The sequence below is a fragment of the Methylosinus sp. is20ea genome, from assembly GCF_059718135.1.
Genome location: NZ_AP046088.1, coordinates 117,101 through 227,307, shown reverse-complemented (window position 1 = coordinate 227,307; position 110,207 = coordinate 117,101). Strand labels below are relative to the sequence as shown.

Annotated in this window: 104 protein-coding genes, 1 tRNA gene and 1 pseudogene (2 of these 106 running past the window's edge); 52 read left to right on the top strand and 54 right to left on the bottom strand. The window is 66.3% G+C overall.

Features of this window, described 5'->3' with window-relative positions; translation table 11 throughout:
* The 3 genes from AC6IY7_RS01150 to gloB all read right to left on the bottom strand — a co-directional run.
* Positions 1 to 1,415, bottom strand: the 5' portion of a protein-coding gene (locus AC6IY7_RS01150; protein WP_497781145.1) for a putative bifunctional diguanylate cyclase/phosphodiesterase. The gene continues 379 nt to the left of window position 1, outside the view; the window shows 1,415 of its 1,794 coding nt (coding positions 1-1,415); it begins with the start codon at positions 1,413 to 1,415; its stop codon lies beyond the left edge, outside the window.
* Between the two features lie 76 nt (positions 1,416 to 1,491).
* Positions 1,492 to 1,956 carry a cupin domain-containing protein gene (locus AC6IY7_RS01145; RefSeq protein WP_497781144.1) on the bottom strand — a complete coding sequence of 155 codons (465 nt, stop codon included), beginning with the start codon at positions 1,954 to 1,956 and terminating at the stop codon, positions 1,492 to 1,494.
* Positions 1,953 to 2,726: a hydroxyacylglutathione hydrolase gene (gene gloB, locus AC6IY7_RS01140; RefSeq protein WP_497781143.1), complete on the bottom strand. Its 774-nt coding sequence runs from the start codon at positions 2,724 to 2,726 to the stop codon at positions 1,953 to 1,955. Before gloB ends, AC6IY7_RS01145 begins: the two co-directional genes overlap by 4 nt.
* 131 nt (positions 2,727 to 2,857) lie before the next feature.
* On the opposite strand from gloB, the gene AC6IY7_RS01135 reads away from it, so the two are divergent.
* Complete coding sequence (locus tag AC6IY7_RS01135; RefSeq protein WP_497781142.1) at positions 2,858 to 3,616, top strand: class I SAM-dependent methyltransferase; 759 nt, start codon at positions 2,858 to 2,860, stop codon at positions 3,614 to 3,616.
* An 8-nt stretch (positions 3,617 to 3,624) separates the two neighbouring features.
* Here the strand turns inward: AC6IY7_RS01135 and AC6IY7_RS01130 are convergent, their stop codons facing one another.
* From AC6IY7_RS01130 to AC6IY7_RS01120, 3 genes are all read right to left on the bottom strand, one after another.
* Positions 3,625 to 4,329, bottom strand: a complete 705-nt coding sequence (locus AC6IY7_RS01130) for an alpha/beta hydrolase (RefSeq protein WP_497781141.1) — start codon at positions 4,327 to 4,329, stop codon at positions 3,625 to 3,627.
* A gap of 41 nt (positions 4,330 to 4,370) precedes the next feature.
* Positions 4,371 to 5,282, bottom strand: a complete 912-nt coding sequence (locus AC6IY7_RS01125) for a DMT family transporter (protein WP_497781140.1) — start codon at positions 5,280 to 5,282, stop codon at positions 4,371 to 4,373.
* Between the two features lie 315 nt (positions 5,283 to 5,597).
* Positions 5,598 to 6,602 (bottom strand): outer membrane protein, encoded by a 1,005-nt coding sequence (locus AC6IY7_RS01120; RefSeq protein ID WP_497781139.1) that lies wholly within the window; start codon positions 6,600 to 6,602, stop codon positions 5,598 to 5,600.
* A gap of 302 nt (positions 6,603 to 6,904) precedes the next feature.
* On the opposite strand from AC6IY7_RS01120, the gene AC6IY7_RS01115 reads away from it, so the two are divergent.
* Positions 6,905 to 8,182, top strand: a complete 1,278-nt coding sequence (locus AC6IY7_RS01115; RefSeq protein WP_497781137.1) for a cystathionine gamma-synthase family protein — start codon at positions 6,905 to 6,907, stop codon at positions 8,180 to 8,182.
* Between the two features lie 35 nt (positions 8,183 to 8,217).
* On the opposite strand, the gene AC6IY7_RS01110 is transcribed toward AC6IY7_RS01115, so the two are convergent.
* Positions 8,218 to 8,439: a hypothetical protein gene (locus AC6IY7_RS01110; protein WP_497781136.1), complete on the bottom strand. Its 222-nt coding sequence runs from the start codon at positions 8,437 to 8,439 to the stop codon at positions 8,218 to 8,220.
* 209 nt (positions 8,440 to 8,648) lie between these two features.
* Here AC6IY7_RS01110 and hmuQ point away from each other — a divergent pair, with 209 nt between their 5' ends.
* Genes hmuQ through AC6IY7_RS01095 form a run of 3 tightly spaced genes read left to right on the top strand, consistent with a single transcriptional unit; the run spans position 8,649 to position 10,887 of the window.
* Positions 8,649 to 8,990 carry a heme-degrading protein HmuQ gene (gene hmuQ / locus AC6IY7_RS01105; RefSeq protein WP_497781135.1) on the top strand — a complete coding sequence of 114 codons (342 nt, stop codon included), beginning with the start codon at positions 8,649 to 8,651 and terminating at the stop codon, positions 8,988 to 8,990.
* Positions 8,987 to 10,240, top strand: a complete 1,254-nt coding sequence (locus AC6IY7_RS01100) for a DUF2325 domain-containing protein (protein WP_497781134.1) — start codon at positions 8,987 to 8,989, stop codon at positions 10,238 to 10,240. Before hmuQ ends, AC6IY7_RS01100 begins: the two co-directional genes overlap by 4 nt.
* Positions 10,237 to 10,887, top strand: a complete 651-nt coding sequence (locus tag AC6IY7_RS01095) for a 4'-phosphopantetheinyl transferase family protein (RefSeq protein ID WP_497781133.1) — start codon at positions 10,237 to 10,239, stop codon at positions 10,885 to 10,887. Before AC6IY7_RS01100 ends, AC6IY7_RS01095 begins: the two co-directional genes overlap by 4 nt.
* Here the strand turns inward: AC6IY7_RS01095 and AC6IY7_RS01090 are convergent.
* Entirely contained in the window at positions 10,884 to 12,914 is a 2,031-nt protein-coding gene (locus AC6IY7_RS01090) for a thioredoxin domain-containing protein (protein WP_497781132.1), read from the bottom strand. The genes AC6IY7_RS01095 and AC6IY7_RS01090 overlap by 4 nt on opposite strands.
* Before the next feature lie 137 nt (positions 12,915 to 13,051).
* On the opposite strand from AC6IY7_RS01090, the gene AC6IY7_RS01085 reads away from it, so the two are divergent.
* Positions 13,052 to 14,665 (top strand): flavin monoamine oxidase family protein, encoded by a 1,614-nt coding sequence (locus AC6IY7_RS01085; protein WP_497781130.1) that lies wholly within the window; start codon positions 13,052 to 13,054, stop codon positions 14,663 to 14,665.
* Here AC6IY7_RS01085 and AC6IY7_RS01080 read toward each other — a convergent pair.
* From AC6IY7_RS01080 to AC6IY7_RS01060, 5 genes are all read right to left on the bottom strand, one after another.
* Positions 14,641 to 14,931: a hypothetical protein gene (locus AC6IY7_RS01080; RefSeq protein WP_497781129.1), complete on the bottom strand. Its 291-nt coding sequence runs from the start codon at positions 14,929 to 14,931 to the stop codon at positions 14,641 to 14,643. The genes AC6IY7_RS01085 and AC6IY7_RS01080 overlap by 25 nt on opposite strands.
* Before the next feature lie 119 nt (positions 14,932 to 15,050).
* The gene (locus AC6IY7_RS01075; protein ID WP_497781128.1) at positions 15,051 to 15,449 is read right to left on the bottom strand and encodes a PRC-barrel domain-containing protein; all 399 of its coding nucleotides are present in this window, start codon (positions 15,447 to 15,449) and stop codon (positions 15,051 to 15,053) included.
* An 84-nt stretch (positions 15,450 to 15,533) separates the two neighbouring features.
* Positions 15,534 to 17,837 carry an amylo-alpha-1,6-glucosidase gene (locus AC6IY7_RS01070; RefSeq protein WP_497781127.1) on the bottom strand — a complete coding sequence of 768 codons (2,304 nt, stop codon included), beginning with the start codon at positions 17,835 to 17,837 and terminating at the stop codon, positions 15,534 to 15,536.
* Positions 17,791 to 18,969, bottom strand: a complete 1,179-nt coding sequence (locus tag AC6IY7_RS01065; protein ID WP_497782759.1) for a glycosyltransferase family 4 protein — start codon at positions 18,967 to 18,969, stop codon at positions 17,791 to 17,793. Before AC6IY7_RS01065 ends, AC6IY7_RS01070 begins: the two co-directional genes overlap by 47 nt.
* 81 nt (positions 18,970 to 19,050) lie before the next feature.
* Positions 19,051 to 20,652, bottom strand: coding sequence for a CYTH and CHAD domain-containing protein (locus AC6IY7_RS01060; protein ID WP_497781126.1), 1,602 nt, complete (start codon positions 20,650 to 20,652; stop codon positions 19,051 to 19,053).
* Between the two features lie 209 nt (positions 20,653 to 20,861).
* Here AC6IY7_RS01060 and AC6IY7_RS01055 point away from each other — a divergent pair, with 209 nt between their 5' ends.
* Positions 20,862 to 21,710, top strand: coding sequence for a nickel/cobalt efflux transporter (locus tag AC6IY7_RS01055; RefSeq protein WP_497781124.1), 849 nt, complete (start codon positions 20,862 to 20,864; stop codon positions 21,708 to 21,710).
* Between the two features lie 10 nt (positions 21,711 to 21,720).
* Here AC6IY7_RS01055 and AC6IY7_RS01050 read toward each other — a convergent pair whose 3' ends face one another.
* Genes AC6IY7_RS01050 through AC6IY7_RS01040 form a run of 3 tightly spaced genes read right to left on the bottom strand, consistent with a single transcriptional unit; the run spans position 21,721 to position 25,897 of the window.
* On the bottom strand, positions 21,721 to 22,590 hold the full coding sequence (locus AC6IY7_RS01050; protein ID WP_497781123.1) for an SDR family oxidoreductase: 870 nt from the start codon (positions 22,588 to 22,590) through the stop codon (positions 21,721 to 21,723).
* 13 nt (positions 22,591 to 22,603) lie between these two features.
* Positions 22,604 to 25,384, bottom strand: a complete 2,781-nt coding sequence (locus AC6IY7_RS01045; RefSeq protein WP_497781122.1) for a heavy metal translocating P-type ATPase — start codon at positions 25,382 to 25,384, stop codon at positions 22,604 to 22,606.
* A 27-nt stretch (positions 25,385 to 25,411) separates the two neighbouring features.
* A complete protein-coding gene (locus AC6IY7_RS01040) occupies positions 25,412 to 25,897 on the bottom strand; it encodes a methyltransferase family protein (RefSeq protein ID WP_497781121.1) in 486 nt (161 codons plus the stop codon).
* A 189-nt stretch (positions 25,898 to 26,086) separates the two neighbouring features.
* Between AC6IY7_RS01040 and AC6IY7_RS01035 the strand changes: the two genes are divergently transcribed.
* Genes AC6IY7_RS01035 through AC6IY7_RS01025 form a run of 3 tightly spaced genes read left to right on the top strand, consistent with a single transcriptional unit; the run spans position 26,087 to position 29,133 of the window.
* On the top strand, positions 26,087 to 27,217 hold the full coding sequence (locus tag AC6IY7_RS01035; RefSeq protein ID WP_497782758.1) for an 8-amino-7-oxononanoate synthase: 1,131 nt from the start codon (positions 26,087 to 26,089) through the stop codon (positions 27,215 to 27,217).
* Positions 27,214 to 27,849, top strand: a complete 636-nt coding sequence (gene bioD, locus AC6IY7_RS01030; RefSeq protein WP_497781120.1) for a dethiobiotin synthase — start codon at positions 27,214 to 27,216, stop codon at positions 27,847 to 27,849. The genes AC6IY7_RS01035 and bioD overlap by 4 nt, the downstream gene beginning before the upstream one ends.
* A gap of 21 nt (positions 27,850 to 27,870) precedes the next feature.
* Positions 27,871 to 29,133: an adenosylmethionine--8-amino-7-oxononanoate transaminase gene (locus AC6IY7_RS01025; RefSeq protein WP_497781119.1), complete on the top strand. Its 1,263-nt coding sequence runs from the start codon at positions 27,871 to 27,873 to the stop codon at positions 29,131 to 29,133.
* Positions 29,134 to 29,152: 19 nt separating this feature from the next.
* Here AC6IY7_RS01025 and AC6IY7_RS01020 read toward each other — a convergent pair whose 3' ends face one another.
* From AC6IY7_RS01020 to AC6IY7_RS01005, 4 genes are all read right to left on the bottom strand, one after another.
* Positions 29,153 to 29,740, bottom strand: a complete 588-nt coding sequence (locus tag AC6IY7_RS01020; protein ID WP_497781118.1) for an NADPH-dependent FMN reductase — start codon at positions 29,738 to 29,740, stop codon at positions 29,153 to 29,155.
* The gene (locus AC6IY7_RS01015; RefSeq protein WP_497781116.1) at positions 29,737 to 31,452 is read right to left on the bottom strand and encodes an AMP-binding protein; all 1,716 of its coding nucleotides are present in this window, start codon (positions 31,450 to 31,452) and stop codon (positions 29,737 to 29,739) included. The genes AC6IY7_RS01020 and AC6IY7_RS01015 overlap by 4 nt, the downstream gene beginning before the upstream one ends.
* 157 nt (positions 31,453 to 31,609) lie before the next feature.
* Positions 31,610 to 32,629 carry a nickel/cobalt transporter gene (locus AC6IY7_RS01010; protein ID WP_497781115.1) on the bottom strand — a complete coding sequence of 340 codons (1,020 nt, stop codon included), beginning with the start codon at positions 32,627 to 32,629 and terminating at the stop codon, positions 31,610 to 31,612.
* A complete protein-coding gene (locus tag AC6IY7_RS01005) occupies positions 32,626 to 33,270 on the bottom strand; it encodes a DUF1007 family protein (protein WP_497781114.1) in 645 nt (214 codons plus the stop codon). The genes AC6IY7_RS01010 and AC6IY7_RS01005 overlap by 4 nt, the downstream gene beginning before the upstream one ends.
* A 498-nt stretch (positions 33,271 to 33,768) precedes the next feature.
* Between AC6IY7_RS01005 and AC6IY7_RS01000 the strand changes: the two genes are divergently transcribed.
* Positions 33,769 to 37,278, top strand: a complete 3,510-nt coding sequence (locus tag AC6IY7_RS01000; protein ID WP_497781113.1) for an indolepyruvate ferredoxin oxidoreductase family protein — start codon at positions 33,769 to 33,771, stop codon at positions 37,276 to 37,278.
* Between the two features lie 136 nt (positions 37,279 to 37,414).
* On the opposite strand, the gene AC6IY7_RS00995 is transcribed toward AC6IY7_RS01000, so the two are convergent.
* Positions 37,415 to 38,755: an FAD-dependent monooxygenase gene (locus tag AC6IY7_RS00995; protein WP_497781112.1), complete on the bottom strand. Its 1,341-nt coding sequence runs from the start codon at positions 38,753 to 38,755 to the stop codon at positions 37,415 to 37,417.
* Between the two features lie 171 nt (positions 38,756 to 38,926).
* On the opposite strand from AC6IY7_RS00995, the gene AC6IY7_RS00990 reads away from it, so the two are divergent.
* From AC6IY7_RS00990 to AC6IY7_RS00975, 4 genes are all read left to right on the top strand, one after another.
* Positions 38,927 to 39,898, top strand: coding sequence for a quinone oxidoreductase family protein (locus tag AC6IY7_RS00990; protein ID WP_497781111.1), 972 nt, complete (start codon positions 38,927 to 38,929; stop codon positions 39,896 to 39,898).
* A gap of 579 nt (positions 39,899 to 40,477) precedes the next feature.
* On the top strand, positions 40,478 to 40,831 hold the full coding sequence (gene rsfS / locus AC6IY7_RS00985) for a ribosome silencing factor (protein ID WP_497782757.1): 354 nt from the start codon (positions 40,478 to 40,480) through the stop codon (positions 40,829 to 40,831).
* A 65-nt stretch (positions 40,832 to 40,896) separates the two neighbouring features.
* On the top strand, positions 40,897 to 41,376 hold the full coding sequence (gene rlmH, locus AC6IY7_RS00980) for a 23S rRNA (pseudouridine(1915)-N(3))-methyltransferase RlmH (protein WP_497781110.1): 480 nt from the start codon (positions 40,897 to 40,899) through the stop codon (positions 41,374 to 41,376).
* 96 nt (positions 41,377 to 41,472) lie between these two features.
* Entirely contained in the window at positions 41,473 to 41,754 is a 282-nt protein-coding gene (locus tag AC6IY7_RS00975) for a (2Fe-2S) ferredoxin domain-containing protein (protein WP_497781109.1), read from the top strand.
* Positions 41,755 to 41,761: 7 nt separating this feature from the next.
* Here AC6IY7_RS00975 and AC6IY7_RS00970 read toward each other — a convergent pair whose 3' ends face one another.
* Positions 41,762 to 43,300: a DEAD/DEAH box helicase gene (locus AC6IY7_RS00970; protein WP_497781108.1), complete on the bottom strand. Its 1,539-nt coding sequence runs from the start codon at positions 43,298 to 43,300 to the stop codon at positions 41,762 to 41,764.
* A 251-nt stretch (positions 43,301 to 43,551) separates the two neighbouring features.
* Positions 43,552 to 43,878: a hypothetical protein gene (locus tag AC6IY7_RS00965; protein WP_497781107.1), complete on the bottom strand. Its 327-nt coding sequence runs from the start codon at positions 43,876 to 43,878 to the stop codon at positions 43,552 to 43,554.
* Positions 43,879 to 44,338: 460 nt separating this feature from the next.
* Between AC6IY7_RS00965 and clpS the strand changes: the two genes are divergently transcribed.
* The 4 genes from clpS to AC6IY7_RS00945 all read left to right on the top strand — a co-directional run bounded on the left by clpS (position 44,339) and on the right by AC6IY7_RS00945 (position 49,104).
* On the top strand, positions 44,339 to 44,773 hold the full coding sequence (gene clpS / locus AC6IY7_RS00960) for an ATP-dependent Clp protease adapter ClpS (protein ID WP_497781106.1): 435 nt from the start codon (positions 44,339 to 44,341) through the stop codon (positions 44,771 to 44,773).
* Between the two features lie 13 nt (positions 44,774 to 44,786).
* Entirely contained in the window at positions 44,787 to 47,282 is a 2,496-nt protein-coding gene (gene clpA, locus AC6IY7_RS00955) for an ATP-dependent Clp protease ATP-binding subunit ClpA (RefSeq protein WP_497781105.1), read from the top strand.
* Between the two features lie 140 nt (positions 47,283 to 47,422).
* Positions 47,423 to 48,526, top strand: a complete 1,104-nt coding sequence (locus AC6IY7_RS00950) for a glycosyltransferase (protein ID WP_497781104.1) — start codon at positions 47,423 to 47,425, stop codon at positions 48,524 to 48,526.
* Between the two features lie 92 nt (positions 48,527 to 48,618).
* Positions 48,619 to 49,104 (top strand): DUF2059 domain-containing protein, encoded by a 486-nt coding sequence (locus AC6IY7_RS00945; protein ID WP_497781103.1) that lies wholly within the window; start codon positions 48,619 to 48,621, stop codon positions 49,102 to 49,104.
* Positions 49,105 to 49,117: 13 nt separating this feature from the next.
* Here the strand turns inward: AC6IY7_RS00945 and uvrA are convergent, their stop codons facing one another.
* A complete protein-coding gene (gene uvrA / locus AC6IY7_RS00940) occupies positions 49,118 to 52,162 on the bottom strand; it encodes an excinuclease ABC subunit UvrA (RefSeq protein ID WP_497781102.1) in 3,045 nt (1,014 codons plus the stop codon).
* A 355-nt stretch (positions 52,163 to 52,517) separates the two neighbouring features.
* Here uvrA and mtnC point away from each other — a divergent pair, with 355 nt between their 5' ends.
* From mtnC to ssb, 5 genes are all read left to right on the top strand, one after another.
* Complete coding sequence (gene mtnC / locus AC6IY7_RS00935) at positions 52,518 to 53,204, top strand: acireductone synthase (RefSeq protein WP_497781101.1); 687 nt, start codon at positions 52,518 to 52,520, stop codon at positions 53,202 to 53,204.
* Between the two features lie 3 nt (positions 53,205 to 53,207).
* Complete coding sequence (locus tag AC6IY7_RS00930) at positions 53,208 to 53,537, top strand: 2Fe-2S iron-sulfur cluster-binding family protein (RefSeq protein WP_497781100.1); 330 nt, start codon at positions 53,208 to 53,210, stop codon at positions 53,535 to 53,537.
* 24 nt (positions 53,538 to 53,561) lie between these two features.
* Positions 53,562 to 54,509: an aldo/keto reductase gene (locus AC6IY7_RS00925; protein WP_497781099.1), complete on the top strand. Its 948-nt coding sequence runs from the start codon at positions 53,562 to 53,564 to the stop codon at positions 54,507 to 54,509.
* A 70-nt stretch (positions 54,510 to 54,579) separates the two neighbouring features.
* Positions 54,580 to 55,893, top strand: a complete 1,314-nt coding sequence (gene dctA / locus AC6IY7_RS00920) for a C4-dicarboxylate transporter DctA (RefSeq protein ID WP_497781098.1) — start codon at positions 54,580 to 54,582, stop codon at positions 55,891 to 55,893.
* Between the two features lie 140 nt (positions 55,894 to 56,033).
* The gene (gene ssb / locus AC6IY7_RS00915; protein WP_497781097.1) at positions 56,034 to 56,567 is read left to right on the top strand and encodes a single-stranded DNA-binding protein; all 534 of its coding nucleotides are present in this window, start codon (positions 56,034 to 56,036) and stop codon (positions 56,565 to 56,567) included.
* Positions 56,568 to 56,738: 171 nt separating this feature from the next.
* On the opposite strand, the gene AC6IY7_RS00910 is transcribed toward ssb, so the two are convergent.
* The 3 genes from AC6IY7_RS00910 to AC6IY7_RS00900 are packed head-to-tail and all read right to left on the bottom strand — an operon-like array spanning position 56,739 to position 59,920.
* Complete coding sequence (locus AC6IY7_RS00910; protein WP_497781096.1) at positions 56,739 to 58,796, bottom strand: YgiQ family radical SAM protein; 2,058 nt, start codon at positions 58,794 to 58,796, stop codon at positions 56,739 to 56,741.
* A gap of 60 nt (positions 58,797 to 58,856) precedes the next feature.
* The gene (locus AC6IY7_RS00905; RefSeq protein WP_497781095.1) at positions 58,857 to 59,255 is read right to left on the bottom strand and encodes an ArsR/SmtB family transcription factor; all 399 of its coding nucleotides are present in this window, start codon (positions 59,253 to 59,255) and stop codon (positions 58,857 to 58,859) included.
* Entirely contained in the window at positions 59,252 to 59,920 is a 669-nt protein-coding gene (locus AC6IY7_RS00900) for a peroxiredoxin (RefSeq protein WP_497781094.1), read from the bottom strand. The genes AC6IY7_RS00905 and AC6IY7_RS00900 overlap by 4 nt, the downstream gene beginning before the upstream one ends.
* A gap of 90 nt (positions 59,921 to 60,010) precedes the next feature.
* On the opposite strand from AC6IY7_RS00900, the gene AC6IY7_RS00895 reads away from it, so the two are divergent.
* From AC6IY7_RS00895 to AC6IY7_RS00870, 6 genes are all read left to right on the top strand, one after another.
* The gene (locus tag AC6IY7_RS00895; RefSeq protein WP_497781093.1) at positions 60,011 to 60,931 is read left to right on the top strand and encodes an MBL fold metallo-hydrolase; all 921 of its coding nucleotides are present in this window, start codon (positions 60,011 to 60,013) and stop codon (positions 60,929 to 60,931) included.
* Positions 60,931 to 61,362, top strand: coding sequence for a YeeE/YedE family protein (locus AC6IY7_RS00890; protein WP_497781092.1), 432 nt, complete (start codon positions 60,931 to 60,933; stop codon positions 61,360 to 61,362). The genes AC6IY7_RS00895 and AC6IY7_RS00890 overlap by 1 nt, the downstream gene beginning before the upstream one ends.
* Positions 61,356 to 61,778 (top strand): DUF6691 family protein, encoded by a 423-nt coding sequence (locus AC6IY7_RS00885; protein ID WP_497781091.1) that lies wholly within the window; start codon positions 61,356 to 61,358, stop codon positions 61,776 to 61,778. The genes AC6IY7_RS00890 and AC6IY7_RS00885 overlap by 7 nt, the downstream gene beginning before the upstream one ends.
* 32 nt (positions 61,779 to 61,810) lie before the next feature.
* Positions 61,811 to 62,002, top strand: coding sequence for a YgaP family membrane protein (locus tag AC6IY7_RS00880; protein WP_497781090.1), 192 nt, complete (start codon positions 61,811 to 61,813; stop codon positions 62,000 to 62,002).
* A gap of 147 nt (positions 62,003 to 62,149) precedes the next feature.
* A complete protein-coding gene (locus tag AC6IY7_RS00875; protein ID WP_497781089.1) occupies positions 62,150 to 63,844 on the top strand; it encodes a bifunctional protein tyrosine phosphatase family protein/NAD(P)/FAD-dependent oxidoreductase in 1,695 nt (564 codons plus the stop codon).
* A 10-nt stretch (positions 63,845 to 63,854) separates the two neighbouring features.
* Positions 63,855 to 64,640: a sulfite exporter TauE/SafE family protein gene (locus AC6IY7_RS00870; protein ID WP_497781088.1), complete on the top strand. Its 786-nt coding sequence runs from the start codon at positions 63,855 to 63,857 to the stop codon at positions 64,638 to 64,640.
* Between the two features lie 301 nt (positions 64,641 to 64,941).
* Here AC6IY7_RS00870 and AC6IY7_RS00865 read toward each other — a convergent pair whose 3' ends face one another.
* Positions 64,942 to 65,256, bottom strand: coding sequence for a hypothetical protein (locus AC6IY7_RS00865; RefSeq protein ID WP_497781087.1), 315 nt, complete (start codon positions 65,254 to 65,256; stop codon positions 64,942 to 64,944).
* A gap of 348 nt (positions 65,257 to 65,604) precedes the next feature.
* On the opposite strand from AC6IY7_RS00865, the gene AC6IY7_RS00860 reads away from it, so the two are divergent.
* The 6 genes from AC6IY7_RS00860 (at position 65,605) to AC6IY7_RS00835 (ending at position 69,142) form a co-directional block, all read left to right on the top strand.
* Positions 65,605 to 66,063 (top strand): hypothetical protein, encoded by a 459-nt coding sequence (locus tag AC6IY7_RS00860; RefSeq protein WP_497781086.1) that lies wholly within the window; start codon positions 65,605 to 65,607, stop codon positions 66,061 to 66,063.
* Between the two features lie 161 nt (positions 66,064 to 66,224).
* Positions 66,225 to 67,085 (top strand): bifunctional 5,10-methylenetetrahydrofolate dehydrogenase/5,10-methenyltetrahydrofolate cyclohydrolase, encoded by an 861-nt coding sequence (locus AC6IY7_RS00855; RefSeq protein ID WP_497781085.1) that lies wholly within the window; start codon positions 66,225 to 66,227, stop codon positions 67,083 to 67,085.
* A gap of 244 nt (positions 67,086 to 67,329) precedes the next feature.
* Positions 67,330 to 67,668, top strand: a complete 339-nt coding sequence (locus AC6IY7_RS00850) for a Rieske 2Fe-2S domain-containing protein (RefSeq protein WP_497781084.1) — start codon at positions 67,330 to 67,332, stop codon at positions 67,666 to 67,668.
* Between the two features lie 80 nt (positions 67,669 to 67,748).
* Positions 67,749 to 68,210, top strand: a complete 462-nt coding sequence (locus AC6IY7_RS00845; RefSeq protein WP_497781083.1) for an SRPBCC family protein — start codon at positions 67,749 to 67,751, stop codon at positions 68,208 to 68,210.
* Between the two features lie 276 nt (positions 68,211 to 68,486).
* Positions 68,487 to 68,615, top strand: a complete 129-nt coding sequence (locus AC6IY7_RS00840; RefSeq protein ID WP_497781082.1) for a hypothetical protein — start codon at positions 68,487 to 68,489, stop codon at positions 68,613 to 68,615.
* Positions 68,616 to 68,728: 113 nt separating this feature from the next.
* On the top strand, positions 68,729 to 69,142 hold the full coding sequence (locus AC6IY7_RS00835; protein WP_497781081.1) for a DUF2267 domain-containing protein: 414 nt from the start codon (positions 68,729 to 68,731) through the stop codon (positions 69,140 to 69,142).
* Here the strand turns inward: AC6IY7_RS00835 and AC6IY7_RS00830 are convergent.
* Positions 69,093 to 69,599, bottom strand: a complete 507-nt coding sequence (locus tag AC6IY7_RS00830; RefSeq protein WP_497781080.1) for a hypothetical protein — start codon at positions 69,597 to 69,599, stop codon at positions 69,093 to 69,095. The two genes, AC6IY7_RS00835 and AC6IY7_RS00830, sit on opposite strands and share 50 nt — an antisense overlap.
* A 32-nt stretch (positions 69,600 to 69,631) precedes the next feature.
* Between AC6IY7_RS00830 and AC6IY7_RS00825 the strand changes: the two are divergent.
* Positions 69,632 to 69,754: pseudogene (locus AC6IY7_RS00825) on the top strand (hypothetical protein); the annotation flags it as partial.
* Positions 69,755 to 69,786: 32 nt separating this feature from the next.
* Positions 69,787 to 70,026: a hypothetical protein gene (locus AC6IY7_RS00820; RefSeq protein WP_497781079.1), complete on the top strand. Its 240-nt coding sequence runs from the start codon at positions 69,787 to 69,789 to the stop codon at positions 70,024 to 70,026.
* A gap of 23 nt (positions 70,027 to 70,049) precedes the next feature.
* Here the strand turns inward: AC6IY7_RS00820 and AC6IY7_RS00815 are convergent, their stop codons facing one another.
* Positions 70,050 to 70,856 carry a cyclase family protein gene (locus tag AC6IY7_RS00815; protein ID WP_497781078.1) on the bottom strand — a complete coding sequence of 269 codons (807 nt, stop codon included), beginning with the start codon at positions 70,854 to 70,856 and terminating at the stop codon, positions 70,050 to 70,052.
* 82 nt (positions 70,857 to 70,938) lie between these two features.
* The gene (locus AC6IY7_RS00810; protein WP_497781077.1) at positions 70,939 to 71,637 is read right to left on the bottom strand and encodes an aquaporin; all 699 of its coding nucleotides are present in this window, start codon (positions 71,635 to 71,637) and stop codon (positions 70,939 to 70,941) included.
* Between the two features lie 131 nt (positions 71,638 to 71,768).
* On the opposite strand from AC6IY7_RS00810, the gene AC6IY7_RS00805 reads away from it, so the two are divergent.
* Positions 71,769 to 72,935, top strand: a complete 1,167-nt coding sequence (locus AC6IY7_RS00805; protein WP_497781076.1) for an amidase — start codon at positions 71,769 to 71,771, stop codon at positions 72,933 to 72,935.
* On the opposite strand, the gene AC6IY7_RS00800 is transcribed toward AC6IY7_RS00805, so the two are convergent.
* Entirely contained in the window at positions 72,820 to 73,266 is a 447-nt protein-coding gene (locus tag AC6IY7_RS00800) for a winged helix-turn-helix transcriptional regulator (protein ID WP_497781075.1), read from the bottom strand. The genes AC6IY7_RS00805 and AC6IY7_RS00800 overlap by 116 nt on opposite strands.
* Positions 73,267 to 73,395: 129 nt before the next feature.
* Here AC6IY7_RS00800 and AC6IY7_RS00795 point away from each other — a divergent pair, with 129 nt between their 5' ends.
* Complete coding sequence (locus tag AC6IY7_RS00795; RefSeq protein WP_497781074.1) at positions 73,396 to 73,806, top strand: MAPEG family protein; 411 nt, start codon at positions 73,396 to 73,398, stop codon at positions 73,804 to 73,806.
* A 62-nt stretch (positions 73,807 to 73,868) separates the two neighbouring features.
* On the opposite strand, the gene AC6IY7_RS00790 is transcribed toward AC6IY7_RS00795, so the two are convergent.
* From AC6IY7_RS00790 to glmM, 8 genes are all read right to left on the bottom strand, one after another.
* Entirely contained in the window at positions 73,869 to 74,327 is a 459-nt protein-coding gene (locus AC6IY7_RS00790) for an arsenate-mycothiol transferase ArsC (protein ID WP_497781073.1), read from the bottom strand.
* Positions 74,328 to 74,331: 4 nt separating this feature from the next.
* The gene (locus AC6IY7_RS00785) at positions 74,332 to 74,856 is read right to left on the bottom strand and encodes a UPF0262 family protein (protein WP_497781072.1); all 525 of its coding nucleotides are present in this window, start codon (positions 74,854 to 74,856) and stop codon (positions 74,332 to 74,334) included.
* Positions 74,813 to 76,114, bottom strand: coding sequence for a histidinol dehydrogenase (gene hisD, locus AC6IY7_RS00780; protein ID WP_497781071.1), 1,302 nt, complete (start codon positions 76,112 to 76,114; stop codon positions 74,813 to 74,815). The genes AC6IY7_RS00785 and hisD overlap by 44 nt, the downstream gene beginning before the upstream one ends.
* A gap of 28 nt (positions 76,115 to 76,142) precedes the next feature.
* The gene (locus AC6IY7_RS00775; RefSeq protein WP_497781070.1) at positions 76,143 to 76,571 is read right to left on the bottom strand and encodes a DUF2948 family protein; all 429 of its coding nucleotides are present in this window, start codon (positions 76,569 to 76,571) and stop codon (positions 76,143 to 76,145) included.
* Between the two features lie 152 nt (positions 76,572 to 76,723).
* Positions 76,724 to 78,316 (bottom strand): exodeoxyribonuclease VII large subunit, encoded by a 1,593-nt coding sequence (gene xseA, locus AC6IY7_RS00770; RefSeq protein ID WP_497781069.1) that lies wholly within the window; start codon positions 78,314 to 78,316, stop codon positions 76,724 to 76,726.
* A gap of 143 nt (positions 78,317 to 78,459) precedes the next feature.
* Positions 78,460 to 79,317: an outer membrane protein gene (locus tag AC6IY7_RS00765; protein ID WP_497781068.1), complete on the bottom strand. Its 858-nt coding sequence runs from the start codon at positions 79,315 to 79,317 to the stop codon at positions 78,460 to 78,462.
* A gap of 311 nt (positions 79,318 to 79,628) precedes the next feature.
* On the bottom strand, positions 79,629 to 79,991 hold the full coding sequence (locus AC6IY7_RS00760) for an MmcQ/YjbR family DNA-binding protein (protein ID WP_497781067.1): 363 nt from the start codon (positions 79,989 to 79,991) through the stop codon (positions 79,629 to 79,631).
* Between the two features lie 31 nt (positions 79,992 to 80,022).
* Positions 80,023 to 81,372, bottom strand: a complete 1,350-nt coding sequence (gene glmM, locus AC6IY7_RS00755; protein WP_497781066.1) for a phosphoglucosamine mutase — start codon at positions 81,370 to 81,372, stop codon at positions 80,023 to 80,025.
* A 296-nt stretch (positions 81,373 to 81,668) separates the two neighbouring features.
* Between glmM and arsC the strand changes: the two genes are divergently transcribed.
* The 3 genes from arsC to AC6IY7_RS00740 all read left to right on the top strand — a co-directional run bounded on the left by arsC (position 81,669) and on the right by AC6IY7_RS00740 (position 82,613).
* Positions 81,669 to 82,019: an arsenate reductase (glutaredoxin) gene (gene arsC, locus AC6IY7_RS00750; protein WP_497781065.1), complete on the top strand. Its 351-nt coding sequence runs from the start codon at positions 81,669 to 81,671 to the stop codon at positions 82,017 to 82,019.
* Positions 82,016 to 82,348 carry a YnfA family protein gene (locus AC6IY7_RS00745; protein ID WP_497781064.1) on the top strand — a complete coding sequence of 111 codons (333 nt, stop codon included), beginning with the start codon at positions 82,016 to 82,018 and terminating at the stop codon, positions 82,346 to 82,348. The genes arsC and AC6IY7_RS00745 overlap by 4 nt, the downstream gene beginning before the upstream one ends.
* A 118-nt stretch (positions 82,349 to 82,466) precedes the next feature.
* Positions 82,467 to 82,613 carry a hypothetical protein gene (locus AC6IY7_RS00740; protein WP_497781063.1) on the top strand — a complete coding sequence of 49 codons (147 nt, stop codon included), beginning with the start codon at positions 82,467 to 82,469 and terminating at the stop codon, positions 82,611 to 82,613.
* Between the two features lie 167 nt (positions 82,614 to 82,780).
* Here AC6IY7_RS00740 and ftsH read toward each other — a convergent pair whose 3' ends face one another.
* The 3 genes from ftsH to ybgF all read right to left on the bottom strand — a co-directional run bounded on the left by ftsH (position 82,781) and on the right by ybgF (position 87,121).
* Complete coding sequence (ftsH, locus tag AC6IY7_RS00735) at positions 82,781 to 84,706, bottom strand: ATP-dependent zinc metalloprotease FtsH (protein WP_497781062.1); 1,926 nt, start codon at positions 84,704 to 84,706, stop codon at positions 82,781 to 82,783.
* Positions 84,707 to 84,961: 255 nt separating this feature from the next.
* The gene (gene tilS, locus AC6IY7_RS00730; RefSeq protein WP_497781061.1) at positions 84,962 to 85,975 is read right to left on the bottom strand and encodes a tRNA lysidine(34) synthetase TilS; all 1,014 of its coding nucleotides are present in this window, start codon (positions 85,973 to 85,975) and stop codon (positions 84,962 to 84,964) included.
* Positions 85,976 to 86,029: 54 nt separating this feature from the next.
* Entirely contained in the window at positions 86,030 to 87,121 is a 1,092-nt protein-coding gene (ybgF, locus tag AC6IY7_RS00725; protein WP_497781060.1) for a tol-pal system protein YbgF, read from the bottom strand.
* 158 nt (positions 87,122 to 87,279) lie between these two features.
* Between ybgF and AC6IY7_RS00720 the strand changes: the two genes are divergently transcribed.
* The 3 genes from AC6IY7_RS00720 to AC6IY7_RS00710 all read left to right on the top strand — a co-directional run bounded on the left by AC6IY7_RS00720 (position 87,280) and on the right by AC6IY7_RS00710 (position 90,641).
* Positions 87,280 to 88,092, top strand: coding sequence for a thermonuclease family protein (locus AC6IY7_RS00720; RefSeq protein WP_497781059.1), 813 nt, complete (start codon positions 87,280 to 87,282; stop codon positions 88,090 to 88,092).
* Positions 88,004 to 89,569 (top strand): M48 family metalloprotease, encoded by a 1,566-nt coding sequence (locus AC6IY7_RS00715; RefSeq protein WP_497781058.1) that lies wholly within the window; start codon positions 88,004 to 88,006, stop codon positions 89,567 to 89,569. Before AC6IY7_RS00720 ends, AC6IY7_RS00715 begins: the two co-directional genes overlap by 89 nt.
* Positions 89,570 to 89,771: 202 nt before the next feature.
* Positions 89,772 to 90,641 carry an RNA polymerase factor sigma-32 gene (locus tag AC6IY7_RS00710; protein ID WP_497781057.1) on the top strand — a complete coding sequence of 290 codons (870 nt, stop codon included), beginning with the start codon at positions 89,772 to 89,774 and terminating at the stop codon, positions 90,639 to 90,641.
* 96 nt (positions 90,642 to 90,737) lie between these two features.
* Here AC6IY7_RS00710 and AC6IY7_RS00705 read toward each other — a convergent pair whose 3' ends face one another.
* Both AC6IY7_RS00705 and fdxA read right to left on the bottom strand, forming a co-directional pair.
* On the bottom strand, positions 90,738 to 92,507 hold the full coding sequence (locus AC6IY7_RS00705; protein ID WP_497781056.1) for a CarD family transcriptional regulator: 1,770 nt from the start codon (positions 92,505 to 92,507) through the stop codon (positions 90,738 to 90,740).
* A 397-nt stretch (positions 92,508 to 92,904) separates the two neighbouring features.
* Positions 92,905 to 93,243: a ferredoxin FdxA gene (gene fdxA / locus AC6IY7_RS00700; RefSeq protein WP_018265898.1), complete on the bottom strand. Its 339-nt coding sequence runs from the start codon at positions 93,241 to 93,243 to the stop codon at positions 92,905 to 92,907.
* A 113-nt stretch (positions 93,244 to 93,356) separates the two neighbouring features.
* Between fdxA and AC6IY7_RS00695 the strand changes: the two genes are divergently transcribed.
* Both AC6IY7_RS00695 and AC6IY7_RS00690 read left to right on the top strand, forming a co-directional pair.
* Positions 93,357 to 94,190 carry an RMD1 family protein gene (locus AC6IY7_RS00695; protein ID WP_497781054.1) on the top strand — a complete coding sequence of 278 codons (834 nt, stop codon included), beginning with the start codon at positions 93,357 to 93,359 and terminating at the stop codon, positions 94,188 to 94,190.
* A gap of 24 nt (positions 94,191 to 94,214) precedes the next feature.
* Positions 94,215 to 95,375, top strand: a complete 1,161-nt coding sequence (locus AC6IY7_RS00690; RefSeq protein WP_497781053.1) for an MFS transporter — start codon at positions 94,215 to 94,217, stop codon at positions 95,373 to 95,375.
* 327 nt (positions 95,376 to 95,702) lie between these two features.
* On the opposite strand, the gene miaA is transcribed toward AC6IY7_RS00690, so the two are convergent.
* Positions 95,703 to 96,626 carry a tRNA (adenosine(37)-N6)-dimethylallyltransferase MiaA gene (gene miaA / locus AC6IY7_RS00685; RefSeq protein ID WP_497781052.1) on the bottom strand — a complete coding sequence of 308 codons (924 nt, stop codon included), beginning with the start codon at positions 96,624 to 96,626 and terminating at the stop codon, positions 95,703 to 95,705.
* Positions 96,627 to 96,655: 29 nt separating this feature from the next.
* On the opposite strand from miaA, the gene serB reads away from it, so the two are divergent.
* Positions 96,656 to 97,555, top strand: coding sequence for a phosphoserine phosphatase SerB (gene serB, locus AC6IY7_RS00680; RefSeq protein ID WP_497781051.1), 900 nt, complete (start codon positions 96,656 to 96,658; stop codon positions 97,553 to 97,555).
* Between the two features lie 61 nt (positions 97,556 to 97,616).
* Positions 97,617 to 98,036: a rhodanese-like domain-containing protein gene (locus AC6IY7_RS00675; protein ID WP_497781050.1), complete on the top strand. Its 420-nt coding sequence runs from the start codon at positions 97,617 to 97,619 to the stop codon at positions 98,034 to 98,036.
* Between the two features lie 70 nt (positions 98,037 to 98,106).
* Here the strand turns inward: AC6IY7_RS00675 and AC6IY7_RS00670 are convergent, their stop codons facing one another.
* The 6 genes from AC6IY7_RS00670 to AC6IY7_RS00645 form a co-directional block, all read right to left on the bottom strand.
* Complete coding sequence (locus tag AC6IY7_RS00670) at positions 98,107 to 99,264, bottom strand: DUF3611 family protein (RefSeq protein WP_497781049.1); 1,158 nt, start codon at positions 99,262 to 99,264, stop codon at positions 98,107 to 98,109.
* Positions 99,265 to 99,397: 133 nt separating this feature from the next.
* Complete coding sequence (locus AC6IY7_RS00665) at positions 99,398 to 100,900, bottom strand: Do family serine endopeptidase (protein ID WP_497781048.1); 1,503 nt, start codon at positions 100,898 to 100,900, stop codon at positions 99,398 to 99,400.
* Between the two features lie 188 nt (positions 100,901 to 101,088).
* On the bottom strand, positions 101,089 to 102,000 hold the full coding sequence (gene hflC, locus AC6IY7_RS00660; RefSeq protein ID WP_497781047.1) for a protease modulator HflC: 912 nt from the start codon (positions 101,998 to 102,000) through the stop codon (positions 101,089 to 101,091).
* Positions 101,997 to 103,130, bottom strand: coding sequence for an FtsH protease activity modulator HflK (gene hflK / locus AC6IY7_RS00655; protein ID WP_497781046.1), 1,134 nt, complete (start codon positions 103,128 to 103,130; stop codon positions 101,997 to 101,999). The genes hflC and hflK overlap by 4 nt, the downstream gene beginning before the upstream one ends.
* Before the next feature lie 142 nt (positions 103,131 to 103,272).
* Entirely contained in the window at positions 103,273 to 103,971 is a 699-nt protein-coding gene (locus tag AC6IY7_RS00650) for a FecR family protein (protein WP_497781045.1), read from the bottom strand.
* Between the two features lie 141 nt (positions 103,972 to 104,112).
* A tRNA-Ser gene (locus tag AC6IY7_RS00645) sits at positions 104,113 to 104,206 on the bottom strand.
* 338 nt (positions 104,207 to 104,544) lie between these two features.
* On the opposite strand from AC6IY7_RS00645, the gene AC6IY7_RS00640 reads away from it, so the two are divergent.
* A complete protein-coding gene (locus AC6IY7_RS00640; RefSeq protein WP_497782756.1) occupies positions 104,545 to 105,396 on the top strand; it encodes an outer membrane protein in 852 nt (283 codons plus the stop codon).
* 268 nt (positions 105,397 to 105,664) lie between these two features.
* On the opposite strand, the gene AC6IY7_RS00635 is transcribed toward AC6IY7_RS00640, so the two are convergent.
* Both AC6IY7_RS00635 and AC6IY7_RS00630 read right to left on the bottom strand, forming a co-directional pair.
* Entirely contained in the window at positions 105,665 to 106,915 is a 1,251-nt protein-coding gene (locus AC6IY7_RS00635) for a glycosyltransferase family 4 protein (RefSeq protein WP_497781044.1), read from the bottom strand.
* A gap of 11 nt (positions 106,916 to 106,926) precedes the next feature.
* Positions 106,927 to 108,834, bottom strand: a complete 1,908-nt coding sequence (locus AC6IY7_RS00630) for a glycosyltransferase family 2 protein (RefSeq protein WP_497781043.1) — start codon at positions 108,832 to 108,834, stop codon at positions 106,927 to 106,929.
* Positions 108,835 to 109,054: 220 nt separating this feature from the next.
* Here AC6IY7_RS00630 and AC6IY7_RS00625 point away from each other — a divergent pair, with 220 nt between their 5' ends.
* Positions 109,055 to 110,207, top strand: the beginning of a protein-coding gene (locus AC6IY7_RS00625; protein ID WP_497781041.1) for a plasma-membrane proton-efflux P-type ATPase. It continues 1,463 nt past the right edge of the window; only the first 1,153 of its 2,616 coding nucleotides appear in the window; it begins with the start codon at positions 109,055 to 109,057; its stop codon lies beyond the right edge, outside the window.

Here is a 110,207-nt window from a genome sequence, read left to right as displayed (position 1 = left end):
GTCGTCTCGGTGATCTCTATGGTCAGACGATCGGCGACGCCCGCATAGACCCGCGTCGCATTGCTGAGCCATGCTGGCCATTCCGGATCGTGCAGCGTCGTGACGGAGGCGTTCACCGAAAGGCGTAGCGAGGGGTCGGCGCGCAGGCGCGTGAGCGCCAGCTCCAGCACGCGCTGGTCCAAAAGCCGCACGAGCCCGGATTTCTCGGCGATCGGCAGAATATCGCCGGGAACCACGATCGAGCCGTCGGCGAGACGCACGCGCAGCAAGGCTTCGTAAAAGGCGGTTTCGCCGGACTGCGCCCCGACGATCGGCTGAAAAGCCAGCTCGACGCGGCGCTCGTTGAGCGCCGAGACGACGCTGTCGGAGATCTGCAGAGCATGCAGCCGTCCATTGTCGCGCGCGAGCGAGATGGCGTAGCAGACGAGCCGCTGGGCGTTGCGCTGACGCGCGGCGTCGAGCGCCTCTTCAGCGTGCTGGAACAGAACCGCCGGCGATCGTCCGTCACGGGGCGCGACGACGGCGCCGATCCGCGCCGACACGGAAATCGAGCCGATTTCGGTCGTGAACGGCGAATGGGCGACGACGTCGATGAGCCGCTGGCCCGTCGCCTTGGCCTGCTCGACGTCGCAATTCTCGAGCAGCACGGCGAATTTATTGCCGGCGTAGCGCGCCACGAGATCATTGACGCGGACATTGGTGCGCAGCCGCGAGGCCAGGCCGATGATGATCTCGTCGCCTGCGTCATAGCCGTAGGTGCGGTTGAGCGCGAAGAGATTTTCCAGTGCGACCAGCAATATCGCGAAAGGCTTGCGTGACTTTTCCGGCTGTCCGAGCAGGCGCAGCGAATGTTCGGCGAGCAGCGCGCGGCTCATCGCTCCGGTGAGCGCGTCGAATTGCGCGCTATGCGTCAGCCGGCGCTCCATCTCGTGGCGCTCGGTGATCACGCGGACGACGCCATGGGCGTGGCTCGGGCGACCGTCGCGGCCGACGAACCATTTGCCGCAATCCTCGATCCAGACGAGCGGGCCGCCGCCGGTCTCGCGCGGCGGCGCGAGGGCGTAGATCGCATTGAAGGGCACGCCGCGCCCATCGTCGCTGCCCGTCGACATGACGATGGCGTCGAAGCGCGAGGTCGCGCTCTGCGCGCCGAGCCGCTCGCCATAGGCGCGCCCCGTCGAGAGGTCGACCTGCGCGAAGGGGGCGAGCACGTCGGTGAGATTCTCGCCCCAGCTGAGCCGATCGGTCGCTATGTCCCATTCATAGGGGAGCATGCCGATCGAGGCGAGTATGTCGAGAGAAACTGGTCCCGCCGACTGTTGCTGCGTGGTCGGATCGATCGCCGTGCCGGGCGAGGAGGCCGGCTCCTGCAATCCCGTGGAAACCGCCTTATCGGCGAGATGGCGCAATTGCATCGGTTGGGCCTGATCGACAGAATACGGATGGCAGTCAGTATTGGGGCCCAAAAGTAAACGGGTCGTTTAGAAAGGCCTATTCTCCGCCCTCGGCGCGCGGCGGCTGGAAATGGGCGGGGGCGAGCTCGAAACGGGAAAATTCGAAGCCCGGCGCGACCGTGCAGCCGACCAGAGTCCAGGCGCCGAGGCTGCGCGCGCTCTGCCAATGTCCAGCCGGCACGACGATCTGCGGATGTTCGCCGCGCGTCACCTGCGGCCCGAGACGATGCCGCTGCGCGGCGTCGCCGGTCGCCGATATATCGAGGGCGAGCGGCGCGCCGGCGTAGAAATGCCAGATCTCGGCGGCGTCGACGCGATGCCAGGCGGAGACCTCTCCCGCGCCGAGCAGATAATAGATGGCCGTGGAGGCGGCGCGGCCGTTCTCGACCGCGCGCGCATCGCGGAACGTCTCGCGATAGAAGCCGCCTTCGGGATGCGGCTCCAGCCCCAGCAGCCGCGCAATGTCCGCCGCACTGAGCGGGGCGTTCGATTCTGTCGTCATCGAAACACATTTTTCCTTTCGCGCATTTCGGCGAAGACGCGGACCGCGTCGGCGTTCTCCATGCCGAGCGCCTGCCGCAGCAGCGGGTCCTCCGCACGCAGGAAGGGATTGGTCGCGAGCTCGAGGGCGATCGTCGTCGGCAGAGTGGGCTTGCCCTCGGCGCGCAGCGCGTCGACCTCGCGGGCGCGGTCGGCGAGCAGAAGATTGCGCGGATCGACGGTCCGCGCGAAGCGCGCATTCGCCTGCGTATATTCGTGGCCGCAATAGACGCGCGTCTCCGGCGGCAGCTCGGCGAGCCGCTCGAGCGTCGCATACATGACGTCCATCGGCGTCTCGAAGACGCGGCCGCAGCCTAAGGAGAACAGCACGTCGCCGACGAACAGGATCTCATCCTCCTCGAAGTGATAGAGAATATGCCCGATCGTGTGACCCGGCGCCTCTATGACCCGCGCCGCCGCCGAGCCGACCGTCACCAGATCGCCTTCGCCCACTTCGAGATCGAGGCCGGGAATGCGCGCCCGATCCTTGCGCGGACCGACGACGCGCGCCTTTGGAAAGAGCGCCTTCAGCCCCGCCACGCCCTGAATGTGGTCGGCGTGATGATGGGTGACGAGAATATCGGTGAGGGACCAGCCTCGCCGCGACAATTCGGCCGCTATGGCGCGCGCGTCGGGCGCGTCGATCGAGGCGACGGCTCCCGTGGCCTCGTCCCGCAGCAGCAGGCCGAAATTATCGGCGAGGCAATTGAATTGAACGACGTCTACGCTCATCCGGCTGCTCCTGTCGGCGCGCGCGGCTCGCGCGGTCTTTGTCGCGGCCGCGGCCATTTGGCGCGCGGCCGTTTCGCGCGCGGCCTTTTCGTGCGCTTGCGTCGCGCCGAAGATATTGCCAAATAGCAGATATGTCTCTCGACGTCGTCGACCTGCGGAATTTTTACGGTTCGCCGCTGGGCCAGGTGGCGCGCCGCCTTGTCGGGCGCATGGCGCGGACCCGCTGGGACGACCACTCCGGCCTGCGCGTGCTCGGGATCGGCTACGCCACGCCCTATCTCGTCGATTTCCAGGAGCGGGCGCAGCGCGTCCTCGCCTTCATGCCAGCGGCCCAGGGCGTCGTCCATTGGCCGAACGGCGGCCGCTCGGCCTCGGCGCTGGTCGAGACCACGATGATGCCGCTGCCGGACGCCAGCATCGACCGCGTTCTGGTCGTGCATGCGCTCGAGGTCGGCGAATCGCCGCGCGATATTCTGGAGGAGATCTGGCGCGTTCTCGCGCCGGGGGGGCGGGTGATCGTCGTCGTGCCCAGCCGGTCCGGCCTGTGGGCGCGCGTCGACACCACGCCTTTCGGCCATGGCCACCCCTATTCGCGCGGCCAGCTCCAGAGCCTGTTGCAGGAGACGCTGCTGCTGCCCGTCTTCTGGGGCGAGGCGCTCTATGTGCCGCCCTTCGCCCGAGCCTCGCTCTTGCGCTCGGCCCCGGCCTTCGAGCGGATCGCCGGGCGTTTCTCGCTACCGGGGGGCGGCGTCCATATCGTCGAGGCGACGAAGCAGCTCTACCGGCCAGCGGCGCTGCGGCGCGCGGTGCGCCGCGCGCTGCCGCCGCTCGAGGAGGTGCTCGCCCCGGTCGGCGCGGGCGCCGGCCGCGACGGCGTCCCCGCGCTCTGAGGCGAAGCTCAGCGCCCCGCGCCGCCGCCGCGGCCGCCGAATTCGACCGGCAGGCCGAAGCTTCTCGCCAAAAACAGCCCGCCATGCAGCAGGCCGGCATTGTCGATGCCATGGTCGAGGCCGGCGGAGAGATGCCATTGCGTCGGCACATCGGCCTTGGCGAGCGCATTGGCGGAGAGCAGCAGCGCCTCCGCCGGGATCATCGAATCCTCCTCGCCATGGACGAGCAGCACCGCCGGCGGCTTGGTCCCGAATTGCGGCGGAATGTCCGCCGGCTCCGTTCCCGCCACCAGAATGCCCGAATAGCCGAGAATGGCCGCCGGCGGCCGGCGCAGCCGCAGGCCGACATGCAGCGCCAGCATCGTCCCCTGGCTGAAGCCGACCAGCGCCAATTTGCTCTCGTCGAGCTCGTTCCTGGCCAGTTCCTCGGTCAGAAAGGAGTCGAGCAGGGGGCGCGTCGCCACCACGCCGCGCCAACGCTCCTCCGGATCGCGCATGGTCAGCGGAAACCATTGTCGCCCGGCCGGCGACAGCGCGCAGCGCTCCGGCGCATGGGGGGAGACGAAGGCGGCGTCCGGCAGGAAGGCGCGCCATTGCCGGCCGATCTCGATGAGGTCGGCGCCGTCCGCGCCATAGCCGTGGAGGAAGACGACGAGCTGTTTCGCCTTGCCGGATTTGGGTTGAATTCGCGGGCCGTCGATCTGGGACGCCATTGTCTTATCTCGCAATTCCAAGGACGCGGCCAGAGGGGCCGCTATCCGCCGTTCAACACGGCCGCGACGCCGGCGATCAGCATCGCCACGCCGAGCCATTCCCGCGCTCCGGTCCTCTGCGCGAACATGCGGCGCGTGACCATTTGCGCGAACAAGACTTCGATCAACGCCAGCGTGCGCACGCGCGGCGCGGTCTCGAGGGCGAAGGCCAGGAACCAGAACAGCGTCGCGAAGGCGCCGAGCAGCCCCGCCGACAGGGATTCTCGCCAATGGGCGAGGATGGCGGCAAGGCCCCCACGGTCGAAGACGCTCAGATAGAGCAAGATCAGCGCCGTTTGCAAGACGAGGCCGAGAACCAGCTCGGTCGCGGCCGCGACGACGATGGATGGGCCGCCGAGCGCCAGCACCCCCTCTCGGTAGCCGACAGTGGAGACGCCGAACAGCGCGGCAGAGGCGAGGCCGTAGAGAATCGGTCGCCAGGGCGCTTCGCCGCGCAGCGCCGCCCGCGGGTCGGGCAGCGACAGAGCCAGCACGCCGAATGTCGCCGAGAGGACGCCGAGCGCGAGCGGCGGCGTCGCCGCCTCGCCGAGGAACAAAAGTCTGAAAACGACGATCTGCACCGCCTCCGTCTTGAGCAGCGCCGTCACGATGACGAAGGAGCGCTCCCTCATGGAGACGAGCATCAGCGCCGTTGCAGCAATCTGCAGCGCGGCCGCCGCCGTGATGACGAGCAGCGTGCGCGCGTCTGGAACCGGCGGCGCCGCGCCCATGAGCGCGCAGGCGGCGGCGAGAAAGGCGAGGGAGAAAGGGCAGCCGAAGAGAAAGCGCACGAAGGTCGCGCCGGCCGCGCCGAGCGAATCGGTGAGGTCGCGCTGCAGAGCGTTGCGCAGCGTTTGTCCGCCGGCGGCGGTCAGTGTGAAAGCGGCCCAGGCCCAGGCGGGAACGGTCGTCATAAGCGGCGAAGCTCTCGTTGCGTCGCTTTCTTCTAAGCAGGCATTCGTCGGCGAAGCAACGAAAGGCTGTTTAGACGCTTTTCGAAAAACCCTTTCCCACTTTTTCGAAAGCCTGCTCGGCGCGTTTCCAGCCGAAGCGGACGCCGGTTCGGCGTTGGAGACGCGTCGAAACAAAAGCGCAGAGTCTTTCCATGAGACATGGAAAGACTCTGGCGCGATCCGCACCGAAATATCCACGCCGAATTGGAGCGACAAATGCGGAGAGCCCGGCCATAATGGCCGGGCTCTCGCAATCTCGAGCGCGTGATGAGGCGATCAATATCTCGCGATGACCGGCACCACCGGCGCCGACACGAAGTGATAGTTGAAGCCGATGCGCGCGACGTGTCCGTCGAATTTGATGCGCGTGGTGCCCTGATTGACCGATGCGAGGAGGGGCGAGGTGATGCCGAGCACCGAGACCGACGGGCCGGTTGCGGCGATCGGGCTGTTCAGATAACGAGCCGTGCCGAGATCGTAGTAGAGATATTCGGCCTTGAAGCTCAGGTTCGGAGAGAACAGCCATTCGATGCCGCCGCCGACCGTCCAACCGATGCGCGATTGGTCATAGCGCGTGAAGCCGCCGATCGAGCCGTAGGGGACGCTGATCGAAACGAGCGGAGGGAGGATGGAAAGCGTGTTGTTCACGGCAAAGGACTGATGCGTCGTCGCCTGCGTGCCGCCATAGGCGAGACCGCCGGTGGCGTAGAGCAGGACCGACTGCCCCCAGATGAAGCCCAGGCGGCCGCGCACCGTGCCGAGCCAGTCGGTGCGCGACGTCACCGTGGTGGCGCCGGCCGCAGAGCGATCCAACCGGATAATGCCGGGACCGATGTTGAAAGCGTTCCACGAGGAGCCGCTGACGAAGCTGTTGTCGCTGCGGATGCCGGCTCCTTGCAGATCGGCTTCGAGGCCGACCAGGAAGCTGTTGCCGAATTGATAATTGTAGCCGATCTGGCCGCCGCCGATGAATCCGTTGCGCTGGCCGTTGGCCGTGCCGCTCAACCCGAGCGCGGCCGAGCCGGCGCGAGGATCGATGACGATTGGAGCGAGGAAGCCGGCGGGACCGAGCGAGTCGAAGACATTGGCCGTCGTGACGTCGACCTGATTCGACGCGCCGAACGAATAGCCGGCGTTCAGACCGAGATAGAATCCGGTCCACAGCGGCGGCGGCGGCAGCGGGGGCGGCAGCGGGGCCTTGACGGCGGGGAGATCCGCGGCGAGCGCCGCTCCAGCGGATAGAGCCAGTGCAATCGCGGTGGCTGAGAATAACTTCTTCATAGAGGAATCCTTTTCAACAAAGTTTTGTCACCGCATCGGGCCGCGCGCTGTCGCTGTCCGCTCGCCGTGGGGTAATGCGGCTATTGAAATGCTAAGTCGCACTCCGAGATTCGGTCAACGACGGCGAACCGCAATCACGTGAAACATCGTCGATTTTCTGTGACTGTGACGCGCACGCGACCTTAGCGTAAAAAGCTACGTATTCATTTGTGTGGACGAGCATGCGAAACGCGAGCGCGAGCGTGAAAATATATTGAGAATCTAAAGCAATTCATGTGCGCGCCGATCAGAGGAGAGTCGTCATGAGCAGCGAACGCTATCATAAGATCCGTGTCGGCGAGCATCGTCTCCATGCAGAGACGTTGATGCTCGGCTACGGTTACGATCCGGCTCTCTCCGAAGGCTCGGTGAAGCCTCCGGTGTTTCTCACTTCCACATTCGCCTTTCGCACGGCGGAGGCGGGACGCGACTATTTCAACTATATGGCCGGCCGCAGCGCGCCCGAGCGCGGCGAGGAGCCAGGCCTTGTCTATTCGCGCTTCAATCATCCCAATCTCGAGATCCTCGAGGATCGTCTCGCCGTGCATGAGAACGCCGAAGCGGGGCTCGTGTTTTCTTCCGGCATGTCGGCGATCGTCACGACGATCCTCGCCTATGCGAAGCCGGGCGACGTCATTCTGCACAGCCGCCCGCTCTATGGCGGAACGGAAGTGCTGATCGGCCGCACGCTCGCGCCTTTCGATGTGCGAAGCGTCGGCTTCGCCGATGGTCTCGATGAAAATGTCGTGCGCGCCGCCGCCGAGCGCGCGATGGCCATGGGCAATGTCGCGATCGTCTTCGTCGAGACGCCATCCAATCCGATGAACAGCCTCGTCGACATCGCCATGGTGGCGCGCATCGCGCAGGAGATCGGCGCGCGTCAGGGGCGCCGTCCGATCCTATGCTGCGACAACACATTGCTCGGCCCCGTGTTCCAATCGCCGCTCGAGCATGGCGCCGAGCTCTCGCTCTATTCGCTCACCAAATATGTCGGCGGCCACAGCGATCTCATCGGCGGCGCGGTCATCGGCGCCCATGCGGCGCTCGCGCCGATCCGCACTATGCGCAACGCCATCGGCACGCAACTCGATCCGCATTCCTGCTGGATGCTGGCGCGCTCGCTGGAGACATTGTCGCTGCGCATGCGCCGCGCGGCGAGCAATGCGGCGATCGTCGCCGAATATCTCGCCGCCCATCCCAAGGTCGCGCGCGTGCATTACCCGCCGCTGCTGCCGCCGGATCATCCGGCGCGCGCGCTCATGCAGCGTCAGTCGAGCGCCGCCGGCTCCACCTTCTCCTTCGATGTCGAGGGCGGCGAAAAAGAGGCTTTCGCCTTTTTGAATCGGCTGCAGATCTTCAAGCTCGCCGTCAGCCTCGGCGGCACGGAGTCGCTCGTCTGTCATCCTGCGACGACTGTGCATTCGGGGCTAACGGAAGTGGCGCGGCGCGAGATCGGCATCACCTCCGCGCTCGTGCGCATGTCGATCGGCATAGAGCATCCGGACGATCTCGTCGCCGATATCGCTCAGGCTTTCGCCTGAGTGATCGCGCTTCGCCGCGTTTCGCTCGTCGCGCGTCATGCGTCCGCCGCTTCGCGACGCATGACGCGCGCCGCGAAATCGGCGCAGCGCCGACGCAGGCATTCGTCCGGACATTCCGTCGAATAGAATTCGCTTACGGCGATCAGACAGAATTCCGCGAGCGCGCTCTCGCTCGCGCACACGCTCGCGGGCGCCGCGCGCGCCGCCCGCTCGAGCAGAGCGTCGATCTTTCGTTTTTCTCCCTGGATGTCGCACATGGGGCCTTCTCCTCGCGCCGGTTGCGTCGACGCCGATGATGGCGGCGTTTCGGGCGATATCGTGGAGCGCCGGTTGGAAAGCTTGCAGGGTGGGGTTTTGGAAATCTTGCAGTGTCTGGGCTTCAGGCGGGGCTTGATCGCGACGCGGCGGCGGGCGACGATGGCCCCAATCCCGGCCGCCGCGCGCGGCCGATGAAAAGGAGCACGACATGTTCATCGCGATGAATCGCTTCAAAGTGGTCAAGGGAGAGGAAAAGCCCTTCGAGCAGATCTGGGCGTCGCGCCGCACGCGCCTCGAGGAGATGGAGGGCTTTATCTCCTTCCACCTCTTGCGCGGGCCGGAGCGCGAGGATCACACGCTCTACGCCTCGCATACGATGTGGGAGACCAAGGCGAGCTTCCTCGCCTGGACGACGTCGCAGCAGTTTCGTGATTCGCACAAGGACGCCGGCAAGAACAAGCCGCTCTATGTCGGCCATCCGGAGTTCGAGGGATTCGACGCCGTGCTCGAGCAGACCAATGCGCGCGACGTCGCGGAGACCACGCTATGAGCGAGCGGCCGCTCGTTTCCCTGAGCGTGCTGAAATCCGCCATGGCGAGCGAAGGCTTCGAGCTCGCGCCCGCCGCGCGGCGGGAGGCGGGCGCGCGCCGCCGCATATGGGAGATCATCGGCGCATCGCATTGCTCGATCATCGGCACATGCCTGACGATTACGGAATTGCGCAAGATCGCGCGGCGCACCGGATTTCTCGGTAGCGAGGCGCGCTATGGCGATTATCAGATCCATGGGCTCTTCGTCGAGAAGATGCATGACGAGAACGTCGTCTCCCGCGCGGTGCAGAAGCATCTCGACACGAAATACGAAGGAGCCGTCCGCAAGGCCAAGGCGCTGGGCGGCGACGACGCGTTTCTCGCCTATTGGGAAACCGCCATCGACAATGGCTTCGTTCCCGGCGCCTATTGGGCGCTGATCGGCCATCCGCGCCTCACATCGAGCGTGGAGACGCGCATTTTCGGCGATATTCACATGATGTCGCATATCAGTGGCGCGGCGCATCGCGGCGATGCGCGCGAGGTCGTCGAGGCGCGACGCGAGAAGGCCGAGATCGCGCGGCGTCTCGCCAATGTCATCGTCGAGCGCAATGACGAGCTGATGCGGCTGCGCGCCGAGATCGGCCGGCTCGGCGAGCAGCTTCGCGAGGCGCGCGCGCTCGACGTCGAATGCGAGAGCCTGCGGCGCGAGATCGACGCTTTGCGCGCGCAGGAGAGGGGCGACGAGACGCTGCGCGAGCTCGCCGCGCTCCGGCTCGCTCACGCCGGTCTGCGTGAGGATCATGCGCGTCTCGAGGGGCGTCTCGCGAGGCTGAAGGCGAAGGAGGCGCGCTCCGTCTCGGCCGAGCCGATGCGGCGCGTCCCGCCGCCGCTCGCTTCGGAGATCGCCGTGGAGGCCGAGGTAGAAGAGCCGCGCGAGATCGAGACGGATCTCTGCGGGCGTTGCATTCTCTATGTCGGCGGGCGGCCGCGCACGGTCTGCCGGCTGCAGCGTCTCGTCGAGCGCCGCAATGGCTCGCTGATCCATCACGACGGGGGCATGGAGGATAATCGCGCCATGCTGAGCGAGCTGGTGCGGCGCGCCGATGCGGTGTTTTTCCCTGTCGATTGCGTCAGCCATCGCGCGGTCGGCGCGGTGAAGAGCCTGTGCGAGAGCCATGGCATTCCCTATTGTCCGTTGCGCAGCGCGAGCGCATCGGCTTTCGAGCGGGCGATCGAGACGCTCGGCGCGCGAGAGGAGAGCGCGTGACGCGATTATGGACGCCGGACGTCGGCGAAGGGCGGATCGAGGTCATGCGGCTCGATTTCGATCTCGCCGCGCCCTGGCCCGACGCCGATTGGAACGTGCTGACCGTGGAAGAGCGCGAGCGCGCGCTGCGTTTTCTGCGGCATGAGGATCGGCTACGCATGATTTCGACGCGCGCTGCTCTGCGCCGCCTGCTCGGCGAGAGGATCGGAGCCGATCCGGCGGCGCTGCGCTTTACCGCCGGGCGCTATGGCAGGCTGGAGCTCGCCGACGGCGGCGTCTCCTTCAATGTCTCGCATTCCGGCGATTGCGCTCTCGTCGCGATCTCGCGGCATTGGGTCGTCGGCGTCGACATAGAGCGCGTGGATGCGATGGCGGATGTCGCCGGCCTCGCTGCGATCACGCTGACGCGCGAGGAGCGTGAAGGGATAGACGTCGCCGGATTTTTCGAGCGTTGGGTGGCCAAGGAGGCGGCGCTGAAAGCGCTGGGTCTCGGCATAGCGGAGAAGCTTCAGGCTTTCTCCGTCTGGCCGGGGCAGGGCGAGCTCTATGAGCTGCGCCACGCCGAGGCGGAATGGGGCGATCTGCGCGCCGCGCGTCTGGAGGCGCCGCCGGGCTATGCGGCGGCGCTCGCCTGGAAAAGCCCTTAGCGCGGCGCGCGCAAAGCCTCCTGGAGGTCCGCGGGCGCGACAATGGGCAGAGAGCAGGTCGCGCCGCGGCACACATAGGCGGTCGCCTTTCCGTCGATCTGTGTCTTGCCCGCGGCGGTATGGTTGGGCGGCAATGCGCAGCCGGGCGCGACGATCGCGAGCGTGCGGCCGGGCAGGCTCGCGCCATGGACGACGCGCAGCAGCGCGGTCGTGTCGGCTGCGGCGCGCTCGCCGACGATGACGATCTGCAATCCGTCGCGCAATGTCTCGGCGCCGTTCAGCAGCGTCGAATAGCCGAGCAGTCCGCGCCGCACGACGCCAGCGAAACCCTCGAGAATGGATTCGGCGCGCTCGCGATAGCGATCCTCGCCGGTCAGATGATAGAGCTGCGCCAGCACTTGCGTCATCGTGCCATTGCCGGAGGGCAGAGGCGCGTCCTCGGCGATCTTCGCGCGGCGGATCAGCGCCTCGGCGTCGTCGGCGGTGAAGAAATAGCCGCCGGCGCTCTGGTCGCGATAATGCGTCTCGACGATCTCGATCCAGTCGCGACAGCGCTCGAGGAAGCGCGTCTCGCCGGTCGCCTCGTGGAGGACCAGCGCGGCGCGGGCGAGATCGGCGTAATCGTCCAGCACGGCCATATGCTTGGCGCGTCCGGCGCCATAGGAATGCAGCAGCCGTCCTTCCGCTGTGGTCATATGCGCGGCGATGAAGTCGAAGGCCGCAGCCGCCGCCTCGAGCCAGTCGCGCCGCTCGAAGATTTGCGCAGCCGTCGCGATTGCGGCGATCATCAGCCCGTTCCAATCGGCGAGCGCTTTGTCGTCGCGGCCCGGCCGCACGCGCGCCGCGCGCGCCGCCAGCAGTGTCGCGCGATCCTCCGCGAGCGCCGCCTCGTCTTGCGCGGAAAGCAGCTCCATGTCGCGCAGGCGATTGGGGATGGATTTGCCCTCCCAATTGCCGCCGTCCATTATGTCGTAGACGGCGCGGAAGGCGGCCGCGCGCGGACCGAGGACGGCGTCGACCTCCGCGGCGGTCCAGACATAGAATTTGCCTTCCTCATGCTCGCTGTCGGCGTCGAGGCTGCTGGCGAAAACGCCCTCGGGCAAGCGCATCTCGCGCAGCGCCCATTCGATCGTCTCGCCTATGCGCGCGGCGTAGAGCGGCTTGCGCTCCTCTTGCCAGACCAGCGTCAGCAGATCGACGAGCTGCCCATTGTCATAGAGCATCTTCTCGAAATGCGGCGCGAGCCAGCGCTCGTCGGTCGAATAGCGCGCGAAGCCGCCTCCGAGATGGTCGTAGATGCCGCCCTGGCAGATATGGTCGAGCGTCGTCAGCGTCGCCTCGCGGAAGGAGGCGCGGCCGGCGCGTTTGAACGCGCGCCAGAGGAACTCGAGGCTCGCCGCCTGCGGGAATTTCGGCGCGCCGCCGACGCCGCCATGCACGCGGTCGATATAGCCGTCGAGCTTCTCGGCGATCGTCTCGACGAGATCGGGCGAGATGGGTTCGGCCGGGGCGGTCTCGGCGAGACGGTTCAGCCCGTCGCCGATCGCCGTCACATTGCGCGTGACCACGTCGGGTTTTTCGCGCCAGAGCTCGGCGACGGCCTTCAGAATATCGCCGAAGCCGGGCATTCCGTGGCGCGGCTCGGGCGGGAAATAGGTGCCGCCCCAAAAGGGTTCGCCGTCCGGCGTGAGGAACATGGTGAGCGGCCAGCCGCCGCGCCGCCCGGTGAGCTGCAACGCCTGCTGATAGAGATGGTCTATGTCCGGCCGCTCCTCGCGATCGACTTTCACATTGACGAAATTCTCGTTCATCAGCGCGGAGATCGCCTCGCTCTCGAAGCTCTCGGCGGCCATCACATGGCACCAGTGGCAGGCGGCGTAGCCGCTGGAGAGCAGAATCGGTCTGCCGCTCTCCTTGGCGAGCGCCAGCGTCTCGGCGGACCAGGCGCGCCAATGCACGGGATTGTCCTTGTGCTGGAGGAGATAGGGGCTCGTCTCCTCGCCGAGGCGGTTGCGGTCTTCGGTCACTGTCGTCTCTCCATCGGAGGCCGCGCCGACTGTGCACGCCGGGCGCCAGCCCGGAAAGGGCGCAAATGCGACAAAATCCGCGGCACGCCCTTTGCGTCGCTTTGCCGCAAAAGGCCAGACGGCTCAGGAGCTGAACGATGCTGGACGTTGTGATTGTCGGAGGCGGGGCCTCCGGCTTGGCGCTGGCGCGCGGTCTCGCCGCGGCGGGGGTGAGTTTTGCGCTCTATGAGGCGCGTCCGCGGCTCGGCGGCCGCGTATTGTCGGTCGAGGACACGGCCTCGGGACAGCGCGTCGATCTCGGACCGACCTGGTTCTGGCCGGACACGCAGCCGACGATCACCGCGCTGGTGAAAGAGCTCGGCCTCACGGATTTCCCGCAATATGACCCGGGCACGGCGCTGCTGCTCGCCTTCGGCGACAAGAAGCCGGAGACGCGCATGACGCCCAATCTCCATTCCGGCGCGCGCCGGCTCGCGGGCGGCATGGCCTCGCTCATAGAGGCGCTGGCCGCCACGGTTCCGGCGGAGGCGATCCATCTCTCCGCAGCGCTGCGCTCCATCGCCGATCGCGGCGACCATGTGGAGCTCACCTTCGAGACGGACGGCAAATCCGAGACAGTGACCGCGAAGCGGGCGGTGCTCGCGGTTCCGCCGCGTCTGCTGGCGGAGCACCTCGCCTTCGAGCCGGAGCTCGACGCAATGAGCCGCAACGCCATGCGCAGCGCGCCGACCTGGATGGCGGCGCAGGCCAAGGCCGTGGTCGGCTTTGCCGGCGCGCCCGGCTGGCGCGCGGATGGGCATTCCGGCAACGCTTTCGCCACCCATGAGCAGGCGGTGCTGGGCGAAATCTTCGACGCTTGCGACGCGACGGGCGAGCGCGCGGCGATCGGCGGTTTCTTCGCGCTCTCCGCGGAACTGCGGGAAGCGTTCAGCGGCGGCATGTTCATGCTGCTCGAAAGTCAATTCGTCCAATTGTTCGGCAAGCCGGTCGAGGATGGCGAGCAGCATGTGCAGGATTGGGCGCGCGAGCCCTTTACCTGCTCGACGATCGATCTGACGCCGCCCTCGGAGCATCCCGATTATGGCGATCCGCTGCTGCGCCAGGCGTTCTGGGAGGGCAAGCTCTATCTCGGCGGCACCGAGACCGCGCGCGAGGGCGGCGGCTATCTCGAAGGCGCGCTGGTCGCGGCGGAGCGCATCCGGCTGCGCCTTCTCGATCAGAAGGAGACGTCGATCATGATTTCCGGCGCGAGCGAAGGCGCTACGGGCGAGGCGCTCAATGAAGCGAGCATGGCGCGGTTCCGCGAATGGGTGAACGCCAAGCGCGCGCCGACTTTCGCCAGCTATCGGCAGCGGCTCAATTTCGGCCTCTCCAACGGCCAGCGTGAGCAGATCACCCAGCGCGCCATGCTCGGCGCGATGGAAGCCGTGCTGAAGGAGGCGATCGCCGTGCTCGAGGGCCTGCCCTTCGACCATTCGGTGGTGGCGGTGGACAAGGGGCGCTCCGATCTGACGCCTCTGGCGCAAAAGGCGTTCGACGGCTTCATCCAGGAGCTGCTGGACGGCGTCATCGACTATAACCGCACCTCCTGCGCGCTCTCCAATTTTCCCGACGAGCACAAGCCGTCCAAGGATTATCTCAACGTCACGCTGCTCGACATAGCGGCGGCGTGGAAGGAGTTCTCGCTCGACGCCAATCAGATATTGCTCGACAAGCGGCTCGCCGATCAGCAGGCGACGCGCAGCCTCTGATAGCCGAGAAAGGCGCCCCAGCCGTCGAAGATCGGGGCGTTCACGAGACAGCCGTTGCGAGCGTAGACGTAAGGATAGGGCGCCGGATAGCGGTAGTAGTAGGAATAGGGCGCGGCGGTGAGGACGCCCGGCGTGAGCACGGGCGTCGCCACTGGCGCGAGCCAATCGGGGACGAAGAAGCCATCGGCTTGCGCGAATGCCGGGGCCGAGAGAGCGCAGAGGAGCGCGGCCGCGAGGCCGGGCGCCGCGAAGCGACGAAGGGTCACGGGAATATCTCCGTTGGAAAACCGAGTCGAGAAAAAGCAAAGCGCGAATCGACGTTCTGAAATTTCTATCGCATAGCGGCGAAGCCTGTCGATCCGCGAGATAGCCGTAGCGAAGCGGCTCAGCCGCGCGGGCGCGGCTGCTGCTCGCCCCATTGCTGCTGCTCGTCCCAATAGGGGCGCGCGTGATAATGCTCGTGGACGCGCTTCTCCCAATCGCGATCGCTCCAGCTGTCGTCGCTGAATTCCGGCGCATCCTGGAGCTGCTGCTCGATGATGTCGGCGACATAGCCTTCGCGCTCATTGTCATAGGCGAGCGAGTTCCACGGCAGCGGATAATGGCTGTGACCGAGCCCCAAGAATCCGCCGAAGCTCATCACCGCGTAGCGAACGCGGCCCGAGATCTTGTCGATCATCAGATGATCGATCTCGCCGAGCTCATTGCCGAGCCGATCGAAAACGGTGGCGCCTGCGACGTCCTCGCTGGAGACCAGATTGAAGTCCGGATTGGCGCTCGCCATCGGCTGTTCCTCCTGTAGTCGTCCCGAAGCAACGCGGCGTCGCATGAAAGGTTCCGCGGCGTCGCGAGCGCGGCGGCGAGGCTGTCAGATATTCGCCGTGAGCGGGTGCTCGCGCGCATCCGGATCGAAGACGAGCGACACCTGGACATCGCCGATCGTGCGCAGCACATGCAGCGAGATCGCCGAGCGCGCGTCCTGCCGTAGCGCTATGTCGACGCGCGCCTCGCCGAGCGAGAGATCGCGAATGACGATCTCGCCGGCGGACACGGGGACGATCGGATTGACGAGGCGGACCTGCCGCGCCTTGTGGTCGAATTCGAGGCCGAGCATGGTCTGGATGAACAGAAAGGGCGCGCTCGCCGCCCAGGCCTGCGGCGAGCAGGCCGCGGGATAGAGCGTCGGACCGCGCCCGTGACGGCGCCGGAAGCCGCAATAGAGCTCCGGAATGCGGCGCGCCTCCATATAGCTCGCGGCGCGCATCAGCGATTCGAATATGGCGGCCACGCCATCCTTGAAGCCATAGCGGCCGAACCCATGCGCGATGAGCGCATTGTCATGCGGCCATATGGAGCCATTGTGATAGGACATGGGATTGTAGCGGTGCTCGCCGCGGGCCACGGTGCGTACGCCCCAGCCGGAAAAAAACCGGGACTCGAGCAGCCCTTCGGCGACGCGCTGCGCGCGATCTGGCTGCGCTATGCCCGAATAGAGCGCATGTCCCGCATTGCTCGTGCGCACTTTGCATTGCTTCTTGTCGCCGTCGAGCGCCAGCGCATAAGTGCCGATCTCCTCGCACCAGAAGGCCGCCTCGAAACGCTCGCGCAGCGTTTCCGCGGCGCGCGCGAGCCCGGCCGCGCGATCATGGAAGCCGAGCTCGCGCGCGCAATGGGCGGCGAGGCGCCGCGCGGCATAGACATAGGCCTGCGCCTCGACGAGCGCGATCGGCCCTTCGGCGAGGCGCCCGTCGGCGTGGAAAACGGAATCATGCGAATCCTTCCAGCCCTGATTGCGCAGGCCCTGGTCGGAATGGCGCGAATATTCGACGAAACCGTCGCCGTCCGGATCGCCGGGCCCGTCGATCCAGGCGAGCGCGCGCTCGATCGCCGGCCAGAGCTCGAAGACGAGCGCATAATCGCCGGTGCGGCGGGCGTAATAGCCGGCGAGAACGACGAAGAGAGGCGTCGCATCCACGGTTCCGTAATAGAGGCCGAAGGGCACTTCGCCGAGCGCCGCCATCTCGCCGCCGCGCATCTCGTGCAAAATCTTGCCGGGCTCCGCATCCGCGCGCGCGTCGAAACCATTCGCCTGATGGGCGGCGAGCCGTTTCAGCACGCCGACGGCGATGGACGGATCGAACCACAGCATTTGCAGAGCGGTGATGATTCCGTCGCGTCCGAATGTCGTCGAATACCAGGGAATGCCGGCGTAAGGGTAGGGGCCCTCGGGCGTGCTGGTGAGCAGCATTCGCACATCGGCGGTCGAGCGCCAGAGAATTTGATTGAGCGTCGGATCGGAGGTTTCGACGCGCGCGCTCTGGCCTGCGGCGGCTTTCAGCTCGCGATGCAGGCCGGTGAGGCCGTTGAAGAAGGATTGCGTCGATTTGGGCAGGCGTCCGCGGCTGGCCGCGGTGAGGAAGATGGTCTGCGCCTGGCGCGGCGCGAGCCGCAGCGAATAGGTCGCGACGCTGTCGACGAGCAACGTCGGATCGGGCTCGAAGGAGAGCGCCGTCTCGCGCAGCACGCCGTCGAGCCCGCGATAATAGAGCGCGACCGCGCCGGCCGCGAGCACTTGCGCCCAGGCGCGTCCGCGCCGCGCGCGCCGCACGCCGCGCACCTCGAATATATCGGCGAAATCATTGCCGAAGCCGATCGACAGATCGAGCCGAACCTCCTCGGCGCTCTGATTGGAGATTTCCAACCGCTCGCGCAGCGATCCATCCTTGAGATACAGCGTGCGCGAGACATAGACGGAGTCTTTGAGCAGAGCGATCTTCTCGTCGCGAAAAATATCGGGATTGGTGAGATCGACGTAAAAGCTCAGATTGTCGTCGCGTATGGCCGAGTCGAGCAGCAGCGGCTGCGCGCCTTCGATGAGCAGCTCGAGATGCGAGAGATAGCGCGTGTCGTGATCGAAGAGCCCGTCCGGCCCGCCCGCCGTCGCGCCTATGTCGCCATGGCTGTCGAAGACAGCGAATGTGTCGTCGTGCTTGAGCGTTCGACGTGGACGGGACGGCGGCCCCGTCGCCGGAATATAGAATTGCAGCTCATGCGTCTGCGGCGCGTCGGCGCCCGTATCGGGCGGCGCGTCGGCGCTCGGCGCGGCGCGCGCCTCATCGCTCGGGCTAGGGCGTGGGATATGAGTTGTCCGGTTCGATCTGGTCCTCGGCATGCCCGTTGAGATAGGTCGGCGGCAGCACAATGGGATGAGCGCGCAGCTCCGCAGGCGCCGGCGCGCGCAACAGCCGACGGTAGATCGCGACATATTCCTGCGCCATGCGCGCGGCGGAAAAGCGCGTCTCGAAGCGCTGCCGCACCCGGCCGCGGTCGAGCGAGAGCACATGGCCGAGGCGCGAGATCGCTTCCTCGACGTTGTCGACGAGACAGCCGGTGACGCCCTCCTCGACGATCTCCGGCGCGGAGCCGCGACGAAAGGCGAGCACGGGCGTGCCGCAGGCCATGGCTTCGATCATCACGAGGCCGAAGGGCTCGGGCCAATCGATCGGAAACAGCAGCGCGCGCGCGTCGCCGAGAAAGCCGCTCTTGCGGCGATCGTCGATCTCGCCGACGAATTCGACGCCCGGAAGCGCGAGCAGAGGCTCGATCGTCTGGTGAAAATAGGCTTGGTCCGGCAGGTCGATCTTGGCCGCGATCTTGAGCGGCAGGCCGACGGCGCCGGCGATGGCGATGGCGTGATCGAGGCCCTTCTCCGGCGAGACGCGGCCGAGAAAGGCGAGATAGTCGCCGCTCGGACGAAGCGTCGGCGGGAACAGATCGAGCGGCAGCCCGTTCAGCACGGTTCCGGCGAAATTGGCCTGTGCAACCGCCACGCGTTGCGAATCCGAGATGGAGACGAGCGGCATTTCGGGAAAGCCGGCGTAGAAGCGCTCGATATCCGGCAGATCCTGGCGTCCGTGCAGCGTCGTCAGCGTATGCGCGGCTATGTCGCGAAACAGCGGAAAATGAAGCTGATCGACATGGAAATGCAAAATGTCGAACTGCGACGCCATGCGCCGCGCGCGATCGAGCATCAGCAGATAATGCGGAATAGGGTCTGCGCCGCCCTTCTGGCGCAGCGGCAGATCGCTGCAGCAGATGTGGCGCGCGGATGTGACCGAGCCGCCGCTCGCGAACAAAGTCACTTCGTGTCCTTGCGCGACGAGCTCTTCGGTGAGGTAAGAGACGATGCGCTCCGTTCCGCCATAGAGACGCGGCGGAACGCTTTCGATCAGCGGCGCGATCTGCGCGATTTTGAGAGGCGGCGGCCGCGTCCATTCGATGCGGTCGCGCCACTGCGGCGGCATGTTGTTCATTTGGTAGGGTCAACGCTCTGCGAGCGTCATGGTTCCTCGCGCGATTCCGCGCGCGCCTGCAGGCGCGCGCCGTCAGCGCCAGAAGGCTTCGATCTGCTTCAAAGACTTCTCGGTCTTCTTCCAATCGACCGCGGCGCCCTCGTGCGCATGGGCGCACCAGCCGGCGGCGAAGGCGCTCGCCGGCGCGAGATCGGCGTCGGCCTCGCCGAGCTCACGCAGCAGCCCGGCCGCGACGGCGAGATCGTTGAAGGAGCCGAGCTTATCCTGCAGCGCGGCCGTCCGTCGCAGATAGCGGCGCGCCTTCGCATGCGCGCCGAATAGAGACTCGAAGAATTCCGCCGCATATCGCGCCTTCTTCAAGGCAATGCGCGCTTGGTGTCGTTGATCGGGCGTGAGCGCGGCGAGGTCGCGGCTCTTCTTCATCGCGCGGCGATGCAGGCGATCGAGCGAGCGCATGGCGAATTCTCGCGCCGAGCGGGGCGCGCTCGGGTCGAAAGCGGCGCGCTGCGGCGATGCGTCGCCGGACGACGGGCGCCAGGCCTTGGCCGCCAGCGCGGCGCGCAGATCGACGACGAATTGCGTCGTCTGTGGCGCCATGACGAGCGCCGCCACCGCGGCATGCGCTTCGATGCGCCGCCGCTCCACAGCGTCGAGCAGCGCATAGAAGCTCGGCTCGCCATTGGCCTGGGCGAGCGGGCCGGCGACCAGCATGTCGACGAGCACGTCGAGATTGCGCGCCGCGCCGAGTGTCGCCGAAATGTCGCGCGCGCGGGCGGAAGCGATTTCCAGCTCCGCGCTCTCGACGCCGCGGCGCAACATGCCGACGCCGGCGCGCAAGCGTCGCAACGCCACGCGCATCTGGTGAATGGCTTCCTCTGGCGCGTGACATTGCAACGCCGGCCAATTGGCCACGAATTGATCGAGGCAGGCGGACATCGCCATGACGATCGCCTCGTCGAGCGACGCATCGGCGGCGAGCGCTGGGCGTCGGCCCTTCACCGGCGCGACGCCGGCGCCGGTCGCGCGGGCGAGAGCCAGCTCGGCCTCGCTCATCGGCAGCAAACGCGCCTTCGCGCGCGGCGCGAGCTCGGCGGCGACGCTCCAGAACTCTTCTTCCGCCCCCTCGAGGAGCTGCAGCTCGATCTCGTGAAAATTGGTGCGCCGCCCGCCGCATTCGACGAAGCCGTCGTCGAAGCAGACGGCGATGCGCGCATGGGCGCGCTCGAGCACACGCTCGCGCCGCTCGGTCTCGGCGACGCTGCGCGCCTCCAGCGGGCGGTTGGCGATGGACCGGCGCAAGGGCTCGGAAAAGCCGAGCATTTTGCCGACCTCGAGCGTCGGCACGCGCAATTCGATCGAGCCGCGCGCGCCGCCCGTCGTCGCGGGCCGGGCCCAGCTCAGCTCGACGAAAGCGGCGCCGTGCATCTCATAGCCGCGCAACAGAATATTCTGCTTGCCGAGATCGCCGACGGCGGTGTCGAAGACGATCGAGCGAATGCGCCGCGTCGGCCGCGAGACGGCGCCGATGGTCAGGCTTTCGCTGCGGGCGGCGGCGGTCATGCCGGCGCGATCGGTTCCGAGACGGATGCGCGGGCGTTCGCCGCTTCGCCTGCTGCGCAAGGCGCGCCGCGCCGCCTCCTGGGCGGTTGCGCTCGACGCGAGAAGGCGATCCATGACGGTGAAACCGTGAGGTTTTCGGGCTCGATGCGGCAAGTCTCGGCTCTCCGGGCGAGCCGGTCAAGGGGGAGGCCGGGAGATTAGATGTCGCGGGACGGGCGATTTTCTATTCATCCTTACCACGGCAAAAGGGCCGCCGCGGCCGGGAGGGTCTTAACTGCCCGGCGGAAAGTCAGTATATGCCTCGGGCGGAGAATCGAGGTCGTATGGCGAACATCGCGGATTTGTTTCGGGACGGCGCGGCCAACGCCTGGTTGTTCGCGCCGACTGCGGTGGCGCTCGGCGCGCTGCATGGCCTGGAGCCTGGTCATTCCAAGACGATGATGGCGGCCTTCATCGTCGCTGTGCGCGGCACTGTCGGACAGGCGGTCCTGCTCGGCCTCTCGGCGACGCTCTCCCATACGGCGATCGTCTGGGTCGTGGCGCTCGCCGGGCTCTATTTCGGCTCCCATTGGAACGCCGAGGCGAATGAGCCCTATCTCGAGATCGCCTCGGGCGCGCTGATCATCGCCGTCGCCGCCTGGATGACATGGCGCATCTGGCGCGACCGTCGGCCGCGCGCGCAGCGTCACGATCATGCGCATGATCATCCTCATTCGCACGACCACGATCATGCGCATCATCACACGCATGGCGAGGCAGCGGCGGAGAGCTCCTCGATCCTTCTCGACGAGGAGACGATGGACGCGCATGAGCGCGCCCATGCCGAGGACATAAAGCGGCGCTTCGCCTCCCGCCATGTGACGACGGGACAGATCATTCTGTTCGGCCTGACGGGCGGGCTCATTCCCTGTCCGGCCTCGATCACCGTGCTGCTGCTCTGTCTGCAGCTCGGCCAATTGTCGCTCGGCGCCGCGCTGGTTCTGTGCTTCAGCGTCGGCCTCGCGCTGACCATGGTCGCCGTCGGAGTGGCCGCCGCGCTCGGCGTGCGCCACGCTTCGAACCGCTGGTCCGGCTTCGAGGAGATCGCCGCCAAGGCGCCTTATTTCTCCAGCGCGCTGATCTCTCTCGTGGGGCTCTACACGCTCTATTCGGGCTTTTCCGCGCTCGCCTGAGCGGGGACGCTCAGGCGCCGCCGAAGGGAATTTTTTGCACGCCGGCGGTGATCGGCGCGTCGAGAAAGAAATCCAATATGGCGGGAAGGCTCGGATCGACCGCATAGGCGGCGAAATCCGTCACGCCCTCTTGCATCAGAACATTTACGTCGATGAAGAAATTGCCCGTGCAGGCGCGCGCGTCGCGCGTCAAAATCGCATGGGCGGCGTCGGCGACGATTTCCGGCTTGCGCGCGCGCCGCAGCACGGCCTCGCCGCCGAGGAGATTGCCGACCGCGGCGGTGGCGATCGCCGTCTCCGGCCAGAGCGAATTCACCGCGACTTTCCCCGCGAGCTCGCGCGCGAGGCCGAGCGTGACGAGGCTCATGCCGTATTTCGCCATCGTATAAGCGAGATTGGGCGAGAACCAGCGTGGGTTCATGTCGAGCGGCGGCGACAGAGTGAGAATATGCGGATTGTCGGATTTCTTCAGATAGGGCAGAGCGAGCTTCGCGCAGAGAAAGCTGCCGCGCGCATTGATCTGATGCATCAGATCGAAGCGCTTCATCTCTATGGCTTCGACGCCGCGCAGATCGATGGCGCTCGCATTATTGACGAGAATATCGACGCCGCCGAAAATCGCCGCGGTTTTGTCGAAGGCTTCCTCCACCTGCGCGTCGAAGCGAATGTCGCAGGGCAGAGCGAGCGCCCGCCCGCCCGCCTTCTCGATCGCCGCTGCGGCGGTGTAGATCGTCCCCGGCAGCTTGGGATGTTCGGAGACGCTCTTGGCGACGATCGCCACATTGGCGCCGTCGCGCGCGGCGCGCTCCGCTATCGCGAGGCCGATGCCGCGGCTCGCGCCGGTGATGAGCAATGTCTTGCCGAAGAGCGATCCCGCCATCTGCTTTGCCTCGTCAGGCCGCGACGCGCGCCGGATAGCCGGCGTCGGTGATGATCTTGGCGAGGCCTTCCGGGTCCTCGGGCGAGGGCGAGACCTCGACCTTGCCGGTGGCGAGATCGATCTTCACCTGCGCCTGCGGCTCGGCCTTCTGCACCGCCTCGGTCACATGCTTCACGCATTTGCCGCAGGACATTTCCTGAACGTCGAAGGTCGTCGTCATCTGTGCTTCCTCCTCTATGGTCGCGGGTGAGAGCGAGCCTTCAGGCTCGCTCTCCTCCAACCTCTTCGGCGTCGCGCTCGCCTCCACCGGCGGCCGGAAGCGCCGTAGCCGCAGCGCATTCGTCAGCACGAAGACGCTGGAAAAGGCCATGGCGCCGGCGGCCAGCATGGGCGAGAGCAGCGTTCCATTCACCGGATAGAGCGCGCCCGCCGCGACGGGAATCAGAATCACATTATAGCCGAAGGCCCAGAACAGATTCTGTGCGATATTGCGCATCGTGGCGCGTGACAAAGCGAGCGCCGCCGGCACTTTCGACACATGGCCGGACATCAGCACGACGTCGGCGGCCTCGATCGCTATATCGGTCCCCGTGCCGATGGCGATGCCGACATCGGCGGCGGCGAGCGCCGGCGCGTCATTCACGCCGTCGCCGACGAAGGCGATCTTGCGGCCCTCGCGCAGGCGTTGGAGCGCGGCGACCTTGCCCTCCGGCAAGACGCCGGCGACGACCTCGTCGATGCCGAGCTTCGCCGCTATGGCGCGCGCCGCGCGCTCGTCGTCGCCGGTGATCATCGCCGTCGCCACGCCTTGTTCGTGCAGCGCGGCGACAGCGGCGACGCTGGTCTCCTCGAGCGCGTCGGCGACGCAGAGAATGGCGGCGAGCCGCCCGTCGATCGCGACATAGAGCGGCGTCTTGCCCTCCGCCGCGAGACGCGCCGCCACCGTCTCGAAAGCGCCGACGTCGAGGCCGAGCGCCGCCATGAAACGGGCGGCGCCGACGGCGATCTTGTGCCCCGCCGCGCGCGCCTCGACGCCCATGCCGGGCGTCGCCGCAAAATCCCGCGTCTCGACGATGGTGAGGCCGCGCGCTTTCGCCGCGGCGACCAGAGCGCCGGCGATCGGATGCTCCGAGCGCGCCTCGACGCTGGCGGCGAGCCGCAGCGCCTCATTCGCCTCGAAGCCGGGCGCGGCCTCGAGATCGGTGAGCTCCGGCTTGCCGCGCGTGAGCGTGCCGGTCTTGTCGAAGGCGATCAGTGTCACGTCGCGCAGGCTCTGCAGCGCCTCGCCCTTGCGGAACAAAATGCCGAGCTCGGCGGCGCGTCCGGTGCCGGTCATGATGGCGGCGGGCGTGGCGAGGCCCATGGCGCAGGGACAGGCGATGATCAGCACGGCGACCGCCGCCACCAGCGCATAAGAGGCGTCGCGCTGCGGCCCGAAGGCGAGCCAAATGACGAAAGTGAGAAAGGCGATGGCGAGAACCGCGGGGACGAAGACGCCGGTCACGCGATCGACCAGCGCTTGAATCGGCAGCTTGGCGCCCTGCGCCTGCTCCACCATGCGAATGACGCCGGCGAGCACAGTGTCCGCCCCGACGCGCGTCGCGCGAAAGGTGAAGGCGCCGGTCGTGTTCACCGTCGCGCCGGTGACTTCCGAGCCCTTGCGCTTGCCCACGGGCGCGGGCTCGCCGGTGATCATGGATTCATCGACATGCGAGACGCCGTCGACGACGATTCCATCCGTCGCGACGCGCTCGCCCGGCCGCACCTCCACGAGATCGCCGACGACGACCTCGTCGATCGGCAGCTCGATCTGCTCGGCCCCGCGCAGCACGCGCGCGATCTTGGGCTGCAGCGCGGCGAGCGCGCGGATCGCTTCCGATGTGCGGCCCTTGGCGCGCGCCTCGAGCGTGCGGCCGAACAGGATCAGCGTGACGATGACGACGGCCGATTCATAATAGACATTGGCCGCGCCGTGCGGCAGCAGGCCGGGCGCGAAAGTCGCGACGATCGAATAGAGATAGGCGCTCATCGTGCCGATGGCGACGAGCGAGTTCATGTCCGGATGGCCGCGCCAGAGCGAGGGAAAACCCTTCTCGTAGAAGGGCCGGCCCGGTCCGGCGAGAACCAGCGTCGCCAGCGCGAAGGAGATGTAGCGCGCCGTCTCATGGCCGATATTGGCCATGAACCAATCGCCGAGGCCCGGAATCATATGGGCGCCCATCTCGAGGAAGACGATTGGCGCACTCAGCGCCGCGGCGACGAGCAAGCGCTTGCGCAGTGACGCGGCCTCCTGCTCGCGCGCGTCCTTCTCGCGATCGGCGGCTTTGCTCCCGCTCTCGATCTCGCGCGGCTCATAGCCGGCCTCCACCACGGCGCGGCGCAGCGCCTCGGCGGTCTCGCCGCCGCCGAGCGCACGCACCCGCGCCCGCTCGGTCGCGAGATTGACCTCGGCGCCGATCACGCCGGGCACGGCGCGTAGCGCCTTCTCGACCTGCGCGACGCAGGACGCGCAGGTCATGCCGCCGACGCCGAATTCGATCGTCTCGACGGCCGGCTCATAACCGGCTTCGCTCACGGCTCGCGCCAGCGCGCCGAGATCGGCGCCGGGCGCGAGCGCGACATCGGCGCGCTCGGTCGCGAGATTGACGGAGGCCGAGACGACGCCCGGCGCGCCACGAAGCGCCTTCTCGACATGCGACACGCAGGAGGCGCAAGTCATTCCGCGCACGCCGAAGGAAAGGCGCGCCGCATGGCCCGCGGCGGGCGCGTCTGCGCGAGTCGAGACGTCGAGCATTTTCGTTCGTTCCTCTCGCGCGTTAGTCTACAACCAACGGCGGGTTCTCGCGACATAGGCGTCGAATTCCGCGCCGAACCGTTGCGACAAATGGCGCTCTTCCCGCTCTATGGCCAATCGCTGGAGGAGAAACGCCAGCGCGGGCGTCAGCAGGATCATCCAGACCGAGCCGAAAGCGAGGCCGATGCCCGCGACCAGAGCCACATGCGACACATAAATGGGATTGCGCGACCAGCGAAACGGGCCAGCGATGACGAGGCTCGACACGGCGCGATCGGGCCGCATCGTCGTGCCCTGCCGCCGCATCAGCAGCGCGCACCAGACGTCATTGGCGAGCGCCAGCGCGACGATGAGGCCGCCCGCGACGCGCGCGCCCAGCGGCCAGGCGCTGTCGGAGAGCGGGAGAAACGCATCGAGCAGCGCGCCGAGGGCGATCGCCACGATGACGAGCCGCGGCGGCCATGCGATCCGGGACGGCGGATCGGCCTCGGCTTCGCTGGCGTTCACGGGCATGCGGCGTCCTCTCGTTTCTGCTCAGATCGCGTTGGCCGCGTGGAATTTCAAGCTGTGAGGCGAAGAAAAGCGGGCGCGGCGGCCTTTCTTGCCGTCCCGCCGCCGGCCGGCTATGTAACCGCCGCTTCGGCGCATCGGGGGACGCCGCTCGGAAAGGGTTTCGTGACGACAGATCAGCGCGGGGGCGGCATCCTCGACGTCTATGCGGCGGACCTCGCGAGCCTTGCCGCGCAGGACCGGCTGCGCGCGCTCACGCCGCGTCGCGGACTCGACTTCACCTCCAATGATTTTCTCGCTCTCGCCGAGTCGCCGGACTATCGCGAGGCCGCCGCGGCGGCGCTGGTGCGCGGCGTTCCCGTCGGCGCCGGCGGCTCGCGTCTGCTGCGCGGCGATCATGAGGAGCATGTGGCGCTGGAGCGCGAGGCGGCGGCCTTCTTCCATGCCGAGAGCGCGCTCTATTTCGGCGCGGGCTTTTCGGCGAACGAGGCCTTGCTCGCCACCCTGCCGCAGCGCGGCGATCTCATCGTCCATGATGCGCTCGTGCACGCCAGCGCGCATGAGGGCATGCGCCTCTCGCGGGCCGAGACGGTCGCCGCTCTGCACAATGACGCCGACGCTTTCGAGGACGAGATCGCCGCATGGCGACGCGGCGGCGGGACGGGGCGGCCCTGGATCGTCGTCGAGAGCCTCTACAGCATGGATGGCGATTTCGCGCCGCTCGCGCCTCTCGCCGAGATCGCCGCGCGCCATGAGGCATTTCTGCTCATCGACGAGGCCCATGCGACCGGCGTCTATGGTCCCGCCGGGCGCGGGCTCGCGGCCGCGCTCGAGGGCCGGGACAATGTCGTCACTCTGCACACTTGCGGCAAGGCGCTCGGCATGTTCGGCGGCCTCGTGCTGCTGCCCGCGGTGTTGCGTGAATTTCTGATCAATCGCTGCCGCCAGTTTATTTTCGCCACGGCGCCGTCGCCGCTCGTCGCCGCCTGCCTGCGCGCCGCTCTGCCGATCGTGGAGCAGGCGGAAGGACGCCGCGCCGCGCTGCGCTCGCGCATCGCCGTCGCCGCGCGTGAATTGCAGGCCGTCGGACTCGCGCCGCCGCAATCGCAGATCGCGCCCATCGTCGTCGGCTCCAACGCCCGCGCGCTGGCGCTGGCTGCGGCGATGCAGGCGCTCGGCTACGACATTCGCGCCATCCGCCCGCCGACAGTGGCGGAAGGCGCGGCGCGTCTGCGCATCTCACTCACTCTGCATGTGAGCGAGACGCAGATTTCCGCGATGATCGACGATCTCGCGCATGAGCTCTCGAGATTGCCGCCATGACGCGCTTCGTCATCGTCGGAACCGACACAAATGTCGGCAAGACGGTGTTTTCCGCCGCGCTCGCCGGCGCGCTCGGCGCCTATTATTGGAAGCCCGTGCAATCTGGCCTCGAGGGTGGGACGGACACGATGACCGTGGCGCGGCTCTCGGGGCTCGCCGCCGAAAAGCTCTTGCCGGAAGCCTATCGTCTGACGACGCCGGCGTCTCCGCATCTCGCCGCGCGCCTCGACGGCGTCACCATCGACGTGGATCGCCTCGCTCCGCCCGATCGCTCGCCGCTCGTCGTCGAGACGGCCGGAGGCGTGATGACGCCGCTGACCGAAGAGGTTTCGACGATCGATCTTCTCGCGCGTTGGCGGCTTCCCGTCATTCTCTGCGCGCGCACCACGCTCGGGACGATCAATCACAGCCTGTTGTCGCTGGAGGCGTTGCGCCGTCGCGAGATACCGATTTATGGCCTCGTCTTCATCGGCGAGGAAAATGAGGATACGCAGCGAATAATCGCCAAAATGTCCGGCGCGCGCGCGCTCGGCCGTCTGCCCTTGGTCTCACCGCTCACGGCCGAGACTTTGGCCGCGACTTTCGCGGCGCATTTTCGCCGCGCCGATTTCGACGGGGCGTCGCCGCAATGACGCCCGCTCGAGGAGACTGACATGACGGATTCGCCGGTTTGGCGGCCTTTCACGCAGCATGCGCTGCAAAGGGAAGCGATCCTCGTCGCGCGCGGCGAGGGCGCCTGGCTGGAGACGGCGGACGGCCGCCGGATTCTCGACGCGATCTCGTCATGGTGGGTCATCACCCATGGCCATCGTCATCCGAGAATCGTGCAGGCGATCAAGGATCAAGCCGATCGGCTCGATCAGGTGATATTCGCCGGCTTCACCCATGAGCCCGCCGAGACTCTCGCGCGCCGGCTCGTCGCGCTGACGCCGCCGGGGCTCGATCATGTGTTCTATTCGGACAGCGGCTCCACCTCGGTGGAGGTCGCGATCAAAATGGCGCTCGGCTATTTCCGCAATCGCGGCGTCGCGCGCAATCGCGTGATCGCGCTCGAGCACGGCTATCACGGCGACACGATCGGCGCCATGTCGACAGGCGCGCGCTCCGTCTTCAACGCCGCCTATGAGCCGCTGCTGTTCGATGTGACGCGCATTCCCTTCCCGCGCGCCGGAGGCGAGCAGGAAACGCTCGATGCGCTGGAGGCCACCTGTCGCGGCGCCGACGCCGCGGCTTTCGTGGTCGAGCCGCTATTGCTCGGCGCCGGCGGCATGCTCGTCTATGGCGCCGACACGCTGCGCGAGATGCGGCGCATCTGCGCGACGCATGGCGTGCTCTTCGTCGCCGACGAGGTGATGACCGGCTTCGGCCGCACCGGAACGCTGTTCGCCTGCGAGCAGGCGGGCGTCGTCCCCGACATCGCCTGCTACGCAAAGGGCATCACCGGCGGTTCGCTGCCGCTCGCCGTCACGATGTGCTCGGCGGAGATTTTTCAGGCGCATTATTCCACCGACCGCTCGCACACGTTCTTTCACTCGAGCTCCTTCACCGCGAACCCGATCGCCTGCGCGGCGGCGCTGGCCAATTTCGACATATGGGAGAGCGAAGACGTGCGCGGCCGTATCGCGCGCCTCGCCGCCATGCAGGACGAGCGGTTGCGACGCTTTGCGAATGACGCGCGCTTTTCGAACGTGCGACGCATCGGCACGATCGCGGCGCTCGATCTGCGCGCCCGCGACGCCGGCTATCTGGCGACGATCGGTCCGGCGCTCTATGAATTCTTCGTCGCGCGGGGTCTGCTGCTGCGGCCGCTCGGCAATACGATCTATATTCTGCCGCCCTATTGCATCGAGGCGAGCGAACTCGACGCTCTCTATGCGGCGATCGACGAGGCGGGGACGAAATTCGGCGGTCGATAGCACGCGTCAATAGCACGCGTCAGGACGCCGCCGCTATCGTCTCGCGGCGGGCTCGGGCCGCGTTCGAGAGCTCGACCATCGCCGTCGTGATCGCCGCTCGTATGTCTGGAGCGTCGATGCGGCCGTCGGGCCCGATGGCGTCGCGGCGAATGGGAACGTCGGCGCAAGCCTCCGCGACGATATCCGCGCCGGCCCGGTCGAGAACGATGCGCAGGGCCGCATAGGTGTCCCGTGCGCCGTCATGCGTCGATGGATTTATCCATCCGACCGGCAATTGGTAGAGGCTTCCGCCGCCGATCGTCCAGTCCAGCAGATTCTTGAAGCTGCCGGGCAGGGAGCCGGCATATTCCGGCGTCGAGAGCAGCACCGCGTCCGCCGCCGCGAGCAACGCCCGCATTTCGGCGACGGTTTCGGGAAGCGGATCGCGATCGTCGTCCGGATTGAAATGCGGAAGATCGCCCATGCGCGCATAGATGAAAGCGCGTGCGCCGGCGGGGCTGGTCTCGGCGGCGACGGCGAGCGCCGCGCTATTGACCGAGCCGACGCGAAGGCTTCCGGCGATCAGCACCAGTGAGAGCGGACGCGCGTCGGCGATGGGCGTCGTCATGAGCGCTGCGTCTCGCGGGCGAGATATTCCTCCTTCAGCACGCGCCGCAGCACTTTGCCGACATTGCTCTTGGGCAGGCTGTCGCGGAATTCGAAATGGCGCGGCGCTTTGTAATGCGTCAACGTCTCGCGGCAGAAATCATGCAGCTCCTTCCCGGTGACGCTCGCGTCGCGCGCCACGATGAAGGCGAGCGGCGCTTCGCCGGAATGCGGATCGGGAATGCCGATCACCGCGGCCTCGTTCACCTTCGGATGGCGCGTCAGCACATTCTCGACCTCGTTCGGATAGACGTTGAAGCCCGAGACGAGGATCATCTCCTTGAGGCGGTCGACGATCTTCAATTGCCCGTCGGGCAGCATCACGGCGACGTCGCCGGTGCGGAAAAAGCCGTCCTGCGTCGTCGCCGCGGCGGTGTCCTCCGGTCTGTTCCAATAGCCGGCCATCACTTGCGGGCCCTTCACGCAGAGCTCGCCGCGCTCGCCGAATGGCGCGGGCGCGCCGGAGGGCAGGCGGATCGAAATCTGCGTCGAGGGGTAGGGATAGCCGATGGCGCCCGAAAATTCGACGAGGTCGGGTCGGTTGCAGGTGATGACCGGCGACGTCTCCGAAAGGCCGTAGCCTTCGATGATCGGATGGCCGGTCATCTCTTTCCATTTGCGCGCGACGACGTCCTGCGTCGCCATGCCGCCGGAGATGCAGAAGATGAGATCGGAGAAATCGACGAGCGGGAATTTCGGATGATTGGCGAGCGCCGCATAGAGCGTGTTGACGCCGGAGATCATGGTGAAGCGTGATTTGCGCAACGTCTTCACGAAGCCGGCGATGTCGCGCGGATTGGCGATGAGCAGGCAGGAGCCGCCGATCTTCACGATCAGCAGGCAACAGGCGGTGAGGCCGAAGATGTGATAGAGCGGCAGCGCCGTCACCATCACCTGATCGCGCGGCGTCGGCAGATAGGGCGTGAGCCAGGCCGCCGATTGCGCCACATTGGCCGCGACATTGCGATGTCGCAGCATCGCGCCCTTGGCGACGCCGGTCGTCCCGCCCGTATATTGCAGAAAGGCGATGTCGTCGGGACCGACTTCGGCGTCCCGCAGCGGCGCAGCGGCGCCGGCGCGCAGCACCTGCGAAAAGCGCAGGCTCTGCGGCAGGCGATAGCGCCGCACAGCGCATTTCACATAGCGCGAGACGAAATTCACGATCGGACCACGCAGGCCGAGCAGATCGCCGGGGGCGATGACGATCGCCTTTTCGACCTGCATCGACGGCCAGGCCGCTTCGACCGTATGAGCGAAATTCTCGAGCACGAAGATCATACGCGCGCCGGCGTCGTCGATCTGGAAGGCGAGCTCCTTGGGCGTATAGAGCGGATTGACGTTGACGACGATCGCGCCGGCGAGCAGCACGCCGAAGATCAAGGGCGGATAGGCCATCACATTGGGCGCCATGATCGCGATGCGATCGCCCTTGGCGACGCCCTGCGATTGCAGCCAGGCGGCGACGGCGCGCGCGGCTTGGCCGAATTCTGCATAGGTGAGCTCGGCGCCGAAGCTCTCGAGCGCGGTGCGGTCGGAAAATTCGAGAACGCTCTGGCGGAACATGTCGACCAGCGTCGAATAGCTCGCCGGGTCGATCTCGCCGGGCACGAAAGGCGGATAGGACGCGACCCAGGGCCGGGCGGCATAGGGATCGGTGAGGGTGGCGGCAGTCATTAGGGGCCTCCGGGCGTGGGCGCGACTGACTGCGGCCCTGCTGTCCGCTCTATCGATAGCGACAATTCGCTGAAGAAAATATAGCGCGCCGCGGGCGCGAGCGCAGCCCCATGCATGGGCCGATCGTCGTCGCAGCGCACAATGCGGAGCGCGCCCGTCAGGCGCCGGCGACGCCCATGCGCGCGCCGAGAAGCAGCGCGACGCCGACGGCGAGCACGAGGAGCGCGGCGAGAAGCTCGGCGGAGCGCAGCAGCGTCTCGGCGCGCCGCGATTTTCGCGCGGCGAGACGCCCGGCGAAATCCTTGGCGAAGACGGCCGTCGCCGCCAAGGCTCCGGTGGTGATCGCCGTGCCGGCGGACATCAGCAGCGTCGCGCCGGCGCCGGCTATGAACACGCCTTGTGACAGAGTGAAGACGAGCACCAGAATGGCGCCGGAGCAGGGGCGCAGCCCCGCGGCGACGACAGTGGCGAGCGCATCGCCCCAGCGAAAGCCCGCGCCGAGACGCGCGGCGTCGATCGCATGCATATGGCCGCAGTCGGGGCCGTGGATATGGGCCGGATCGTCGACCGCCTCGCAGGCGAAGGCGCCCCGCCGCGCCGTGGCGAGGACTGGCGCCGGCTCCCGCATTGCAGCGAGCAGCGCGCGGCCTTTGACATAGGCGAGGCGCGCGCCGAGCGCGGCGATGGCGGCGTAGCTCGCCGTCTCGATCCATGTCGCCGCCTCGGTCATCCGCTGCGCCGTGGCGCCGAAGAGGATCGCCGCCACGCCGACGAGCGCGATGGCGACGGCGCCTTGCAGCAGCGCCGCGAGAGCGGCGAGCGTCAGCCCGCGCTTCAGCGCCGTCTCATTGGCGATCATATAGGAGGCGAGCACCGCCTTGCCGTGGCCGGGCCCGGCGGCGTGAAACACGCCATAGGCGAAACTCGCCGCCGCCAGCGTCACGAAGGCCGAAGGGTCGGTTTTCAGCGCTCTTGCGGCGCTCTGCAGCTCCAAATGGAATTTGCTCTGCCAGGCGCGCAGGAGGCCGGCGAAGCCGCTCGCCGCGCCGACCGGGCCCTCCGAGGGGCCGACCGCGAAAGGATGGCGTGCGGCCTGGGCGAATGCGGCGTCCTGCAGCAGGACGAGCGCCGCGACCGTGGTGGCGGCGAGGACGCAATCCCGCGGCGAAATCCTCACGGGCAGGCCACGACGATGCGCGCCGCGAGCTTCATGCCGAAATCGGCGCCGGGCGACATATTGGCGAAGAAGGCCTCGCTGAGCTTTTGCGTGTCGATCGCGAGCAGCGGCTTCGGCTCCACGACGCTCGTCGAGCAGCCGGCGGGCGCCTTTGTGAGCGTCACCGCATTCTGCTTCTCGAGGTCGAAGGCGACGAAATAGGTCGGATCATAGATCTGGAAGGAGAAGGGCTTTTGCGCCGGCAGCGGCTTTTCCAGCGGCAGGGTGAAATGCATGGTGACGATTTTTTTGTCGTCGGCCTCGAGCCAGACGTCCTCGGGCGGCCCGAAGGCGGTCTTGGCGTTCTGATATTTGGCGAAAGTGAAATAGTCGAATTCGGCGAGCGATTCGGCGTTGGTCTTGGCGAGCGGGGCGAGCTCCTCGCGGCTCGGCGGCTTGCCGTCCTTGCCGAGGCCCTGCAGCGCGAAGGCCGAATACATGTCGTCGAAGGTCCAGGCGTGGCGCACGCCCTTGATCTTGCCATCGTCGGTGAACAGCACCTCGCTGCGCACCGCGACCCAGACATGGGGATGCGCGACGGCGGGAGTGGCGGCGGCGAGCGCGGCGACGATCAGCGAAGCGAATCCGTGTCTCATCGGCATCTGGGCTCTCGGGGGCAGCTCTCGGAGGCTCTCGCCTCGGTCGGCGGCGGCGCGCGGTCGGGCCGTGGCGCGGGGGTCCATCTCGCGAATCGCTCCCGTTCCGCGCGCCGTCCTCTAGGCGCCGAAGGCGGCGGAAACAGGGCCGGTCGGCCTCGTTCGACAGCTTTTTCGCGCCTGCGAAGGCTCGCTTGCTGGCGTCGCGCGTCGTGACGTATAATGTCACGCCCGACGCCGCGAAGACAAGCCGGGCGGGACGCGCCCGCGTCGACCGCGGACGGAATACGGATTTTCACGGATGAGGAGGACGGGAGTCTTTCCGCCGACGCGCAAATCCGCAATATGACCTTCGGAAGCGCCCCGCGCGTGAGCTTTCGAGCGGGAACGCTTCATGTGGAGAGCCGGCCCGCGCCCCTCTCCGAGACAATGACGTTGCGCGGCCCTGCGCGAGCGGGGCTCCCTCCTCGCGAGGGCTTCGCGCCGAGCGAGGAGAAGGTACGAATGGCGGATAAAGTCGCCGGCGCCCCGAAAACCGGCTCCGCCTTCGGCGACGTCTCCCTCGCCGACCGTTTCGATCTCGGCAAGACTCATGTGCTGCTCAACGGCACGCAGGCGATCGTGCGGCTTCTGCTCATGCAGAAGGAGATGGACCGTCGCGCCGGCCTTCGCACGGCGGGCTTCGTCTCCGGCTATCGCGGCTCGCCGCTCGGCGGCATGGACGCGCAGCTGCATCGCGCCAAGCCGTTCTTCGACAAGAGCGACATTTTGTTCATGCCGGGCCTCAACGAGGATCTCGCCGCCACCGCCATTTGGGGCGCGCAGCAGGCCGAGATGCGCGGCGAAGGCAAATATGACGGCGTCTTCTCCGTCTGGTACGGCAAGGGGCCGGGAGTCGATCGCTCCGGCGACGCGCTGCGCCATGTCAATCTCGCCGGCTCCTCGCGCAACGGCGGCGTGCTGGCGCTGATGGGCGACGATCACACCGCCGAATCCTCCACCACCGCGCATCAATCCGAATTTGTTTTCGTCGATATGATGATGCCCATCCTCTCGCCCGCCGGCGTGCAGGAGATTCTCGATTATGGCCTCATGGGCTTCGCGCTGTCGCGCTACGCCGGCGTCTGGGTCGGTTTGAAGCTCATAAAGGATACGGTCGAATCGACGGCTTCCATCGACGGCTCGCTCGATCGCGTGCGTCCGGTCGCGCCGCTCGATTTTCTGATGCCGACGGGCGGCCTCAACATTCGTCCGCGCGATCCCGTGTTGGCGCAGGAAGAGCGCATGCAGGAGAGCAAGCGCGACGCCATGCTCGCCTTCATCCGCGCCAATCGCCTCAATCGCATCATCACCTCCGGCGGGCCGGGCGCCAAGATCGGCGTCATCACCGTCGGCAAGTCCTATCTCGACGTGCGTCAGGCGATGGACGACCTCGGCATAGACGAGGTGAAGGCCAATGATTACGGCCTGCGCCTCTATAAGATCGCCTGTCCTTGGCCGCTGGAGCCGCAAGGACTGCGTGAGTTCGTGCGCGGGCTCGATCTCGTCATCGTCGTCGAGGAGAAGCGCTCGCTGATCGAGGTGCAATTGCGCGAGCAGCTCTATGGCTCGTCGCATCAGCCCATCTGCATCGGCAAGAAGGACGAACTCGGCGAATGGCTTTTCCCGGTGAAGGGCTCGCTCGACGCCAATGACGTCGCCATCGCCATCGGCCGGCGCCTTTTGAATTACGTTCGCTCCGACGATCTCGAGGGGCGCGTGCGCCGGCTCGAGCAGATGCAGGAGCGGCGCAAGGCGCTGACCGACGCCGGCGTGCGCGTGCCGCATTTTTGCTCCGGCTGCCCGCACAGCACCTCCACCCATGTGCCGGAGGGCATGCGCGCCTATACGGGCATTGGCTGCCACTATATGGCGCAATGGATGGATCGCTCGACCGAGGGCTACACACATATGGGCGGCGAGGGCGCCAATTGGATCGGCGAGGCGCCTTTCTCGACGCGCAAGCATGTGTTCCAGAATCTCGGCGACGGCACCTATAATCATTCCGGCTCGCTGGCCATTCGCTTCGCCGTCGCGACCAAGACCGACATCACCTTCAAGATTCTCTTCAACGGCGTCGTCGCCATGACCGGCGGCCAGGCGCATGAAGGCGAGCTGACTGTCGAGGCCATAGCGCATCAGGTGGCGGCCGAAGGCGTCGCGAGAATCGCGCTCGTCTCCGACGAGCCGCACAAATACGCCTCCGACATCCAATGGCCGCCGGGCCTCACAATCTATCACCGCAATGTCATCAACAGCGTGCAGAGCGAGCTGGCCGCGACGGATGGCGTCACCATTCTGATCTATGATCAGACCTGCGCGACGGAGAAGCGCCGCGGCCGCAAGCGCGGCGAATATCCCGACCCCGATGTGCGCGTCGTCATCAACGAGCTCGTCTGCGAGGGCTGCGGCGATTGCGGCCGCGCCTCCAATTGTGTGTCGGTGCAGCCGCTGGAGACGGAGTTCGGCCGCAAGCGCCGCATCGATCAGTCGAGCTGCAACAAGGACCTCTCCTGTCTCGAGGGCTTCTGCCCGAGCTTCGTCACCGTGCATGGCGCGCGCATGAAGAAAGCCGCGCCGACCAGCGAGACGCAATGTCCGCCGCCGCCCGAGCCCGTCGTGCCGCAGCTCGGCGCCACGCCTTACGGTGTGCTCGTCGCCGGCATAGGCGGGACGGGCGTGGTGACGGTGAGCGCCATTCTCGGCATGGCGGCGCATCTCGAGGGCAAGGGCGTCGGCGTCATCGACATGGCCGGCCTCGCGCAAAAGGGCGGCGCCGTCTATTGCCATGTGAAGATCGGCCGCACGCGCGGCGATGTTCATGCGATCCGCATCGCCGCCGGCGAGGCCGATCTCGTGCTCGGCTGCGATCTCGTCGTCGCCGGCGGCAAGCAGATTCTCGCGGCCATCGATCCCGCGCGCAGCCATGTCGTCGCCAACAGCGCCGAAGTCTTTCCCGGCGATATCGAGCGCGATCCCGATTTCGTGCTGCCGGCGGCGCGCATCGAGCGCGCCATACGCGAGGCCGCCGGCGAGCGCGTCGATTTCCTGAATGTGACGGAGCTGGCGCTGGCGTTGCTCGGCGATTCCATCGCGGCGAATATGTTCATGCTCGGCTATGCTTGGCAGAAGGGTCTGCTGCCGCTCTCGGAAGCCGCGCTGCTGCGCGCCATAGAGCTGAACGGCGAAGCGGTGCCGATGAATCACTCCGCCTTCGCCTGGGGCCGCCGCGCCGCGCATGATCTTACGAGCGTGATCTCTGTCGTTTCTTCGTTGCGCGAGCGCAATCCCGCGCGCGACGTCTCACGCACGTTGGAAGAAGCGATCGAGCGCCGCGTCGCCTTCCTCACCGATTATCAGAACGCATCTTACGCCGCGCGCTATCGCTCGAGGGTGGACGCCGTCGCGCGTCTCGAGAAAGAGCGCGTTCCGGGGACGAAAGAGCTGACCGAGGCGGTGGCGCGCGGCCTGTTCAAGCTGATGTCGGCCAAGGACGAATTCGAGGTGGCGCGCCTCTATACGGACGGCTCCTTCCAGCGCCAACTCGCCGAAATCTTCGAAGGCGATCTGCGCATGGAGCTGCATCTCGCGCCCAATCTGGTCGCGTTCCAGCGCAAGAACGACATAGGCGGCTCGCGCAAGATCACCTTCGGCCCCTGGATGTTCCATGTGCTGAGATGGCTGGCGCGCTTCAAAGGCCTGCGCGGGACGCTCTTCGATCCCTTCCGCCCGGACAGTGACCGCATCGCCGAGCGCAAGATGCTCGCCGACTATCAGACGCTGCTCGACGATATTCTGCCGCATCTCTCGCCCGCCAATCATGCGACGGCTGTGGCGCTGGCGCGCATACCGGAGAAAATCCGCGGCTTCGGCCACATACGCGCGCGCAGCGTGCTGGAGGCGCGCGCCGAGATCGAGCGGCTCTACGGCGAATATTACGCGATAAGGCCGGATGTGAAGCTGGCGGCGGAGTAAGGCGGATTACGAGAGACTCTGGGGGAGAAGGCGGCCCTCGTGTCAGCGAGGGTCGCATGAGGGATCGAACCCACAGCAATGATCTCAAATCTCTCGTCGCGCCGCGAGCCACATCCGTCGCGCGCTTTTCCGAGATTCAGCCGAGGCGTGAGGCCGTTTCGCGCAGATGGGCGAAAGCGCCGCGTGCGGCGTCGACGATGGCCTCCGGTCCGCGCTTGCCGCGCATGCGCGGCTCCTTGGGAGCCTCATCGCGCATCAGCCGCGGCTGCGCGAGATGCGGGGCCACGCCCTCGCGCATCACCGCGCGGCGCAAAGGCCCCAGCGTCGTCATGGCGATGAAGCCCGCGCCGCGAATGAGGTCGATCGGCAGATAGGGGACGATCAGTGAGCGATTGAGCAGATCGACGCCATGGGTGCGGAAGCCGATATCGGCGCGGCGGTGCATTTCGTAACGCATCAGGGCGCGCGAAAGCTCTTTGGGATTGCGCAGATCGACGCTGGCGAGGCAATCCTCGAGATCGGCGACGTCGCGCAGGCTGAGATTGAGCCCCTGCGCGCCGATCGGCGGAAACACATGGCAGGTCTCGCCGACCAGCGCGAGCCGCGGCGCGGTCAGCCGAGACACTTGCAGCCCGCCCATGCGGAACTCGCCTATGCCGCTCTCGATCGTGATCGAGCCGAGCTTCTCGCGCGAATAATCCTCCATCTCATATTGCAGCTCGTCGCGCGGCTTGGCGAGGCGGCGCTTGGCGTCGCGCGGGCTCATCAGCCAGACGAGGCTGGAGCGATGCTCCGCTCCCTCGCGCGGCGGCAGCGGCACCAGGGTGAAGGGGCCCGAGCGCGTGTGAAACTCGGTCGAGACATTGTCATGCGGCAGCTCGTGGCGCAGCAGTGCGGTGAGGGCGACCTGCGGATAGGTCCATTCCTTCGTATCTATGGCGGCGGCGGCGCGCGCCTTGCTGCCGCGGCCATCGGCCGCCACGATGAAATCGGCCTCTATGCGGCGCCCGTCGGCGAGAATCGCCGCTGCGCTGTCGTCCTCGAATTCATAATCGGCGATGTCGCTCTCGATGATCTCGAAGCTCTGTGTGGCGCGCGCGTGCTCGAGCAGAATGGCGGTCAGCTCGTCATTGGAGACGTTGAGGCCGAAAGCCGGAAGATCGATCTCCTCCGACCGCATGACGAGATCGGGCACGGGGAGCAGCTGGTCGGTGTCGTCGACCATATGAATGGTCTCGATCGGACAGGCGGCGGCGCGGACCTTCTCCAGCACGCCGATCGAATCGAGAAAGCGCACCGAGGCCTCGAACAGCGCTATGGTGCGGCCGGGCAGGGGCGGGGGGAAGCGCCCGGCGAGCGTCACCCGCCAGCCGGCGTTGGCGAAGGCGAGGGCGGCGGCGATCCCGGTGGAGCCGGCCCCGGCGACGAGAATCTGCGTGTCGATCGCGGGGCTCGCGCCCGCCGGTGTCTCGGCCATTTGCTTCGTCTCCGTTTCGGGAATCCTTCTACACCATGGGGAGGGGAAGGCGAAGCCGCCCGCCGGCGGCTTTCCGCCGCTGCCCGAAAATCTGTTGGCTTTGTCGTCTGCGTCAATCCATGGTCGCAATCGACGCGGATTTTTGCGACGCGAAGTCATTCGGAGAAAATCATGGTGAAGGCGATACGCATATACGAGACGGGCGGGCCGCAGGTTCTTCGCTATGAGGAGGTCGAGCTTCCTGCGCCGGGGCCGGGCGAGGCGCAGATCGTCCACAAGGCGATCGGCGTCAATTATATCGACGTCTATCTGCGCAGCGGAGCCTATCCCGCTGATCTTCCCTTCATTCCGGGCTATGAGGGCGCCGGCGAGGTGGTCGCGCTCGGCGAAGGCGTCGACGAGGTCGAGATCGGCGAGCGCGTCGCCTATGTCGGCCCGCTCGGCGGCTATGCGGAGGCGCGCAATATTCCCGCCGCCTCATTGGTGAGGCTGCCCAAATCCTTTTCCTTCGAGACCGGCGCCTCGATGATGCTCAAAGGGCTCACCGCGCAATATCTGCTGCGCCGCACGTTCAAGGTGAAAGAGGGCGATCGCATTCTCGTCCATGCGGGCGCGGGCGGCGTCGGCCAATTGCTCTGCCAATGGGGAAGCGCGCTCGGGGCGCATGTGATCGCCACCGTCGGCGACGAGGAGAAGGCGAAAATCGCCACAGCGGCCGGCGCGGAGCACACGATCCTCTATCGCAGCGAGGATTTCGCCGCCGCCGTGCGGGAGATCACCAACGGCAAGCTCTGCGACGTGGTCTATGACGGCGTCGGACGCGCGACCTTTCCCGCCTCGCTCGATTGTCTGAAACCCTTCGGCCTCTTCGTGAGCTTCGGCTTCGCCTCGGGCAAGATCGAGGCTTTCGACATAAATCTCCTGTCGCAAAAGGGCTCGCTCTTCGCGACGCGTCCCTCGCTCTTCGCGCATATCGCGCGGCGCAAGGACCTCGAGAAGATGACGAGCCAAGTGGTGCGCGCGATCAAGAAGGGCGTTCTGCGGCTCGAGCGGCCGGCGCTCTATCGGCTCGAGGACGCCGCTCTCGTCCATGCCGATCTCGAGGCGCGGCGCACCACAGGCGCGCTCGTGCTCGTCCCCTGAGCGACGTGGCGGCCGCCGCTGCAAAATATTCACATGTGTGTCATTTTTAACACAGTCACGCCACTGCGGCGCCGGTCGCAGAATTTAGGGAATTGAATTTGCGGGCGCTGCCGAATCGCGTCGATCGGCCCCGCCCGCTCGGGCGGCGCTCGAACTCGGCCGTGTGGCCGCTCATCGCGGCGAAGCCTGGACAAATGCGACCTTTTATGCCGCGCGCCGCGGCGCGGAATCGGATAGGCTCTCGAATGTTCCGGCTTTGAGGTTCCTCCCACCTCCCGATGGGCCGGGGCCCACTCTCAAAACCCGGCGTTCTCGCCGGGTTTTTTTCTGCCCGCGGCCGGGTCGGCCTTTCTGTATTTCGCTTTATATTATAATAGGATATGTTGCGATCTGACAGCGATGGCGCGGGTGCGAGCGAGACCTTTGCCGGCGGCTCGCGTATCTGCCCGGTTGCAATCGGGGCCAAAACGGCACATCTTGAGAGCAGCGGCGCCAGCGCCGTGAAGCAAGAGGGTCGCAACGCTGACGACAAGTCTCCCCGGGACGGCGCGTGCGCCGTCTCCTCCGGCTTCCGGGCCGATTGGCCAGATCGCCGGCTCCATTATCCGTAATGTCCTCACGAGCCTCGACGACTCCAAGGCCGAGGACGTCATCTCCATCGATCTGCGCGGCAAGACGTCGATCGCCGATGACATGGTCATCGCGACCGGCCGTTCGACCACGCATGTCGGCGCCATCGCCGACAGAGTGCTCAAAGCCTGCAAGGAGGCCGGCCTCGTCGCTCCGCGCGTCGAGGGGCTGCCGCAGTGCGACTGGGTGTTGATCGACGCGGGCGACGTCATCGTCCACATTTTCCGACCCGAGGTGCGTCAGTTCTACAACCTCGAGAAAATGTGGGGCGGCGCGCGGCCGAGCGAGCTGCGGGCGGTCTGACGGCGCCCGAAGGGGCGAAACGAGACAGGACGGCGTTCGCCGCGCGCGAATGTCCGTAAGGGGACATGCGTCTCGGAATTCTCTGTGTCGGGCGGCTCAAGGCCGGCCCGGAGCGCGATCTCTACGCGCGTTACGCCGCCCGCGTCGCGGCGATGCGCAATCTCGGGCTCATGGGGCTCGATCTCCTGGAAATCGACGAGAGCCGGGCGCGCAATCCGGTCGAGCGCATGGCGCAGGAAGGCGAGTGTCTGCTCGCCGCTCTGCCCGTCGGCGCGAAGCTCACCGTTTTCGACGAGCGCGGGACGGCCGCCAGCAGCGCCGATTTCGCAGCGCTCGTCGCGAGCGAGCGCGATAGAGGAGCGAAATCGCTCTGGTTCGCGATCGGCGGCTCGGAAGGTCTCTCGCCCGCGGTGCGGGAGAAGGCGGGCGCAGTCTTCTCCTTCGGGCGCATGACGCTGCCGCATCAGATCGTGCGCATCCTCGTCGCCGAGCAGATCTATCGGGCGACGACGATTCTCTCCGGCCACCCCTATCATCGGGCGTGAGGCGCGCCTCGTGTCGGATTTTCCACCGCGACGACACGAAGATTGCATCCGCGGGGCGACGAGGCGGAGCGTTTTCGCCCGCGTCAGAGGACAAAAATGAACGAGCCGCCGCTCATACGCTTCATTGTCTGCGTCGGAGACGTCTGCGATCGCGACGGGCGCGGGAGCGCGTTGCACGAGCGCTTGAGCGAGGCGCTCGACATTGATTTCGGCAAAGGGATCGCCGTCGGCCGCATCGCCTGCACGAGGCGCAGCTGCTTGCGCCATTGCTCGCACGGCGTTCCCATGCTGCGCGTCGAGCCGTCCGGCGACGTCTACGCCGATGCGGACATAGAGCTGATGCTCGATCTCGTCGAAGAGGCGCTGATGGCCGGCTGAGCCGGCCTCACTCGTCGCCGACCTTGGCCGGCTTCAGCACCACGGGACGCAGCAGGAAGGACGGAATATGGTCGCCGAGGCCGATGACCGGCGGCCCGTCGTCCTCCGGCTGGCGCGCCGGCCTGCGGTCGCGCCGATCGCCATAGGTCGGCGGCCTCTCGGGACGCGCCGGCCGCTCGGCGCTCGCAGGGCGCTCGGTTCTGGCGGGACGCTCGGTTCTGGCCGGCCGTTCCGCGCGGGCCTCGCGCGGCGGCCGGGCTTCGCGTTCTTGCTGCGTATCGCGTTCTTGCCGCGTATCGCGCGCTTGTCGGGCTTCGCGATCCGCCGTCGGACGACGGCCGCTGCGCTCGCCGCTGCGCGCGCTGCCGCGACCGCGTCCGCGCGATTCGCGCGCCGGCGCTTCCGATGGCGGCGGCAGCTGGTCGAGGCCGGGGCCTTCCCAGTCGATCTTATTGCCGATCAGCGTCTCGATCTGATCGAGATATTTGCGGTCGTCGTCGGTGACCAGCGTGAAAGCCGTGCCCGAGCGCCCGGCGCGGCCGGTGCGGCCGATGCGATGGACATAGTCCTCGCTATGCGTCGGCACGTCGAAATTGAAGACATGGCTGACGTCCGGAATATCGAGGCCGCGCGCGGCGACGTCCGAGCAGACCAGGAGATTGACGTCGCCATTCTTGAACGCGTCGAGCGAGGCCATGCGCGCGAGCTGGTCCATATCGCCATGCAGCGCGCCGGCGGAGAAGCCGTGCTTGTCGAGCGAGCGATGCAGGATCGCCACGTCGCGCTTGCGGTTGCAGAAGATGATCGCGTTCTTGAAGCTGTCCGCGCCGCGAATGATTCGCCGCAGCGTCTCGCGCTTCTCCGCATGGCCATGTGTGGCGACGAGCGCTTGGCGAATCGTCGCCGCGGTCGTCGCGGCGCGCGCCACTTCCACGCGCACCGGATTGTGCAGAAACGCCTCGGTGAGGCGCGTGATCTCCGGCGGCATGGTGGCGGAGAAGAACAAGGTCTGCCGCGTGAAGGGCACGAGCTTGCAGACCCGCTCTATGTCCGGGATGAAGCCCATGTCGAGCATGCGGTCGGCCTCGTCGATGACGAGGATCTCTATATTGGTGAGCAGCAGCTTGCCGCGATCGAAGAAGTCGAGAAGGCGGCCGGGCGTCGCGATCAGCACATCGGCTCCGCGCATGATCTTGGCTTCCTGGTCGCCGAAGGAGACGCCGCCGATCAGCAATGAGACGTTGAGCTTATGATTTGCCCCATATTTGGCGAAGCTCGCCTCGACCTGGGCGGCGAGCTCGCGCGTCGGCTCCAGAATCAGCGTGCGCGGCATGCGCGCCCGGGCGCGCCCCTGCTCGAGTCGGCACAGCATGGGCAGCGTGAACGCCGCCGTTTTTCCTGTGCCCGTCTGGGCTATGCCCAGAATGTCGCGCCCTTGCAGCGCGGGAGGAATGGCCTGTTCCTGAATGGGCGTCGGCTGGGTGTAGCCGGACGCCTCAACGGCCGCGAGGACCTTTTGAGAAAGGCCGAGTTCGTCGAAGTTCATCAATGGTCCTGGTCGCGGCGTTCGTGACATCTGGCAAGGGATGGGCGCGCGTAGGCCGCGGGGGCGCGCGTCGTCCTCGAGAGGCGGAGCCGTCGCAAATCGACGGATATGTTCCGCTGGCGTTCTGCTCGTCGTTGAGGGAGCAAGACGCGCGCCATGCTTGGAGCCGAACGCGTCGGATGTCAATGAAATTGACGCGTCGCATCGCGAGCGACGCCGCGTCGCTCGCGCTATTCGCGTTCGAATTTGTACTATTTCGCGTCCTGCCCGCAGGGCGAGACCGGCGCGACGCCTTTTTGACCCGGCGCGATCGAGCCGGTGGCGGCGTGATCCACGCCGACGAAGCCGATTCGATACAGCGGCTGGGCCGACGCCGCCGGCTGCGACGCCGCGAGCTGCGCGAGCCCGCGCTCCTGCTTATGGACAAAAGCGATGAGCGGGAGCTCGCCGTTTTGTAACTTTGCCGACAGGAGGTTGGCCCCGAGCACGCAGGCGAGCGCTAGCACTGCCGAACCCAAGGCTACTTTTTCGACGAGCTTGCCCGCCGTGTCCCGCCGAAACCGATCGAGCATCGACATTCGCGCCTCTTTTTTGGTTCGCGCGCCACGCTTTTTGACCGCGGGCGACTATAGGGGGAGGCGGTAAAGGACGCGTTTACGCTCATGGTTTTCAATAAGTAGACGAATGCGGCGTGCTGCCGCAGGCAGGCGAATCGAGACATTCGCGGCGCCCTTTGGAAACCCAATTCCGGGCCAGGCCGGGAGGAGGGCGAAATTCACTTGTTCCGCCGCTCCGGCACATTATGTCCTAGGCGGATTGTCAAAGAGGCGGCGCGCTCGAGGCGCCGCATCCGAGGCGGGCCTCGGACTTTTTTCGGCCGTTTCAGCTTTTCGGGTCTTGCCAATGCTCCCGCGAGAAAGAAAACTCGGCTCCTCTCCGCTTCGCCCGCTCCGCGAAAGCCGGCGAGGGGCCCGCGGCACAGAGAATGCTACGCAGAAATCCGACGGGCCTGTCGCAGGCGAAACTTCGGAAAGGGGAATGAGGATAGCCGAGGTGACAGTGATCGATGATCTTACGCTCGACAGCCGAGTTCCGTCCTCCGCGGAGGAATGCGGCGCGCCTCCCCATGCGGGCGGAAAAGAGCCTCGCAAGAGCGGCGGCGGCGATGGGGGGTCCGGGTCGGGAACGGCGCTGATCACCCGCACGAGGACGCAGACGCGTCGGCCCAACATGTACCGCGTGTTGTTGCTCAACGACGACTACACGACCCAGGAGTTCGTCGTCATCGTCCTGCGTAAATATTTCAACAAGAGCCTGGAAGAAGCCACTCGGATAATGCTGCACGTGCATAATCACGGCGTCGGCGAATGCGGCGTCTACACCTATGAGGTGGCGGAGACGAAAGTCACGCAAGTGATGGACTATGCGCGCAAGCATCAGCATCCGCTTCAGTGCATCATGGAAAAGAAGTGAGGGCGGACGATCGATGCCGACATTCTCGCGCAACCTGAAGCAGTCACTCGACCGCGCGCTCGCCTCGGCGAGAGAGCGGCACCACGAATATGCGACTTTGGAGCATCTTCTCCTCAGTCTCATAGACGACCAGGACGCCGCCGCCGTGCTCCGCGCCTGTTCGGTCGATCTGGATCTGCTCGCGAAGAGCTTGCGCGAATACATCGATCACGAACTGGACAATCTGGTCAATGAATCGGCAGGCGACTGCAAGCCGACCGCCGGTTTCCAGCGCGTCGTGCAGCGCGCGATCATCAGCGTGCAATCCTCCGGTCGCGAGGATGTGAGCGGCGCCAATGTGCTGGTCGCGCTCTTCGCCGAGCGCGAGAGCCACGCCGTCTATTTCCTGCAGGAGCAGGATATGACGCGCTATGACGCGGTCAATTACATCAGCCACGGCATCGCCAAGCGGCCCGGCCTCTCGGATGGCTCGCGCGCGCCGCGCGGGGTCGAGGACGAGGCGGAGCGGGGTGAGGGGCGCGAGGGCCGCGAGGGAGAGCCGCGCAAGAAGGAAGGCGCGCTCGAGGCCTATTGCGTGAACCTCAACCGCAAGGCGCGCGATGGCCGCATCGATCCGCTGATCGGCCGCGAGTCCGAGGTGCTGCGCACCGTCCAGGTGCTGTGTCGCCGGCAGAAGAACAATCCGCTGCTGGTCGGCGATCCCGGCGTCGGCAAGACGGCCATCGCCGAAGGCCTCGCTCGCAAGATCATCCAGAACGAGGTTCCGGATGTTCTCGCCGGCGCGACGGTGTTCGCGCTCGACATGGGCACGCTGCTCGCCGGCACGCGCTATCGCGGCGATTTCGAGGAGCGGCTGAAGCAGGTCATCAAGGAGATCGAGGCGCATAAGAACGCCATCCTCTTCATCGACGAGATCCATACGGTGATCGGCGCCGGCGCGACCTCCGGCGGCGCGATGGACGCCTCCAATCTGCTCAAGCCGGCGCTCGCGCAAGGCACGCTGCGTTGCATTGGCTCGACCACCTATCGCGAATATCGCCAATATTTCGAGAAGGACCGCGCCCTGGTGCGGCGCTTCCAGAAGATCGACGTCAATGAGCCGTCGATCCCGGATGCGGTGGAGATCCTCAAGGGTCTGAAGCCCTATTTCGAAGAGTTCCACAAGATCCGTTACACCAATGAGGCGGTGAAAGCGGCGGTGGAGCTCTCGGCGCGCTATATCCACGACCGCAAGCTGCCGGACAAGGCGATCGACGTCATCGACGAGACCGGCGCGGCGCAAATGCTCGTGCCCGAGTCCAAGCGCAAGAAGACGATCGGCCTGAAGGAGATCGAGACGACGATCTCGACGATGGCGCGTATTCCGGCCAAGACCGTCTCCAAGGACGACGCCGAAGTGCTGGCCCATCTCGACGAGACGTTGAAGCGCGTCGTCTATGGCCAGGACAAGGCGCTCACCGCGCTGACCTCGGCGATCAAGCTCGCCCGCGCCGGCCTGCGCGATCCCGAGAAGCCGATCGGCTGCTATCTCTTCTCCGGCCCGACGGGCGTCGGCAAGACGGAGGCGGCGCGCCAGCTCTCCACCTCGCTCGGCATAGAGCTGCTGCGCTTCGACATGTCGGAATATATGGAGCGCCATACGGTGAGCCGGCTCATCGGCGCGCCTCCCGGCTATGTCGGCTTCGATCAGGGCGGCCTTCTGACCGACGGCATCGACCAGCATCCGCATTGCGTGCTGCTGCTCGACGAGATCGAGAAGGCGCATCCCGATCTCTTCAACATTCTGTTGCAGGTGATGGACCACGGCAAGCTGACGGATCACAACGGCAAGCAGATCGACTTCCGCAATGTGATCCTCATCATGACGACCAACGCCGGCGCCGCCGATCTCGCGCGGAAGCCGATCGGCTTCACCCGCGGCACGGTGCACAACACCGAGGACAATGAAGCGATCAATCGCCTCTTCGCCCCGGAGTTCCGCAATCGTCTCGACGCGATCGTCAACTTCGGCCATCTGCCGGAGGAGGTCATCGCCCGCGTCGTCGACAAATTCGTCCTGCAGCTCGAGGCGCAGCTCGCCGATCGCAATGTCACGATCGAGCTCGCCGACGAGGCGCGCGCCTGGCTCGTCGAGCATGGCTATGACCAGGCCATGGGCGCGCGGCCGATGGGTCGCGTCATCCACCAGCACATCAAGACGCCGCTCGCCGACGAGGTTCTGTTCGGCAGGCTGAAGAACGGCGGCGCGGTGCGCGTCGTGGTGGTGACTGACGACAGCGGCGCCAAATCGCTCGGTTTCGTCTTCCCCGAGGGGCCGGTGCTGCCGCGTCCCGAGCGCGATATCGTCGAGGCCGGCAAGAAGCGCGCTTCCGCCGAAGGTGGCGAGCCGCGCAAGAGCCGCAAGCCGAAGGAGAGCGACTCCGGCAAGGATTCGGGCAAGACCGATCCGGTGCCGCGTAGCGCCAGCGCCCGCCCGCGCAGCGTTCCGGAGACGCCGCTAAAGAACTGAGCAGCCTCTCGAATCCTCACGGGATGTTAATCACTTCGACTGTATTCTCGAAGCCGGGCTCATGCCCGGCTTCGTCGTTCGCGCGCTCCCGCGAGGCTGTCCGAGCGTCGAGGTGGGCGAGCGTCGAGGTGGGAACGTAGATGCGCGTGGCGATCGTTCACTATTGGTTCGTCGGCATGCGCGGCGGTGAAAAGGTCGTCGAATCCCTGATCCGGCTCTATCCGCAGGCCGATCTGTTCACCCATGTCATCGATCCGGCCGCTGTTTCGCAGACAATCCTCTCGCGCCCGATCAAGACGAGCTTCATCCAGTCCCTGCCTCGCGCTGCGAAATATTATCGGCAATATCTGCCTTTGATGCCGCTCGCCTGCGAGCAGCTCGATCTGCGCGGCTATGATCTCGTCATTTCGAGCGAGTCGGGCCCGGCCAAAGGCGTCATTCCGCCGCCGGAAGCGCTGCATGTGTGCTATTGCCACTCGCCCATGCGTTATTTGTGGAACATGTACCATGAGTATCGCGAGGAATCCGGCCGGCTCACGCGCCTGCTGATGCCGCCGCTCGCGCATTATCTGCGCAATTGGGACGCGCTGTCGGCGACCCGCGTCGATCATTTCATCGCCAATTCGACGACGGTCGCGCATCGCGTCGAGCGTTATTACCGACGTTCCGCCGATGTCGTGCACCCACCCGTCGCCGCCGACGCCTTCGTCATCGCGCCGCGCGAAGAGATCGGCGATTATTATCTCATGGTCGGCGAGCTCGTCGGCTATAAGCGGCCCGATCTCGCCATCGACGCATTCAACGCGATGGGCAAGAAGCTCGTCGTCATCGGCGGCGGCTCCAATCTGGAGGCGATCGGCAAGCGCGCCGGCCCCACCGTGTCTGTGCTCGGCCCGCAGCCCTTCGACGTGCTCATGCGGCATTATTCGCGCTGTCGCGCGCTGATCTTCCCGGGCGAGGAAGATTTCGGCATCGTGCCGCTCGAGGCGATGGCGAGCGGCAGGCCGGTCATCGCCTTCCGCCGCGGCGGGGCGACGGAGACCGTTGTCGAGAATGAGACAGGCGTCTTCTTCGATACGCAGACCGTCGAAGCGCTGAGCGAGGCGATCACGCGCTTCGAGCGCATGGAATTTTCGCCGGAGCGCATTCGCGCTCATGCGCTCGGCTTCGGAGAAGAGCGCTTCCTGCGCACGATGCGGGAGAAGATCGACTCCTATTTCGCCGCTCGCGCCGCGAAAAGCTGAGAATTCTCTCCTCCCGCGAGCCTCCACCTCTGCGCTTTCGAGCGCGCACGTCATGGCGTATGATGCGCGCGCATTTTCATCGGGAGGATTGCATGAGACTTTTCATCGCGTCATTCGCCGTGTTGCTCGCGCTCTGCATCGCGCCGGCGCGCGCCGACGACAGGGGCGAGCGCCTCGCCGTCGCGAAGGATCTGCTCGTCGCCATGCATGTGACGGATACTGCCAAGCAGATGCTGCCGGCTCTGATGGAGCAGATCAAATCACTGCTCGGGGCGCAAAATCCGAAGCTCGACAAGGACCTCGCCGAGATATCGCCGCGCATGCAGGCGAAATTCATCGCCAGTCTGGACGAGCTGGCGGGCCAGATGGCCGCCGTCTATGCCGATAATTTCAGCGTCGCGGAATTGCGCGACGTGCTGAGCTTCTACAAATCGCCGACGGGCGCGAAGCTGGCCCTGAAAATGGGCCAGCTCGCCAAGAGCGGAATGGAGGTCGGCAAAGCCTGGGGCGTGAAGGTCGGCGAGTCGCTGCAGACCGATCTCAAATCCGAGCTGCGCAAGCGCGGCTACTCGATCTGAGATCAGCTGAGCCTCACTGCTCCTGCGCCGCGCGCTTGCGGCGCGGCGCAGGCGTCTCTTTGGGTTCCTTCGCCGCCTTCGTCTCCTTCGCCTTGTCCGCGCGCGGCGGACGGCGCTTCAGCACTTCGGCGAGATAGCGCCCCGTATGGCTGCGCTTCGCGGCGACGATATCGGCAGGTGGGCCGGCCGCCACGATCTCGCCGCCGCCGTCGCCGCCCTCCGGCCCGAGATCGATGATCCAATCGGCCGTCTTGATGACCTCGAGATTATGCTCGATGACGACGACGCTATTGCCCTGATCGACGAGCTCGTGCAGCACCTCGAGCAATTTCGCGACATCGTGGAAATGCAGGCCCGTCGTCGGCTCGTCGAGAATATAGAGCGTGCGCCCCGTGGAGCGGCGCGCCAATTCCTTGGCGAGCTTCACGCGCTGCGCCTCGCCGCCCGAGAGCGTCGTCGCCTGCTGGCCGACGCGGATGTAATCGAGGCCGACGCGCTTCAGCGTCTCCATCTTGTCGCGGATCGCCGGCACTGCTTTGAATAGTACGGCCGCTTCCTCGACCGTCATGTCGAGAACGTCGGCGATAGATTTGTCGCGATATTTCACTTCCAGCGTCTCGCGATCGTAGCGCTTGCCCTTGCAAACGTCGCAAGTGACATAGACGTCGGGCAGGAAGTGCATCTCGATCTTGATGACGCCGTCGCCCTGGCAGGCTTCGCAGCGGCCGCCCTTCACATTGAAGGAGAAGCGCCCCGGCGCATAGCCGCGCGCCTTCGCCTCTGGCAGGCCAGCGAACCATTCGCGGATCGGCGTGAAGGCGCCGGTATAGGTCGCCGGATTGGAGCGCGGCGTGCGGCCGATCGGCGATTGATCGATATCGATGATCTTGTCGATATGCTCGAGCCCGTCGATCTTGTCGAAAGGCGCGGGATGCTCATGCGCGCTATTGAGGCGGCGCGCCACGGCTTTGTACAGCGTCTCGATGACGAGAGTCGATTTGCCGCCGCCCGAAACGCCGGTGACGGCGGTGAACAGGCCCAAGGGAATCTTCGCCTCGACATTTTTGAGATTGTTTCCGCGCGCGCCGGAAATCTTCAGCCAGCGGCCGGGATCGGGCTTGCGCAGCGCATGGCGCAAAGTCACTTGTTTCGCGCCGGTCAAATATTGGCCGGTGAGCGAATTGGGATCGTCCATGATCTCCTGCGGCGCGCCTTTGGAGACGATGTGGCCGCCATGCACGCCGGCGCCGGGGCCGACATCGACCACATAATCGGCGGAGAGAATCGCATCCTCGTCATGCTCGACGACGATGACGCTATTGCCGAGATCGCGCAGGCGCCGCAGCGTGTCGAGCAGCCGGTCATTGTCGCGCTGATGCAGGCCGATCGAGGGCTCGTCCAGCACATAGAGCACGCCGGTGAGGCCGGAGCCGATCTGCGAGGCGAGGCGGATGCGCTGGCTCTCGCCGCCCGACAGCGTGCCCGAGGCGCGCGACAGAGTGAGATAGTCGAGGCCGACATCGACGAGGAAGGTCAGGCGGTCGCGGATTTCCTTCAAAATGCGATGCGCGATCTCATTGCGCTTGGCGTCGAGCTTTTCCGGCAGCGTGCGGAACCAGTCGAGCGCGGCGCGCACGGAGAGGTCCGACACTTCGCCGATATGCAGCCTGTCGATTTTCACCGCCAGCGCTTCCGGCTTCAGGCGATAGCCGAGGCAGGCCTTGCAGGGCTCCGCCGACATATAGCGGCCGATCTCCTCTCGCGCCCATTCGCTGTCCGTCTCCAAAAAACGGCGCTGCAGATTGGCGACGACGCCTTCGAATGGCTTCTTCACATCATAGGCGCGCGCGCCGTCGTCATAGGAGAAGCGAATCTCCTCTTTGCCGGAGCCGTGCAGCAGGACCTCTCGCACTGTTTTGTCGAGCTGCTCGAAAGGCGTGTCGAGTCGGAATTTGTAATGCCGGCCGAGCGAGGCCAGCGCTTGGCTGTAATAGGGCGACGATGATTTCGCCCAGGGCGCGATGGCGCCTTTGCGCAAAGAGAGCTTGGGATCGGGAACGACGAGATCGGGATCGATCACCTGCTCCTGGCCGAGACCGCTGCAGGCCGGGCAGGCGCCGAAGGGATTGTTGAAGGAGAACAGCCGCGGCTCGATCTCCGCAATGGTGAAGCCGGAGACGGGGCAAGCGAATTTCGACGAGAAGACGATGTGGTCCGGCGCATAATGGTTCGAGGCATAGGCGGCCGCCGGCGCAGATGGCGCGGCGGTCTCGCTGGGTCGGCTCGTCTGATCCGCGAACTCCACCACCGCCAGCCCATTGGCCAGCTCCAGCGCCGTCTCGAAACTATCGGCGAGACGCGCGCCAATGTCGGAGCGCACCACGATACGGTCGACGACAATGTCGATGTCGTGCTTCAATTTCTTGTCGAGCGGCGGCGTGTCGGCGATCTCGTGATAGGCGCCGTCGATCTTCAATCGCTGAAAGCCGCGCTTGGTGAATTCGGCGATCTCTTTTTTATATTCGCCCTTGCGGCCACGCACGACGGGCGCGAGCAGATAGAGGCGCGTTCCCTGCGGCAGCGCCAGCACGCGGTCGACCATTTGCGAGACCGTCTGGCTCTCGATCGGCAGGCCGGTCGCCGGCGAATAGGGAATGCCGGCGCGCGCCCATAAGAGGCGCATGTAATCGTGAATCTCCGTCACCGTGCCGACGGTGGAGCGCGGATTCTTCGAGGTCGTCTTCTGCTCGATGGAGATGGCGGGCGAGAGGCCGTCGATCTGATCGACATTCGGCTTCTGCATCATCTCCAGAAATTGGCGGGCATAGGCCGAGAGCGACTCGACATAGCGGCGCTGGCCCTCGGCGTAGATCGTGTCGAAGGCGAGCGAGGATTTGCCCGATCCCGAGAGTCCGGTGAAGACGACGAGCTTGTCGCGCGGAATGACGAGATCGACATTTTTGAGATTATGCTCGCGCGCGCCGCGAATGGAGATGACCTTGCCGTCGAACAGATCGTCGAGTGAGGCTTCAGCGGCGGATTTTTTCGAGCTTCGCATGTGCACGACCAGAACTGGAGCGTTGGGTTCGCCCCCTCCCCGACCCTTCCCCGCTGCGCGGGGGAGGGGGTAGATTCGGCGCATCATCGAGGGCTTGCGCGACGTCGGCGCCTCTCCCGCGTCGCGGGGGAGAATGAGGGAAAGGGCCGGCGGGCGATCGATCTTACGCCCTCCGTCCTCTCTTGCCATGCTGCGACGCACTAATCCACAGGCTCGAGCGACAGCCAGAGCTTGACCGTGGCCGCCCGCCTTCATAAGGCGCGGCACAAATCATGCTGTCTCGACCGGGACAATCGGGAAAGGCGAGCGGTTCGATGGCGCTATACGGACAATTTTCCGCAGGGGAGGCGGCGCGATGAGCGAGCCCGTCCGCGCCGTCTTGATCGATCTCGAAGGCGTCGTCCTTCCGATGGCTTTCATGACCGAGACGCTCACGCCCCTCGCCGCCCAGCGGCTCGGGAGCTACATCGCCGAGCACGCCGAGGACGAGGTGGTGGAGGAGGCGCTGGAGGAGACCGGACGCCTGATGGGCGGCTATGAGCTCGATCCCACGCAGGCGGAATCGCTGCTGCTGCGCTGGATGAAGCAGGGCCGCAAGGCGACGCCGCTGAAAATCCTTCAGGGCCTCGTCTGGCAGGAGGCTTTCGACAAGGGCGAGCTCGCTGGCGCGCTCTATCCGGATGTGGTCGATTGCTTGAAATCCTGGGCCGCCGCCGGGCTTCGCCTGTTCGTCTATTCGTCCAATTCGGCGGAGGCGCAAAAGCTGCTGCTGCGCCGCTGCGCGACCGAGGATCCGACCGGCCTGTTCGAAGGGTTTTTCGACACTTCGCTCGGCCAGAAGATCGAGCCCGGCTCCTATCGCGACATCTGCGAGAGTCTGGCCCTGCCCGCGGCGTCCATCCTCCTGCTGTCGGAAAACGAGGACGAATTGGACGCCGCCAAGACCGCTGGCCTCGCGACCATCCGCATCGCGCGCGACGGCTCCGTCGCCAGCGGCCATGAGGTCAGCCCCGATCTCGCCTCCTCGAACATCGGACAGTGACGAATGGCGAAATTCACGCTCGAGACGCGCGACGGGACGAGGTCGGAGATCGCCGGCAAGGATCGCGCGACGATGATGAAGCTGATCCGCAAATCGGGCGTAGAGGAGCTGGTCGCGGAATGCGGCGGCAGTTGCACCTGCGCCACCTGCCAAATCTATGTCGATCTGCCCGACGGCGTCGCCATGCCCCCCATGGAGCCCGCCGAGGCCATCATGCTGGCCAAGGCCGCCAACCGCGAGCTCAATTCGCGCCTCGCCTGCCAGATGAAATTCGACTCGGGCCTAGACGGTATGCATGTCCGCATCGCCCCGGAGGATTACAGCAATAGCTAGCGGCGCAGCGGGCGGAGCGTTCTCATGCGACATCGCAAGCTCGGCCGGTCGGGCCTCGACTGCGCCCCCCTCGTGCTCGGCTGTCACGTCTTCGGCTGGACGGTGGACGAGGCGACCTCCGGCGCCATTCTGGACGCGTTCGTCGATCGCGGCTTCGCGCTGATCGACACCGCCGACACCTATTCGACCTGGGCGCCCGGCCATAAGGGCGGCGAGTCCGAAACGATCATCGGCAATTGGCTGAAGGCGACGGGCAAGCGCGATCGGGTTCTGATCGCGACCAAGGTCGGTGGCGATATGCCAAATCTGGGCAAGGGCCTCTCCCGCGCCCACATCATCCGCTCGGCCGAGGAGTCGCTGCGTCGGCTCGGAACCGATCGGATCGATCTCTATCAGGCGCATTTCGACGACACCGCGGTCTCGTTCGACGAGACGCTGGAGGCTTTCGCGCGCCTCATCCAGAGCGGCAAAGTGCGGGCCATCGGCGCGTCCAATTATTCGGCGCCGCGCCTCGCCGAGGCGCTGGCGACCGCGCGAGCCCATGGGCTGCCGCTGTTTTCCTGCCTGCAGCCGCATTACAATCTCGTCACCCGCGCCTTTTACGAAGGCGATCTGCGCCGGCTGTGCCTCGAGGAGGATTTGGGCGTCATTCCCTTCCGCGCGTTGGAAGCGGGATTCCTCACCGGCAAATATCGCTCGATGGAGGATACGGTCGGCGCGGCGCGCGGCGCCGTCGTCGCGCGCATTCTCGACGATCGCAGCCTCGATATTCTGCGCGAGCTCGACCGCGCCGCCACGCAATTCGCCGCCACTCCGGCGCAGATCGCCATCGCCTGGCTGCTGGCCCAGCCGGGCGTGACCGCGCCGATCGTCAGCGTCACCAGCCTCGCCCAGCTCGCGGAGATTTTCGGCGCGATGACGCTGACGCTCGACGCGCGAACGCTGATGCGGCTCGACATGGTGAGCGCATGAGCGCCATTGCCCGCTTTCGGCTCCCGGTCTAGGAATAATCGACGAATGAGACGGGAAAGAGGAGCCGAAATTGACAGCCGCCGCCACGGCCGAGGCGCCGCGCAAAAGCGCGCATAGTCTCTATCTGCAAGTGCTCGCCGCCATCGTGCTCGGCGCATTGCTCGGCGTCTATTTTCCCGACATCGCCATGAGCCCCTGGATGGAGGCGATGGGCAAGGGCTTCGTCAATCTCATCAAAATGGTGATCGCGCCGATCATCTTCTGCACCATCGTCTCCGGCATCGCCCATCTCGAGAGCGCCGCCAAGGTCGGGCGCGTCGGCGTCAAGGCGCTCGTCTATTTCGAAGTCGTCTCGACCATAGCCCTGGCGCTCGGCCTTCTCGTCGGCAATGTGCTGCGGCCGGGCGAAGGTTTTTCGGGCAAGGCGGACACTGCCGCCGTCGCCAAATATCTTGAGCCGACCGCGCAGCGCAGCCCGGTCGAATTCGTGCTCGGCGTCATTCCCGACAGCGTCATCGGCGCCTTCGCCAGAGGCGATATTCTGCAAGTGCTGCTGTTCTCTATCCTCTTCGGCTTCGCGCTGATGGCGCTCGGCGAGCGGGGCAGGGCGCTGGGCGGCTTCATCGACGAGGCCGGCCACGCCATGTTCGGCGTCATCGCGATCGTGATGAAGGCGGCGCCGCTCGGCGCTTTCGGCGCCATGGGCTATACGGTCGGCAAATATGGCTCGCAGTCGCTGCTGAGCCTCGCTTGGCTGGTCGGCTCCTTCTATATCACCTCCATTTTATTCGTTGTCGTCGCGCTCGGCGTCGTCGCGCATTTCGTCGGCTTCAGCATTTTCCGCTTCCTCGCCTATATTCGCGACGAATTGCTGATCGTGCTCGGCACCTCTTCGTCGGAGAGCGCGCTGCCGCAGCTCATGGAGAAGCTCGAGCGCTTGGGCTGCTCGAAATCGGTCGTCGGACTCGTCGTGCCGACCGGCTATTCCTTCAATCTCGACGGCACCAATATCTATATGACGCTGACGAGCCTGTTCATCGCCCAGGCGCTCGGCGTCGAGCTCTCGGCGGGACAGCAATTCGTCATTCTCACCGTGGCGATGCTGACGTCGAAGGGCGCCTCGGGCGTGACCGGCGCCGGCTTCATCACGCTTGGCGCGACGCTCGCCTCGATCGACCCGCGTCTCGCGCCGGGCATGGCGATCGTCATCGGCGTCGATAAATTCATGAGCGAATGCCGCGCGCTCACCAATATTTGCGGCAATGGCGTGGCGACAATCGTCGTCGCCTGGTGGGAGGGCGAGCTCGACCACGACAAGCTCGCCGCCGGCCTCTCGCGCCGCATCGACCCGAGCGATGTGGAAACCGCAATCACGACGCAATGAGCGGGGGCATTGCGCCCGCCCGACGCGGATGCTAGAACAAAAAAAGAACATCGCGCGAATTGTGGACAAGGCGGCGGAACGCCTTCGCGCTCGCGCGTTTCGGACTAAGGTGCCTCGGACATTCATAAGCGGAGAGGGTCATGGCGGGCAGCGTCAACAAGGTCATCCTGGTGGGGAATCTGGGCCGCGACCCGGAAGTGCGCACACTGCCGTCGGGCGACCGCGTCGTCTCTTTCTCCGTGGCGACGACGGAATCCTGGCGCGATCGCAGCAGCGGCGAGCGCAAGGACCGCACGGAATGGCACAATGTGTCGATCTTCAACGAGAATCTCGGGAAGATCGCCGAGCAATATTGCCGCAAGGGCTCCAAGATCTATCTCGAGGGCCAGCTGCAGACGCGTGAATATCAGGACAAGGACGGCGTGCAGCGTCGGGCGACCGACGTCGTGCTGCAACGCTTCCGCGGCGAGCTGACGCTGCTCGACAGCAAAGGCGGCGGTCGCGGCGAGGGCGATTATGAAGGCGGCGGCGGCTCCTATCAGTCGAGCGGCGGCGGCGGCGGCTCCAGCTTCGGCCGCTCCTCGCCGATGGAGCGCCCGCCCGCCGAGCGTTCTCCCGCGCCGGCTAGCGGTGGACGTCTGTCGGAGCAGCTCGACGACGATATTCCGTTCTGATGGTCGAGGCGCATCGCGCCTCGACGGGAGTCGCTGGTTGCGCTGAGCCCCCCTCACCCGCTGCGCGAGGGGGGCTGCGGGCGGTTCGTGAAGTTTCGATGACGGGCGCAATCTACTCCCTCTCCCGCACAGCGGGGGGTGGGGAGGGGGCGCTTCCGGCTCTCACAATCGCTACGACCCGCGCGAGCGCAGCCCATTCGTCCGGAATTCCCGTGTCTGCGGCCGCGCGCCGTTCTGGCCCGTGCGGCGGCCTTCGCCGGCCTTGCCGGTTCCCGCGGGTTGCCAGCCCGGCACCAGATGGTGCTTGCCCGGGCCGATGAGATCGGCGCGGCCCATCGCCTTCAGCGCATCGCGCAGCACGGGCCAGTTCTCGGGATCGTGATAGCGCAGAAAGGCTTTGTGCAGGCGGCGCTGGCGCAGGCCCTTCACCGCATCGACCTTCTCCGACGCGCCGCGCCGCACCGGCTTCAGCGGATTGAAGCCCGAGTGATACATGGCCGTCGACAGCGCCATGGGCGAGGGCAGATAGGTCTGCACCTGATCGGCGCGATAGCCGTTCTTCTTCAGCCATAGCGCCAGATTCAACATATCCTCGTCGCTCGTGCCCGGATGGGCCGCGATGAAATAGGGGATGAGGAAATATTGCTTCTTGGCCGCCTGCGCCGCCGCGTCGAACAGACGCTTGAAGCGATCGTAGGAGCCTATGCCGGGCTTCATCATTTTGGCGAGCGGGCCGCTCTCCGTATGTTCGGGCGCAATTTTGAGATAGCCGCCGACATGATGCTCGACCAGCTCGCGCACATAGGCCGGGCTCTTCACCGCGAGATCATAGCGCACGCCAGACGCCACCATCACTTTCTTCACGCCGGGCAGCGCGCGCGCCTTGCGATAGAGCTGGATCAGCGAGTCGTGGCTGGTCTCGAGATTCTTGCAAATGTCCGGATAGACGCAGGAGGGCCGCCGGCACAGCGCCTCGGTCTCGCGGTCCTTGCAGGCGAGGCGATACATATTCGCCGTCGGCCCGCCAATGTCGGAGATGATGCCGGTAAAACCCTCGGTCTTGTCGCGGATCATCTCGATTTCTTTGAGGATCGAGCCTTCCGAGCGCGACTGGATGATGCGCCCCTCATGCTCGGTGATGGAGCAGAAGGAGCAGCCGCCGAAGCAGCCGCGCATGATCGTCACCGAATGACGGATCATCTCCCATGCAGGGATAGCCTGCGTGTAGGAAGGATGCGGCGCGCGCGCAAAGGGCAGATCATAGACGCCGTCCATTTCCGCCATGGTCAGCGGAATGGGCGGCGCGGTGAGCCAAATATCGCGCGTTCCGTGACGCTGGGTCAGCGCGCTCGCATTACCGGGATTGCTCTCCCGATGCAGCACGCGCGAGGCGCGGGCGTAGGATTCGGGGTCATTGGCGACCTGCTCGAAAGCGGGCAGGCGGATGACGACAGTCTCGCTCTGCGCGTCCTTGCGTATGCGGCCTTCGTCCGGCCCGTCAATGTCCTCGGCCGAGGCCTCGAGCCAGCCCTCGGGCGTGGCGTCGCGCGTGAAGGCGACGCCGCGGACATCGGCGAAATCCTGCGCCATGCCGCGCTTGGCGATGCGATGCGCGACCTCGACGAGGGCGCGCTCGGCGTTGCCATAGAGCAGCAGATCGGCCTTGGCGTCGAAGAGGATGGAGCGGCGGACCTTGTCCGACCAATAGTCGTAATGGGCGATGCGCCGCAGCGACGCCTCTATGCCGCCGAGCAGGATCGGCGCATCGGGGAAAGCCTCGCGGCAGCGCTGGGCGTAGACGATGACGGCGCGATCGGGCCTTTTGCCGCCTTCGCCGCCGGGCGTGTAGGAATCATTGTGCCGCAGCCGCCGGTCGGAGGTGTAGCGGTTCACCATCGAATCCATATTGCCGCTGGTGACGCCGAAGAAGAGGTTCGGCTTGCCGAGCGCGCGGAAGGCGGAAGCGTCGCGCCAGTCCGGCTGGGCGATAATGCCGACGCGAAAACCCTGCGCCTCCAAGAGGCGGCCGATGATGGCCATGCCGAAGCTCGGATGGTCGATATAGGCGTCGCCGGTGACGAGGATGATGTCGCAACTGTCCCAGCCGAGCGTCTCCATCTCGGCGCGCGACATGGGCAGAAAAGGCGCGACGCCGAAGCGATGCGCCCAATGCTTGCGATAGGAGAACAGCGGCTTGGCCGCGCCTCGATCTTCGGCGGCTTTCGTCATGGTCTCGTGAATATCATGGAACGCGGGCCGGATGCGAGGAGCCTGACACCCTGGCCCTCGCTAGACGATCTTCGCGAATGCCGCCGCGCCGGCCTTGCCCGGCGGCTCGCGCGCGGCCTGTGGCGCGCGCAGCGCTTCGGCGAGCGCGCCTTGCGGATCGGCGGCGCCTTCGAAGATCGCCTCGACGCATTTGACGCAGAGCGTCACCTTCGCATCGGCCAGGCGGTAGAAGACCTGCTTGGCGGCGCGGCGGGTCTCCACCAGCTCGGCGCGGCGCAACTCGGCGAGCTGCTGGCTCAAGGCCGGCTGCTGAATCGCGGTCGCGGCCTCGATCTCGCCGACCGTGTGCTCGCCGGCGAGGAGATAGGACAGGATCATCAGCCGCTGCGGCTGCGCGAAAATCTTCAGCCTTTCGGCGGCCTCATTGGCGCGCTCGCGCGATTCGTAGAGTGCGGTCATTTGTCTTTCGAGCTCAGATCTTTGCACGTCCGATAGAACCAGCTGTCGGTCGCGCCGGGCGCGAGCGCCTCTTGCGCGGCGCTGGGCGGCGGCAGCAGAAGATCGCCGCCGGGCGTCCAGCCCTCCGGCGTCATCACCTCGCCGGAGGCGGCCTTCTTCAGCGCCGTGACGAGGCGCAGCATCTCCTCCACCGAACGCCCGACCGTCAGCGGATACCAAGTGAGCGCCCGCACGATTCCCTGCGGGTCGATGTAATAGGTCGCGCGCATCGCAGAGGAATCTCGGGCGGTCTCGTCCAGCATTCCATAGGCGCGACCAATGGTCATGGTCGGGTCCTCGACGATGGGGAAGGGGACAGTGACGCCGAAAAGGTCGCGAATCGCCCGCACCCAGGCGAGATGCGAATAGAGGCTGTCGACCGAGAGCCCCAGCAGCGCGCAGCCCACCTCCTCGAATCGCGGCGCGGCGCGCGAGAGCGCCACGAATTCGCTGGTGCAGACCGGCGTGAAATCCGCCGGATGCGAGAAAAAGATCAGCCAGCGGCCGCGGAACTGATCGAGACGAATGTCGCCGCCCGTGGAGCGCGCCTGAAAAACCGGTGCGAGATCGCCGACGCGCAGCGCCGGCGCAGCCGTGGTCGGAGCCGGAATCGGTTCTTTTTCCATGGCTTTCAAATGCCCCCATTCCTCGCTTGACACAAGCAGACTATTTAATTACATAAATCATGTAATATTGAAATTAAAGGGGAGGTCGCCATGACGGATGCCGCGCTCGAGCAGGCCAGGGAACAAATCCTCGCCGCCGCGAAACGGCCGTCGGTCCAGGTCGAGACCTTCTTCGACGAGCCCACTTTCACGGCGTCTCATGTCGTTTATGATCCGGCGACCCGCCATGCGGCGATCGTCGACAGCGTGCTGAATTTCGATGCGGCCTCCGGCCGTACCTCGACCAAGGGCGCGGATGAGGTCATCGCTTATGTGAATCGTGAAAGTCTTGTGATCGACTGGCTGCTGGAAACCCATGCCCATGCCGATCATCTCTCGGCCGCGCCCTATCTCCAGACTAAGCTCGGCGGCAAGCTGGCCATCGGCCGCGAGATCACCACGGTTCAGACCGTCTTCGGCAAGGTCTTCAACTTCGGGACGGAGTTCGCCCGCGACGGCTCGCAGTTCGATCATTTGTTCGATGATGGCGAGACTTTCGCGATCGGCGAGATTCCGGCGATCACGCTGCATGTGCCCGGCCATACGCCGGCCGATGTCGCTTATGTGATCGGCGACGCGGCCTTTGTCGGCGACACGCTGTTCATGCCGGACTATGGAACGGCGCGCGCCGATTTCCCCGGCGGCGACGCCCGCGCGCTCTATCGCTCCATCCGCCGGCTGATGGCGCTGCCCGACGAGACGCGGCTGTTCCTCTGCCACGACTACAAAGCGCCGAACCGCGACACTTATGCCTGGGAGACGACGGTCGGCGCCGAGCGCAAGGGCAATGTCCATGTGCATGACGGAATCGGCGAGGACGAATTCGTCGACATGCGCACGCATCGCGATGCGACGCTCGATCTGCCGCATCTGATCCTGCCTTCCGTGCAGGTGAATATGCGCGGCGGTCGCCTGCCGCCGCCGGAGGACAATGGCGCGCGCTATCTGAAGCTCCCGCTGGACGTCTTCTGATGATGCTCGCCTCTTCCACGGCGCAGGGCCTCGCCGGCGGGCTGATGATCGGCGCGAGCGCGTCGATCATGCTGCTCGGCGCCGGGCGCATCGCCGGCGTCAGCGGCCTCTTCGCCCGCGTGATCGGCGTGACCAAGGCTTGCGGGCCGGACGGACTCGCGGCCGGCTTCGTACTCGGCCTGCCGCTCGGCGCGGGGGCGCTCGTTCTTCTCCCTGGGCCGATAGAGATGAGCTTTCCGCCGCTGGCCATGCTGCTGATCGGGGGGCTGCCGGTCGGCTATGGCGCGCGGCTCGGCTCCGGCTGCACCAGTGGCCATGGCGTCTGCGGCCTGTCGCGGCTCTCCAAACGCTCGCTCGTCGCGACCGGCGTCTTCATGAGCGTCGCGGCGGCGATGGTCGCGGCGATGAATGCGGCGGGGCTCGCATGGTGATCCGATTTCCCCTCCTCGGCATTCTCAGCGGCGCGATCTTCGGACTCGGCCTCGCCGTTTCCGGCATGGCCGATCCGGCGCGCGTGCGCGGCTTTCTCGATGTCTTCGGCGCTTTCGATCCGACGCTCGCTTTCGTCATGATCGGCGCGCTCATTCCTATGGCGATCACTTGGCGCGTCGTGCGCCGGCTGGAGCGGCCGCTCGCCGCCGAAAGCTTCGATCTGCCGCCGACCTCTCCCGTAGATGCGCGCCTCGTCACGGGCGCGGCGATCTTCGGCGTCGGATGGGGCGTCGCCGGGCTCTGTCCTGGGCCGGCGCTCGCCGATCTCGCCCTCGCGCCTCTCGTCGTCGCGCCTTTCGTCGCGGCCATGGCGCTCGGAATGATTCTGCAGCGCTTCGTCGCGCAGAAAATGTGAACGCCGAAACGCTCGAACGAAAGGGCCGAATCATGACCAGGAATGTCGGAACCCTAGACCGCATTTTCCGTCTCGCCGTCGTCGCGGCCATAGCGATGGCCTATTGGCTGGGCGCGCTCTCCGGCGGCCTCGGCGTCGTCGCGATCATCGCCTTGGCGACCAGCCTCGTCTCCTTCTGCCCGGCCTATCGCCTCTTCGGAATCTCGACCTGTAAGCGCGTCTGAACCGACGCGCGCTCGCCGAAGCTTCCCTCATCCTGAGGAGCCCGCGAAGCGGGCGTCTCGAAGAGACGAGGGAAGCGTCACGCGCCGGCTGATGGTTCTCCCCGACACGCACCCCAAAAAGCGAACAAAAAAGAGGAACGCACCGTCATGAGCTTCACGAAATTATCGTCCGCTTTCTCCGTTTCGCCGCAGATTACGAAGGCCGATGTCGAGCGCGCCGCGCGCGAGGGGTTTCGCCTCGTCATCGACTGTCGTCCCGACGATGAGGAGCAGGGCCAGCCGAATTTCCGCGACGTCGCCGAATGGGCCGCCGAGCACGGTCTTTCCGCGAAACATGTCCCGGTGACGCCGAGCGACATTCATGAGGGCGCCGTCGCCGATTTCGCCGGAGCGCTGGCGACCGCGGGCGGCCCCGCGCTCGGCTATTGCAAGAGCGGCCGGCGCGCGAGCGCGCTGTGGGCGCTGTCGCAGGCCATGCCGCTCGGCGCCGAGACGGTTCTCGCCGCCGCGAAAGAGGCCGGAGTCGATCTCGAGCCGTGGAAAGCGCGCATCGTCGCGCGCGGCGGCGCGCCGGCCGCAGACCGCGGTCCGGGCTCTTATGATGTGGTGGTCGTCGGCGGCGGCAGCGGCGGGATCGCGGCGGCGGCGAGCCTGTTGAAGCGCCGGCCCTCGCTTTCCGTCGCCATCGTCGAGCCGGCGGAGATTCATTATTATCAGCCGGGCTTCACGCTGGTCGGCGCCGGCGTGTTCAAGCCCGAGGTGACGAAGCGTCCCATGGCCTCGGTGATGCCGGACAAGGCCGTCTGGATCAAGAAATCCGTCGCCGAATTCGCGCCCTTGTCCGATGAGGTCGTTCTCGACGACGGCTCGCGGCTGCGCTATCGCGCGCTCATCGCCTCGCCGGGCATAAAGCTCGATTGGGACGCCATTCCCGGCCTCGTCGAGACACTCGGCAAAAACGGCGTCACCTCCAATTATCGCGCCGATCTCGCGCCCTACACGCATTTCCTCGCGCAGACTCTGCGTAGCGGCCGCGCGCTGTTCACACAGCCGCCCGTGCCGATCAAATGCGCCGGCGCGCCGCAAAAGGCCATGTATCTCTCTTGCGACGCTTGGCGGCGCGCCGGCGCGCTCTCGAACATGGAGGTCGAGTTCCACAACGCCGGCGCCGTGCTGTTCGGCGTGGCCGCCTATGTGCCGGCGCTGATGGAATATGTCGAGCGCTACGGCATCGCATTGCGCCTCGAGTCGAAGCTCGTCGCCGTCGACGGGCCGGCGAAGATCGCGACCTTCGAGCAGAAGGGGCCGGACGGAAAAGTCGAACGCGTCGAGCGCGATTTCGCCATGATGCACGCCGTGCCGCCGCAGCGCGCGCCGGATTTCGTCGCCAAGAGTCCGCTCGCGGGCGAAACCGGCTTCATCGCCGTCGATCCCGAGACGTTGCGCCACACGCGCTACGGCAATGTCTTCGCGCTGGGCGACGCGGTCGCGACGACCAACGCCAAGACCGCCGCCGCCGCGCGCAAGCAGGCGCCGGTCGTCGCCATCAATGTGCTCTCCGTGCTCGACGGCAAGGCGCCGCATGTCGGCTATGACGGCTATGGCTCCTGCCCGCTCACCGTGGAGCGCGGCAAGATCGTGCTCGCCGAATTCGGCTATGGCGGCAAGCTGCTGCCGAGCTTCCCCAATTGGCTCATCGATGGCGCGCGGCCGTCGCGCGCGGCCTGGTTCCTCAAGGAGCGTCTGCTGCCGCCGATCTATTGGCGCGCCATGCTCAAAGGCCAGGAATGGCTGTGCAAGCCGCATATGATCGAAAAATGCGAGCGGCAGCCCGCAGAATGACGAGGAACAGGTGTATTTAGAGCTCGTTCAATATCTGATCGGCGCCGGCTGCGGGGCGGCGATCGGCTTCACGCTCGGCCTCATCGGCGGCGGCGGCTCGGTGCTCGCCGTGCCGCTGCTGGTCTATGTCGTCGGCGTGAAGGACCCGCATGTCGCGATCGGCACCAGCGCATTCGCCGTCGCCGTCAATGCGGCCTTCAGCCTGTGGAACCATGCGCGCACCGGCTCGGTGAAATGGCGCTGCGGCGGCATCTACGCCGCCGCGGGAATGCTCGGCGCCATTGTCGGCTCGACGATCGGCAAGAGTTTCGACGGGCAACGACTGTTGTTCCTCTTCGCGCTGGCGATGATCATGACCGGCGTGATGATGCTGCGCGGCCGCGGCGCCGTCGGCGACGCCGCCGTCGAATGCACGGTGGAGCGCGCGCCGCGCGTCGCCTCCTTCGGACTCGTCACCGGATTGTTCTCGGGTTTTTTCGGCATAGGCGGCGGCGTTCTCGTCGTGCCCGGACTCGTCGGTTCGACGGGAATGCCGATGATCAACGCCGTCGGCACGTCGCTCGTCGCCGTCACTGTCTTCGGTCTGACGACGGCGGTCACTTACGCGCTCTCCGGACTCATCGATTGGCTGCTCGCCCTCGTCGTCATCGTCAGCGGCGCCGCGGGCACGATGATGGGCGCCGCTCTGGCGCGGCGCCTGTCGAAGAAGACGGGCCAGCTCACCATCGCTTTCGCGATCGTCGTCTTCGCCGTCGCCGCCTATACGCTGTTCAACTCGCAGCTCTTCACCAGATAGAACCGGCAATATAGTCAGCGCGCCGCCGGCGTCGGCGAGCAGCGCGCGGCGATCGGTCTGAAGAAAGCGCCTCCGATCGACGAACCCCGACCGCGCGCCGTGCGGCCGGGGTTCGTCGATCGAAGCGATCGCCGGAAGGCGCGACGCGCGAGAGTCTTTCCGTGTTTCATCGAAACACGGAAAGACTCTCGGCTTTTGTTTTGACGCGTTTCCAACGCCGAACCGGCGTCCACTTCGGCTGGAAACGCACTTACGCGAGAGACGCCGAGCCCACATGCGTCGGCCCGGCGAAGCCGCCCGCTCAGCCCATTCCGGCGGTCTTCAGTATGGTGCGCGCATCGACGAGGGCGGCTTCGACGCCGTCCGCTCGATCGAGGGCCTCGACCAGCTGCTTGAGACAGTCGATCGCTGTCGGCTCGAAAAGCCGCTTCGTCGTCAGATTCTGCTCGCGCGATTCTTCGACGGCGCGAAGGATCGCCTGAACGTGCCGCAGCTTATCCGCCAACGGCTCGCCGATCGGCGATTTTTCGGCCCGGTCGGTGGAAAGGGAGGGGAGCTGGCGCGGTCGCGCGCGCTCCTGTTCATAGCGGATCGTCGGATCGGTTTTCTTGGTCATCGTCGATATCATCTGTGTCAGTTTGGCGCGGTCGAGAGCATCACAACGCGAGACTCTCAAATATTTGAATTTACACAATTTTTTAACGCAGACGCGTGACCGGGCCCATTCAAAATGAAACGTGCGCTCGATACGGGCGATGCTAACGCAATCGCTGTGCCTCGCTATCCCTCGAATGGAGGAGAAGTAGAAAAATTCGAAAATCGAATGTCGATCGCCGCCGTGAGGTCGATTGCGCGGTTCGGTTTCACATGCGAGAAGTCACAATCGTAAATTGATTCATGCGGCCGCGGCCGCAGCCTATTTCATCGATATTCTACGACATTCATTTTCAGAAGGATGGCGCGGGTGTCGAATTATTCGTACCGATTATTGTCCGATGTGATCGGATCGATCTACGATTGCGCTCTCGACCCTACGCAATGGAGCGGAGCGCTCGCCGAAGTCGCCGCATTGCTCGGCTGCGAGAAGGCGCTCCTGTCGCTGAATGATCTTCGACACGACAAGATCATCGTCGATGTGAGCATCGGCTGGGAGCCGCAATGGCTGATGGAGCGGCAAAAGCACGCCGCGGAAATTCAGGCGCGATTGAGCGAATGGTTCGCCGTGCAAACGTCGCTCGACGCGCCTTTCGTAGGCCCGCGTCATTTGCCGCCGCATTATCTCGCGCAGTCGGCCTATGTGCGGGATTGTCTGGCGCCGCTCGGATTGGTGGATGCTGCGCATTTTTTCCTGCTGCGCGAGCCGACGCGCTTTTCCGAGCGCGGCTCGGCCGGCCGGCGTGAGCCGTCGGCGCTCGCTCGATGAAATCGATCGGCCGAGGCTCTGCGGCGACCACGCTCGTGACAGCGTCGAAAGGCCGCGGATAGACTGCGTCGCTTTGGATTTATAGCGGAGACGAGCCGAGCCCATGCGCTCGAGCGCCGCCTCGGGCGGCCAATGCCGATCGCGGCGAAAAGGCATATTCAATGCAGAAAATCTATAGCAGAGAGATCGTCGCCGCCCGCAAGGCGGCGCTCGTCGACGCCATCGGCGCGCTGAAGGCGCGCGGCGTCACGCCCAAGCTCGCGGCCGTCGTCTGCTCGGCCGATCCGGCCGCGCTGAGCTATGTCGCCGTCAAACGCAAGCACGCCGAGGAAGTGGGCGCCGCTTTCGAGGCCGTCGATCTCTCGCATGCGGGCTCCTATGCGGAAATCGAGATGCGAATGCGCGATCTATGCGCGCGGTCGGACATAGACGGCGTCATTGTCGTCATGTCGTCGAAGCCCGAGGTCGACGAGATCGACGTGACCAATCTCATCCCGGCGCATAAGGACGCCGACGGGCTCTCCGTCGGCAATCTCGGCGCCTTGCTGCAGCATGGGCCGCATCAGCGCTTCATCGCGCCCGCGACGCCGCGCGCCTGCATCGCGCTCGCCGAGTCGCAGGGGCCGCTCCTCGGCAAGAGCGTCGTCGTCATCGGTCGCGGACGCACGGTCGGCAAGCCGCTCGCGAATATGCTCGTCAACGCCGGGGCGACGGTCACCATCTGCCATTCGGCGACGCCGGACATTCCCGAATTCTCGCGCGCGGCAGACATCGTCTTCGTGGCGACGGGGCGCCCGCATTTCTTCGGACGCGATTATTTTTCGCGAGGACAGCTCGTCGTCGACGCGGGCGTCGGCTTCATCGACGGCAAGCTCGCCGGAGATGTGGACGCCGCGGCGCTCGAGGAGCTGGATATTCGTCTCACGCCGGTCCCCGGAGGCGTCGGGCCTTTGACCTCGGCGCTCATTCTCGAAAATCTTCTGCTGCTGATCGAGCACGCCGAGCGCGGACGCGGCGGTTAGCGCCGTCCCTGCGTGACCGGGCAGACATCGGTCCTATTGCGACAATCCGTCCGATGTTTTTAGCGAAATTCGGCGCCACATTGATTGTTATGGCGCGGCCATGCGATCCCGTCCGGGAGCTTCCGGTATCTCTCCGAGGCTCGAAGATGCGCATCCGGGAGAGCATGGCGCGCCGAGGCCGGTCAGCCTCTGGTCCACAACTTGCGTATCGCCGCGGGCAGCTTCCTTTTCGAGGGCGATCCCGATGGCGTTCACCTTTATCTGTAACACCAGCGCCGTGAGCGAAGGGGCCATGGGCCTCTTTCAGGCCGGCCGCAAGAGCGTGCTCCTGGTCTGGCCGACGGGCGGCGAGCTCAAGGCCTTTCGCGGCCGCTGTCCACATGCCGACATGCCGCTGAACGAAGCCGCTTTCGACGGCAAGACCGTGCTCTGCAATTATCACAATTGGGGCTTCGACGGCGTGAACGGCAAATGCGTGACGCATCTCGTCCGCAACGCCCTGCATCCCTATGAGCTGCGGGTGGAGGGCGACGAGATCCAGGTCGACGTCGGAGCGGCCAAGCCGGCGCGCGCGCCGGCCTGACCGGCCGCGCTCCCGGCGCGGCGCCGCCAGCGTGCTTTGGCAGGGATGTTGCTTCTAATTCTGAAACAGGAGCGACAGCCGTGCCCGAGACGCGAACCATCACGACCGAGAAGGACTTCGAGCATCCGGTCGACGCAGTCTGGCGCGCCATGACCGATTCGGAATGGCTCGCCGTTTGGTTTTTCCCGAACGACATCCGGCCCGAGGTCGGCCATTCTTTCACCATTTGGAGCCGCCCGATCGAGCGTTGGGACGGCGAGTTCCAATGCAAAGTGCTCGAGGTCGTCCCTGGCGAGAAGCTGAGCTTCCGATGGAAGGGCGGCCATGAGGAGCTCAAGGGCTTCGGTCATTACATGGACGTGACCGTCACCTGGACGATCTCCGCTCTGCCCGAAGGCGGCACGCATTTCCATTTCGTCCAGGAAGGGATCTCCACCGAGCCGACCTCCGACGTGCTCTTCGACATCATGCTCAAAGGCGCGGACAGCGTGATGCGAAGCCTCGCCAAGCGCATTCCCGACCTCCTCGAGCACGAGCCCTGACCTCGGGCCAGCGGCGCCGGACTCTGCTGTTCGGCGCCCTGCCTGCGGCTTCACGCGCCGTGCGATCGCGCATAGCGGCGCGCCCCCTCATCGACGCATAAAGGGCGCGCGCCACGAGGGCGCGAGCCGGAAAAGGAAAGCGTCGACGAAAAAGCCATTGCCTGCGTCTCTGCTGGCCTTCGCCGTTTCTCTCGCGCTCGGCGTCGCCGCTGTTCCCTTCGTGTCCGTTCCCGTTGCGGCGGCCGTGTTCCCGTCGGGCCCGCGTTGAATAGAGTCTTGCGTAATCGCGGAGCTCATGACGAACGTAGCGCCGTCGAGGCCGACGCCCCGGCGGCGCTGACGCATGTCGGCGGTCGCATGGGCGATGGCGCGCGCATCTTCACTTTCATCGATGCGGGCCGCTAGAGTGTTTCCAGTCGAAGCGGGCGCCGATTCGGTGTTGGAGACGCGTCAAAACAAAAGCATAGTGTCTTTTCATATTTTCGGTGAAACATGAAAACACGCGAGACGGAGGGCAAATGGAGGAGATCGCCGCATCTATCGGCAATGACGTCGGCATTTCGGCGCCGACGGCCCGTCTCGCGATCGGCCATATTTTCGCGTTTCTGGAAAAGCGCGACGCCGCCATAGGCGCGGAGCTGATCGCGAGTGTGCCCGGCGGCCGCGAGACGGTCGAGGCGGCGCTCGCCGCCCCGCGCCACGGCCTGCTCGGACTGGCGCTCGGCGGCCTCGGGGCTCTGGTCGGGAAAAATCAGAAAGACGTGATCGAGCTGACCTCGCGGCTGACCAGCATGGGGCTCTCCGCCGCGCAGCTGCAGCAGCTCGCCAAAGCGGTCTTCGTGCTCGCCGAGCAGGCGGTCGGCCGCCCCAAGCTGCAGACGATCACCGATACGATTCCGGGCTTCTCGAAATTTCTCTGGCCGAACGGCTGACGCCTCTCGTCGTCGGCCGCGCCTTGGCGGGGGACGGCGCAGGATGCGCCTCCTCCAGGCGAGACGGCGTCGAGCCGGTCGCCGTCAGATCGACCTCCGCGCGTTCCGCCTTCGCCGGAGGCGCCGCCGGCTGCAGCTCGACCTGCCGGATCGTGGGCGCCGCTTGCTCGGGGTCCTGGGCGGCGAGCTTGGCCGCATCTCGAGCCGCGTCATGGGCGACGATGGCGGTGGGCGCGGTCCTCGTCGCATCGACATAGGTCCGCGCGCCGAGGAGCGGAGCCGCGAGCGCCGTCGCGACGAAGAGGATGCGCGCGATCGGGGCTTTGCGCGGCGAGCCGGGCTCGTCGGCCTGGGCGGTGGAGCGCGCCGCGAAGACGATATCCGTCGCGGTTCGGGGCGCGGTTCTCCGGTCCCTGGCTCCGTCCGCGTGAAAATTTCGGCCGACATGAAAGCGCATCGAAATTCTCGTCCTGTCAGGTCTCGCAATGGGTGTGGAGCTTAGGGGCGCAATGGTTAATTTTGATTCACCGTAACGGCGCGTCACCTGACGCCTCGGAGGGCGTCGATCTCACGATCTGCGATCGGGAGCCGATCCATGCGCCGGGCGCGATCCAGCCGCATGGCGTGCTCCTCAGCCGCATGGCGTGCTCCTGGCGCCCGATCCGGACGATATGCGCATCGTCCAGATCGCCGGCGATACGCAGGCGCTGCTCGGCTCCCCGCATCGCGCGCTGCTGGGCCAGAGCGTCGAGGCGCGGCTCGGCGCCGTGGCGGCGAAGCGGCTGACGCGCATCATCGCCGACGCCGCCGGGCCGCGCTCCTGCCTCGCCTTCGAGACCGAGCCCGACGATGGCGCGCCGGGGAAATGGGCGCAATGCGCGTGAATGCGCAACGCGCATCCTCCGGCTCATTTCGCCACGACGGCGACGATGCGCGCCGGACCGCCGGTGCCGCCCGATATCTTCATCGGCAGCGCGAAGACGATGGCGCCTGTCGCCGGCAACTGGTCGAGATTGGCGAGATTCTCGAGCCCGGCGGCGTCGACCCCCGCGACGATGCGATGCACGAGGAAATCCTGCGACGGACCATTGTCCACGCTCGCCGTGTCGATGCCGATCAGCTTGGCGCGGCGCTCGACGACGAGCAGCGTCGCCGCCTGCGCGCCATAGCCGGGGAAATGCAGATGCGTGGCGTCGCCGGGCGTATCGTCGCCGAGATAGGCCTTGCGGTCGCTCCAACGCGCGCTCCAGCCGGTGCGCAGCAGCACGATCGCGCCCTCCGGTATGCGCCCATGCGCCGCCTCCCATTCGGCGACGTCTTCCGGCTTCAGCGTGTAATCCGGATCGGCGGCCGCCTTGGCGCTGACGTCGATGACGAAGGCCGGCCCGACGAAGCGATCGACCGGAATTTCGGCGCTCGTCCAATGGCCTCGCGCGAAATGCAGCGGCGCGTCGAGATGCGTGCCGCCGTGCTCGGGCGAGCAGAAGCTGTTGGCGGCGAAGAAATAGCCGCGCTCGGTGAGGCCGTTGTGCAGCGATTTGAGCTCGAAGCCGGACGGCGATGTCGGCCAATAGATCGTCTTGGCGTCGAAGGGATGGGTCAGATCGACAATGATGGATTTGGAGAGATCGAGGCTCTGGCCATAGGCCGGCGCCGCGATCAGGGATGAGAGAAAGGCGGCCAGGACCAAGCCGCGGATCGGGTGATGCGCCATCGATCGATCTCCTCGCAAAGAGGAGCGATCCTGCCATGCGCGAAAGCTCCGGCTCAATCGTGTGGAGGCCGGAGCGATCCGGTCAGGGCTCGAGGCTGCGCCAGCGGAACAGCAGGCCGGCCGTGAGGCCGCCGAGCAGCGGCGCCGCGAAGAACAGCCACAGCTGTTCCAGCGCCTTGCCGCCGACGAACACCGCCGGGCCGAGCGAACGCGCCGGATTGACGGAGGTGCCGGTCACGCGAATGAGCACGATATGGATGACGACGAGCGCGAGGCCGATGGCTATGCCCGCCGAGGCGGTGCCGCCATTGGTCGAGGTCGCGCCGAGGATGACGACCAGAAACAGGAATGTGCCGACGAATTCCGCCAGAAAGGCCGAGGTCGTCGAAATATTGCTCCAGCCATTCTGACCGAGGCCGGCGGCGGCGACGTCATATCCGCCTTCGCGGCCTTTCAATATTGCGTAGAGGATCGCCGCGCCGGCAATGGCGCCGAGACATTGCGCGATGATGTAGCCGATCAGATTGAGCGTCGAGAGCCGCCCCGCGGACCAGACGCCGATCGAGACGGCCGGATTGATGTGGCAGCCCGAGACCGGCCCGATCCCATAAGCGAAGGCCGTCACGGTGAGGCCGAAGGCGAAGGCGATGGGCAGCACGGCGAGCGGGCCGATCCCTTGCGTGGAGCCCAGCACGCCGCCGAGCTCGCCGAGCGTCACCGAGCCGCATCCGAGCAGCACCAGAGCGCCTGCGCCGATCGCCTCGGCGACATATTTCTTCATTGTCATTTCCGGACCTGTCGTTTCGTGAAAATCGAATCCGCATCTTGCAAAAGTCGGATCGTCGTCGAAAATCAGCATCGCCGATGAACTGGAAATGAATAATCGCGCGGCGCTCGATGGGAGGAAACGGAATGTCGGGCTCTTCGTCCGCTCTGACGCATTCGCTCGATGTTTCGGCGTCGGCGCAGGGGCCGCTTTCGGGCGCGCGCTTCGTCGTCAAGGAGAACATCGACGTCGAGGGCCTCGTCTCCACCAATGGCCAGCCGACATGGGCGGCGACCCATGCGCCGGCCGGCATCAATGCGCCCGTCGTCGATCGTCTGCTCGCCGCCGGGGCGCGGCTGGTCGGCAAGGCGCATATGGACGAGATGGCCTATAGCCTGCTCGGCGCCAACGCCCATTACGGGACGCCAATCAATCCGGCGGCGCCGGATCGGCATCCGGGCGGCTCGTCCTCGGGCTCGGCCGTCGCTGTCGCCGCCGGCCTCGCCGATTTCGCTCTCGGCACGGATACGGCGGGCTCCTGCCGCGCGCCGGCCGCCTTCTGCGGAATTTTCGGCTTTCGCTCCTCGCATGGCGCGATCTGCGTGAATGGCGTCGTCCCGCTCGCCGAATCGCTCGATGTGATCGGCTGGTTCGCGCGCGATGTCGATGTTTTGGCGCGCGTCGGGGACGTGCTGGTGCCGCGCGATCTCTCTGGCGACGCGCTCGACGAGGCCGCGATCCTCTCCGAAACTTTCGCGCAATGCGACGAGGAGACGCGCGCGCCGATGGAGCCGGCGCGCGCCGCCATCGCGCAGAATTTCGCCTGTCGCGAGGCTGCGCTCGGCGAGGAATTCTGGTCCGAGTCGCTGCGCTGTTTCCGCAATCTCCAGGCCTATGAGGCCTGGCGCGCGCATGGCGCATGGATCGCGGCGACGAAGCCGAAATTCGGGCCCGGCGTCGCGGCGCGCTTCGATTATGCGGCGACGGTCACATCAGCGGCAAAGGCCGAGGCCGACGCCTTTCGCAGCGCGGCGCGTGCGCGCGTCACAGCGATGTTCGGCCCGAAAACTCTGCTCGTCGTTCCGACGACGCCTTTCGCCTCGCCGCTGCTGACGGAAAGCGAGGCGGAGCTCGACCGCAAGCGCTATCTGATGTTCCGCACTTTCCTCTTTGCGAGCTTCTTCGGCCTGCCGCAGATCAGCGTCCCGCTTTCGCGGCCCGCGGGCGCGCCGCCGCTCGGGATTTCGCTGATCGGTCCGCGCTGGTCGGATCGGCGGCTGATCGCTGCGGCGCGCGGGCTTTCGGGGCTGTGACCTTTTCCGCCAGCACATTGTCGACGCCCCAGCGGAACATCAGCGCCAGCACCGGCTCCAGCGAGCGGCCGCGCTCGGTGAGGCTGTATTCCACGCGCGGCGGCACTTCCGCATAGACGCGGCGCGAGATCATGCGATCGCGCTCGAGATCGCGCAATTGCTGCGTGAGCGTGCGTTGCGTGATCGTCTTCAGCAGACGCTGCAATTGGCTGAAGCGCTTGGTCCCGTCGGCGAGGCGGAACAGGATCGACGGCTTCCATTTGCCGCCGATGATGTCCATCGCGGCTTCGATCGGGCACTCGTCATATTCCTCGTGCCGCTGCTTGCGCATGTGACGGTATCCATTGCTGCCGTATCGACATGATTTGTCAGTATATGCGAAGTTTCTGCGTACTTCACCAATGAAAAGCATGTCGCTAAGCTCTGCGCCGTCTTCGACAAAAGTGGAGCGCGACAAGCGATGACCAACGCCCTTACTCCCGAGCTCTATTGGACCGTGCTGACCGCCGGCCTCGCCTCGGTCTTGTGGATTCCCTATATTTTGCAGCGCATTTTGCAGCTGGGGCCGATCGGCGCCTTCCGCGATCCTCTGCATGACGTCGCCACCAAAGCGCCCTGGGCGCGGCGCGCCAAGAGCGCCCATACGAATATGATCGAAAATCTCCTCGTCTTCGCCGTGCTCGCTCTGACGATCCAGATCGTCGGCGGCGGAACCTCCGCGACGGCGATCGCGGCGCCATTGTTCTTCGCGACGCGCGCGGCGCATTATGTCGTCTACACGCTCGGCCTGCCATGGGTGCGCACGCCGATGTTCCTCATCGGCTTCGGCTGTCAGATCACGCTGCTGCTCGCCATTCTCGCGCATTCGTGACGTCTACGTGCTCTTTGTGTCTTGGTGCTGAATTTCACCACGAAGATACGAAGGGCACGAAATCAATCCGAGCCCCGCTCCACCGACAGCAGCTTCAAAATGCGCTTCGACAGCGAGTCTCGCACGACGCGATAGGATTCCAATATCGTCTCGCGCGAGCCGCTGGTCGCTGTGGCGTCGAGCGTCGGCCAATAGACGACGTCGACAGCCATGGCGCGCGTGAACTCCAGCGCCTTGTGATGCGACTCCGGCGACAGAGTCACGATGAGATCGAAGTTGGAATCTTCCAAATCCTCGAAACTATGCGGCTTGTGCCGCGAGATATCGACGCCGATCTCGTCCATCGCCGCTATGGCGAAAGGATCGGGCTCGCCGCGCTTCAGCCCGGCGGAGGCGAAATAGATTTCGCGGCCGAAATAATGACGCCCCAGCGCTTCCGCCATGGGCGAGCGGACGGCGTTCTGCGTGCAGGCGAACAGCACGGCGTGTGGCCGCGATACGAGTCCGCCTTCCTCCGGCATGGGCTCAGCCCTTCCAGTGCAGAGCCGTGACCAGCGTGAAGAGGCGGCGCGCGGTGTCCGTGTCGCAGTCGATCTTGCCCTTCAGCCGTTCGGAGAGCAGGGCCGCGCCTTCATTGTGCAGCCCGCGCCGACCCATGTCGATCGCCTCGATCCGGCTCGGCGTCGCGGTGCGGATCGCGGCGTAATAGGTCTCGCAGACGAGAAAATAATCCTTCAGCAGCCGCTTGAAGGGCGTCAGCGACAGAATATGCGTGACGATGGTGTTTCCTGCTTCGTCGCGCACGTCGAAGACGAGCTTGGCGTCATGCAGGGCGATGACGAGGGCGTAAGGCCCGCCGTCATGGCCCTCCAGAGAGAAGATATTGTCCTCGATGAGATCATAGATGGCGATGGCGCGCTCATGCTCCTGATCCGCCGTGCCGCGCCCGATGGATGCTTCATCGAGCGTGACGGAGATCAGCCGCTTGGTCGCGCTGTCGGCCACCTCACGCCCCGCGCTGGTCGAGGCGCATGGCCACGGAGCGCGCATGCGCCTGCAGCCGCTCCGCGTCGCCGAGCGTCACGGCGGCGGGGCCGATCTCGCGCAACGAGGCGGGATCGCATTTGAGGATCGAGGTGCGCTTGACGAAATCCAGCACGCTGAGACCCGACGAGAAGCGCGCCGAGCGCGCCGTCGGCAGAACGTGATTGGAGCCGCCGACATAATCGCCGATCGCCTCGGGCGTATAGGCGCCGATGAAGATCGCGCCGGCGTTGCGCACTTTGGCGGCGAGCTCCTCGGCGTCTTCCGAGACGATCTCCAAATGCTCGGCGGCGATGCGGTCGGCGAGCGGGATCGACTCGGCGAGGCTCCTGGTCACGATGATCGCGCCATAGTCGCGCCAGCTCTTGGAGGCGATCTCGAAGCGCGCCAGCGTCGCCAGCTGGCGCTCGACAGCGGCGGCGGCCGCGTCGGCGAAGGCCGGATCGTCGGTGATGAGGATCGACTGCGCCGATTCGTCATGCTCGGCCTGGGCGAGCAGATCGATCGCCACCCAATCGGGATTGGCGGTCTTGTCGGCGAGCACGAGGATTTCCGACGGGCCGGCGATCATGTCGATGCCGACGATGCCGAAGACGCGGCGCTTGGCGGCGGCCACCCAGGCGTTGCCCGGCCCGACGATCTTGGCCACGGGGCGAATGGTCTTGGTGCCATAGGCCAGCGCCGCGACGGCCTGCGCGCCGCCGACGCGATAGACCTCGTCGACGCCGGCGCGCTTGGCGGCGGCCAGCACCAGCGGGTCGATGATCCCATGCGGGGCGGGGACGACCATCACCAGCCGATCGACGCCCGCCACCTTGGCGGGCACGGCGTTCATCAGCACGGAGGAGGGGTAGGAGGCGGTGCCGCCCGGCACATAGAGGCCGACCGATTCGAGCGCGCTCCAGCGCCAGCCGAGCTCGACGCCGGCCTCGTCCTTATAGCGGAGGTCTTCCGGCCGCTGGCGCTCGTGGAAGGATTTGATGCGCGCATGGGCGAGATCGAGGGCGGCCAGCGTCTCCTTCGGCACTTTGGATTCGGCGGCGTCGATCTCGGCTTTCGTCAAAGCGATGCCGGTCTGTGCGAGGTCGATATGGTCGAAGCGCTTGGAATAATCGATCAGCGCCTCGTCGCCGCGGGCCGCCACATCCTCGATAATGCCGCGGACGGTGTCGTCGACGTCCTGGGCCGCCTCGCGTTTCGTCGCCAGCAGCGCCGAGAAGCGCTCCTCGAAATCCGCCGCCGACGCATCCAATCGCCAAGTCATGTTCTTCTCCAACCGGTATTTCCGGTTGTCATGACCTTGCCTCGCCGTCTTCGTCAAGCTCATGTGACGGACAGGCCTTCGCCGCCCAGCGCGGCCCGAGGTCCTGGAGGCGGGCCTCGACGCACTCCACATCCAGCGAAATCGCCGCTCCGCCGGCGAAAATCAGCGTCACCACGCCCCCCGGCGGCTCGGCGGCGGGCTCGAAAGTGACGGCCAGCAGCTCCAAAATCGCCTCGGGCCTGTCGCGGGCGATTTTGAGCTGGCGGACCCGCCGCACCCCGTCGAAATGCACGCCGGAATGGCAGCGCTCGCGTTTGCCCTGCTCGGCGGCGGCCCAGTCGTAGCGGCAGCCGACGAAGGCGAAACGGCTCTGCTCGGGCAGAAAGGCGATATCGCCGACCCTGACCAGAGCGTCCTGGAGCAGGGCGGAGAGGCAAGAGAGGTCCTCGGCGTCCATTGCCTGGAGCCTCAGACCATCGGACTTAGGCGACGACGAGCGCTTGAACATGGAGTAGGCCTCCTGTTCGAGCATATGGCGAGCCGCCATCCGGCCCGCAACCGCGCCGCCGAGCCGTCGGCGTACGCCGAAAGGAATTTTGCCTCGTGGTTTCAAAAGAGTGAGCCCTGGTCGCCGCCGCCCTTGCCCTTTGCGCGCTTTGGGCGAGCGGCGGGGGGCGCGCCGGGCGTCGGGCCGCCGGATTCGGAGGTCGCGCCATTTTCGGCGTTCGCCACGATTTCCCCGTCGGCGAATTGAATCTTCAGCCGCGCGCCGTGCGCGACGTCTCCCGCATGTCTCAACAAATTATCCGCCTCGTCGCGCACCAGGGCGAAGCCGCGCGCCAGCACCTGCTTATAGCCGAGCGTCATGCGCAGCTGATCGAGCCGATCGAGCCGCGCCCGCCGCTCGTCGATTATGCGGATGAAGGCCGAGCGCAGGCGCTGCTCGGCGTGGTCGAGTCGCCGTTGCGCATCCTCCGCCTCGCGCCGGGCGAGAGCGCGCCGCGCGACGAGGCCCTGGCGCAGCCTCGCCTGCAGGCCCTTCAGCCGCTCGGAGGCGCGCGCCAGCTCCGCCTGCGGCGAGTGGCGGGCGAGCACATGGGAGATGCGGGAGAGCGCGAGGCGGCGTCCGTCCAGCGCGCGGCGCAAATTGCCGCGCAGCCGTTCGCCAGCGCGATCGGCGCGCTGGGCGGGCGCGAGCAGCAATTGCGCGCCCGCGGGCAGCACGCGCTGCAACGAGGCGAGCTGCCGCTGATTGGTGTCCAGAAGCCGTCGCTCCGCCCCGGCGAGGCGGCGGGCGAGATTGGCCGTCTGCTCCACCAGCTCGGCGCGCACCGGCACGCATTTTTCCGCCGCGCCGGTCGGTGTGGGCGCGCGCAGATCGGCGGCGAAATCGATGAGCGTGGTGTCGGTCTCATGGCCGATCGCCGAGACCAGCGGAATGGCGCTCGCCGCCGCCGCGCGCACGACGATCTCCTCATTGAAGCCGAACAAATCCTCGAGCGAGCCGCCGCCGCGCGCGACGATCAGCACATCCGGCCGCGGAATCGGGCCGCCGCGCGGCAGAGCGTTGAAGCCGTCGATCGCCGCGGCCACTTCCGCCGCGCAGGTCTCCCCCTGCACGCGAACCGGCCACACCAGCACGCGGCGCGGAAAACGATCCAGCAGCCGATGCAGAATATCGCGAATCACCGCGCCGGTCGGCGAGGTGACGACGCCCACGACGAGGGGCAGAAAGGGCAGGGGCTTTTTGCGCTCGGCGTCGAACAGCCCCTCGGCGGCGAGGCGTTTTCGCCGCTCGTCGAGCAGCGCCATCAGCGCGCCGGCGCCGGCCGGCTCCAGCGTCTCGATGACGATCTGATAGGAGGATTTGCCCGGAAAGGTGCTGATCTTGCCGGTGGCGACGACCTCCAGCCCCTCCTGCGGCTTCACGCGCAGGCGCAGGAACGTCATCTTCCAGATCACGGCGTCGAGGCGGGCGTTCTGGTCCTTGAGGCTGAAATAGACATGGCCGGAGGAATGCGGCCCCCGATAATTGGTGATCTCGCCGCGCACGCGCACATGGCCGAAACGATCCTCCACCGTGCGTTTGAGCGCGTTGGCGAGCTCGGAGACGGAGAGCTCCGGCACATTGGGCCCGGCGGCGATCGGCGGGACGGGATCGTCGGCCTCGGGGGCGGGGGATTTGGCGGGACGCTTGGCCATGGACGAGATATGGCCGATTTCGCGGTTCCCCGCGAGGGGGCCTCGGGCGCTCGTCCAGAGGATTGCGGCGGCGCCCGCCAAAAGAAAAGGCGCGCGGCTCTCGAGAGCCGCGCGCCCAGAGGCTTCGGAGAAGACGCTTCAGATCAGTATTTGCGGATCAGCGGGCCGGGAGGCGCCATCAGCATCGGCGCCGGCGCCATCAGCGCGTAGCGGAAGCCGAGGCGAATGTCGTGCGAGGCGAGCTGGAAGGTCTGGCGCTCGCCCGCGCAGCCGGCGGCGAGGCAGCCGATCACATTGGTCTGGAACTTGCCCATGTCGAGATAGCGATAGCCGAGCTCGACCTTGAAATTGGGCGTGATGTTGTAGGCGAGGCCCGCCATGACGGCCCAGGCGAAATTGGTCTTGGTGGCGTCCTGGGCGATGCCGAAGCCGCCGGCCGGCTGCGCCGAGAGATCATAGAGATTGTTCAGCCAATTGACCGCGACGCCGACGCCGCCGCCGACGAAGGGCGTGATCCCGTACCAGGTGCCGAGATCGACATAGCCATTGGCCAGGAAGACGGCCGCGCTGTGCTGCGCGCTATAGATGTCGTAGCAGCGCGCGCCGCAGGCGAGGCCGAAGATATTGGCGTAGCTCTGCGTGGCGCGATAATTGGCGGCGGTGCGATATTCGCCGGTCACGTCGACGCGGAACCAATTGTTGATCTGATAGCCGACGCCGCCGCCCGCGAAAGCGCTGTCGCCGATCGAATATTGATCGAACTGCGGCGCCGGCACCAGGACGGTGGGGCTGAAGGTCGAGCGAAGCTCGGAAATCTGATTGACGCCGACGCCGACGTCGCCGCGCAGATACCAGCCGCCGAAATCGGCGGGCGGCGGCTCCATGATCGGCGGAGGCGGCGGCAGCAGCAGGTCGGCGGCGAATGCGCCCGTGCTCATGGGGCCTGCGCTCATGGCGGAAGCGATCGCGGCCGCTATGAGGAGGGCTCTGGTCTTGCCCATAAATATCTTCCCTTCACGATAGAGGACCGCGGCGCGGACCCTTGGCTCGACGCCAATGTGAAAGAAGATTGAGCGAGAACGCTTAAAGTGGAGTTAACCTTACCGACGGAGTACCTAGACCCTCCCGCAGACAATGTCGGTTTCGTTTCCAGCCGAAGTAGACACCGGATCGGCGTTGGAAACGCGTCAAAACAAAAGATTTTAGGGGCCTAGAGTGTTTTCGAGCGAAGTGGGAACCGGTTCGCGTGAAGAAAACACGACCGAACAAGGAGATCTAGAGTCATTCCGGTTCAATCTGAACCGGAATGACTCTAGGCGATATCCAATCCAAGCTCGGCGCGCTTCTTCCGCGAGAGCCCTCGCGAGACGATCGAATGCGATTCGCGGATGTAGTCGCGCAGCGCTCCATCCGAGAGGCCCGGCTCCGCGAAATGCTGGATCCACTTGAGGCCGCGGGAGGCGAGGTAGGGCGCGGGACGCAAGCCGGGCTGTTCCTTCAAAATCTCATAGGCGATATCGTTCACCTTGAAGGTGAAGCGCGGCTCACCCTCGTCCCATCCGCCAATCGCAAACACCTTCCCGCCGACCTTCCAGACGTGCGATCCGCCCCACTGGACGACATGGCTCGTCGCTGGCAGCGCGCTGCACATGGCGTTGTACTCGTCGTACGTCATGAGCCGCCTCGAGCGGTGGCGGACGAGCGTATCAGGCCGCTTCGGCCCGCGTCAGCGCGTCGCAAATATCGTCGACGACGCTGCCGACGATCTCCGGATCGTCGCCTTCGCCCATCACGCGAATGACCGGCTCCGTGCCCGAGGGGCGGATGACGAGGCGTCCCGAGCCCTCGAGGCGCCGTCGTCCCGCCTCGATCGCCGCGACGACGGGCGCCTGCTCCAGCGAGCGCGCGCCACGCGCCCGCACATTCTTCAGCACTTGCGGCAGCGGCTCGAAGCAGCGGCACACTTCGCTCACATTGCGATTCAGCTTCTTCACCGCCGCGAGCGCCTGCATGGCGGTCACGAGGCCATCGCCCGTCGTGCCGTAATCGGAGAGGATCACATGGCCCGATTGCTCGCCGCCGAGATTATAGCCGAGCTCGCGCATGCGCTCGATCACATAGCGGTCGCCGACGGCGGTGCGCTCGAGACTCAATCCGAGCCCCTGCAAATGGCGCTCGAAGCCGAGATTGGACATGATCGTCGCGACGACGCCGGGCTTGGCGAGCAGGCCCTCGTCGCGCCAGCTGCGCGCGACCACCGCCATCAGCTGATCGCCGTCGATCACATGGCCGAGCTCGTCGACCATGATGACACGGTCGGCGTCGCCGTCGAGCGCAATGCCCACATCGGCGCGCATCTCGCGCACTTTGTCGCGTAGCGCTTGCGGGGCGGTCGAGCCGACGTCACGATTGATGTTGAAGCCGTCCGGCTGGTCGCCGATGGTGATGACCTCGGCGCCGAGCTCCCACAATGCTTCCGGCGCGACCTTGTAAGCCGCGCCATTGGCGCAATCGAGCACGACGCGCATCCCCTCGAAGCTCATGTTCCGCGGCAGCGTGCGCTTGGCGTATTCGATATAGCGGGCGCGCACGTCCTCGACGCGCTTGGCGCGGCCGAGCTCGTGCGGCCCGGCGAGCCGGCTGGTCAGATCGCGGTCGAGGAGCTTCTCGATCTCCGCTTCGGTCTCGTCCGAGAGCTTGTAGGCGTCCGGGCCGAACAGTTTGATGCCATTGTCCTCGTAGAGATTGTGCGAGGCCGAGATCATCACGCCGAGATCGGCGCGCATGGAGCGCGTCAGCATGGCGACGGCCGGCGTCGGCATGGGGCCGAGCAGCAGCACCTCCATGCCGACCGAGGTAAAGCCGGCGACGAGCGCATATTCGATCATATAGCCGGAGAGGCGCGTGTCCTTGCCGATGACGACGCGATGGCGGCGCTCGCTGTCGCGATTGAACACGAGGCCGGCCGCCTGGCCGACCTTGAGGGCGAGCTCGGGCGTGATCTTCTGATTGGCGCGTCCACGAATGCCGTCGGTGCCGAAATAGCTGCGCGTCATTGCTTGTCGTTCTCCGGGAAACGGCGGGGGCGGCGGCGCCGGAAGGCGCGAAAGCCGCCGCGCCAAGTCGACCTCGAGATTGTGGGCGTTTTCGGACGGAACGTCGTCCCTGCGTGCATCATCGGAAAAGGATATGAAGAAATATCGTCATCCATACTGGCCGCTTCCATCGCCCTTCGCGCCCTGTGGTTAACGCGTATCTCCCGCGCGCGGCCGAAAATCGCGCGCCGCGCGGCTTCGCCCGACCGACCGACCGGGCTATGCTCGAGGGAGGCTAACATGATCCGGGGGGCTCGATGAAGGTTGTCATCTATCACAATTCCGCCTGCGGGACCTCGCGCAAGGTCCTCGCGCGGCTGAAGGAGGCCGGGCTGGAGCCCGAGGTTGTGCACTATCTGAAGACGCCGCCCGATCGAAAGACGCTGAAAGCGCTGCTGAAGCAGATGGGCAAGGGCGTGCGCGACATTCTCCGCAAGCGCGGCGCGCCTTATGATGAGCTCGGCCTCGGCGACCCCTCCGTGAAGGACGAAACGATTTTCGACGCGATCGAGAAGCATCCGGTGCTGATCGAGCGGCCGATCGTCGTCGTCGGCGACAGGGCGGCGTTGTGCCGTCCGCCGGAGGCCGTCGAGGCGCTGCTTCGGTGAGCCTTTCGGGGACCTACGGCCTCTATTTCAGCGCGGCCTTGGCGGAGATTGGCGGCTGCTACGCCTTCTGGGCCTGGCTGCGGCTGGGGCAGTCGCCGCTCTGGTCGCTGCCCGGCCTGCTGTCGCTCGCCGTCTTCGCCTCTTTGCTCACCCGCGCCGAAGTCGACGCCGCAGGCCGAGCCTATGCCGCTTATGGCGGCGTCTATATAGCGGCGTCGCTCGGCTGGCTGTGGCTGGTCGAGGGACGCGCGCCCGACCGCTGGGACACGGTCGGTGCGGCGATTTGTCTAATCGGCGCGGCGATCGTGCTTCTCGGCCCGCGTGGATGAGGAGGTTTTGACGCTTCATCCTCTGCGATCCGCATAATTGCGATGATGATCTGTCGTTTCGAATCAGTAGACTATCTCGCAAATATCGGGCTGGCGTTCAGTGGCGAGGATTAGAGTCATGGGTGTGCTCGACGCGACGATCTTCATCGTGCTCGGATTTTGTGTCGGCTACGGCGTGAGAGACAATATTTCGAGAGCGCGCAGGATGCGCTGGAAGGCCGAGCGGCGGCCGGGGACGAGGGCCTATCCGACCGCATCCGCCTGATCGGCTCGCGCGCCGAGGAGCCCACGGGCTCGCCATTGGACGCATCCCGAAGCATCACCCACAAACCGGCGGCACATTCGGAGATCGCCGAGGGGTCGGCTTCTGATTTCGTTGCGACAGACGGAAAAAGCCCGGCTTTCGCCGGGCTTTTTTGATTGTCGTTCGGCTCAGACCGGATGCGGCTCGAGCCCGCCGGCGTCCGGCTCGGGCGACGGCCGCGTGCGGCCCGTCGACGGCACCGGCGAGGGACGCGCCGGCGGAGCCGCGGGCGGAACGTCCTCACGCACCGGGCGCTTGCCCTGCAGCAGGCCGATCAGCTCCTCGCCGGTCAGCGTCTCGAACTCCAGCAGGCCATTGGCCAGCAGGTCGAGATCGGCGCGCTTCTCGGTCAGAATGCGCTTGGCGTCGTCATAGCCTTCCTGCACCAGACGCCGCACTTCCGCGTCGATCGTCTGCTGCGTCGCCTCGGAGAGCGTCTGCGTGCGGCCCATAGAATAGCCGAGGAACTGCTCCTGCTGCGGCTCGGCATAGGCCACTGTGCCGAGCTTGTCGGAGAAGCCGAGCTGCGTCACCATCGCCCGCGCGATGCGCGTGCATTGCTGAATGTCGCTCGCCGCGCCGGACGTCACCTTGTCGTGGCCGAACACCAGCTCCTCCGCCACGCGCCCGCCCATCGCCAAGGCCAGCATGGCGATGAGCTGCTCATAGCTCTGCGAGATCTGGTCGCGCTCCGGTAGTCCCTGCACCATGCCCAGCGCGCGGCCGCGCGGGATGATCGTCGCCTTATGGATCGGGATTGCGCCCGGCATGTTGAGCTGCACCAGCGCATGGCCGCCCTCGTGGAAGGCGGTCAGGCGCTTCTCGTCCTCGGTCATGACCAGAGTGCGACGCTCGGCGCCCATCATGATCTTGTCGCGCGAATCCTCGAACTCGGCCCGCGTGACGATGCGCTTGCTGCGTCTTGCCGCCAGCAGCGCCGCCTCATTGACGAGGTTCATCAGATCGGCGCCGGAAAAGCCCGGCGTTCCGCGCGCGACGACCTTGAGATCCACATCCGGCGCCAGCGGCACTTTTCGCGCATGGACCTTGAGGATCTTCTCGCGGCCGATGAAGTCCGGATTCGGCACATTGATCTGCCGATCGAAACGGCCGGGACGCATCAAGGCCGGATCGAGCACGTCGGGGCGGTTGGTCGCGGCGATGAGGATGATGCCCTCATTGGCCTCGAAACCGTCCATCTCGACGAGCAGCTGGTTCAGCGTCTGCTCGCGCTCGTCATTGCCGCCGCCGAGTCCGGCGCCGCGGTGACGACCCACCGCGTCGATCTCGTCGACGAAGATGATGCAGGGCGCGTTCTTCTTGGCCTGCTCGAACATGTCGCGCACGCGGGAGGCGCCGACGCCGACGAACATTTCGACGAAGTCCGAGCCCGAAATGGTGAAGAAGGGGACGTTGGCCTCGCCGGCGATGGCGCGGGCGAGCAGCGTCTTACCCGTGCCGGGCGGTCCGACGAGCAGCACGCCGCGCGGAATGCGTCCGCCGAGGCGCTGGAATTTCTGCGGATCGCGCAGGAATTCGACGATCTCCTGCAAATCCTCTTTCGCCTCGTCGACGCCCGCGACATCCTCGAAGGTGACGCGGCCTTGCGTCTCGGTGAGCAGCTTCGCCTTGGACTTGCCGAAGCCCATGGCCCGGCCGGCTCCGCCCTGCATCTGACGAGACAGGAAGATCCAGACGCCGAGGAAGGCGATGAGCGGCAGGCCGTTGATGAGCAGAGTCATCAGCCAGCTGTTGCCGTCGGCCGGCGGACGCGCGCTGATGGCCACATTCTTGGCGGTCAGGCGCTGCACCAGCGACGGATCATTGGGCGCATAGGTCGAGAACGGCCGATTGTCGGAGAAATGCCCGCTGATCTCATTGCCGGCGATCGTCACGTCGTGGACGCGGCCCTGATCGATCTGTGTGAGCAATTCACTGAAGGTGATGTCGCGGATCGGAGTCCGCTGACCCGGCTGCTGGAACAGCATGACGAGCGCCACGACGAGCAACCCGATGATCGCCCAGAGAGCGATGTTCCTGAAGTTTGCGTTCATGTCGAACCTTGCGAATGACGCTTCCGCCCGGACCATCCCGGGAAAACAGAAGTCGTTTCGTGTAATCTAGGCGCGCCGGAAGCTCTTGCCAAGAGATCGCCTCGCGCCGCGGTCTCGCCGTCTGTCGATGCGCGCGTCGCGTGCGTGTCGCGCGCCGGCCCATATCGCTTCGCGCGCCGGCCCTTGTCGCCTCGCGCGCCGGTCCATGTCGCCGAAAAGTCATACGATCGAAGCGGCGTGGCTTTTTTGCGGCAGTCACGCATTTTCGTCGCGCGCGCGACCTTTGCGTCGAGGCGGCTCGGGCGAAAGGACGACGGCGCCGCGCTCGAAAATCACGGTCGCGCCGCCCAGCGTTGTTTTGAAGCGCGTTTCTGTCGCCAGCGCCTCGGCGAGCCTTTCGCCGGCGCGCTCCAGGCGGTCGAGCCGGGGCTCGCCGCCGCCGATGCGGGCGATCTCCGCCGCGAGCAGGCGCAGCAGCAGCTCGTGCGGCAGGGCATGCAAGGCCGTGGCCACGATGCGGAACCGCTTTTCGCTGCGCTCGGCCGGCAGCTCTTGCGCGACGCGCTCGGCGCTCCAGGCCAGCGCCTCCTCGGCGCGGGCGGCGCGGGCGGAAAGGCGCAGCAGAGCCTCGACATCGAGACCTTCCGCCGCGAGCGTGGCGGCGAGGAGGCGCAGCCGCACGCGCGCATAGGCCGGATTCTCATTGGAGGGATCGCGGAAATAGGGGTGAGCGGCTGCGTCGCAGAGGCGCTCGAGCTCGGCCTTGCGAAAGCCGAGCAGCGGCCGCAGCAGCGCGAGCCCGTCGACGCGCGACTCCACGGCCATGGCCGCGAGGCCGGCGACCCCGCTGCCGCGCGTCAGGCGGAACAGGATCGTCTCCGCCTGATCGTCGGCGTGATGGGCGGTGACGATCGCCGTCGCGCCGATCTCTCTCGCGCGCTCGCAGAGCAGGCGGTAGCGCGCCTCCCGCGCCCGCTCCTGAACGCGGGTCGCGGGCTTCTCGCCCTCCCATCGCAGAATATGGTGAACGAAACCCATGGCGCGCGCCCATTCGCCGACCTGCGCCGCCTCCTGGGCCGCTTCGGCGCGCAGGCCGTGGTCGACGGTGGCGATGTCGATGCGCTTTTGCGCTGCGAGCGGCCAGCGCGACGCGAGCAGAGCGAGAGCGACCGAATCCGGCCCGCCCGAGACGGCCAGCAGCAGCCCGTCATGGGCGGCGAGCGGCGCAAGCGCGCGGTCGGGATCGGGCAGGGGGGGCTCAGCGGGCATGGGCTCCGCGGGCGTGGGCTCAGTGGGCGTGGGCTCAGCAGGCATGAGCGCCCGTCAGCATCGGACCTTCTTGCTCTCTTGCTGGGCGATTTCTTTCACCCGCGCCGGCGCGCCCGGATATTTCACCGCGATCTCGCCGAAGGAGGCGCAGGCCTGCTCATTGGCGCCGATCTCGTGCAGCGACTGGCCGAGCCTCAGCATGGCCTCGGGGCCTTGCGGCGAGCTCGAATGCTTGGCCGTGATCTCGAGATATTTCTCCGCCGCCTCGCGGTAGCGTTTGCGCAGGAAGAAGCTCTCGCCGAGGTTGAAGAGCGCCTGCGGCGCGAGCCGGCTCTTCGGGTTGCGCGTGAGGAAGCCGACGAAACCTGTTTCGGCGGCTTCATATTCGCCTAGACGCAGTTTGGAGACCGCGAGGTCGAATTCGTCCTTCGGCGTCTGCGGCGCGGTGGGGACGGGCGAGAGCGCGGCGGAAGGACCGGGCGTGTGCGCGACCTCGGCCGGCGGCGGCGTTTCGCCGAGGCGGCCATGGGTCAGATCGAGCGGGGCGCCGGGCGAACGCAGCTCGGCGGTCGGCGCGCCTGCGCCCGTTCCGGCGACAGGGAGCGGGGCGCTCGGCGGCGTCGCGCCGATGGGGCGGGGCGCGCCCGGGGCGTTGGGGTTGAGATTGGGGTCGAAGGCGTCGCCGCGGCGTGGCCCGACCGGGGAAATGGCCGCCGGTCCTGGTAGAGGTCCTGGCAGGGGCGCCTCGGTCGTCGTCGCGCGCGGCGGCTGCGGCGAGGCTGCGGCCGTCGGCGGCAGGGCGGCGGCGTTCTCCTGTGTGCGGCGCAGCTGATCCTCGAGGCGCCGCATGCTGTGCTGCAGCTCCTCGACGAGACCGTTGAGCGCGCGGATCTGATTCTCGAGCCGGTCGATGCGCACGCTCGCGGCGCTCGCTTCGCGTCCCGCGGCGTCCTCCTCGGGGTCGCGATGGCCGAAGAGCTGGGTCACATCGAGGCGGCGGCCGATATTCTGGCCGATGTTGCGAATGCCCTGACCCAGCCCGTCGAGGCGCGGGCCATTGTCGGAATCGGCGGCGAAGGCCGCGCCGGCGGCCATGACGGCGCCGAGGACGGCGCCGGCGAAAATGGAGCGTGACGAAAGGATCATGGTGGAATCGTTCGCGAGAGCGGTGCAGGACGAGGCGTAGCATAAGCCCGCTTTCGGCCAAAGTTTGACGAAGCCGCGGCGAGCGCCGCGCGAGATGTGGCGAAGCGACGTTCTCCCGGCTAGTCTCACGTGATTGTTCTCCTCCTTTGTCTCGCGCCATGACCAGGCTCGGTTTCGTTGCTGTCGTTCTCGCTCTGCTCGGCGGCGCCTCTCGCATTGCGGCGGCGCAGGAGGCGTCCGGCGTCTGCGCGCTCGACGCCGCCGCTCCGATCGAGATCGCGGCGGTGGGCGCGGATCTCGATCTCTCGACCATGGACGGCCGCCGTCTCGCGCTCGCGGGAGTCGAGTTCCCCTCCGGCGCGGCGGCGCGCGAGACGTTGCGGCGCTTTCTCGCCGAGCGTCTGGGCGCTGGCCGGCTCGTCTTCCTGGCGGCCGCCGCCGCGGCGCCGGATCGCTGGGGAAGCGTTCCCGCCGGCCTCTTCGTGGAAGGGGAGCGGGCGCCGCTCGTTTCGCTGGCGGAAGAGCTGCTCGAAGCGGGGCTCGCGCGCTTTCGCCCCGATCCGGCCGCATTCGCCTGCCGCAATGGGCTGCTCGCCGCGGAAGCGCAGGCGCGCAGACGAAAGCTTGGACTTTGGGCGTCGGGCGAGTATCACGTCGTCGACGCCGGTCGGCCCGAAGCGCTCTCCGGACAGACGGGAATGGTTCTGGTGGAGGGCGTCGTCGGCGCGATCGGCGAGGCGGGTGGCTCCCTCTATCTGAATTTCGGGCCGCGCCGCGGAGATTTCGCTGTCGTGATCTGGAAACGCAATCTCGAGACATTCGTGCGGGCCGGAACGTCGCCCAGAATGCTCACGGGGCGGCGAGTGCGCGTGCGAGGATTGATTGACACAGCTTTTGGACCGCGCATGGAACTCGTCTCTCCGGCGCAGATCGAGCTCCTGGGCGACGAGCTCCCGGCCCGCCGGCCGTGACACGCGGCGGTGCGGCGCGCGTCTCGCCGCGCTCGTCTTCCTCGTCGTCGGCCTTTCCGGCTGCGCCCAGCTCGAGCGACAGGGCGAGATGCTCAACGGCGGCGCCGCCTCGCATGGGCGGCTGCCGTCCGCCGTGCCGCGAACGCTCGGCGGCGAGCAGCCCTCCACCGCCGAGCACAAGGAACTCGTCGCGCAATTCGGCGGCGAATATCGTTTCCCGTCCGCCGAGCGCTATATCGACGATATTCTGGTCAAGCTCGCGCAGGCGAGCGACACGCCCGGGCAGGCCGCCTATAAGGTGACGATCCTCAACACGCCGGTCGTCAACGCCTTCGCTCTGCCGAGCGGCAATCTCTATGTCACGCGCGGCCTTCTCGCGCTCGCCGGCGACGCTTCGGAGGCGGCCGCGGTGATGGCGCATGAGATCGCCCATGTGAGCGCGCGCCACAGCGCGCTGCGCGCCGAGCGCGAGCGGGAGGCGGAGGTCATCAGCCAGGCCGCCGCCGTCATTCAGAGCAAGCAGAAGGGCGATGACGTGCGCGCCTCGCAGCGCCTCTCCTTCGCCGGCTTCTCGCGCCTGCAGGAGCTGGAGGCGGACGCCATCGGCGTGCGCGTGGTGGCGCGCGCGGGATATGATCCGTACGGCGCCTCGCGCTTTCTCACGGCGCTCGGCAAGTCGGCCGAGCTGCGCGCCGTTCTCTACGGCAAGAAGAAAGCGCCCGACCTCGACATATTGGCGACGCATCCTTCGACTCCCGATCGCATCGCCAAGGCCGTGGCGGCGGCGCGGCAGATCAGCGCGCCCGGCGCCGGCGCGCGCGATCGCGAGGGTTATCTCGCCGCCATCAACGGCCTCGCTTATGGCGACGATCCCAATGACGGCTTCGTGCGTGGCCGCAAATTCACCCATCCGCGGCTGCGTTTCGCTTTCGTCGCGCCGGAGGGCTTCCTGCTCGAGAATTCGAGCGAGGCGGTCTTCGGCGTGAAGGAGGGCGACGACGAGGCGCTGCGGCTCGATCGCGTGCGCGCGCCGGTCGGCAAGACGCTGGAGGCCTATGTCGAATCGGGCTGGGTCGACGGGCTGTTGCGCTCGTCGATGAAGCGCATCGACGTCAATGGATTGCCGGCGGTGGTCGCCAGCGCGCGCGCCGGCGAATGGAATTTCAAGCTCGCCGTCATACAGATCGACGACGAGCTCTATCGTCTCATTTTCGCCGTTCGCGCGCTCGGCGACGAGGCGGAGCGACGTTTTTCCGCCTCTGTCGCGACATTCCGGCGCTTGAGCTGGGAAGAAGCGCTCGACGTGCGTCCGCTGCGCCTCTTCATCGTGAGCGCGGGCGCGGAGGATACGGCGGAATCGATGGCGCAACGCATGATCGTTCCCAATCGTCCGCTCGACTATTTCCAATTGCTGAACGGCCTCGAGCACGGAGGCCGTCTCACATCCGGCGAGAGATACAAGCTCGTCGTCGAGTGAGAAACGCTCGCCGCGATGGAACCGTCGCGCTCCGAAAGTGTTGTAAGCCTTAGAATTCCCGGGGGGGCGGACGGGCAGGCGCCAGTCGCGCGACAGCCTGGGGATTCTCGTCAATCGAGGCATCGTCGTAGCGCCATTCGTCGATCGATCCGTGTCGGTCGAAGGCCTTTCGCGCGCGCGACAGCCACCCCGGAGAGCGAGAATGGCTTATTTGCCCGGAGTCGGACGCGAACTCGTGAAAGCGGCGATGGATGCGCCCTTTCTCGAACGCGAAGAAGAAAAACGTCTGGCGATCGCGTGGAAGGACAATAAGGATACGGATGCTCTGGATAAGCTCGCCTCCGCTCATATGCGGCTGGTGATCGCGCTCGCTGTGCGCTTTCGCCATTACGGCCTCCCGGTGGCCGATCTCGTGCAAGAGGGGCATGTCGGTCTGCTCGAGGCGGCCGCGCGTTTCGCGCCGGAGCGCGACGTGCGCTTCTCGACTTACGCGACCTGGTGGATCCGCGCCTCTATCCAAGACTATGTGCTGCGCAATTGGTCGATCGTGCGCGGCGGCACCAGCTCCTCGCAGAAGGCGCTGTTCTTCAATCTTCGCCGGCTTCGCGCCAAGCTCGCGCATGCGCCGCAGTCGGAGTCCGCGGGCGACGCCTTCCAGGCGATCGCCGGCGCCATAGGCGTCTCGCGCGCCGATGTGGAGCTGATGAATTCGCGTCTCGCCGGTTCCGACGTCTCGCTCAACAGTCAATTGGTCGAGGACGATTCCTCGACCTCGGCGGAGCGCATGGACTTCCTCGTCGACGATCGGCCATTGCCCGACGAGATCGTCGAGGACCGTGTCGATTCCGGTCGTCGCACGCGCTGGCTCGCCGACGCGTTGACGCTTCTCTCCGAGCGCGAGCTGCGCATCGTGCAGGAGCGGCGCCTCAGCGAAACTCTCGTCACGTTGGAATCACTCGGCGATCGCCTCGGCATTTCGAAGGAGCGCGTGCGCCAGATCGAAAATCGCGCATTGTGCAAGCTGCGCAAGGCGCTGACCAAGGCGCAGGAGACGCCGACTCTCGCCGAGTGAGCGCGCGCGCGAGCCTCGCGCTCGCAGCGGAAACCGAAAAAAACGCGGCCTCGTCGGGGCCGCGTTTTTTCTTTGATAACCATAGGAACAGATCGATCAGGCGGCGCGCTCTTCGACGTCGTCCTCTTCGCCTTCCTCGCTCGCATCCTCGCTGGCGTCCGCCTCGGCGTCGCCCTTGGGGCCGCCGCGGCGCGGGCCCTTCTGCAGGAAGGACTCGATCAGCTTGAGCGATTCCGAATCGAGCAGCTTGCGCACGGCCGCGACCTCGCGCGCCATTCGATCGAGCGCCGCCTCATAGAGCTGGCGCTCCGAATAGGACTGCTCCGGCTGCGTGTCGGATCGATAGAGATCGCGCACCACCTCGGCGATGGTGACGAGATCGCCCGAATTGATCTTCGCCTCATATTCCTGCGCGCGCCGCGACCACATGGTGCGCTTCACGCGCGCGCGGCCGGTCAGCGTGGAGAGCGCCTTGTCGACGACCTCGGTCTCGGCGAGCTTGCGCATGCCCACGGTGGCGACCTTGCTGGTCGGCACCTTCAGCGTCATCTTGTCCTTGATGAAGCTGACGACGAACAGCTCGAGGCTGAAGCCGGCCACTTCCTGCGTCTCGATCGCGATGATCTGTCCGACGCCATGCGCCGGATAAACGATGAATTCGTTCGTCTTGAACCCGAGCTTCTGCGCCGATGTCTTCGCCTTTACGGCGGGGAGCGTCGGCTGCTTGATGGGGGCCGCGGCCGCTGTGCGCGCGGCGACGATGGCCTTGGGCGAAAGGGCCGAGCTCGCCGCAGCGCTCACGGGAGCAGCGGGGGCGGGGGCTCTGGGCGCCGGCGAAGATTTGGCGTTGATCGCCTTTCCTTGTGTCTGTTTTGGCACTGGAATGGTTTCGCTCGAAGCTGGAGGTGAAACGGACGCCGTCGCATTCGCCTCGCTCGCGCCCGCAGTCGGGGCGACGCTCGGGGAGGAGGCGACGTCGGAGTGCTCGATATCGATATGGGGCGCGCTCTCGCGCAAGGGCGTTGTAATTCTCGTCTCCCCGGTTACGCCGGCCGCAACGGCGGTTGAAGTCTCATGCGAAGTCTGATGTGACGTCTCTCGGCGGGCGGCCTCGACCCGCTTTTCGACGGCGCCCGTCGGCGCGAAGATTTTTTTGGCGCCGGGCTGCGACGCGGGCGCCTCGGCTACGACCCGCTCCTCGATCGCGGCGCTCTCGACATGGCGCTCCGTCGCGCTGCGCTTGGCGTCGCTGCTGCGCGCGGCGCTGGCGCGGGCTCTGGCCGGCGTCACGCCTTCGGTGGTCTTGGCGACGGCAGCCTTTGCTATGGCGGCCTTGGCGACAGCAGTCTTCGCGATGGCAACCTTGGCGACAGCGGTCTCGACAATCGCCGTCTTCGCTTGGCTCGTCTTGGCCAAGCTCGTCTTGGCGACAGCGGCTTTGGCGGCAGTCTCGCTTCGCGCTGCAGCCGATTTCGACGCGCCCGACCGGGCCGCGCTGGCTTTGGCCACCGTCTTGGCGGCGGCGCGCGTCTTGGTGGCGGCGCGCGTCCTGGCTCCGGCGGCTGCGGTCTCGGCTCCCGCCTTGCTCGCGGTCTTGGCGACGCTCGTCCGGGCGGCGGCCGATTTGGCGCTCGCCTTCCCGGCGGCTATGGTCCGCGCGCTGCTGGATTTCGGGCTGCTGGATTTTGCGCTCTTGGCCGCGGCGGCCTTCGTCGTCTTGGCTGTCGCGCTCGCGCTGGCGGCCTTTTTGGTCCGCGTCTCGGCGGAAGCGGCGGCGGTCCGCGCCGTCTTGTCCCTCGCGCCGCGTCGCGCTCCGGCGACGGACGCCTTGCGGTTCTTTGCGGTCTTCTTGCTGGACGAGGGCATACGCGGATACTCCTTCTATTGTCCCGCTGTGGAGACGGGACGGGAAGCCTCGTGACCGAAGGGGCTGTCGCGCCCCGGCCAGGATAGCGCCAATGACCGCGCATACTGTGGCTGGCGAAAGTCCGACGCTTCACAATATAGAGCCGACGCTGGCGGAGGAGCCGCCATCTTCGCCCGTTCTCGACGTCGGCGGCTGGCCGCTATCTCCGCTGTGGAGATCGCCACGCTTGCGCCCCTAGCGCCCGAAAGCTAATTCTTAATGTTCCGTATATCATGTGGTACGGGAAAAATCAAAGGAAAGGCGCCGGCGCCTTTCCGCATGGTTACGAGCGGCCGCGCGGCAGCCGTTGAATTTGTTAACGATTTTGGCGGCGTAGCCGCTGTGGACGGCGCGGCGTCAGTCGCCTTCGCCCGGCTCGGGCGAGAAATGCGCCTCGAGCTTGCCGGGCTTGCCATCCCATTCCTTGGCGTCCGCCGGCGGGTCCCGCTTGACCGTGACATTGGGCCAAGTCTGGGCGTATTCGGCGTTCAGCGCCATCCATTTCTCGAGGTCCGGCTCGGTGTCGGGCTTGATCGCCTCGGCCGGGCATTCAGGCTCGCACACGCCGCAGTCGATACATTCGTCCGGATGGATCACCAGCATGTTGGCGCCTTCGTAGAAGCAGTCGACGGGACAGACTTCGACGCAATCCATATATTTGCACTTGATACAGTTTTCCGTGACGACGTAAGGCATGGGGCGTCCTCGATCCGCGGGCTTGCTAGCGTTTTTGATACTGGGTTGCAAGCGGCCTCCCGGCCCGCGCGGCGCGCATGATATCCTGCGAGGCGTTGGAAGGGAATCAGTCTATGGCGGAAATCGAATCGGCCTCCGAGGGCGTCGCCGCCCTGCCGGCGGCGCGTTGCGTGACGGCGCGGGCCCTGCTGCTCGGCGAGCGCATCGACACCAGCGGCCTCGAGCGCGCAGATCTCGTCTCGACCTCGCCGCTCGCCTTTCCGGCGGGGCAATCGGGGTTCGTCGTCCTCTACCGATTCGGCGTCGCCGTGCTGTTCGGCCTGTCGCCGCTCGAGGAGGACGAGATCCTCGCCAAGGTCGGGGCCCGCGTCGCCGGGGCCGCGACGCGGCGCGACGACGAGACGCTGGTGCTGGAGATCGCGCCCGACAGCGACGACAAGACGCTCGCCAACGGCCGGCTGGCGATCAAGGACACCTCGGGCGAGCGGCTGCTGGTGGTCGCCGACGCCCTGGCCAAGAGCGTGGCGCTCGCCCGCGACGAGCGGCGCGTCAATGCGGTCTTCGACACGATCGAGCCTTTCGCCACCGAGCTCGCCAGCAAGGGGCGGCCGCCCTTCCGCCGCCGCGCCATGCTGGAGCTCATCGGCCAGACGCTGCTGGTGCAGCATCGCGTCTCCGGCCGCGTCGCCGTCGAGGACAAGCCGGATGTGCTCTGGGACCGGCCGGATTTGGAGCGCCTCTATTCGAGGCTCGAGGATGAATATGAGCTCGAGGCGCGCGGCCAGACCCTGAAGGCGAAGGTCGACGTCATCGGCGAGACGGCGCGGGCGCTGACGGAGATCATCGACGTCGACCGTTCGGTGCGGCTGGAGGCGACCGTCGTCGTGCTAATCCTCGCCGAAATTCTGCTCACACTGTTCCAGATCTTCGTTCAGCGGGCGCATTGAGACCTTTATGTCGAAAGCGCGCGCTTGACCCTCGGTCAGCTCTCCATTCTGGCCGCGGCTCTGTTCCTGGTCGGCTCCGCGGAGGTCGTCGCCGGGCCGCTGATGACCGCCATGGCCCCGGATTTCGGCGTGTCGCCGGCGGCGATCGCCTATCTGCCGGCCGCCTACGGCCTCGCCTATGCGGGCTTCGCCATCATCGCCGGGCCTTTGTCCGACCGATTCGGCCGCAAGCGTCCGTTGCAGGCGGGGCTGCTCGGCTTCGCTCTGCTCAGCGCCGCTCTCGCCAATTCCTCCAATCTCTCCGTGGCCATAGCGCTCAGCGGCCTCGCCGGCCTCTGCGGGGCCTTCGTCCAGCCCAATTCCCTGTCCTTCGTCGCCGATTCCTCATCGCCCGAGGAGGTGGATATTCGTACGGCGCGCGTCTTCGTCGGGCTGATGTCGGCCTTCGTGATCACGCCCTCCATCGCCGGATGGATCGCCGACCGCTTCGGCTGGCGCTACGCCTATTATCTTCTGGCGCTGCTGGCGGCGCTCGCCTTTGTGGCGGTCTCGGCCGCGTTTCGGCCCGGCCGCTCGCATGGCGGAGGCGTCGTCTCTTTCGTCGCGACCCATAGAGGCGCGCTGGCGACGCCGGGCGTCGTGCGGCGGCTGGCGGCGAGCTATTTCTGGCTGGGCTCGGTCGCCGGCTTCGGCGTGGTCGTCGCCGATGTCGCGGCGCGCAAGCTGTCGCTCTCGCCGACCGACGCCGGCCTATTGGCGGGCTTCTTCGGCCTCGTGACCATCGCCGGCAATCTGGCGGGGCCGATGGCGCGCGGGCTGCTTTCCTACAAGGCGCTGCCGATCGCCTGTTTCGCCGCCACGGCCGGCGTTTTCGCTTTCGCTCTGCCGGCCAATTCGGCGCTGCAGCTCGGGCTCGTCGGATTGCCCTGGGCCTTCGGCTATGGCTGCGGCGGCCCGCTGCATCACGCGCGGCTGAGCGGAATGTCCGCGCAATTTCGCGGCACCATCAATTCCTATCACGCGAGCCTGCTCAACCTCGGCATTTTCTCGACCTCCTTCCTGTTCGGCGCGCTCGCGCCGAGTGCACTCGGCCTTTTCTATGCGCTGATCGGCGGGCTCTCGCTGATCGGCGCGACGCTGCTCGCCATCGCCAATCTCGCCGAGCGGCGCGCGTCCCCTCCCTAACCCTCCCGCGCTTTGCGCTATCGCACCCATCCTCCTCGTCCGCGCGACGTCTTGGCCGGGCTTGTCCCGGCCATCCACGCCAACACGCCGAGGCGTCTCGAAAGTTTGGCGTGAAGCCGAAGCTCCGGCAGAGCCCGACATGGGATGAAGTCCGTCGATGGCTGGCGCTTTCCTTCGTTTTTCAGCTGCCTGGCGTGGATGGCCGGGACAAGCCCGGCCAGGACGGCCACGGCGTCTCGCGATGTGTGAAGCCGATAGCCCACGAGGGGGAGAGGGGGTAGATTCGGCGCTTCAGCGAGGGATATCAGAGCCGTCGAAGGCAGGCGCTCATTCGCGGATGAATTGCGCCGCCTCATCGACGACCGCCTCCGTCTCCCCGGGCGCGATCCAGCGAAACGATGGCAGCTGGTGACGCGCGAAGGTGAATTGCCGCTTCGAATAATGGCGCGTGTCGAGCTTGCCCCGCAGGGCGGCTTCCTCGAGCGACAGTTGCCCGCGCAAAAATCGCAAGAGATGCGGCGCCCCATGCGCGCGCATGGCCGGCAGAGCGGGATCGAGCCCGCGCGCGCCCATCGCCTCCACCTCCTCCAGCGCGCCTGTGCGGAGCATATCGTCGAAACGCGCGTCTATGCGCGCATAGAGCTCGTCACGCGGCGGGGCGAGGAAGAAGGCGAGGCATTCCGATTGGTCGAGCAACGAGGCCATGCGCGCGCCCTGGAAGGAGGCGAGCGGCTTGCCCGTCGCCTCGAAGACTTCCAGAGCGCGCAGGATGCGTTGCGGATCGGTGGGTCGAAGCTTCGCCGCCGTCTCGGGGTCGCGCTCGGTCAGCTGCGCGTGCAGATATTCCGGCGCGCGTCCTTCCGCTTTGGCGCGGATTTTCTCGCGAATCTCGGGCGGGACTTGCGGAATATCCGAGAGACCGTGGAGTGCGGCCTTGTAATACATGCCCGTGCCGCCGGCGACGATGGGCGTGACGCCCTCCTGCGCGAGCCTCTCGAGCAGACGCCGAAAATCCTCGAGCCAGCGGCCGACGGAATAATTCACCGAAGCGTCGACATGGCCGAAAAGCTCGTGGCGGACGCCGCGCTCCTCGTCTGGCGTCGGGCGCGCGGTCAAAATGCGCAGGTCGCGATAGACCTGCATCGAATCGGCGTTGACCACGGCGCCGCCGAGGCGCCGGGCGATCGCCAGCGCGAGAGCGGACTTGCCGCTCGCCGTCGGTCCTGCGATGAGAATAGCGCGTCTCGTCATTGGCCCTTCGCAACGACAAAACGAGCGAAATGTCAAAAGCGCCTATCGAATATGTCGCGACCTTCGTCGCCGGCCCGAATGGCCCGCCGCTGACGGCCGAGGCCGTTCGGGCGTCTGCGCTCGCCGGCGCGGTCGATTGGCTGGAGCCCGGCGTCGCCTTCGAAATCTCGTTCCCGCTCGCGGCGGAGGCGCTGCCGGCTCTGCGTCTCGCCTTGCAGACGGCGGCGAGCGAAGCCGGCGCCGATGTGATCGTCCAGCCGAAGGCCGCGCGGCGCAAGCGGCTGCTCATCGCCGACATGGATTCGACGATGATCGGCCAGGAATGCGTCGACGAGCTCGCCGAATTCGCCGGCATTCGCGAGCGCATCGCCGAGATCACCGAAAGGGCGATGCGCGGCGAGCTCGAATTCGAGCCGGCGCTGCGCGAGCGCGTCGCTCTGCTCGCCGGCCTGCCGGTCGCCATCATCGAGACCATATTGGCCGAGCGCCTGACCTTCACGCCGGGCGCGCGGGCGCTGGTCGCGACCATGCGCGCCAATGGCGCCTACGCGGCGCTCGTCTCCGGCGGCTTCACTCTGTTCGCCGAGAAGATCGCCGCCGGCCTCGGCTTCGACGAGGCGCGCGCCAATCGGCTGGAAACGCGCGACGGCCGAATCACTGGCGTCGTGCTGCCGCCGATCGCGGGCGCGGCGGCCAAGCGCGAGGCGCTCGAGGAGTTGCGCGCGCGCTTGCGGTTGCCGGTCGAGGCGACGCTCGCGGTCGGCGACGGCGCCAATGATCTCGACATGCTCGCCGTCGCCGGGCTCGGCGTCGCCTATCACGCCAAGCCGAAGGTGGCCGCCGCCGCGGCCGCGCGCGTCGATCGCGCCGATCTCTCGGCGCTATTGTTCGCGCAGGGCTATCGGCGCACGGACTTTGTCGAGAGCTGAGTTTCGAGCAGGCGCTCTGCGCGCAAAAAATTGCAGTCACGAGAGCAAGAGGGTGAATTTCATGGTCGAATCGACGAAGAAGCCGAGCCTCGACGAGGCGCGCATTGCGCATTACGCGGCAAAGCTCGAATTCGAGATCGATGCCTGGGACCTCCGCATGTCGGAGGAGGAGATCGTCATTATCGACGCTCGGTCGATCGAAGAAGCCTATGAAAAGGAACACATCCCTGACGCCGTCAGTCTTCCCCATCGGACCATGAACGAGGCTACGACGGCGCATCTTCGTCGCGACGTGCTTCATGTGACCTATTGCGACGGCATTGGCTGCAATGCGTCCACAAAGGGGGCTTTGACTCTCGCCCGACTCGGTTTTCGCGTTAAAGAACTCATCGGCGGTCTCGACTGGTGGAAGCGCGACGGCTATGGCACGGACGGCGCACAGTCGACGGTCGCCGACAACGAAACCAACTGCGCCTGCTAGCTTTTTCAGCGACGAGGATGCTGGTTCGGCTTTGGAATCGCGTCGAAACTCTAGGGGCTTCGATGGCCGCTCACGCGCGGCTTTCCTGCGGCGGCGTCGCGACCGCGAAGCGATAGCGGGTGCGGGTGGCCTCTGAAGTGAGCCAGGCGGCGATCGCGACGCCGATGAAATGGCCGAGAAGCAGCGCGAAATTCACCAGCAGAATGAAGACGTCCAGCGCGCGGATGATCTTATTGGGGTCGGTGATGGCGATGCCGGGCGGCTGCGACACCGTCTTGGCGACGAGCAGCGAGACGCTGAGCGACAGGCCGACGAAGGACAGAACCACGCCGGCGAGGCCGATGAGCAGGCCGAGCGAGAGAAACCAGAAGGCCGTGACCTTGTGGACGCCGAGATAATCGGGCCGCGCCACCGAACGCGCCGCGCGCGTGTAGAAAAAAGCCAGCGCGGCCGCCGCGCACAGCAGCAGAAAGGCGCAGAAGCTCCAATAGATGGCGTCGCCATAGCCGCTCTGGCTCGGGCTGAAGGCGCGTCCCGAGGTCGAGAATTGCAGCAGCACGCCGCTCGCGAGCGCAATGGCGAGCTGCGGCCAGAATTGCAGCCAGCCGAACAGGCGCAGTCGCGAGGACAGTCCGTGCGTCGGCGATGGCTCGATCAGCGCTGGCGCGAGGCGCGGCGCCTCGGGCGGAGGCTCCGGGCGGAAGCGGGCAAAGCCGCCGAGCGCGACATAGAGCACGATAGAAACAGCGAAGATCAGGGCGAGGAGGCGATGCGCCGCCAGCAGCGCCTCGGAAGCGGTCGCGCCGGCGAGGCCGAGCGCCTGAGCTGCGGCCGGACCCAATAGGTCGACGAGCCGCGGGTCCGCCGCAGGTGACGCGGGCAGGGGATAGCCGAGGACGGCGAGCGGCGCGCCGCCGAAATAGCCCCAGAGCGCGCCGGTCGCGACCAGCAGGACCAGCGAGAGATAGATCGCAAACTCACAGAAGGCGGCGCCGCATCGGCGCGTCTTCGACCAGCGCGCCGGCAGGGCTGGCGGCGGAACGGCGAGCCGCAGAACGATCTGCGCGAGCAGCAAGGCCCCGGCGACGACGCCGAGCGAGACATGCAGCGCGAAGGGGAGGCTGGTGAGCGGCCGCTCCGAAAAAGCGGCGAGCCATCCGAGCGCCAGGACCAGGACGCCGAGGACGAGCAGCGAGACGAAATTGGCGCGGGCGACAGAAGAGCGCATGGGAATCGCTATCCGGCAGAACGAAAACGCCGCGTCGATCTCCGACGCGGGCGATCTTCTCGCCAGATAGGGCGCTCTCGCGAAGGCGAAAGCCTGGGGCTGATCCGGCGCCGCGCGGGCGCCGGGCCCCATGTCAGTCGAGGGTCAGAGCGACGAAATGCGTGTCGCCCTGGGCGTTGGCGACGATCAGCAGCGCCGATTTCTTGCCGCCGTCCTTCAGCGCCTTCACTTTTTTCACAGCATCGGCGGGATCGGCGACCGGCTCCTGATTGATCTCGAGCAGAATCTCGCCCGGCTGCAGGCGCTTGTCCGCCGCGTCGGAGCGCGGATCGACGCCGGTGATGATGACGCCGTTCTTCACATTCTCTTTGATCTGGAAGCGGTTGCGCAGCTCGTCAGAAAGCGAGGAGAGCTCGAGGCCGAGCGCCTTCTGCGCGGCGGTCTTCTCGATGTTCTCGGTCTTCGGCGCGTCGGTGGAGGCGAGCTTCTCGCCATCCTCGAGGCGGCCGAGCTTGATCGATTTCGTCTGCTCCTTGCCATTGCGGACGATGAGAACCTCGACATCCTTGCCGACCGGCGTCGCGGCGACGAGCTTGGGCAGATCGCGCGATTCCTTGATGGCCTTGCCGTCGAATTTGACGATGACGTCGCCGGCCTTCAGACCCGCCGTCTTGGAGGGGCCCTTGTCGTCCACGCCGGCGACCAGCGCGCCGCGCGTGGCGCCGAGGCCGAGATTCTCGGCGATGCCGTCATCGACGTTCTGAATGCGCACGCCGAGCCACCCGCGCCGGGTCTCGCCGAATTTCTGCAGCTGCTCGATGACCGGCTGCACCGTATTGGCGGGCGTCGCGAAGCCGATGCCGACCGAGCCGCCGGAGGGCGACAGAATGGCCGTGTTGATGCCGATCACCTCGCCGTCGAGATTGAACAGGGGGCCGCCGGAATTGCCCTTGTTTATCGAGGCGTCGGTCTGGATGTAATTGTCATAGGGGCCGCTGTCGATATTGCGGTTGCGGGCCGAGACGATTCCCGCCGTCACCGAGCCGCCGAGGCCGAAGGGATTGCCGACCGCGAGCACCCAATCGCCGACGCGGGCCTTGTCGCTATCGGCGAATTTCACCGCCTTCAGCGGCTTCTCGGGCTTCACCTTCAGCACCGCCACATCGACCTTCTGGTCCTTGCCGATCACTTCCGCCTTGAGCTTCTGCCCATCGGTGAAGATGACCGTCACCTCGTTGGCGTCGGCGATCACATGATTATTGGTGATGACGATGCCGGAAGCGTCGATGACGAAGCCGGAGCCGAGCGAAGCCGATTTGCGCTGACGCGGCAGCTCCGGGGCGCCCTGGCCCTGCTGCTGGCGACGCTTGAGAAACTCCTCGAACAATTCGTCGAAAGGCGTGGAGGGCTGGCCGTTCGGGGTCGCCTCCTTGCCGCGCTTCTGCTCGACCGTCTGCGTCGCGGAGATGTTGACGACCGCGTCCTGCACCGTCGCGGCGAGGTCGGCGAGCGAATCGGGCCCCTTGGCGAGCGCCGGCGTCGTCGCCAGCGGGCCGGCGACCAGCGCGCCGACGAGCCCTGCGGCGAGGGCGCGCCTCAGCGCCGTGAAAAGCGAAACGGACGCGGCAGATGTCATACTCTTGCTCTCCTGAGACCGGGCGGCGTCTCGAGCCGCGGCGAAAGCGCGAATTCGCGTTTCGGGCGATCGACGATGCTGCGAAGACTGTCGGACGACTCCGCTCGCACTCTGCCAGCAAAGCGGCGAGAGTTGGGCGTTCGCGTAAATCCTACCTTCTGTACCTTATTTTGACGGCGGCCGCGACTCTATTTCTTCTGCGGCGCCGGCTCCTCGGCGGCTTTGCCGGACGAGGGCGTCCCGAAAAACTTGAAGAAATCCGAGCGCGGGCTGACCAGGAAGCGGGTGTCGCCCGGCTTGAAGGCGGCCTCATAGGCCTGCATCGAGCGGTAGAAGGCGAAGAAATCCGGATCCTTGCCGAAGGCCTCGGCGAAAATGCGGTTGCGCTCGGCGTCGCCTTCGCCCTTGAGCTGATCGGCGCGGCGCTGCGCCTCGGCCTTCAGCACGATCACGTCGCGATCGGCCCTGGCGGTGATCTTCTGCGCCTGCTCGGCGCCTTGTGCGCGATATTCCGCCGCCTCTCTGGCGCGCTCGGTCTGCATGCGGCCATAGACCTTCTCGGAAATCTGCTGCGGCAGGTCGACCCGGCGGATGCGCGCATCGACGACGTCGACGCCGAATTTGCGCGCCTCGAGATTGGCCTGCTGGCGGATTTTCACCATCAGCGCGGCGCGCTCGTCGCGCACGATCTGCTGCTGATTGGCCTCGCTGAGCACGCGCCGCACGGCCGAGTTCAGCACCGAGGCGAGCTGATTATTGGCGCCGGCTATGCCGCCGACCGATTGGTAGAAGCGCAGCGGATCGACGATGCGATAACGGATGAAGCTGTCGACCTCGAGACGCTGATTGTCGGAGGCGAGCACTTCGAGATTGGGGCTCTCGACGTCGAGAATGCGATTGTCGAGAAAGATCACATTCTCGATGAAGGGGATTTTATAGTGCAGGCCGGGCTCGGTGATGAGCCCGCGGCCGGCGACCGGCTCGCCGAATCGCAGCACCAGCGCCTGCTCGGTCTGGGTGACGGTGAACAGCGCGCCGCCGGCCGCGATCAGCGCCAGCACGCCGAACAAAAGGCCGAAGAGAGCCAGAGAACTCCTCACTTGCGGCCTCCTTGCGTGGTGGAAAAGCCGGGCAGGGGGAGATAGGGAATCACAGAGCCGCCGCCCGAGCCGCTGCTCGGCGCCTCGTCGACGATGACCTTCTCCGCGCCGCCGAGCACGCGCTCCATCGTCTCGAGATAGAGGCGCTGGCGGGTGATGGAGGGGGCTTTCTTATATTGATCGTAGATCTGGTCGAAGCGGGACGCCTGGCCCTGCGCCTCGGCGACGATCTGTTCGCGATAGGCCTCGGCCTCCTGCAATATGCGGGCGGAGGCGCCGCGCGCCTCCGGCACGACGCGATTGGCATAGGCGTCGGCCTCATTGCCGAGCCTCTGCAGATCCTGCTGCGCGGAGGTCACGTCGCGGAAGGCGGCGATGACTGAGGCGGGCGGGTCGACCGACAGCAGCAGCACCTGCAGCACCAGAACGCCGCTGTGATATTCGTCCAGCAGCTTCTGCATCAGCTGCTGGCTCGCGGGCTCGATGAGCTTGCGGTCGGCGGTCAGAATCTTCTGAATCTGCGACTGGCCGACGATCTCGCGCATCGCGCTCTCGGCGATCGCCTTCACCGTGGACGCCGGATTGGCGACATTGAAGGCGTAATCCTCCGGATGGGCCGGATCGATCTGCCAGAAGACGCGGAATTTGACGTCGGCGATATTCTCGTCGCCGGTGAGCATGAGGCTCTCTTCCGGCGCCTCGGGCGCCAGCGGGCCGGTGCGCCGCGTGGCCGGCTGCTCGCGGAAGCCGATGTCGACGGCGTTGCGATCCGTGACCGCGAGCTTGACCACTGTCCCGATCGGCGAGGGGAGATTGTAGTTGAGGCCGGCCTGGGTCTTGCCGCGATATTTGCCGAAGATCAGATTGAGCCCGACCTCATTGGGGCCGACGGTGTAGAAGCCGCTGGCGAGCCAGGCGAGCAGGGTCAGCAGAGCGAGTATGGCGATGCCGCGCCCGCCGAGGCCCGATGGCAGAAACTGGCGCAGCCCGTCCTGGCCGCGGCGCAGCAATTCCTCGAGGTCGGGCGGGACGCCGCCGCCGGGCGGGCCGCCGCCGCCCCAGGGCCCCTGGCCCCAGGGGCCGTTGTCGTTCGGCTTGCGAGGGCCGCCGCCTTGACTGCTCCAGGGCATATTGTCTCTTTTTGAAAAGGATCGCGCCGAAGGGCGGAACGTCGCTGGTTTATAAGCGTTGCGGGGCGGGTCGGCAATGAGCGGCCGACCGCGGCCCCGCGAAAAAACGCCGCCGTGCCGCAAATCGCGCGGAGGAATTCGGTCAGTTCGGGCTGACCGGGGGCCGCGCCTGCGCCCCGCCGCCCGAGGAGAAGCCGCCGGTTCCCGGGTAGAACACCGGGCGGGCGCGTCCCCCTCCGGCGCGCTGGCCGCCGCCGCAGCTGTCGTCGAAGCTCCAGTCGCCGCGGCCGAGCGCCTGCGGCTGGGTCACTATCCCTCCGGAGACCGTCACGAAAGTGCAGGGCGAGCCGAGAAGCCGGCAGCGGCCGCCGTCGATCGCGCAGACCTCGACCGCGCCGTCGTAGAGAACGACGTCGGTGCGGCCGAAGACGACGCGGACGCCGAAAATCGTGCCGCGCACGCCGATCGTCGCATTGGGGGTGCGGACGACATAGTCCTTGTGCGCGGCCGGCGCGCTGACGAAGCGGAATATGCCCTTGGCGGCGTTGAAGGCGACGCCGTTCTCGCCGGAATAGACGAAATTGTCGAGCGTGACCCGCGACGAGGGGCCGAGCTGCAGATCGGTGCGGTCCTGGAAGACGAATTTTCCGCGGCTGTCGGTCCCGGTGAGCAGCACCTCCTGCGCGAAAATCTCGTCGCCGACGACGATTTTCGCCGCGCGGGCGGCCATTTCGCCGCGCACGTCCTTCTCGATGCTCGCGGCGGCGCCGATCGCCGGTTCCGCCATGGCGGGGGACGCGAGCGCGGCCGAAACCGCGAGCGCCGCGGAAAGTCTACGCATGAGCGGTCCAACCTGTGAATCGAAAATCCATGGCGCGCCGATCGTCGCAATGCGCCTCATCTAGCCTCATGGCGGGCCAGAGCGCAACCTTTCGCGGGCTTTCGAATCTGTCGAGGCGGGCGGCTCGGGGGCGGGCGGGGCTGGCGGAGACGGAGGGATTCGAACCCTCGATAGGGCTTTACAACCCTATAACGGTTTAGCAAACCGCCGCCTTCAGCCTCTCGGCCACGTCTCCGCAGGGCGTTCTCCGAAGCTCCGAATCCCGGCGCTTCGGCGAGCGCGAGTTGAGATATGCCAAAGCGGCAAATTCTTGGCAAGGGCGCTGATGCGAGCGGATTATTTTTACAGGGGCTCCAGCACTGTTGCGCAATTGACACAGGCTGCTACAAAAACCGCGAATTGCGGCCGCAATGGTCCCGCCTTTGTTGACGACCCTCGTAATGATCCGTAGCTATTCACCACAGACGGCGCACTTCTGTGCCCGGTTGTCGCGGTCGGCGATCGATCGTGCGGGGCCTTCCGGCTCCGGCGGCGGCGGATCGAAGACCCATAAATCTAACTGAGGGCCGTATGATGAAAAAGTCTTTGCTCGCCGCCACCGCGCTCGCGTTGGCCGTCTCCGCGGGCTCGGCGTTGGCTGCCGACCTGCCGTCCAAAAAGGCTGCGCCCCTTCTGCCGCCGCCGCCGCCGCCGGCTCTTTGGACTGGCTTTTACGTCGGCTTGAACGCCGGCTACACCTGGAGCGACAGCAACACCACCTCGATCTCGACCACGCCGGTCATCCCCGGCGCGCTGCCGGCCGTGCTCTCCGCCTTCGGGTCGGGCATTGTCAGCACGAACAGCGACGGTTTCATCGGCGGCGGTCAGATCGGCTATAATTATCAGTTCGCCAACAGCTTCGTCGCCGGCATCGAGGCCGACATCCAGGGCGTCGCGGGCAGCAACAACACCGCCTCCAGCACCTCGGGCGTCCCGGGCTTCTCGTCGACGCTCTCGGCTTCCCGTTCGCTCGACTATCTCGGCACGGTTCGCGGCCGCATCGGCTATCTGATCACCCCGTCGCTGCTCGTCTATGGCACGGGCGGTCTCGCCTATGGCCAGGCCAATCTGACGACCTCCGTCCTCCAGGTGGCCGGCGGCGCCGTGGTCGGCACCTCCGCGGGCAGCTTCTCCGACACGCGCGTCGGCTGGACCGCCGGTGGCGGCGTCGAGTGGCTGTTCCTGCCGAAGTGGAGCGCCAAGGTCGAATATCTCTATTACGATCTCGGCTCGGTCACGACCAACAGCACGCTGGCCTTTCCGGGCGTGGTGGTCGGCGCCACGCAGAGCTCCGCCCGCTTCAACGGCCATGTGGTCCGCGCTGGCGTGAACTATCACTTCAACCTGTTCAGCCCGGCGGCTGCTCCGGTCGTCGCCAAATATTGATTTGGCCGCGGCCCGACAGGGTCGAGCAAATTAACGGAAAAGCCCGGCGCGATCGCGCCGGGCTTTTTGCTTTTCTCTCGAGCGTTTCCAGCCGAAGTGGACACCGGTTCGGCGTTGGAAACGCGTCAAAACAAAAGCCGAGAGTCTTTCGAGCCGGCCCGGGGCGGCGCCGCGAGACACCCGCTTCGCTGGCTCTATTCGCATCGGGAAGCTTCACCCGATCGCTCTGGAGGGCAGGGCGGCGGCTTTTGCGCCGATGATGCGACGCTCAGAGGGAGTCGAGAAACGCTTCGACGCGCTCGAAATAGCGCGGCCAATGCGGCGCCTCGAAGCTCTGCGCGGCGCGAATGGCGGCGAGACGTCGTGGCGAATCGGGGGAGCAGAAGTCGGTTACGGCGCGCTTCCAGCCGAGCCCGTCGATCGGCGACAGAAAAACAGCGCGCTCCTGCGCGATCTCGCGAAACACCGGAATGTCGGAGACGATCGCCGGCGCGCCGAGCGACAGCGCCTCGACGACCGGCAGGCCATAGCCCTCCGCGAAGCTCGGCATCAGCAGCGCATCGGCGTTGGCGAGCAGCCGGCGCAGATGGGCCGTGGCGAGGCCGCTGATCCAACGCACGCAGGGATGAATCGCCTCGCAGCGCTTCAACATGTCGACGATCTGCTCATTCTCCCAGCCGCGTCCGCCGACGAGGACGAGCTTGGGCGCCGGCTGCGGGCCAGCGGCGAGGGCGCGCCAGACATTGAGCAGCATCAGGTGATTCTTGCGCGGCTCCAGCGTGGAGAGCAGCACGAAATAATCGCTGCCCGCGAGCGCGTCGTCACGCGCGTCCATCGTGTCGTCGAGCGTCGAAGGCGGCGGCTCGACATGGATCGGAATGCGCGCGGCCCCGCGCGAGATCTCGCGTCGGAGGCGCTCGGCGACGACATGGCTCGTCGTCAGCAGCGCATGGGCGTGGCGCAGAATCGTGTCGATGCGCCGGCGAAACAGCGCTTCATAGCCTGGCCGGAAAAATTCGGGCCGGTCGAGCGGCAGAAGATCATGCACGAAGAAGACGGCGCGCATGTCCGGCCGTCGCGCGAGCCATCGAAACATCGCCGGGAACTCGCAGGCGTGCTGCGCGATATTGAGGTAGAGCGACGAGGGCGCGAGCACGCGCGGCGCGTCATTGGCGAGGCGCAGCGGCGCGCGCCACAGCAATTCGCTCGCCGCGGCGCGCGGCCGCGCGGGCGTCGTCGCGGAGAGATCATCCGCGGCGCCGATCAGCCAGCTGCGCAGCCGCATCCATTCCGCCGAATCGTCGCGCGGCGCCGGCGTGACATCGGCGACGATCTGAGCGAGACGCGACGGCGCCAGCACATGTGGGCCGCGCATTCCGTAATGGGAGCCGCAGGCGAGGCGCGGATGCGCGGCGAAATGGCGGGCGTAAGCGAGGTCCAGCCGCCCGATGCCGGCGGCGCTCGACGCGCGTCCGAGCGAGACGAGATGGGTCGCGTCATAGACGATCGGGCGTGTCATCTTCGCATCGCCTACCAGAGCGCCGGATGGCGCGCATAGAGCGACAAGGCTGGATGATAATAGGGGTCGTCGCGAATGACGGCGCGCCAGCGGTCGCGGAAATAATCGCGCTCCTTCGCATAGACGCTCATCGGACGGAACATAGCCGAGCCGCGCGAGGCCGATTCGTAATGCAGCAGCCGCGCCTGCGGGACATAGAGCGAGGTCCAGCCGCGCTCGGCCAGCCGCAGGCAGAGATCGGTGTCGTTGAATTCGATCGGCAGATTGATTTCGTCGAAGCCGCCGACCGCGTCGAATTTGCGCCGCTCCACCGCCATGCAGGCGGCGGTGACGGCGGAGGTCTCATGCGCATGGCCGGCGCGGCCGAGCCAGGACGGCGCATCCGGCGCGACCAGCGCGCCGAAATGGCCGGCGTCCTGGCCGAGGCCTATGGTGACGCCCGCATGCTGGATGCGGCCGTCCGGATAGAGCAGCAGCGCGCCGACGGCGCCCGTCTGCGGCGCCATGGCGCGACGCGAGAGCGTCTCCAGCCAATCGAGGCTGACGACGACCGTGTCATTGTTGAGAAAGAGAACGACCTCGCCGGTCGAGACGCGGACGGCGTCATTGTTGAGCCGCGCGAAATTGAACGGCTCCGGCCGCGCCAGCAGACGCACGCGCGGGTCCGTCTTCGCCTTCTCGAATAGGGCGAAGGTCTCCGCCTCGCGGCTGCCATTGTCGACGATGACGAGCTCGAAGGCAGGATGCGTCGACAGGCGCAATATGCTCTCGACGCAGGGGCCGAGGAGGTCCGGCCGATCGCGCGTCAGCAATATGATGGAGACGCTCGGCGCCGGCTCCATAGGGGCGGGGGCGGCGGGCGGCGCGACGACGGCCAGTTCGGATTCGTCGTCGCGGGTGAGAAGCCAGCGGCGCAGATGGGCGATCTCGTCGCGCGTGAGGTGGAAGGGCGCCGAGCGCATCGCTTCGCCGATGTCACGCGTCGGGAGCGTCGAGACGGCGTAGAAGGCGCAGCGGCCGAGATAGGGGCGCGCCGCCGCGAGCGACGGACTCCAATCGGGCTTGAAGCTCGGCCGCAGCCCGCGCTCGGTGCGCAGCAGCTCGTCGGCGTAGATCAGCTTCGTCTGCGGAGCGCGCGCGATCGTCTCGGCGAGAGAGGCGAAGGCGTGATCGGCCAGTTCGTCGCCGGGCCGCAGACAAGCGACGAAATCCGTCTCCGGGAGGAGGGGGAGAAGCTCTTCTTCGCTGCGCGCGATTCTCGCGTGAAACGGGGATTGTCTTTCGATCGAAGCGAGCGTGGCGGCCGATCGGTTCGGCGCCGCATCTTCGCCGGACACGAGAATGGCGAAGCGCGGCCCGTTGCGCGGATCGCTGCGCGGCGCGTCGAATCCTGCGGGATCGAAGGCGCGGGCGCGTCGCGCGAGCCAATTCTCGAAATCGTCGAGCGGCTCCCAATTGCTGGCCCAATCGACCGCATTTTCAGCCTCCGCGCGAAAGCCGAACAGTGTGGGCAGGAAATAGGACCAGAGCTTGCCGGGCTTGTGGCGCCAGACGCGCGTCAGCGTCTCCCGGAGGCCGACGGGCCGCACGCTCTCGATCGTAAAGGTGAAAGCGCCGGGCCTGTCGGTCGGGCTGACGAGAATCGCGCGCGTGTCGCGGGGCAGGGCGCCGATCCACACGCCTGCGCCGGCCACCGGGCCGGGGAGCATGCGATCGATGACGCGAGAGGACGTCACGAAGCGCAGGACCGGACGGACGGGATCGTCCAGCAGGCTCACGCGAAAGACGATTTCGACGAATCGGCTCGCGCCGAAAGGCGCCGCGACGCGCAGCCAGGGCTCTCTCGACAGCGAAAAGAAGCGGCCGTCTTCGACGGTGACGTCCTTTTCGGGGGTCAGCGCATAGGCCTGCCGCGTCAAATGCGATCCGATTCTCGAGCTGCGCGCGCCGCCGCGGCGCGCCGAATAGGCCGTCCTCTTGGGCGACGGGCGCCGCCTTGTCAACGTCATGGTTAATGCGGCCGGCGTTCGATTCATGATGAAGCGAAGGCTATTTCCTGGCGAAAACGGCTCTATGTCTCGCGAGATGCGCTCGCCGTCGCGGGCGCCGCCTTCGAGAGCCACGCCAAAGGGAAACACCATGTCCCTGACGACCAGGACGCGCCCGACGCATGCCGCAGACATTCCCCCGGCGGCGGCCGATTACAGCAAAATGCCGTTGGACGAGGTGCTTGCGCGACTCGGTGTCGATCCGAAGCGCGGGCTTTCGCCGGATGAGGCGCGCCGCCGGCTGAAAGCCTACGGCCCCAATGAGCTCGCCGAAAAGCGCGTCAGCATCTGGCGGAAAGTCCTCGGCTATTTCGCCGGACCCATGGCCTATATGATCGAAGCCGCGGCGATCGTCTCCGCGCTGATCGGCCATTGGAATGATTTCGCCATCATATTCGCTCTGCTGCTGTTCAACGCCGGGCTCGAATTCTGGCAGGATCGCAAGGCCACCAGCGCGCTCGCCGCGCTGAAGAAGGGCCTCGCGCCAGAGGCCACATTGCTGCGCGACGGTGAATGGAGCGCCAAGCCCGCGGCCGCGCTCGTGCCCGGCGACATAGTGAAAATCCGGCTCGGCGTCGTCGTGCCCGCCGATTTGCGCCTCGTTTCCGGCGATTACGCCTCGATCGACCAGGCGGCGCTCACCGGCGAATCCCTGCCCGTGGCCAAGAAGGTCGGCGACGCCGCTTTTTCCGGCAGCATCGTCAAGCAGGGCGAGATGATCGGCGTCGTCACGGCGACGGGCTCCAACACTTTCTTCGGCCGCACGGCGAGCCTCGTCGCCGGCGCCGGAGCGGTGAGCCATGCGCAAAAGGCCATGTTCGAGATCGGCGATTTTCTCATCGTCGTCGCCGTCGCGCTCGCGGTTGTGCTGGTCGCGGTCAAGGTCTATCGCGATCTCGTCGTCGTCGATGATTGGAGCATGTCGGACGCGCTCTCCATCCTGCAATTCGTGCTCGTGCTGATGGTGGCCTCCATTCCGGTGGCCATGCCGGCCGTCTTCTCCGTCACAATGGCGCTCGGCGCGCTCGCGCTTTCGAAGGAGAAAGCGATCGTCTCCAAGCTCTCGGCGATAGAGGAGATGGCGGGCGTCGACATTCTCTGCTCCGACAAGACCGGCACGCTCACCAAGAATCAGCTGACCTTGAGCGAGCCGATTCTGTTCGACTCCAAGGATGGGCAGGATTGTATTCTCGCCGCCGCGCTCGCCTCCAAGCTCGAGGACCGCGACGCCATCGACACGGCTT

Bases quoted from the DNA above. Each gene is read 5' to 3' on its own strand.
- AC6IY7_RS01145 (WP_497781144.1), bottom strand. From the start codon at position 1,956: ATGACGACAGAATCGAACGCCCCGCTCAGTGCGGCGGACATTGCGCGG.
- gloB (WP_497781143.1), bottom strand. From the start codon at position 2,726: ATGAGCGTAGACGTCGTTCAATTCAATTGCCTCGCCGATAATTTCGGC.
- AC6IY7_RS01135 (WP_497781142.1), top strand. From the start codon at position 2,858: ATGTCTCTCGACGTCGTCGACCTGCGGAATTTTTACGGTTCGCCGCTG.
- AC6IY7_RS01130 (WP_497781141.1), bottom strand. From the start codon at position 4,329: ATGGCGTCCCAGATCGACGGCCCGCGAATTCAACCCAAATCCGGCAAG.
- AC6IY7_RS01125 (WP_497781140.1), bottom strand. From the start codon at position 5,282: ATGACGACCGTTCCCGCCTGGGCCTGGGCCGCTTTCACACTGACCGCC.
- AC6IY7_RS01120 (WP_497781139.1), bottom strand. From the start codon at position 6,602: ATGAAGAAGTTATTCTCAGCCACCGCGATTGCACTGGCTCTATCCGCT.
- AC6IY7_RS01115 (WP_497781137.1), top strand. From the start codon at position 6,905: ATGAGCAGCGAACGCTATCATAAGATCCGTGTCGGCGAGCATCGTCTC.
- AC6IY7_RS01110 (WP_497781136.1), bottom strand. From the start codon at position 8,439: ATGTGCGACATCCAGGGAGAAAAACGAAAGATCGACGCTCTGCTCGAG.
- hmuQ (WP_497781135.1), top strand. From the start codon at position 8,649: ATGTTCATCGCGATGAATCGCTTCAAAGTGGTCAAGGGAGAGGAAAAG.
- AC6IY7_RS01100 (WP_497781134.1), top strand. From the start codon at position 8,987: ATGAGCGAGCGGCCGCTCGTTTCCCTGAGCGTGCTGAAATCCGCCATG.
- AC6IY7_RS01085 (WP_497781130.1), top strand. From the start codon at position 13,052: ATGCTGGACGTTGTGATTGTCGGAGGCGGGGCCTCCGGCTTGGCGCTG.
- AC6IY7_RS01075 (WP_497781128.1), bottom strand. From the start codon at position 15,449: ATGGCGAGCGCCAATCCGGACTTCAATCTGGTCTCCAGCGAGGACGTC.
- AC6IY7_RS01070 (WP_497781127.1), bottom strand. From the start codon at position 17,837: ATGCCGAGGACCAGATCGAACCGGACAACTCATATCCCACGCCCTAGC.
- AC6IY7_RS01065 (WP_497782759.1), bottom strand. From the start codon at position 18,969: ATGCCGCCGCAGTGGCGCGACCGCATCGAATGGACGCGGCCGCCGCCT.
- AC6IY7_RS01060 (WP_497781126.1), bottom strand. From the start codon at position 20,652: ATGGATCGCCTTCTCGCGTCGAGCGCAACCGCCCAGGAGGCGGCGCGG.
- AC6IY7_RS01055 (WP_497781124.1), top strand. From the start codon at position 20,862: ATGGCGAACATCGCGGATTTGTTTCGGGACGGCGCGGCCAACGCCTGG.
- AC6IY7_RS01050 (WP_497781123.1), bottom strand. From the start codon at position 22,590: ATGGCGGGATCGCTCTTCGGCAAGACATTGCTCATCACCGGCGCGAGC.
- AC6IY7_RS01045 (WP_497781122.1), bottom strand. From the start codon at position 25,384: ATGCTCGACGTCTCGACTCGCGCAGACGCGCCCGCCGCGGGCCATGCG.
- AC6IY7_RS01040 (WP_497781121.1), bottom strand. From the start codon at position 25,897: ATGCCCGTGAACGCCAGCGAAGCCGAGGCCGATCCGCCGTCCCGGATC.
- bioD (WP_497781120.1), top strand. From the start codon at position 27,214: ATGACGCGCTTCGTCATCGTCGGAACCGACACAAATGTCGGCAAGACG.
- AC6IY7_RS01025 (WP_497781119.1), top strand. From the start codon at position 27,871: ATGACGGATTCGCCGGTTTGGCGGCCTTTCACGCAGCATGCGCTGCAA.
- AC6IY7_RS01020 (WP_497781118.1), bottom strand. From the start codon at position 29,740: ATGACGACGCCCATCGCCGACGCGCGTCCGCTCTCACTGGTGCTGATC.
- AC6IY7_RS01015 (WP_497781116.1), bottom strand. From the start codon at position 31,452: ATGACTGCCGCCACCCTCACCGATCCCTATGCCGCCCGGCCCTGGGTC.
- AC6IY7_RS01005 (WP_497781114.1), bottom strand. From the start codon at position 33,270: ATGCCGATGAGACACGGATTCGCTTCGCTGATCGTCGCCGCGCTCGCC.
- AC6IY7_RS01000 (WP_497781113.1), top strand. From the start codon at position 33,769: ATGGCGGATAAAGTCGCCGGCGCCCCGAAAACCGGCTCCGCCTTCGGC.
- AC6IY7_RS00995 (WP_497781112.1), bottom strand. From the start codon at position 38,755: ATGGCCGAGACACCGGCGGGCGCGAGCCCCGCGATCGACACGCAGATT.
- AC6IY7_RS00990 (WP_497781111.1), top strand. From the start codon at position 38,927: ATGGTGAAGGCGATACGCATATACGAGACGGGCGGGCCGCAGGTTCTT.
- rlmH (WP_497781110.1), top strand. From the start codon at position 40,897: ATGCGTCTCGGAATTCTCTGTGTCGGGCGGCTCAAGGCCGGCCCGGAG.
- AC6IY7_RS00975 (WP_497781109.1), top strand. From the start codon at position 41,473: ATGAACGAGCCGCCGCTCATACGCTTCATTGTCTGCGTCGGAGACGTC.
- AC6IY7_RS00970 (WP_497781108.1), bottom strand. From the start codon at position 43,300: ATGAACTTCGACGAACTCGGCCTTTCTCAAAAGGTCCTCGCGGCCGTT.
- AC6IY7_RS00965 (WP_497781107.1), bottom strand. From the start codon at position 43,878: ATGTCGATGCTCGATCGGTTTCGGCGGGACACGGCGGGCAAGCTCGTC.
- clpS (WP_497781106.1), top strand. From the start codon at position 44,339: ATGAGGATAGCCGAGGTGACAGTGATCGATGATCTTACGCTCGACAGC.
- clpA (WP_497781105.1), top strand. From the start codon at position 44,787: ATGCCGACATTCTCGCGCAACCTGAAGCAGTCACTCGACCGCGCGCTC.
- AC6IY7_RS00950 (WP_497781104.1), top strand. From the start codon at position 47,423: ATGCGCGTGGCGATCGTTCACTATTGGTTCGTCGGCATGCGCGGCGGT.
- AC6IY7_RS00945 (WP_497781103.1), top strand. From the start codon at position 48,619: ATGAGACTTTTCATCGCGTCATTCGCCGTGTTGCTCGCGCTCTGCATC.
- uvrA (WP_497781102.1), bottom strand. From the start codon at position 52,162: ATGCGAAGCTCGAAAAAATCCGCCGCTGAAGCCTCACTCGACGATCTG.
- mtnC (WP_497781101.1), top strand. From the start codon at position 52,518: ATGAGCGAGCCCGTCCGCGCCGTCTTGATCGATCTCGAAGGCGTCGTC.
- AC6IY7_RS00930 (WP_497781100.1), top strand. From the start codon at position 53,208: ATGGCGAAATTCACGCTCGAGACGCGCGACGGGACGAGGTCGGAGATC.
- AC6IY7_RS00925 (WP_497781099.1), top strand. From the start codon at position 53,562: ATGCGACATCGCAAGCTCGGCCGGTCGGGCCTCGACTGCGCCCCCCTC.
- ssb (WP_497781097.1), top strand. From the start codon at position 56,034: ATGGCGGGCAGCGTCAACAAGGTCATCCTGGTGGGGAATCTGGGCCGC.
- AC6IY7_RS00910 (WP_497781096.1), bottom strand. From the start codon at position 58,796: ATGACGAAAGCCGCCGAAGATCGAGGCGCGGCCAAGCCGCTGTTCTCC.
- AC6IY7_RS00905 (WP_497781095.1), bottom strand. From the start codon at position 59,255: ATGACCGCACTCTACGAATCGCGCGAGCGCGCCAATGAGGCCGCCGAA.
- AC6IY7_RS00900 (WP_497781094.1), bottom strand. From the start codon at position 59,920: ATGGAAAAAGAACCGATTCCGGCTCCGACCACGGCTGCGCCGGCGCTG.
- AC6IY7_RS00895 (WP_497781093.1), top strand. From the start codon at position 60,011: ATGACGGATGCCGCGCTCGAGCAGGCCAGGGAACAAATCCTCGCCGCC.
- AC6IY7_RS00890 (WP_497781092.1), top strand. From the start codon at position 60,931: ATGATGCTCGCCTCTTCCACGGCGCAGGGCCTCGCCGGCGGGCTGATG.
- AC6IY7_RS00885 (WP_497781091.1), top strand. From the start codon at position 61,356: ATGGTGATCCGATTTCCCCTCCTCGGCATTCTCAGCGGCGCGATCTTC.
- AC6IY7_RS00880 (WP_497781090.1), top strand. From the start codon at position 61,811: ATGACCAGGAATGTCGGAACCCTAGACCGCATTTTCCGTCTCGCCGTC.
- AC6IY7_RS00875 (WP_497781089.1), top strand. From the start codon at position 62,150: ATGAGCTTCACGAAATTATCGTCCGCTTTCTCCGTTTCGCCGCAGATT.
- AC6IY7_RS00865 (WP_497781087.1), bottom strand. From the start codon at position 65,256: ATGACCAAGAAAACCGATCCGACGATCCGCTATGAACAGGAGCGCGCG.
- AC6IY7_RS00855 (WP_497781085.1), top strand. From the start codon at position 66,225: ATGCAGAAAATCTATAGCAGAGAGATCGTCGCCGCCCGCAAGGCGGCG.
- AC6IY7_RS00850 (WP_497781084.1), top strand. From the start codon at position 67,330: ATGGCGTTCACCTTTATCTGTAACACCAGCGCCGTGAGCGAAGGGGCC.
- AC6IY7_RS00835 (WP_497781081.1), top strand. From the start codon at position 68,729: ATGGAGGAGATCGCCGCATCTATCGGCAATGACGTCGGCATTTCGGCG.
- AC6IY7_RS00830 (WP_497781080.1), bottom strand. From the start codon at position 69,599: ATGCGCTTTCATGTCGGCCGAAATTTTCACGCGGACGGAGCCAGGGAC.
- AC6IY7_RS00815 (WP_497781078.1), bottom strand. From the start codon at position 70,856: ATGGCGCATCACCCGATCCGCGGCTTGGTCCTGGCCGCCTTTCTCTCA.
- AC6IY7_RS00810 (WP_497781077.1), bottom strand. From the start codon at position 71,637: ATGAAGAAATATGTCGCCGAGGCGATCGGCGCAGGCGCTCTGGTGCTG.
- AC6IY7_RS00805 (WP_497781076.1), top strand. From the start codon at position 71,769: ATGTCGGGCTCTTCGTCCGCTCTGACGCATTCGCTCGATGTTTCGGCG.
- AC6IY7_RS00800 (WP_497781075.1), bottom strand. From the start codon at position 73,266: ATGCGCAAGCAGCGGCACGAGGAATATGACGAGTGCCCGATCGAAGCC.
- AC6IY7_RS00795 (WP_497781074.1), top strand. From the start codon at position 73,396: ATGACCAACGCCCTTACTCCCGAGCTCTATTGGACCGTGCTGACCGCC.
- AC6IY7_RS00790 (WP_497781073.1), bottom strand. From the start codon at position 74,327: ATGCCGGAGGAAGGCGGACTCGTATCGCGGCCACACGCCGTGCTGTTC.
- AC6IY7_RS00785 (WP_497781072.1), bottom strand. From the start codon at position 74,856: ATGCGCGCTCCGTGGCCATGCGCCTCGACCAGCGCGGGGCGTGAGGTG.
- hisD (WP_497781071.1), bottom strand. From the start codon at position 76,114: ATGACTTGGCGATTGGATGCGTCGGCGGCGGATTTCGAGGAGCGCTTC.
- AC6IY7_RS00775 (WP_497781070.1), bottom strand. From the start codon at position 76,571: ATGGACGCCGAGGACCTCTCTTGCCTCTCCGCCCTGCTCCAGGACGCT.
- xseA (WP_497781069.1), bottom strand. From the start codon at position 78,316: ATGGCCAAGCGTCCCGCCAAATCCCCCGCCCCCGAGGCCGACGATCCC.
- AC6IY7_RS00765 (WP_497781068.1), bottom strand. From the start codon at position 79,317: ATGGGCAAGACCAGAGCCCTCCTCATAGCGGCCGCGATCGCTTCCGCC.
- AC6IY7_RS00760 (WP_497781067.1), bottom strand. From the start codon at position 79,991: ATGACGTACGACGAGTACAACGCCATGTGCAGCGCGCTGCCAGCGACG.
- glmM (WP_497781066.1), bottom strand. From the start codon at position 81,372: ATGACGCGCAGCTATTTCGGCACCGACGGCATTCGTGGACGCGCCAAT.
- arsC (WP_497781065.1), top strand. From the start codon at position 81,669: ATGAAGGTTGTCATCTATCACAATTCCGCCTGCGGGACCTCGCGCAAG.
- AC6IY7_RS00740 (WP_497781063.1), top strand. From the start codon at position 82,467: ATGGGTGTGCTCGACGCGACGATCTTCATCGTGCTCGGATTTTGTGTC.
- ftsH (WP_497781062.1), bottom strand. From the start codon at position 84,706: ATGAACGCAAACTTCAGGAACATCGCTCTCTGGGCGATCATCGGGTTG.
- tilS (WP_497781061.1), bottom strand. From the start codon at position 85,975: ATGCCCGCTGAGCCCCCCCTGCCCGATCCCGACCGCGCGCTTGCGCCG.
- ybgF (WP_497781060.1), bottom strand. From the start codon at position 87,121: ATGATCCTTTCGTCACGCTCCATTTTCGCCGGCGCCGTCCTCGGCGCC.
- AC6IY7_RS00720 (WP_497781059.1), top strand. From the start codon at position 87,280: ATGACCAGGCTCGGTTTCGTTGCTGTCGTTCTCGCTCTGCTCGGCGGC.
- AC6IY7_RS00710 (WP_497781057.1), top strand. From the start codon at position 89,772: ATGGCTTATTTGCCCGGAGTCGGACGCGAACTCGTGAAAGCGGCGATG.
- AC6IY7_RS00705 (WP_497781056.1), bottom strand. From the start codon at position 92,507: ATGCCCTCGTCCAGCAAGAAGACCGCAAAGAACCGCAAGGCGTCCGTC.
- fdxA (WP_018265898.1), bottom strand. From the start codon at position 93,243: ATGCCTTACGTCGTCACGGAAAACTGTATCAAGTGCAAATATATGGAT.
- AC6IY7_RS00695 (WP_497781054.1), top strand. From the start codon at position 93,357: ATGGCGGAAATCGAATCGGCCTCCGAGGGCGTCGCCGCCCTGCCGGCG.
- miaA (WP_497781052.1), bottom strand. From the start codon at position 96,626: ATGACGAGACGCGCTATTCTCATCGCAGGACCGACGGCGAGCGGCAAG.
- serB (WP_497781051.1), top strand. From the start codon at position 96,656: ATGTCAAAAGCGCCTATCGAATATGTCGCGACCTTCGTCGCCGGCCCG.
- AC6IY7_RS00675 (WP_497781050.1), top strand. From the start codon at position 97,617: ATGGTCGAATCGACGAAGAAGCCGAGCCTCGACGAGGCGCGCATTGCG.
- AC6IY7_RS00670 (WP_497781049.1), bottom strand. From the start codon at position 99,264: ATGCGCTCTTCTGTCGCCCGCGCCAATTTCGTCTCGCTGCTCGTCCTC.
- AC6IY7_RS00665 (WP_497781048.1), bottom strand. From the start codon at position 100,900: ATGACATCTGCCGCGTCCGTTTCGCTTTTCACGGCGCTGAGGCGCGCC.
- hflK (WP_497781046.1), bottom strand. From the start codon at position 103,130: ATGCCCTGGAGCAGTCAAGGCGGCGGCCCTCGCAAGCCGAACGACAAC.
- AC6IY7_RS00650 (WP_497781045.1), bottom strand. From the start codon at position 103,971: ATGCGTAGACTTTCCGCGGCGCTCGCGGTTTCGGCCGCGCTCGCGTCC.
- AC6IY7_RS00640 (WP_497782756.1), top strand. From the start codon at position 104,545: ATGAAAAAGTCTTTGCTCGCCGCCACCGCGCTCGCGTTGGCCGTCTCC.
- AC6IY7_RS00635 (WP_497781044.1), bottom strand. From the start codon at position 106,915: ATGACACGCCCGATCGTCTATGACGCGACCCATCTCGTCTCGCTCGGA.